The organism is Archangium lansingense (assembly GCF_026626635.1).
GTDB lineage: Bacteria > Myxococcota > Myxococcia > Myxococcales > Myxococcaceae > Archangium > Archangium lansingense.
In genome coordinates this window covers 9,762,831-9,878,173 of record NZ_JAPNKA010000001.1, presented here as the reverse complement: position 1 = coordinate 9,878,173, position 115,343 = coordinate 9,762,831, and the positions used below count along the sequence as shown (strand labels likewise).

The 115,343-nt window shown below is 67.8% G+C and carries 86 protein-coding genes, 2 tRNA genes and 2 pseudogenes (2 of these 90 cut by a window edge); 42 read left to right on the top strand and 48 right to left on the bottom strand.

The window, feature by feature from the left end; genetic code table 11:
• Window positions 1–184, bottom strand: partial view of a hypothetical protein gene (locus OV287_RS39235; protein WP_267542620.1) — the 5' portion only. Its footprint begins 800 nt before the window's first position; the window shows 184 of its 984 coding nt (coding positions 1–184); it begins with the start codon at window positions 182–184; the stop codon falls past the left edge of the window.
• A 285-nt stretch (window positions 185–469) separates the two neighbouring features.
• Between OV287_RS39235 and OV287_RS39230 the strand changes: the two are divergent.
• A pseudogene (locus OV287_RS39230) lies at window positions 470–941 on the top strand (NUDIX hydrolase).
• A 46-nt stretch (window positions 942–987) separates the two neighbouring features.
• On the opposite strand, the gene OV287_RS39225 reads toward OV287_RS39230, so the two are convergent.
• The 6 genes from OV287_RS39225 to OV287_RS39200 form a co-directional block, all read right to left on the bottom strand.
• The gene (locus OV287_RS39225) at window positions 988–2,484 is read right to left on the bottom strand and encodes an amino acid permease (protein ID WP_267539159.1); all 1,497 of its coding nucleotides are present in this window, start codon (window positions 2,482–2,484) and stop codon (window positions 988–990) included.
• Window positions 2,485–2,570: 86 nt separating this feature from the next.
• A complete protein-coding gene (locus OV287_RS39220; protein ID WP_267539158.1) occupies window positions 2,571–3,209 on the bottom strand; it encodes a hypothetical protein in 639 nt (212 codons plus the stop codon).
• A 12-nt stretch (window positions 3,210–3,221) separates the two neighbouring features.
• Entirely contained in the window at window positions 3,222–3,953 is a 732-nt protein-coding gene (locus tag OV287_RS39215; protein ID WP_267539157.1) for a hypothetical protein, read from the bottom strand.
• A gap of 17 nt (window positions 3,954–3,970) precedes the next feature.
• Complete coding sequence (locus tag OV287_RS39210) at window positions 3,971–4,573, bottom strand: hypothetical protein (RefSeq protein WP_267539156.1); 603 nt, start codon at window positions 4,571–4,573, stop codon at window positions 3,971–3,973.
• A 264-nt stretch (window positions 4,574–4,837) separates the two neighbouring features.
• Window positions 4,838–6,262: a sigma-54-dependent transcriptional regulator gene (locus OV287_RS39205; protein ID WP_267539155.1), complete on the bottom strand. Its 1,425-nt coding sequence runs from the start codon at window positions 6,260–6,262 to the stop codon at window positions 4,838–4,840.
• Window positions 6,259–7,896 (bottom strand): sensor histidine kinase, encoded by a 1,638-nt coding sequence (locus tag OV287_RS39200; protein ID WP_267539154.1) that lies wholly within the window; start codon window positions 7,894–7,896, stop codon window positions 6,259–6,261. The genes OV287_RS39205 and OV287_RS39200 overlap by 4 nt, the downstream gene beginning before the upstream one ends.
• Before the next feature lie 68 nt (window positions 7,897–7,964).
• On the opposite strand from OV287_RS39200, the gene OV287_RS39195 reads away from it, so the two are divergent.
• The 4 genes from OV287_RS39195 to OV287_RS39180 all read left to right on the top strand — a co-directional run bounded on the left by OV287_RS39195 (window position 7,965) and on the right by OV287_RS39180 (window position 11,981).
• On the top strand, window positions 7,965–9,017 hold the full coding sequence (locus OV287_RS39195; protein ID WP_267539153.1) for an LIC_10091 family protein: 1,053 nt from the start codon (window positions 7,965–7,967) through the stop codon (window positions 9,015–9,017).
• Complete coding sequence (locus tag OV287_RS39190; protein WP_267539152.1) at window positions 9,014–9,907, top strand: formylglycine-generating enzyme family protein; 894 nt, start codon at window positions 9,014–9,016, stop codon at window positions 9,905–9,907. The genes OV287_RS39195 and OV287_RS39190 overlap by 4 nt, the downstream gene beginning before the upstream one ends.
• A gap of 131 nt (window positions 9,908–10,038) precedes the next feature.
• On the top strand, window positions 10,039–11,496 hold the full coding sequence (locus OV287_RS39185; protein WP_308809846.1) for an AlkA N-terminal domain-containing protein: 1,458 nt from the start codon (window positions 10,039–10,041) through the stop codon (window positions 11,494–11,496).
• A complete protein-coding gene (locus tag OV287_RS39180) occupies window positions 11,493–11,981 on the top strand; it encodes a methylated-DNA--[protein]-cysteine S-methyltransferase (RefSeq protein ID WP_267539150.1) in 489 nt (162 codons plus the stop codon). The genes OV287_RS39185 and OV287_RS39180 overlap by 4 nt, the downstream gene beginning before the upstream one ends.
• A 10-nt stretch (window positions 11,982–11,991) precedes the next feature.
• Here the strand turns inward: OV287_RS39180 and lnt are convergent, their stop codons facing one another.
• Window positions 11,992–13,647, bottom strand: coding sequence for an apolipoprotein N-acyltransferase (lnt, locus tag OV287_RS39175; protein ID WP_267539149.1), 1,656 nt, complete (start codon window positions 13,645–13,647; stop codon window positions 11,992–11,994).
• Complete coding sequence (locus OV287_RS39170; protein ID WP_267539148.1) at window positions 13,644–14,075, bottom strand: hypothetical protein; 432 nt, start codon at window positions 14,073–14,075, stop codon at window positions 13,644–13,646. Before OV287_RS39170 ends, lnt begins: the two co-directional genes overlap by 4 nt.
• Before the next feature lie 143 nt (window positions 14,076–14,218).
• On the opposite strand from OV287_RS39170, the gene OV287_RS39165 reads away from it, so the two are divergent.
• The 3 genes from OV287_RS39165 (at window position 14,219) to OV287_RS39155 (ending at window position 32,128) form a co-directional block, all read left to right on the top strand.
• Window positions 14,219–20,065 (top strand): FG-GAP-like repeat-containing protein, encoded by a 5,847-nt coding sequence (locus OV287_RS39165; RefSeq protein ID WP_267539147.1) that lies wholly within the window; start codon window positions 14,219–14,221, stop codon window positions 20,063–20,065.
• 82 nt (window positions 20,066–20,147) lie between these two features.
• Window positions 20,148–25,940, top strand: a complete 5,793-nt coding sequence (locus OV287_RS39160) for an FG-GAP-like repeat-containing protein (RefSeq protein WP_267539146.1) — start codon at window positions 20,148–20,150, stop codon at window positions 25,938–25,940.
• Window positions 25,941–26,023: 83 nt separating this feature from the next.
• Entirely contained in the window at window positions 26,024–32,128 is a 6,105-nt protein-coding gene (locus tag OV287_RS39155; RefSeq protein ID WP_267539145.1) for a toxin TcdB middle/N-terminal domain-containing protein, read from the top strand.
• A gap of 76 nt (window positions 32,129–32,204) precedes the next feature.
• On the opposite strand, the gene OV287_RS39150 is transcribed toward OV287_RS39155, so the two are convergent.
• Together OV287_RS39150 and OV287_RS39145 are read right to left on the bottom strand one after the other, a co-directional pair.
• Entirely contained in the window at window positions 32,205–33,578 is a 1,374-nt protein-coding gene (locus tag OV287_RS39150) for a cytochrome P450 (RefSeq protein WP_267539144.1), read from the bottom strand.
• Between the two features lie 54 nt (window positions 33,579–33,632).
• Window positions 33,633–35,660 carry a lipoxygenase family protein gene (locus OV287_RS39145; RefSeq protein WP_267539143.1) on the bottom strand — a complete coding sequence of 676 codons (2,028 nt, stop codon included), beginning with the start codon at window positions 35,658–35,660 and terminating at the stop codon, window positions 33,633–33,635.
• A 224-nt stretch (window positions 35,661–35,884) separates the two neighbouring features.
• On the opposite strand from OV287_RS39145, the gene OV287_RS39140 reads away from it, so the two are divergent.
• The 4 genes from OV287_RS39140 to OV287_RS39125 all read left to right on the top strand — a co-directional run bounded on the left by OV287_RS39140 (window position 35,885) and on the right by OV287_RS39125 (window position 41,204).
• Entirely contained in the window at window positions 35,885–37,948 is a 2,064-nt protein-coding gene (locus OV287_RS39140) for a lipoxygenase family protein (RefSeq protein ID WP_267539142.1), read from the top strand.
• Between the two features lie 117 nt (window positions 37,949–38,065).
• Window positions 38,066–39,385, top strand: coding sequence for a glycoside hydrolase family 2 TIM barrel-domain containing protein (locus tag OV287_RS39135; protein ID WP_267539141.1), 1,320 nt, complete (start codon window positions 38,066–38,068; stop codon window positions 39,383–39,385).
• Between the two features lie 110 nt (window positions 39,386–39,495).
• A complete protein-coding gene (locus tag OV287_RS39130; RefSeq protein ID WP_267539140.1) occupies window positions 39,496–40,593 on the top strand; it encodes a saccharopine dehydrogenase family protein in 1,098 nt (365 codons plus the stop codon).
• Window positions 40,590–41,204, top strand: a complete 615-nt coding sequence (locus tag OV287_RS39125) for a TetR/AcrR family transcriptional regulator (protein WP_267539139.1) — start codon at window positions 40,590–40,592, stop codon at window positions 41,202–41,204. The genes OV287_RS39130 and OV287_RS39125 overlap by 4 nt, the downstream gene beginning before the upstream one ends.
• Here the strand turns inward: OV287_RS39125 and OV287_RS39120 are convergent.
• From OV287_RS39120 to OV287_RS39095, 6 genes are all read right to left on the bottom strand, one after another.
• Window positions 41,189–41,347 carry a DUF1427 family protein gene (locus tag OV287_RS39120; RefSeq protein WP_267539138.1) on the bottom strand — a complete coding sequence of 53 codons (159 nt, stop codon included), beginning with the start codon at window positions 41,345–41,347 and terminating at the stop codon, window positions 41,189–41,191. The two genes, OV287_RS39125 and OV287_RS39120, sit on opposite strands and share 16 nt — an antisense overlap.
• Window positions 41,344–41,571, bottom strand: a complete 228-nt coding sequence (locus OV287_RS39115; protein ID WP_267539137.1) for a DUF1427 family protein — start codon at window positions 41,569–41,571, stop codon at window positions 41,344–41,346. The genes OV287_RS39120 and OV287_RS39115 overlap by 4 nt, the downstream gene beginning before the upstream one ends.
• Window positions 41,568–43,220 carry an MFS transporter gene (locus OV287_RS39110; RefSeq protein WP_267539136.1) on the bottom strand — a complete coding sequence of 551 codons (1,653 nt, stop codon included), beginning with the start codon at window positions 43,218–43,220 and terminating at the stop codon, window positions 41,568–41,570. The genes OV287_RS39115 and OV287_RS39110 overlap by 4 nt, the downstream gene beginning before the upstream one ends.
• Window positions 43,210–45,075, bottom strand: coding sequence for an amidohydrolase (locus OV287_RS39105; RefSeq protein ID WP_267539135.1), 1,866 nt, complete (start codon window positions 45,073–45,075; stop codon window positions 43,210–43,212). The genes OV287_RS39110 and OV287_RS39105 overlap by 11 nt, the downstream gene beginning before the upstream one ends.
• Before the next feature lie 79 nt (window positions 45,076–45,154).
• Complete coding sequence (locus tag OV287_RS39100) at window positions 45,155–45,814, bottom strand: hydrolase (RefSeq protein WP_267539134.1); 660 nt, start codon at window positions 45,812–45,814, stop codon at window positions 45,155–45,157.
• A 133-nt stretch (window positions 45,815–45,947) separates the two neighbouring features.
• Window positions 45,948–46,301, bottom strand: a complete 354-nt coding sequence (locus OV287_RS39095; protein ID WP_267539133.1) for a hypothetical protein — start codon at window positions 46,299–46,301, stop codon at window positions 45,948–45,950.
• A gap of 206 nt (window positions 46,302–46,507) precedes the next feature.
• On the opposite strand from OV287_RS39095, the gene OV287_RS39090 reads away from it, so the two are divergent.
• Window positions 46,508–47,140, top strand: a complete 633-nt coding sequence (locus tag OV287_RS39090) for a response regulator (protein WP_267539132.1) — start codon at window positions 46,508–46,510, stop codon at window positions 47,138–47,140.
• A gap of 55 nt (window positions 47,141–47,195) precedes the next feature.
• Window positions 47,196–50,267 carry a sensor histidine kinase gene (locus OV287_RS39085; RefSeq protein ID WP_267539131.1) on the top strand — a complete coding sequence of 1,024 codons (3,072 nt, stop codon included), beginning with the start codon at window positions 47,196–47,198 and terminating at the stop codon, window positions 50,265–50,267.
• A 56-nt stretch (window positions 50,268–50,323) separates the two neighbouring features.
• Here the strand turns inward: OV287_RS39085 and OV287_RS39080 are convergent, their stop codons facing one another.
• Together OV287_RS39080 and OV287_RS39075 are read right to left on the bottom strand one after the other, a co-directional pair.
• Window positions 50,324–51,043: an endonuclease/exonuclease/phosphatase family protein gene (locus tag OV287_RS39080; protein ID WP_267539130.1), complete on the bottom strand. Its 720-nt coding sequence runs from the start codon at window positions 51,041–51,043 to the stop codon at window positions 50,324–50,326.
• Window positions 51,044–51,172: 129 nt separating this feature from the next.
• On the bottom strand, window positions 51,173–51,721 hold the full coding sequence (locus tag OV287_RS39075) for a hypothetical protein (RefSeq protein ID WP_267539129.1): 549 nt from the start codon (window positions 51,719–51,721) through the stop codon (window positions 51,173–51,175).
• Window positions 51,722–51,819: 98 nt separating this feature from the next.
• On the opposite strand from OV287_RS39075, the gene OV287_RS39070 reads away from it, so the two are divergent.
• Window positions 51,820–52,731, top strand: coding sequence for an ELWxxDGT repeat protein (locus OV287_RS39070; RefSeq protein ID WP_267539128.1), 912 nt, complete (start codon window positions 51,820–51,822; stop codon window positions 52,729–52,731).
• A 252-nt stretch (window positions 52,732–52,983) separates the two neighbouring features.
• Window positions 52,984–53,178 (top strand): hypothetical protein, encoded by a 195-nt coding sequence (locus OV287_RS39065; protein WP_267539127.1) that lies wholly within the window; start codon window positions 52,984–52,986, stop codon window positions 53,176–53,178.
• Window positions 53,179–53,271: 93 nt separating this feature from the next.
• Here the strand turns inward: OV287_RS39065 and OV287_RS39060 are convergent, their stop codons facing one another.
• From OV287_RS39060 to OV287_RS56545, 5 genes are all read right to left on the bottom strand, one after another.
• A complete protein-coding gene (locus OV287_RS39060; protein WP_267539126.1) occupies window positions 53,272–53,643 on the bottom strand; it encodes a VOC family protein in 372 nt (123 codons plus the stop codon).
• Window positions 53,644–53,657: 14 nt separating this feature from the next.
• Window positions 53,658–54,116, bottom strand: a complete 459-nt coding sequence (locus tag OV287_RS39055; RefSeq protein WP_267539125.1) for a MarR family winged helix-turn-helix transcriptional regulator — start codon at window positions 54,114–54,116, stop codon at window positions 53,658–53,660.
• A gap of 223 nt (window positions 54,117–54,339) precedes the next feature.
• Window positions 54,340–55,038 carry a LamG domain-containing protein gene (locus OV287_RS39050; RefSeq protein ID WP_267539124.1) on the bottom strand — a complete coding sequence of 233 codons (699 nt, stop codon included), beginning with the start codon at window positions 55,036–55,038 and terminating at the stop codon, window positions 54,340–54,342.
• The gene (locus OV287_RS39045; RefSeq protein WP_267539123.1) at window positions 54,942–55,904 is read right to left on the bottom strand and encodes a LamG domain-containing protein; all 963 of its coding nucleotides are present in this window, start codon (window positions 55,902–55,904) and stop codon (window positions 54,942–54,944) included. The genes OV287_RS39050 and OV287_RS39045 overlap by 97 nt, the downstream gene beginning before the upstream one ends.
• A gap of 78 nt (window positions 55,905–55,982) precedes the next feature.
• Window positions 55,983–56,045, bottom strand: a complete 63-nt coding sequence (locus tag OV287_RS56545) for a hypothetical protein (RefSeq protein ID WP_373371929.1) — start codon at window positions 56,043–56,045, stop codon at window positions 55,983–55,985.
• Between the two features lie 701 nt (window positions 56,046–56,746).
• On the opposite strand from OV287_RS56545, the gene OV287_RS39035 reads away from it, so the two are divergent.
• Together OV287_RS39035 and OV287_RS39030 are read left to right on the top strand one after the other, a co-directional pair.
• Window positions 56,747–58,984 carry an RCC1-like domain-containing protein gene (locus OV287_RS39035; protein WP_267539121.1) on the top strand — a complete coding sequence of 746 codons (2,238 nt, stop codon included), beginning with the start codon at window positions 56,747–56,749 and terminating at the stop codon, window positions 58,982–58,984.
• 378 nt (window positions 58,985–59,362) lie between these two features.
• Window positions 59,363–60,079, top strand: coding sequence for a hypothetical protein (locus OV287_RS39030; protein WP_267539120.1), 717 nt, complete (start codon window positions 59,363–59,365; stop codon window positions 60,077–60,079).
• Window positions 60,080–60,183: 104 nt separating this feature from the next.
• Here OV287_RS39030 and OV287_RS39020 read toward each other — a convergent pair whose 3' ends face one another.
• From OV287_RS39020 to OV287_RS39010, 3 genes are all read right to left on the bottom strand, one after another.
• Window positions 60,184–60,660 carry an SMI1/KNR4 family protein gene (locus OV287_RS39020; protein WP_267539119.1) on the bottom strand — a complete coding sequence of 159 codons (477 nt, stop codon included), beginning with the start codon at window positions 60,658–60,660 and terminating at the stop codon, window positions 60,184–60,186.
• Window positions 60,661–60,662: 2 nt separating this feature from the next.
• Window positions 60,663–61,319: a hypothetical protein gene (locus tag OV287_RS39015; RefSeq protein ID WP_267539118.1), complete on the bottom strand. Its 657-nt coding sequence runs from the start codon at window positions 61,317–61,319 to the stop codon at window positions 60,663–60,665.
• A 90-nt stretch (window positions 61,320–61,409) separates the two neighbouring features.
• On the bottom strand, window positions 61,410–62,120 hold the full coding sequence (locus OV287_RS39010; RefSeq protein ID WP_267542497.1) for a DUF2381 family protein: 711 nt from the start codon (window positions 62,118–62,120) through the stop codon (window positions 61,410–61,412).
• On the opposite strand from OV287_RS39010, the gene OV287_RS39005 reads away from it, so the two are divergent.
• Window positions 62,108–62,470, top strand: coding sequence for a tyrosine-type recombinase/integrase (locus tag OV287_RS39005; RefSeq protein WP_267542496.1), 363 nt, complete (start codon window positions 62,108–62,110; stop codon window positions 62,468–62,470). The genes OV287_RS39010 and OV287_RS39005 overlap by 13 nt on opposite strands.
• Here OV287_RS39005 and OV287_RS39000 read toward each other — a convergent pair.
• Window positions 62,429–62,505, bottom strand: a tRNA-Asp gene (locus tag OV287_RS39000). The two genes, OV287_RS39005 and OV287_RS39000, sit on opposite strands and share 42 nt — an antisense overlap.
• A 34-nt stretch (window positions 62,506–62,539) precedes the next feature.
• Window positions 62,540–62,611 (bottom strand) — tRNA-Val (locus OV287_RS38995).
• A 191-nt stretch (window positions 62,612–62,802) separates the two neighbouring features.
• On the opposite strand from OV287_RS38995, the gene hemE reads away from it, so the two are divergent.
• The 5 genes from hemE to fadJ all read left to right on the top strand — a co-directional run bounded on the left by hemE (window position 62,803) and on the right by fadJ (window position 68,721).
• Entirely contained in the window at window positions 62,803–63,840 is a 1,038-nt protein-coding gene (hemE, locus tag OV287_RS38990; protein ID WP_267539117.1) for a uroporphyrinogen decarboxylase, read from the top strand.
• Window positions 63,841–63,922: 82 nt separating this feature from the next.
• A complete protein-coding gene (locus OV287_RS38985) occupies window positions 63,923–64,483 on the top strand; it encodes a hypothetical protein (protein ID WP_267539116.1) in 561 nt (186 codons plus the stop codon).
• Window positions 64,483–65,055 (top strand): hypothetical protein, encoded by a 573-nt coding sequence (locus OV287_RS38980; RefSeq protein WP_267539115.1) that lies wholly within the window; start codon window positions 64,483–64,485, stop codon window positions 65,053–65,055. Before OV287_RS38985 ends, OV287_RS38980 begins: the two co-directional genes overlap by 1 nt.
• 124 nt (window positions 65,056–65,179) lie before the next feature.
• Complete coding sequence (fadI, locus tag OV287_RS38975) at window positions 65,180–66,484, top strand: acetyl-CoA C-acyltransferase FadI (RefSeq protein ID WP_267539114.1); 1,305 nt, start codon at window positions 65,180–65,182, stop codon at window positions 66,482–66,484.
• Window positions 66,484–68,721, top strand: a complete 2,238-nt coding sequence (gene fadJ, locus OV287_RS38970; protein WP_267539113.1) for a fatty acid oxidation complex subunit alpha FadJ — start codon at window positions 66,484–66,486, stop codon at window positions 68,719–68,721. The genes fadI and fadJ overlap by 1 nt, the downstream gene beginning before the upstream one ends.
• 55 nt (window positions 68,722–68,776) lie before the next feature.
• On the opposite strand, the gene OV287_RS38965 is transcribed toward fadJ, so the two are convergent.
• A complete protein-coding gene (locus tag OV287_RS38965) occupies window positions 68,777–70,696 on the bottom strand; it encodes a CocE/NonD family hydrolase (protein WP_373371928.1) in 1,920 nt (639 codons plus the stop codon).
• 159 nt (window positions 70,697–70,855) lie between these two features.
• Here OV287_RS38965 and OV287_RS38960 point away from each other — a divergent pair, with 159 nt between their 5' ends.
• Together OV287_RS38960 and OV287_RS38955 are read left to right on the top strand one after the other, a co-directional pair.
• Window positions 70,856–71,986 carry a mannosyltransferase family protein gene (locus OV287_RS38960; protein WP_267539111.1) on the top strand — a complete coding sequence of 377 codons (1,131 nt, stop codon included), beginning with the start codon at window positions 70,856–70,858 and terminating at the stop codon, window positions 71,984–71,986.
• Window positions 71,983–72,675, top strand: a complete 693-nt coding sequence (locus tag OV287_RS38955) for a class I SAM-dependent methyltransferase (protein WP_267539110.1) — start codon at window positions 71,983–71,985, stop codon at window positions 72,673–72,675. Before OV287_RS38960 ends, OV287_RS38955 begins: the two co-directional genes overlap by 4 nt.
• Here the strand turns inward: OV287_RS38955 and OV287_RS38950 are convergent.
• The gene (locus OV287_RS38950; RefSeq protein ID WP_267542495.1) at window positions 72,624–73,496 is read right to left on the bottom strand and encodes a ChbG/HpnK family deacetylase; all 873 of its coding nucleotides are present in this window, start codon (window positions 73,494–73,496) and stop codon (window positions 72,624–72,626) included. The two genes, OV287_RS38955 and OV287_RS38950, sit on opposite strands and share 52 nt — an antisense overlap.
• A gap of 4 nt (window positions 73,497–73,500) precedes the next feature.
• On the bottom strand, window positions 73,501–74,301 hold the full coding sequence (locus OV287_RS38945) for a glycosyltransferase family 2 protein (protein WP_267539109.1): 801 nt from the start codon (window positions 74,299–74,301) through the stop codon (window positions 73,501–73,503).
• Window positions 74,302–74,451: 150 nt separating this feature from the next.
• Between OV287_RS38945 and OV287_RS38940 the strand changes: the two genes are divergently transcribed.
• From OV287_RS38940 to OV287_RS38930, 3 genes are all read left to right on the top strand, one after another.
• Window positions 74,452–75,393: a GGDEF domain-containing response regulator gene (locus OV287_RS38940; protein ID WP_267539108.1), complete on the top strand. Its 942-nt coding sequence runs from the start codon at window positions 74,452–74,454 to the stop codon at window positions 75,391–75,393.
• 183 nt (window positions 75,394–75,576) lie between these two features.
• Window positions 75,577–77,163 carry a response regulator gene (locus OV287_RS38935; RefSeq protein WP_267542494.1) on the top strand — a complete coding sequence of 529 codons (1,587 nt, stop codon included), beginning with the start codon at window positions 75,577–75,579 and terminating at the stop codon, window positions 77,161–77,163.
• A 26-nt stretch (window positions 77,164–77,189) separates the two neighbouring features.
• A complete protein-coding gene (locus tag OV287_RS38930; protein WP_267542493.1) occupies window positions 77,190–78,632 on the top strand; it encodes a sigma-54-dependent transcriptional regulator in 1,443 nt (480 codons plus the stop codon).
• A 24-nt stretch (window positions 78,633–78,656) separates the two neighbouring features.
• Here the strand turns inward: OV287_RS38930 and OV287_RS38925 are convergent, their stop codons facing one another.
• Window positions 78,657–79,988: a replication-associated recombination protein A gene (locus OV287_RS38925; protein WP_267539107.1), complete on the bottom strand. Its 1,332-nt coding sequence runs from the start codon at window positions 79,986–79,988 to the stop codon at window positions 78,657–78,659.
• Window positions 79,989–80,089: 101 nt separating this feature from the next.
• Between OV287_RS38925 and OV287_RS38920 the strand changes: the two genes are divergently transcribed.
• Window positions 80,090–80,935 carry an NAD(+)/NADH kinase gene (locus OV287_RS38920; RefSeq protein ID WP_267539106.1) on the top strand — a complete coding sequence of 282 codons (846 nt, stop codon included), beginning with the start codon at window positions 80,090–80,092 and terminating at the stop codon, window positions 80,933–80,935.
• A gap of 6 nt (window positions 80,936–80,941) precedes the next feature.
• Window positions 80,942–81,712 carry a YdcF family protein gene (locus OV287_RS38915; protein ID WP_267539105.1) on the top strand — a complete coding sequence of 257 codons (771 nt, stop codon included), beginning with the start codon at window positions 80,942–80,944 and terminating at the stop codon, window positions 81,710–81,712.
• 8 nt (window positions 81,713–81,720) lie between these two features.
• Here OV287_RS38915 and OV287_RS38910 read toward each other — a convergent pair whose 3' ends face one another.
• From OV287_RS38910 to OV287_RS38875, 8 genes are all read right to left on the bottom strand, one after another.
• The gene (locus OV287_RS38910; RefSeq protein WP_267539104.1) at window positions 81,721–83,337 is read right to left on the bottom strand and encodes an NADP-dependent glyceraldehyde-3-phosphate dehydrogenase; all 1,617 of its coding nucleotides are present in this window, start codon (window positions 83,335–83,337) and stop codon (window positions 81,721–81,723) included.
• Between the two features lie 68 nt (window positions 83,338–83,405).
• Window positions 83,406–85,115, bottom strand: coding sequence for a bifunctional metallophosphatase/5'-nucleotidase (locus OV287_RS38905; RefSeq protein WP_267539103.1), 1,710 nt, complete (start codon window positions 85,113–85,115; stop codon window positions 83,406–83,408).
• Window positions 85,116–85,310: 195 nt separating this feature from the next.
• On the bottom strand, window positions 85,311–86,057 hold the full coding sequence (locus OV287_RS38900) for an MBL fold metallo-hydrolase (protein WP_267539102.1): 747 nt from the start codon (window positions 86,055–86,057) through the stop codon (window positions 85,311–85,313).
• Entirely contained in the window at window positions 86,057–86,554 is a 498-nt protein-coding gene (gene coaD / locus OV287_RS38895) for a pantetheine-phosphate adenylyltransferase (protein WP_267542492.1), read from the bottom strand. The genes OV287_RS38900 and coaD overlap by 1 nt, the downstream gene beginning before the upstream one ends.
• A complete protein-coding gene (locus OV287_RS38890; RefSeq protein WP_267539101.1) occupies window positions 86,554–87,798 on the bottom strand; it encodes an MFS transporter in 1,245 nt (414 codons plus the stop codon). Before OV287_RS38890 ends, coaD begins: the two co-directional genes overlap by 1 nt.
• On the bottom strand, window positions 87,795–88,400 hold the full coding sequence (locus OV287_RS38885; RefSeq protein ID WP_267539100.1) for a TetR/AcrR family transcriptional regulator: 606 nt from the start codon (window positions 88,398–88,400) through the stop codon (window positions 87,795–87,797). Before OV287_RS38885 ends, OV287_RS38890 begins: the two co-directional genes overlap by 4 nt.
• A gap of 216 nt (window positions 88,401–88,616) precedes the next feature.
• A complete protein-coding gene (locus OV287_RS38880; RefSeq protein ID WP_267539099.1) occupies window positions 88,617–89,180 on the bottom strand; it encodes an adenine phosphoribosyltransferase in 564 nt (187 codons plus the stop codon).
• On the bottom strand, window positions 89,177–89,737 hold the full coding sequence (locus OV287_RS38875; protein ID WP_267539098.1) for a Rossmann-fold NAD(P)-binding domain-containing protein: 561 nt from the start codon (window positions 89,735–89,737) through the stop codon (window positions 89,177–89,179). The genes OV287_RS38880 and OV287_RS38875 overlap by 4 nt, the downstream gene beginning before the upstream one ends.
• A 158-nt stretch (window positions 89,738–89,895) precedes the next feature.
• Here OV287_RS38875 and OV287_RS38870 point away from each other — a divergent pair.
• From OV287_RS38870 to OV287_RS38855, 4 genes and pseudogenes are all read left to right on the top strand, one after another.
• Window positions 89,896–93,209 (top strand): annotated as a pseudogene (locus OV287_RS38870) (DEAD/DEAH box helicase).
• A 148-nt stretch (window positions 93,210–93,357) separates the two neighbouring features.
• Window positions 93,358–95,097, top strand: coding sequence for a DNA repair protein RecN (gene recN / locus OV287_RS38865; RefSeq protein WP_308809845.1), 1,740 nt, complete (start codon window positions 93,358–93,360; stop codon window positions 95,095–95,097).
• Between the two features lie 93 nt (window positions 95,098–95,190).
• Entirely contained in the window at window positions 95,191–95,952 is a 762-nt protein-coding gene (locus OV287_RS38860) for a Stp1/IreP family PP2C-type Ser/Thr phosphatase (RefSeq protein ID WP_267539096.1), read from the top strand.
• 258 nt (window positions 95,953–96,210) lie between these two features.
• Entirely contained in the window at window positions 96,211–97,128 is a 918-nt protein-coding gene (locus OV287_RS38855) for a M23 family metallopeptidase (protein ID WP_267539095.1), read from the top strand.
• 90 nt (window positions 97,129–97,218) lie between these two features.
• Here OV287_RS38855 and OV287_RS38850 read toward each other — a convergent pair whose 3' ends face one another.
• Both OV287_RS38850 and rlmM read right to left on the bottom strand, forming a co-directional pair.
• Window positions 97,219–97,908, bottom strand: coding sequence for a diguanylate cyclase domain-containing protein (locus OV287_RS38850; protein ID WP_267539094.1), 690 nt, complete (start codon window positions 97,906–97,908; stop codon window positions 97,219–97,221).
• Window positions 97,909–97,947: 39 nt separating this feature from the next.
• Window positions 97,948–99,012: a 23S rRNA (cytidine(2498)-2'-O)-methyltransferase RlmM gene (rlmM, locus tag OV287_RS38845; RefSeq protein WP_267539093.1), complete on the bottom strand. Its 1,065-nt coding sequence runs from the start codon at window positions 99,010–99,012 to the stop codon at window positions 97,948–97,950.
• A 272-nt stretch (window positions 99,013–99,284) separates the two neighbouring features.
• On the opposite strand from rlmM, the gene secA reads away from it, so the two are divergent.
• The 6 genes from secA to OV287_RS38815 all read left to right on the top strand — a co-directional run bounded on the left by secA (window position 99,285) and on the right by OV287_RS38815 (window position 106,600).
• A complete protein-coding gene (secA, locus tag OV287_RS38840; RefSeq protein WP_267539092.1) occupies window positions 99,285–102,128 on the top strand; it encodes a preprotein translocase subunit SecA in 2,844 nt (947 codons plus the stop codon).
• Window positions 102,129–102,377: 249 nt separating this feature from the next.
• Window positions 102,378–103,355 carry a 30S ribosomal protein S2 gene (gene rpsB, locus OV287_RS38835; RefSeq protein ID WP_267539091.1) on the top strand — a complete coding sequence of 326 codons (978 nt, stop codon included), beginning with the start codon at window positions 102,378–102,380 and terminating at the stop codon, window positions 103,353–103,355.
• 143 nt (window positions 103,356–103,498) lie between these two features.
• Window positions 103,499–104,152, top strand: a complete 654-nt coding sequence (tsf, locus tag OV287_RS38830; protein WP_267539090.1) for a translation elongation factor Ts — start codon at window positions 103,499–103,501, stop codon at window positions 104,150–104,152.
• Between the two features lie 164 nt (window positions 104,153–104,316).
• Entirely contained in the window at window positions 104,317–105,069 is a 753-nt protein-coding gene (pyrH, locus tag OV287_RS38825) for a UMP kinase (RefSeq protein ID WP_267539089.1), read from the top strand.
• 36 nt (window positions 105,070–105,105) lie between these two features.
• Window positions 105,106–105,660, top strand: a complete 555-nt coding sequence (gene frr / locus OV287_RS38820; protein ID WP_267539088.1) for a ribosome recycling factor — start codon at window positions 105,106–105,108, stop codon at window positions 105,658–105,660.
• 1 nt (window position 105,661) lies between these two features.
• Window positions 105,662–106,600: a diguanylate cyclase gene (locus tag OV287_RS38815; protein ID WP_267539087.1), complete on the top strand. Its 939-nt coding sequence runs from the start codon at window positions 105,662–105,664 to the stop codon at window positions 106,598–106,600.
• 77 nt (window positions 106,601–106,677) lie between these two features.
• Here OV287_RS38815 and cyaY read toward each other — a convergent pair whose 3' ends face one another.
• Window positions 106,678–107,010, bottom strand: coding sequence for an iron donor protein CyaY (gene cyaY, locus OV287_RS38810; protein WP_267539086.1), 333 nt, complete (start codon window positions 107,008–107,010; stop codon window positions 106,678–106,680).
• Window positions 107,011–107,037: 27 nt separating this feature from the next.
• The gene (locus OV287_RS38805) at window positions 107,038–107,547 is read right to left on the bottom strand and encodes a SixA phosphatase family protein (RefSeq protein ID WP_267539085.1); all 510 of its coding nucleotides are present in this window, start codon (window positions 107,545–107,547) and stop codon (window positions 107,038–107,040) included.
• 223 nt (window positions 107,548–107,770) lie between these two features.
• Here OV287_RS38805 and OV287_RS38800 point away from each other — a divergent pair, with 223 nt between their 5' ends.
• Window positions 107,771–108,466, top strand: coding sequence for a hypothetical protein (locus tag OV287_RS38800; RefSeq protein WP_267539084.1), 696 nt, complete (start codon window positions 107,771–107,773; stop codon window positions 108,464–108,466).
• A gap of 113 nt (window positions 108,467–108,579) precedes the next feature.
• On the opposite strand, the gene OV287_RS38795 is transcribed toward OV287_RS38800, so the two are convergent.
• The 3 genes from OV287_RS38795 to OV287_RS38785 form a co-directional block, all read right to left on the bottom strand.
• A complete protein-coding gene (locus tag OV287_RS38795) occupies window positions 108,580–112,368 on the bottom strand; it encodes an FAD-dependent oxidoreductase (protein ID WP_267539083.1) in 3,789 nt (1,262 codons plus the stop codon).
• A gap of 234 nt (window positions 112,369–112,602) precedes the next feature.
• Window positions 112,603–114,165: a glycosyltransferase family 39 protein gene (locus OV287_RS38790; RefSeq protein ID WP_267539082.1), complete on the bottom strand. Its 1,563-nt coding sequence runs from the start codon at window positions 114,163–114,165 to the stop codon at window positions 112,603–112,605.
• A protein-coding gene (locus OV287_RS38785) for a hypothetical protein (RefSeq protein ID WP_267539081.1) crosses the window boundary here: on the bottom strand, window positions 114,162–115,343 show its 3' portion. 228 nt of this gene lie beyond the right edge of the window; 1,182 of the gene's 1,410 nt are visible here — the last part of the coding sequence; its start codon lies off the right edge, out of view; its stop codon occupies window positions 114,162–114,164. The genes OV287_RS38790 and OV287_RS38785 overlap by 4 nt, the downstream gene beginning before the upstream one ends.

The window sequence follows — 115,343 nt, the reverse complement described above, 5'->3', positions numbered from 1 at the left end:
CCGCGGTGTCGGAAGCGAGCCAGCCCTCGAGGGAGGCCCTCAGCGCCCGTGCCACGAGGGCGGGCGGCAGGAGGTTCTCGAGGGACTGGGAGAGCTCGTGCTCCACGACGAGCGAGGCGAGGCGATCCAACGGACCGTCGGGAGAGGAGTCCTGGAGTCGGGCGAGGAGGTCCTGGGCATTCATGGCGGCGCGCAGTATGGCGCGGCGCGTGGCTTCCGCCTTCCCGAAAGCGCCAGGGGTGTCAACAGGTGGCCCCAGGGCGGGCCTAGACACGAGGGGCCCCTGTACGCGCTGGACACAGGTGGCACGCTGCTTTTTCCGGAAGGCAAAGGCACGCTGCGCCCAGGCACCTTCGCTCCCGAGGGCCTGGGGGTGGACAATGCGCGCTGACTTGCCAGGGGCAAAGGGAACGGGACTGTTGCTTGCCCTGGATAAAATCCCGATGAAATTCTCCCGCTGGAGAGGACCATGAGCGACGAACGTGCCTGGCAGGGCAACGTGAAGGCGCGCCTGTATGAGCGGGTCCGCGAGCGCGGTTATGATTCGCTTACCGCCTTCGCCGAGGCGCGTCCCACCGCTTCGCTGGTAGCACTAGCGGATGAGCTTTGGCGAAGATGACATCGCGGCAGTGCAGGTGTTCAGCGGGTTGGTCGCCGAAGCAGAGCGAAGCCGCAAGGTCACGCGTTTGGTGCGCGGGCAACTCGTGCGCGAACTGTCTCAGCACCTTCCGAACGGCTGGCCGGCAGTGCTGGACGACGCCACTCGCTTCGATGTCGCCCACGCACTCGCCCGTTGGACGACCTACACCCCAGAAACGCATAAGGATCGTGTCAAGCAAGCCCGGGCAGCTCTCCGAGCCACACCACCACCGCCCGGCTGGCGCCCGCTCGGCCCCGACGACGAGTTGCTGCTCACGCTCCTGCCCGACGAGGAAGTCTGAACGTCGCCCTTCATCGAGGCGCGCCGGCTGCTCGGTCCCCTCTTGTTCAGAGCGGCCCGCCGAGGTCGGGAGGCGGAGGCCCGGCGGGCGTGGTGTCCCCATGGCCGGGGCGCGAGTGCTTGCGGCCATAGGCGAAGTAGATGACGAGTCCGAGCGCCATCCAGGCCCCGAGCCGCAACCACGTGGCCACGCCGAGGCCCAGCATGAGGGAGCCGCAGGTGAGGATTCCGAGCACGGGCACCAGGGGGACGAACGGGGTGCGGAAGGGCCGGGGCAGGTCCGGCCGCCGGTAGCGCAGCACGAGGATGCCCGCGCAGACCACGACGAAGGCGAACAGGGTCCCGATGGACACGAGCTCGCCCAGCAGGCCGATGGGGAACAGCCCCGCCACCACCATGGCCACCACGCCGGTGATGAGCGTGGAGACATAAGGGGTGCGGTAGCGCGGGTGCACCCGGCCAAAGAAGTGGGGCAGCAGGCCGTCGCGCGCCATCGCATAGAAGATGCGCGGCTGTCCCATCAGCAGGACGAGCACCACCGAGGCCAGGCCCGCGATGGCCCCCAGACTGACGATGGGCCGCAACCAGGACAGCTCCGGCCCCGCCTGCGCGATGGCCACGTACACGGGCTCGGGCACGTTGAGGGTGCTGTAGTGCGCCAGGCCCGTCATCACCAGCGCCATGAGCATGTACAGCGCGGTGCAGACGGCGAGCGAGCCCAGGATGCCAACGGGCAGATCCTTTTGCGGGTTGCGCGTCTCCTGGGCCGCGGTGGAGACGGCATCGAAGCCGATGTAGGCGAAGAAGATGACGCCTGCTCCCGACAGGATGCCACTCCAGCCGAAGTGACCGAAGGTGCCCGTGTTCTCCGGGATGAAGGGCTTCCAGTTGGCGGGCTCCACGTGGAAGGCGCCGAAGCCGATGACGAGCAGGACGACGCCCACCTTCAAGAAGACGATGAGGTTGTTGAGCCGGGCGGACTCATGGATGCCCACGACGAGCAGTCCAGTGAGCACCGCCACCAGCAGCGCCGCCGGTAGGTTGACGATTGCTCCGGTGGCGTGGGGGATGTGCGAGCCCGGCAGCACATCGAACGGGGCGCTCGTGAGCGCGGGCGGGAGCTGCACGTGCAGGTAGTCGCGCAGGAAGGCGGTGAAATAGCCGGACCAGCCCACCGCCACCGTAGAGGAGGCGAAGAGGTACTCGAGCATGAGATCCCAGCCGATGATCCACGCGACGAGCTCGCCGAGGGTGGCATAGCCGTAGGTGTAGGCGCTGCCGGCGACGGGAATCATCGACGCGAACTCGGCGTAGCACAGCCCCGCGAAGAGGCAGCCCACCCCCGCCAGGATGAAGGACAGGAAGATGGCGGGCCCCGCATGCTGGGCCGCCGCCGTGCCCGTCACCACGAAGATACCCGCGCCGATGATGGCGCCAATGCCCAGCAGGATGAGGTGGGTGCCCGTGAGCGTGCGATGCAGCTCATGCGCCTGCCCTTCCTCACCCTGCAATTGAGCGATGCTCTTCTTCGACCAGATGCCCATGAGAGGCAGTCAACGTTGCTCCTTCCAGCCGAGGAAGGCAAATGGGGCCGCCAGGCCCGCCGAGTGTCCGCCGGCGAGCGGATGGGCTACGCCCGTGCCACCTGCGGCGGAGGGGGGACCTCGCTCGGGGTCGGCTGAGAGGCCTCCGCGAGCGCCTCGATGCGCAGCAACAGCTCTTCGATATGACCGCGCTCGGCGCGGGCGGCGGACGGGTTGCCCAGGCCAGAGAAGCGCAGCAGCGTGAGCTGGGCGGCCAGCTCCTCGACGAGCCCGATGCTGTGCTCCATCTCGGCCGCGGCGTGCTCGTACAGTCGGGTGAGTCGCTCCTTCACGCTCGCAGGTGCATGGGCCAGGGCTGCCTCCATCTCCAGCAGGCGCTTCTCCTGCGCCCGCAGGCGCCCGACGAACCCATCCAGCAGCCGGTGCTCGCGCGCCTGCTCCGCCGCCCACGAGCTCTCCACCGCCGCTTGCCTCCAGCACTCCTCGAGCCGCTCCGTCACGTCATCCAGCCTCCGGGCTCGCTCGCTCTGGCTGCCCCGCTCCGGGCGGAGGGCTGCGTCCCCCGGACTGAGGAGCACCGGGAGCAGGAAGGGCCAGAGGGCGAGGGCCAGCAGCGCCTGGCCGAGCCGGTCCGCCAGAGGGCTTCCCCGCTTCTGGACGAAGGCGCAGGCCGCCGCCACCGCTCCGAGCACCGCATAGACCGTGAGAATCACGAGTGCCGTCATGGTCCATCCTCCTCAGCCCAGCGCGTTGAAGGCCCAGAAGCCCAGGCCCGACGTGAACGCCACCATCATCCAGGACACTCGCGCGAGGATGCCCACGCGGAACGCGTCCTCGGAGGACAACATGGCGGAGGCGTTGCCCAGCGAGGTGCGGGTGACCGCCTCGGCCAACAAGCTCAGCAGCCGGTGGATGCGCGCGCCGGCCGCTGCTCCGGAGAGGAGGAACGCTGCGGTGAGCAGCAACGGCCCCGCCCATTCAGCATCCAGCCTCCACAGCAGGTAGAGCGGAGGCGCGAGCCCCGCGAGCAACAACGAGCCCGTCGCCGCCGAGGCCAGCAGTGCCGCCACCAACCGGGCAATGGGGACGCGCGCCGCCACCAGGATGCTCGCCGCGTAGATGGGGCCGAGTGACGCTGCGAGCCCCATCAGCACATTCACCGAGGCCAGCGCCGCAGGCAGGGCCCAGGGCTCCCCATGGCCGCGCGCGGCGCTCGCGGTGGCGGCGAAGACGCTCGTGCCCACGGCGATGACTCCCACCGAGCCGACCACCAGGCCTTGGAGCCGCGCAGGATCCAACAGCCGCTCCACGATGGCGGACGGCTCGCGCAGGAGCTCCACGAGGAGCTGCCGCTCGGGCTCTCCGGGGAGGGCCGGCTCGGGGAGGGGGGCTCGCTCCTCCACGGACCAGGGCATGAACGGCGTGAGGGGTTCGGCAGTGAGGGTGACGCTCCGGGAGATCGCTTCCATGGAAGACCTCGTCAGGATCAGAGAGTGAGGAAGGAGGAGTGGACGCGCAGGAGGAAGACGGCGCCCAGGAAGAAGGCGAAGGCGCGCGACATCCACCAGGCCGCTCGCGAGGAGTCGAGCGAGGTGATGACACGCACTGGCAGGGCCGCCAGGGTGGCGAGCGCGAGGCCGGGGACGAACACCGAGGGGAGGGCGAGGATGAGCGGGGCCTCTTGGGAGACGAGCACCAGGAAGGCCATGAGGGGCATGACGCAGGTGGCGACCAGCCCGGCGGCGAGCAGTCCGATGGAGGTGGCGGCCAGAAGGACGCGCGTGGTGAGGCGCAGGCGCAAGTAGATGGCGAAGACGATGGTGCCGGGGATGACGACGAGCAGGGCCTCGAAGACGGCGCGCAGGGCATCGAGCCGTGGAGCGAGCCGGAGCCCGCCGGGGGAGACGAAGCCCGCGGAGGCGGAGGTGGCGGCGACGAGGAAGATGCCGAGCAGCGCGGGTGCGAGGGTGGCTGCGAGCGGGCGCCGGGCCATGTCGAGTGCTTCGCGGGCGGGCCGGTCCACCGCGCGCAGGAGAGAATTGACCAGGTCCAGGCGGCCGACCGCCGCCCCGGGAGATGCAGAGCCCATGAGGCCTCCTCAGGTGCGCGTCATCGCGCGACCCAGGACTGAGCAAGCCTCATGCCTGGCTCCGCATGCTCCCTCTCCCTCTGGGAGAGGGCGGGGGGTGAGGGTGGTCGCCTGAGTGTCTCCCCTCGCCGCAGCCACGAGGGACAAGGGGCAGACCCTCACCCTGACCCTCTCCCAGAGGGAGAGGGGACAGCGGTGCACCTGGGAGCCGTGGGACAGAGGTATGTAAGGCGTTACACAGGCATGTCCGGAGCGGCGAGTCCCTCAGCCGATGTGGAGCTCCTCGCGGATGCCGTGCTCATGGATTTTATTGAAGAGGGTCTTGTAGCTCACCCCGAGGAGCCGTGCGGCGGCGGTCTTCTGTCCCTTGGCGGCCTGGAGGGCGGCGATGACGGCGGCGCGCTCGGCACTGGCGACAGCGTCGCGAAGGGTCTGGACGGGAGCTTGCGCCGGAGTCTCCACCAGAGCCTGCGCCGGAGCCGGAGCCGAAACTGGCGCCGCCTTCTGGGCCAGGGGAGCGCGAAGCGACTCAGAATCAAAGTGGCCGAGCACGACGGCGCGCTCGACGAAGTTTTCCAACTCGCGCACGTTGCCGGGCCAGGGGTAGGCAAGGGCGCGGCGCAGGGTCTCCGGGTCTGGCCGAGGCGGCCGCAGACCCTTGCGTGCCGCGTGCTTCTCCAGGAAGTGCTCGATAAGACCAGGGATGTCGCGTGCCCGCTCGCGCAGGGGAGGCAGGTGGATGGGAATCACGGCGAGCCGGTAGAGGAGATCCGAGCGGAACTGCCCGCTGGCGGCCATGGCATCCAGGTCGCGGTGGGTGGCGGAGATGACGCGGAGGTCCACCTTCACTGTCTCGCGCCCACCGATGCGGGTGATCTCCCGCTCCTGCAGGACCCGGAGGAGACGTGCCTGGGCCTCCAGGGACATGTCACCAATCTCATCGAGGAAGAGCGTGCCGCCCTCGGCCGTCTCGATGAGACCCTTGCGCCGAGAGTGCGCACCGGTAAATGCACCGCGCTCGAAGCCGAACAGCTCAGACTCGAGCAGGGACGGAGGCAGGGCGGCGCAGTTGACGGAGACGAAGGGTCCATCGAGCCGGGGCGAGGCAGCGTGGATGGCGCGGGCGACGAGCTCCTTGCCGGTGCCGGACTCGCCGCGCACGAGCACGGTGGCATCCGAGGCGGCGACCCGCGGCAGGAGCGCGGCCACGTCCCTCAGCCCTCCATCGGCACCAATGAGCGCGCGGCCCGTGTCCGTGTCCGGGGCGAGCGTGGGGGCGGCCAGCTCCAACTCCACCAGCCGGCGCCCCGTCTCCAGCGCGGCCTCCACCGCGGAGACGAGCCGCTCGTTGGCGAAGGGCTTGACGAGGAAGTCGGTCGCACCCGCTCGGAGCGCCTGCACGGCCCGCTCCACGGTGCCGAACGCGGTCATCACAATGACGGGCGTGCGCAGCCCCTGCTGGCGCAACCGGTCGAGCAGTGCCAGCCCATCCCCATCGCCCAGCTTCACGTCGAGCAGCACCAGGTCCGGCGCATGGCGCGAGAGGTGCGCCTCCGCGGCCGCCACTGACTCGAGCGGAACGACTCGCAGCCCTCGCGCGCTCAGCACATCCTGGTAGAGCTCGCGCAGGTTGCGCTCGTCCTCCACCAGAGCCACCTCGGGTCCGTTCACCTCGGCATCCACCGTCATTGCACGTCCTCCCTGGCCGGGCCGGGGCCCCGTTGCGCCACGGGCAGCTCCACGCGGGCTACCGCGCCTGGGCGGTCCGTCCGCGGCACGAGCCCGAGCTTCCCGCCCGCGGATTCAATGGCCGAGCGCGAGATGGCGAGCCCCAGCCCGGTCCCGCCCTCTTTCGTCGTGTAGAAGGGCCGGAAGAGCCGCTCGCGGTCCACCGCCTCGAGGCCCTTGCCCTCGTCGCGCACCTCGACGACCACGCGCTCCTTGTCTCCTCGGGCCACGACCTCGATGCGCCCGCCCTGCGTCTCGTGCATGGCCTCGGCGGCGTTCTTCAACAGGTTCAGCAACACCCCGCGCAGCGCGTCTTCGTCTCCTACCGCCCGCAGGTCTGGATCCAACCGGGACACGAGCGAGGGGAAGCCCGGCTCACCCTCGGCCACTGCCACTGCCTCCAGGACGATGCGCGACACGTCGAGCGGACTCCCTCCCTTCTCCCCACGCGGCGCCCGGCCGAGGCTCAGCAGCTCGGCGACCCGTGCGTCGATGCGATCGCTCTCCTCTCGGATGATGCGGACCGCCTTCTCGAAGCGGGCGCGCTGCTCGTCGGTGACGTGCCCGGCTTGTCCGGAGAGCAGCTCGGCGTAACCGCGCACGGCGGCCAGGGGGTTCTTGATCTCATGGGCAACCGATGCCGCCAGCTCTCCGGCGATCGCGAGCCGCTCGGCGCGCTCCAGACGGCTGCGCAGGGCTGCCGTCTCGGCGCGGGAGGCCGAGAGCTGCTCGGAGAGCCGCACCTGCTTGGGGAACAGGAGCTGGTCGAAGACCCGGTTGAGCTGCTCGCTCAAGCCAATGAAGAGCAGAGCGGCGAGGAGCGCCACCATCACGGAGACGGTGACCTGGACGAGGTCCACCGGATAGCCAAGCACCCGAAACACCGCGACAACGGCGCAGGCCACGGCGATGGCGAGCACCGCATGAGTGAGGGCCCGGGAGACGGGGAGCTGCACGGCAACCCGCTCGTGGAGGGTGTAGCTGAGCGTCGCCATCTCCGCGGCGAGCACGATGCACAGGAGCATCCCATTGCCGGTGGCACCGCCTTGGATCAACTCCAACACCGTGCGCAGCAGGCAGACGAGCAGCGAGACGCCGATGAGCGCCGCCAGGTGTCGCGAGAGCCGACGGATGGCGCCGTTCTCATGCCGGCACAGCACAAGGCGGAGCGCGCCGAGCAACCCGACTCCAGCGAGCCCCATCATCTGGGGGAGTACCGCCAGGAGCGGTTGTTGGTAGGCCATCGCCACCCAGACCGAGAACCCGAGGAGCGCCAGCCCGGCGGGCAGGAGGGCCCAGAGGATGCGCTGGCGAGCCCGAGAGGGCCCGAGGTCGACGAGGGCATCGGCGACGAAGCCAGAGACGGACATCAGCGCGGCGAGCCCCACGGCCACGCGGACGGACTCCCGGGCCCGGGGCTCTAGAAGGACGACGAACCACCCGAGGGCGAAGAGGGCCACGCCGGTGGGGCCGCAGGCGAAGAAGAGCTTGCGCCGCTCGCCCCGAGCGGAGGCGAGGACGTAGCCGGCCAGCAGGCCGTTGAAGAGCGCCACGATGAGCGCGACGACGGATGAGGCGAAGAGATGCGCCGACATTCTGGCCCCCGGGAGCGGCGGCGCGCCCCTGGACGACTCCCAGAGCGTACCACGCGCGGCGCGGTATCATGCCCGTGATGCGTGTTCTCGCCCTCGTCACCCTCCTGGCCACCTCAGTTGCTGCCGCCAGCGAGCCGGCCCTTGCCTCCTTTGCCCAACTCCCGGCCGATCCCGCCCCGCCCGAGCTCGTCCGTGACAGCCACTATTGGATTTCCAACGAGGACCACCTCGAGCTCTTCCATGACTCGGTGAAGGACAAGGGCGGCATCTACCTGGGGGTGGGCTCGGACCAGAACTACCTGCTGGGCGCCTGGGCTCGCGCGGAGCTGTTCGTGCTGATGGACTTCGATCAGTCCATCGTGGATCTCCACCGCATCTACCGTGTCGTCTTTCTCGCCGCGGAGACGCCCCAGGAGTTCCTCCGCCTGTGGAGGCGGGAGAGTCGTCCGGAGTTGCGCCGCCTCATCGAGGAGGGCTACCCGGACAGGAAGGAGCGTGCGGGCGCGCTTCGGGCTCTTGGAACCGCCCGCGGCGCGGTGGAGCGCCGGCTCGATCGCGTGGTGGAGCAGATGGCGAAGGCCTCGCTGCCCTGCTTCCTGGTGGATGCCGCCGAGTACGCGCACATCCGCCGTCTCTACCAGGAGAACAAGGTCTTCATGGTGCGGGGTGACCTCACGGCCAGGCGCACGGTGAGCGCCGTCGGCCAGGCGGCGGCTCAGGCGGGGAAGAAGGTGGGAGTGCTCTACCTCTCGAACGCCGAGCAGTACTTCCCCTATGACGCGCAGTACCGGAACAACATCCGCGCGCTTCCCCTGGACGAGAGCAGCGTGGTGGTGCGCACGAGCGGCCAGCGGGGCATCTCGCACGTGAAGGGCACTTACTACCACTACAACACCCAGTCGGGTTCGAGCTTCGTGGCCTGGCTGGCGGACGCGAAGACGCGGGATGTGCGCGCGATGCTCCGCTACGCGCCGGATACTGGCAAGGCGCGTGGACTGTCGCGGCTCGACACCGGGCCCACCGAGGCGCGCGAGGCGCTGAAGCAGAAGCTCCTGGAGAAGCGGGCGAAACAAAGGGGGAGGCAGTCGTCGCGGACCCGGCGGAGCGAGGTGCGGCGGTGAGCCGTGCGAGGTGGTTCTTCCTCGTGCTCGGACTCGGGGGGGCGGGCGTGGCGGGGGCACAGGCGCCGTCTCCCGGTACTCCCGAGGTGTTGCCCTGCCTCGAAGCACCCGTGTCGGGCATGGCCTGCATTCCCGGCGGCCCCTTTCTGCGCGGCGTGAACCAGGGGAAGCACGCGCCGGCCAGGCCCCAGGCGGAGGTCTGGGTGCAGACCTTCTACATGGACACCCACGAGGTGACGTACGGCGACTACAAGGCCTGCGAGAAGGAGGGCCGGTGCGGGAAGGGCGGGCCGAACTACCGGGACTTCGACAATCCCCGGCAGCCCATCAACGGGGTGAGCTGGTACGACGCGAAGGGCTACTGCGAGGCTCACGGCAAGCACCTGCCGACTGAGGCCGAGTGGGAGAAGGCGGCGCGGGGCACGGACGGGCGGCTCTACCCATGGGGCAACGAGCCCGCGACCTGCGAGCGTGCGATCATCCAGGACAGCCGGGGACGGAGCTGCGGGAAGAAGCAGCGCTCGAAGACGCACGCCGACGTGGGACGTCCGGAGCCGGTGGGCACGCGGCCTCCCAATCCCTACGGGCTCTACGACATGGCGGGCAACGCCTGGGAGTGGGTGGCGGACTGGTACACGCCCTCGTGGAAGGACTGCGGCGAGGCGTGCCTGGGGGTGGACCCGAAGGGCCCATGCGAGGGACGCGAGCCCTGCTCGGGGCACACGGAGAAGGTGGTGCGAGGGGGCTCGTGGTTCTGGCCGGCCTCGCATGCGACCTCGGTGTACCGGCGGCCCCATGTGCCCGCCAACCGGCCCGTCTTCCACCACTTCGGCTTTCGCTGCGCGGCGAGCGTCGAGCAGGCGCGGGCACTCGCGGCGCGGCCGGAGTGAGCCGCTCGGGCTCCCGAGGTGTAGCCCTGCTGACGCACCCTCCAGCCATCGTTTGCCCGCGACCCGATTTTCGCGGTCGGGTCCGAAAACGGCCAGACAGGGGTGGGCGTCCACGCTACGAAAGCCTCGTGATGGAGACGCTGGAGAACGAGACCTGTTACCGAGCCCTGACCGCGCGAGACCGGCGCTTCGATGGGCTCTTCTTCGTCGGGGTGTCGACGACGGGCATCTACTGCCGGCCGGTGTGCACGGCGAAGACGCCTCGCCAAGAGCGATGCGCCTTCTACCGCACGGCGGCCGAGGCGGAGCACGCGGGCTTCCGCGCCTGCCTGCTGTGCCGACCTGAGCTGGCGCCGGGCAGCGCACCGGTGGATTCCGTCCCGAGGCTGGTGGCCGCTGCCGTCTCGCGCATCGAGGGAGGGTTTCTCAACGAGTCGTCTCTGGAGGAGCTGGCGGCGGAGCTGGGGGTCACCAGCCGGCACCTGCGCCGGGCGATGGAGGCGGAGCTCGGTGTCTCGCCGGTCGAGCTGGCACAGTCGAGGCGGCTCGCGCTGGCGAAGCAGCTGCTCCAGGACACCGCGCTCCCGCTGGCCGAGGTCGCGTTCGCCAGTGGCTTCCAGAGCGTCCGGCGCTTCAACGCGCTCTTCCAGGAGCGCTTCGGCAGGCCTCCGTCGGAGCTGAGGCGCGCGAGTGACGGGGCGGAGGGCTCGCGGTCGCTCGTGCTTCGGCTGGACTATCGTCCGCCGCTCGACTGGGAGCAGTTGCTGCACTACCTGCGGGGTCGTGCCATTCCAGGAGTCGAGTATGCGGGGGACTCCGAGTATCGGCGCACGGTGCGCCTGGGTGGGAAGACGGGCTGGCTCGTGGTCCGGAAGGATCCGAAGCGCCCCGCCCTCCTGGCCGAGGTCTCACTGTCGCTGGCGGGTGTGCTGATGCAGGTGGCCACGCGGCTACGGGCCCTCTTCGATTTGGATGCACAGCCGGAGGTCATCTCCGAGTGCCTCGGACGCGACGAGTTCCTGGCGAAGTGCGTCCAGGCCCATCCGGGGCTGCGGGTGCTGGGAGCGTTCGATCCGTTCGAGCTCACGGTGCGCGCCATCCTCGGGCAGCAGGTCACCGTGCGTGCGGCGACCACGCTGAGCGGGAGGCTTGTCGCGCGCTTCGGCGAGCCCGTGGAGGGTCCGCATGCGGAGGTCTCGCGGCTGTTCCCGCTGCCGCAGACGCTGGCGGCGGCGTCGGTGGATGACGTGGCGACGCTGGGAATGCCCGGGGCGCGGGCGAGGAGCCTGCTGGCGGTGGCGAGGGCGGTGGCGGAGGGCTCCGTGCGGCTGGACCGGCACGCGGATGTGGACGGGACGATGGCGGCATTGGAGGCGTTGCCGGGCATCGGGGCCTGGACAGCGCACTACGTCGCCATGAGGGCGCTGCGCTGGCCCGATGCCTTCCCCGCGAGCGATCTCGGGATTCGCAAGGCACTCGGAGGCGTGACGGCGAAGGAGGCTGGTGCGCGGGCCGAGGCCTGGCGGCCGTGGCGCTCGTACGCGGCGATACACCTCTGGACTTCTCTCTCGGAAGGAGCAGGCGGATGAAGCTGTACACCACGACCTTGAAGAGCCCGGTAGGCCCTCTGCGGCTGTACGCCAACGAAGGGGCGCTCACTGCCATCTACCTGGAGAACCACAAGCGGGCGCCCGTGCTCGTCGCGAGCGAGCAAGACGACCACCCGGTGTTGCGGGAGGCACGGCGCCAGTTGGAGGAGTACTTCGCGGGCAAGCGCGTGTCCTTCGAGCTTCCGCTCGACCCGGTTGGCACGCCCTTCCAGCAGACCGTGTGGAAGGCACTCCGGGAGATTCCGTTGGGAGTCACCTGGTCCTATGCGGGCCTCGCGCGCCACATCGGCCGGGAGGGGGCATCGCGGGCAGTCGGTTCCGCGAACGCGAGGAATCCGATTTCCATCGTCGTGCCCTGCCACCGGGTGGTGGGCACCAGCGGGGCGCTCACCGGGTACGCGGGGGGCGTGCCCACGAAGCAGTGGCTGCTCGCGCATGAGCAGCAGCTTCGGGCACGAGGGTGACTCTGCTGACTCAGCTCGCGCTGGAGCGTGCCCCGCGCCCGAGGAGTGCCAACACCACCAGTGCCAGTGCGCACAGGAAGGGAAAGGCGGGTGCCAGGAAAGGCCCGAACGCGAAGAGCTCCACCAAGGCCACCTCGCCCGCCAACACCTCTGGTGCTCCGGGTTCCAGAGTGAGGGAAGTGTGTCCCTGCACTCGCCCGAGCGCATCCCCCACGGAGCTGACGCCAGTGCTCGCCGCGCGCACCAGATCTCTCCGCGTCTCCACGCTGCGCAGCGTGGCCAGAGCGAGCGCCTGGTACGGCGCGTCCCCATCCCCAAACCAGGCATGATTGGCCAGGGTGACGAGGAGGTTGGGCCCCTGGCGCACCAGCGGATAGACGGCGCTGGGGAGGATGTCCTCGTAGCAGACGAGGGGAGCGATCCGCAGGGAGCCGCTCACCAGCAGGCGTGGTTCTGTCCCCGGCTCGATGTCCGGTGAGTCCGGCAGCCGCGCACGCACCCGTTGCGCCCAGGCGGGGAAGCGATCTGCGAAGGGCACGTATTCGCCGAAGGGGAAGAGCCGGCGCTTGTCGGACAGCCCGGTGATGCGGCCATCCGGCGAGGCCAGGACGGCACTGTTGTGAACGAGCGCGCCACCGAAGGTGTGGCTGAGCGCGCCGAAGAGGAGCGTCCCCGAGAAGCCGGGCCGCAGCTCCCAGGGGTGCCCAGGCGCGTACTCTCGGGTGAGCTGCCGATCGAAGAGGTAGGGGAAGGCGGACTCGGGCCACACCACCAGCTCGGCGCCGCCGCGCGCCAGCTCGTGGGTGGCCTGACGCAGGGTGGCCAGGTACTGCTCACCCCGGTGCTTGCGATCCTCGGCGGTGACGGTGCCGGAGTTGGGTTGGACGATGCCCACCCGCACCTTGGGCGCTGCCTCGCGCGCTGCCGCCACGTGCATGGCCCGCAGCAGCCCGGCGGTTACCACCGCGAGCACCACCCCGCACGCCACTCGTACCGGCCGGGGGAGGGGATGCCCATGCCGGAGGGCCAGCCCAGCCTCCAGGAGGGTGAGGTTGATGAGCACCACCAGCGCGGAGACCGCGGGCGCGCCGCCGAACTCGGCTACCTGCAACAGCGGCCACGCTCGCCACACGGTGACGGCCAGGTTCCAGGGGAAGAGGAAGGGCAGCACGCTTTCCGCCACCGCCACCGCCAGCGGCAGCGAGACGAGCCAGGGCACGCGGGCGGAGCGCGTGAGGAAGGTGCCCAGCCCCGCCCAGAGGGAGAAGACACTGGCCTGGTAGGCGGCGAGCAACAGCAGCGCCAGCACGCGGGCCCACGCCGGCAGGTGGCCGAAGCGGTCGAGCAGCATGTAGCCCCAGCGGAAGCCGATGAGGTTGATGGCGAAGCCGCACAGCCAGGCGGGCGCCAGGGCCTGCATCGGTGTGGCGTTGCGCAGTCCCAGCAGGAGGGGCACCAGCGCCACCAGCGCCAGTGGCCATAGGTCCATGGGTGGCGCCGCTAGCGCGAGGAGCGCGGCGGAGAGCAGGGCCTGGAGGATGAGCGTGCGCTGGTGCGCGGGGGCCTGCGCCTCTTCGGCCTGGGTAGTGACGGGCGGGGTCTGCTCTGCGAGCTCCACCTCGAGCTTCTGGCGGCGTCGCTGGGCCGCTGCCTTCTTCCTGCTCATGGTGCCTGGCGCTCCTCCACCTGGGGACGGCGCCCGCGCTCCGGGTCCACCTCGATGGGGGGCGGAATGGAGGGATCTGGCGGCGAGGGCGTGGAGGGCAGGGCCAGCGGCTTCGTCCACTGCGGCGGGTGGGCCGGATCTGGCATGAGCGCGGGGAGCACTACCCGGGCCGGAGGCGCCTCGGGCACCTGGCTCGGCGTGGTCGTCTCCGGGGGCTGGCCGGGCTGGGCGGATGGTGAGCGCTCCGCCTGCCTCGGGAGGGGCTCTTCCCGGGCGGACACCGTCACGACGGGCGCGGGGCCGGCCACGTCGGTGAGGGGAGCGGTGGGCTCGGGGGTGTGCCGCGGCGGCTCCTGGAGCTCCGACACCACCACTGCGATGGCCAGCACGAGCAAGGCGGCGGCCACCAGCAGAAAGCGCTTCTTCATCGCGTCGTCATCTCCCTGGGCAGTGGCGGTCCCATCCTAGCGCAAGGCCCGAAGGCCTCTCCGGGGGGAGCCGTTCTCTGGTGAAACGTTCACCCTAAGTGAATCTACTTATACTATGATTTTCCTATTCTCCAGGAGGAGTCATGAAGAACCGTCTTCTGGGTGCGCCGGTCTCTTGCGTGCTCGCACTGATGGCCGGGCTTGTGGGGGGGCCGGTGTTGGCGGAGGCGCCCTCGAACCAGACCCCGTCGGTGGACACGTACTACGGGGCGTTCTCTGCCTCGGAGCCGATCGCCGTCCCGGCCTTCCACGGACTGGAGCCCTCACTGAGGCTCACCTACAGCTCGGCGGGAGGCAGCGGTGTGGCGGGCGTGGGTTGGAGCCTGGAGGGGTTCTCCACCCTCGTTCGGGCCAGTCCCGGCAAGGGCGTGCCCCGTTATGACGGAGCGGACCTGTTCGTGCTGGACGGGCAGGAGCTGGTGGCGTGCACGGCGGGCAGCCCGAGCCCGAGCTGCACCACGGGAGGTACGCACGCCACCCGCATCGAGAGCTACCAGCGAATCAAGTACGACGCCGCGGCCAACACCTGGACGATATGGAGCAAGGATGGGACGCGCAGGAACTACGCGCCGCTCTTCCAGACCTCGCATGGCACCTACCGCTGGGGTGTGAGCAGCGTGGCGGACACGTCCGGCAACACCGTCAGCTATGGCTGGTGGTGTGACGGCAGCCCGGCCCTGGACTGCTACCCGGACAGTGTCAGCTACAACGGCACGGTGGTGCGCCTGTACCGGGAGGCGCGGCCGGATGTCTCCACCTTCGCCAACGGCTCCAACGCGTTGGGCACGACCCGGTACCGGCTCAAGAGCATTCTGGTCACGGCCGCTGGTCCGGTCTCCATCCGGGCCTATGCGCTGACGTATGCGGCCGGTAGCACCGGGCGCTCGTTGCTCGCGGGAGTCCGGCAGTATGGCCGGGACGTGGTCATCGACGGGGCGGGCACCATCACCGGTGGCACCGCCCTGCCGGCCACCGGCTTTGGCTACTCGGGCGGCTCCGTGTCCTTCCAGTACGGATTCGAGGGGCCGGCCTACTCGGATGTCTCGGGATGGGGCGCCCAGGAGCATTACTCCACCCTCCAGTACCCGGACGTGAACGGAGACGGGAAGGCGGACCTGTGCGCTCGGCACAGCGGTGGCATCCAGTGCTACTTCGGCACGGGCTCCGGCTTCGTCTACGGCTTCGAGGGTCCTCGCTGGGCGAGTGCAAGCGGTTGGCACGCTCCTCAGTACAACTCCACCATCCAGTACCCGGACCTCGACGGTGACGGGAAGGCGGACATCTGCGCCCGGCACAGCGGAGGTATCGAGTGCTGGCGCAGTACGGGCACCAGCTTCGTGTATGCCTTCAGCGGGCCGGCGTACACGGACGCCTCGGGATGGGGCGCTCAGGAGCATTACTCCACCATCCGTTTCCCCGACATCAACGGTGATGGGAAGGCGGACATGTGCGCCCGGCACAGCGGTGGCATCCAGTGTCACTTCGGCACGGGCACCGGCTTCGTCTACGGCTTCGAAGGTCCCGGCTGGGCGAGCTCGAGTGGCTGGCACGCCCCCCAGTACAACTCCACCATCCAGTACCCGGACCTCAACGGTGATGGGAAGGCGGACATCTGTGCCCGGCACAGCGGAGGTATCGAGTGCTGGCGCAGTACGGGCACCAGCTTCGTGTATGCCTTCAGCGGGCCGGCGTACACGGACGCCTCGGGATGGGGTGCCCAGGAGCACTACTCCACCATCCGCTTCCCCGACATCAACGGTGATGGGAAGGCGGACCTGTGCGCCCGGCACAGCGGCGGCATCCAGTGTCACTTCGGCACGGGCACCAGCTTCGTCTACGGCTTCGAAGGTCCCGGCTGGGCGAGCGCCCATGGTTGGAGCGCGGCGGAGCACAACGCCACCATCCAGTACCCGGACATCAACGGTGATGGGAGATCGGATATCTGCGCCCGGCACAGCGGTGGAATGCAGTGCTACCGCAGCACGGGCAATGGCTTCGTGTACGCCTTCGACGGGCCTGCCTACTCCTCCGCGAGCGGCTGGAGTGCGGCACAGCATTACTCGACGATCCAGACCCCCGACATCGACGGTGACGGCAAGGCGGATCTCTGTGCCCGGCACAGCGGCGGAGTCCAGTGCCACCGGAGCCCTGCGGATGGTCTGGAGTTGATGACCTCGGTCCGCAACGCCATGGGGGGCAGCACCACGGTGCAGTACAAGCCTTCTTCGGCCTGGTCCAACACGTACCTGCCATTGGGAGCGGTGCTGCAGACGGTCTCGTCCGTTACGGCGAGTGATGGGCGCGGTGCTTCCTCCACCACGGCTTACAGCTACCAGGGAGGGTTGTGGTCGAGCAGCGAGAGGAGGTTCCTGGGGTTCCGCAAGGTGACGTCGGTGCTGGACGCGGCGGGAAACTACACGGAGACGTACTACCACCAGCACGTGGGGTGCATCAGCAAGCCGGAGGTCACCTACTACCGGAATGCCTCGGGGAGCCTCTTCAAGTACTCCACGTTTGGGTATTCGGAGAGCGCATCGGCGCCCTTCACGTCGTTGATGACGGAGCGGTGGGAGTACGAGTGCAACCTGTCGGCGTCGTGCCGCAGGACGCTGCTGCAGATTGGGTATGACCAGTACGGCAACGGCTACCTGACGTACGAGCACGGGGACTACGACGCGGCGGGAGATGAGCGGACCTCATTGAGAGGGCTGTACCCCAACACGGGAGCGTACGTGGTGGGGCTGCATGCGTACGAGAACATCTACGCGGGCGTTGGGACGAGCGGCACGCTGCTGAAGCAGACGCTGAGCGAGTACGACGGAAACGGGACGTACGCGGCGGCGCCGACGAAGGGGAGGTTGACGAGGCAGAGGGCGTGGAACAACCAGACGGGAGGGTACGTCAACCGGAGCTTCGGGTACGACGCGTGGGGAAACCTGACGTCGGAGACAGACGAGCGTGGCTACACCCGGACGATGGAGTACGACGCCACGTACCACGTGCGGGAGACGAGACGGTGCAACGCGTTGGGCCAGTGCTCGACGAAGACGTGGGACGCGGCACAGGGACTGGTGAAGTCGCAGACGGACATCAACGGCAACGTCACCACGTACACGCACGATGCGCTGGGAAGGCCGGTGAGCACACTGCTGCCGGACGGAAGCACGGAGACGTTCGCGTACCTGGACTGGGGAAACCCCGGGGCGCAGAGGATTCGGCGCACGCTGTCGGACGGAACGGCGGACGGGCTGTGGATGGAGGTGTACGAGGACGGGCTGGGGAGACAGTACAGGACGGTGAAGGAGGGGGGCTACGCCCAGGAGACGCTCTACAGCGATGGCTCCACGAGGGTGTGGAAGAAGTCGGCGCAGTACGGCCCGGGAGAGACGCCGCGCTACCAGGTGTTCTCCTTCGACGGACTGGGACGGCTGCGAACCATCACCAACCCGGACGGGACCCTGGGCCAGAGGGTGTATGGCAATGGGTACGTCACCAGCTACGACGAGCTGAACCGGGAGAAGGTGGTGTGGACGGATGCCTACGGGCAGACGACACAGGTGCGAGAGAAGAACGGCAGCACGTACCAGTACACGACGTACAAGTACGACTTGCTGGGCAACCTGGTGAGGGTGACGGACGCGGCGGGCAACGCGACGACGGTGAGCTGGGACTCGCTGGGACGAAAGCTGGCGGGGTGCGACCCGGACACGGGGTGCAGCAGCTACACGTATGACGAGGCGGGCCACATCCTCACGTACCGTGATGCCAAGGGACAGGTGAGCAGCTTCACCTACGATGTGCTCGGACGGAGGCTCACGAAGACGCTGGCGGACGGAAAGCAGGTGCGGTGGACGTACGACGAGGCGGGACACGGGGCGGGGAAGGGGACACTGACGAGCGTGATGGAGCCGTCTGGCAGCGAGTCGCGCAACTACGACAGTGCCGGGCGTGTGACGTCGCTGACGAAGTGCGTGACGGGTGTTTGCTACACCAGCAGTCAGAGCTACGACGTGGCGGGCCGCCTGGCCCGGGTGACGTACCCGGACGGGGAGGCGGTGACGTATGGCTATGACACGGCGGGCCGGCTGGGCAGCGTGAGTGGCTATGTCAACGCCTTCACCTACAACGGGCGTGGACAACTCCTGACTGCTGCTTACGCCAACGGCACCACGGCGCGCTTCACGTACTCGGACGTGCGGCAGTGGATGACGGAAGCGTCGGTGACGGGCCCCGAGGGGACGCTGTACCAGGCCGGGTACGGTTACGACGCGGGAGGACGGGTGACGAGCATGTCCTCGGCCACCAACTCGTTGTCCAACCTGGGCTATGGGTATGACGCCCTCAACCGCCTTACGAGCGTGACGGGCAACCAGTCACAGGCCTTCAGCTACGACGCGCTGGGCAACATCACCTGGAACTCGCAGGTGGGGAACTACCAGTACGCGGATGGGACGCACCGGCATGCGGCGACGGTGGCGGGAGGAAACACGTACACGTACGACGCCAACGGGCACCTGGTGTCCGGAGGAGGGAGGACGCTGACGTGGGACGCGGACAACCGGTTGGCGAGTGTCACCACGGCCAGCGGCACCACCGCCTTCGCCTATGACGCCACGGGACAGCGAGTGGTGAAGAGCGGCCCCTCGGGCGTGACGCGCTACTTCGGCGCGCTGGTGGAGCTGGGGTCCAGGGGGTTCGCCAAGAACTACTACGCGGGACCGTTGCTGGTGGCTAGACGAGACGCTATCGGCCCCACCTGGTACCACCAGGACCACCTGGGCTCGGTGCGCGCCCTCACCAACCAGGCGGGGCAGAAGGTAGCCAGCTACGACTACTCGGCCTTTGGCGCGACGGTGGCCTCCAGCACCACGGGGGCCCTGGTGGCCAACAGCCGGGGCTACGGCGGACACGAGGTGGACGAGACGGGCCTCGTGTACATGAATGCCCGCTACTACGACCCGCAGCTGGGCCGCTTCATCTCGCCGGACGCGCTGGTGCCGTCCTCGGGCAACCCGCAGGCGCTCAACCGTTACGCGTACGTGTACAACAACCCCATCTCCAACACGGACCCGACGGGACACGTGCCGGTGGTGGCGGCGATTGCCACGGCCGTGAGCGTGGGAGTGGCTACCAGCTTCACCGGGGCGGCCTTCGTCATCTCCGTGGTGGGCGCTGCGACCGTGACAGCGGGCTACGTGCTCAAGGACCCGATGTTGATGAGCATCGGCGGAGTGCTGCTGGGGGCCTCGTCGGCGTATGTGTTTGGAGCGGGATTCCTCGCCGACAAGTTCACAGCACAGGCGGCGTGGGTAGGAGGCTCGGTATCCGCGCTCACCTCACCCGTCAGTCCGTTGGACCCGCAGCTCAAGCAAGCCATTGGTCTGGCCTACACGGCGCAGAGTCTCTTCCATGAGTTCAAACACATGGACGAGAACATCCGGACGGGGGCGGACCAGATGAGGGAGAGGCTGACGGAGCAGGACAGGGCGACAATCCTGGCGCAGAAGCAGGGGAAGCTGGACGGACTGACGGATGCGAACCGGGCGCTGAGGGACAACCCGAGCGCCTGGAAGCCGTGGCAGAGGCAGTACGGAGAGGCGATGGAGCGCATGACGCAGGGTGCTCTCTCCGCGGGAGAGGCCATTGCGCTCAACCCGAGCGGAGGACTGGTGGGGCCGGGAGACGGGTGGATGACGCAGGCGTTGGAAGTCACCACCGGGTGGATTCCGGGAGTGAAGGCCCACGGCGTGCTGCATGACGCGGCGGGCTTCCTGGCTGGCAGGGACGGCTTCGGGGTGGGCCCCGGGTACCTGTACCTGGGCTACAACTTCTTCGGCATGTCGAAGACGTTGCCCATCGCCGGCCAGGTGGAAGGAATTGCCGGTACGGGTGGCAACTCCGTCTCCGCCATCTTCCCTCGTCTGTTCTGAGTAACGGTTAGGTGGTGGGCCCCTCCCGCCGCAGGGGGGCCTGCCCGCTTCGAGTTCAGCGGCACCTGTTGCTGGAGAAGCCATGAGCAATCGATATCCCGGCTCGCAGTCGTGGGCCTTCCTATTACTGACCGGGCTGGTGGGTGGGTCTGCGCTCGCCGAGTCTTCCTCGAATCAATCCGCGTTGGTGGACACGTATTACGGAGCGTTCTCCACCGCGGAGCCGATCGCTGTCCCCATCTTCCATGGGCTGGAGCCGTCGCTGCGACTCTCCTACAGCTCGGCGGGAGGAGGCGGCGCGGCGGGCGTCGGCTGGGGCCTGGAGGGCTTCTCCACCGTTGGACGGGCCAGCTCCGGCAAGGGCGTGCCACGTTATGACGGCAGCGACCTCTTCCTGCTGGACGGGCAGGAGTTGGGGGCGTGCACGGCGGGCAGTCCCAGCCCGAGCTGCACCACGGGTGGCACGCATGCCACCCGTATCGAGAGCTACCAGCGAATCAAGTTCGATGCCGCGGCCAACACCTGGACGGTGTGGCGCAAGGACGGCACGCGCCAGGCCTACGTGCCGCTCTTCCAGACTGCCCACGGCACCTACCGCTGGGGTGTGAGCAGCGTGACGGACACGTCCGGCAACACCGTCAACTATGGCTGGTGGTGTGACGGCAGCCCGGTGCAAGAGTGCTACCCGGACAGCATCAGCTACAACGGCACGCTCGTGAAGCTGTACCGCGAGGCGCGGCCCGATCCGGTCACCTATGGCACTGGCTCCAACATCCTGGGCGCCACCTGGTACCGGCTCAAGACGGTAGATGTGACGACGAGTGGCCGCCGTGTACGGGCCTATCAACTCACGTACACCACGAGCTCCAGCTCCGGGCGCTCGCTCCTGCAGAGCGTGCGGCAGTACGGGAGTGACGCCACGCTGGATGGCGCTGGCACGGTGACGGGCGGCTCGAGCATGCCCGCCACAACACTCGAGTACCAGACGAGCCCGGGTGGCCTCGCCTCCAGTGCCTGGATGACGGACGCCGACCAGATGGACGCCGATAGCTACGACTACGTCGTCACCGGGGACTTCAACGGGGATGGGCGCACGGACATTGCCCAAACCCGCCCGCGCTGGAACGCCTGGAAGGTGCGCCTGTCCACGGGCAATGGCTTCACCAGCCTCCACTGGGGCACGGATGCCGACCTGATGGACGCCGATGGCAACAACTACGTCATCACCGGGGACTTCAACGGAGATGGCAAGACGGACATCGCTCACACCCGTCCCGCCTGGAATGGCTGGAGGATGCGCCTGTCCACGGGCAATGGCTTCACCAGCAGCGCCTGGATGACGGATGTCGACCAGATGGACTCCGATGGCAACAACTACGTCGTCACCGGGGATTTCAACGGGGATGGCAAGACGGACATCGCCCATACCCGTCCGCGCTGGAACGCCTGGAAGGTGCGCCTGTCCACGGGCAATGGCTTCACCAGCCTCCACTGGGGCACGGATATCGACCAGCTGGAGACCGATGGCCACAACCGCGTCGTCACGGGGGACTTCAACGGGGATGGCAAGACGGACATCGCCTATACCCGCCCCCGCTGGAACGCCTGGAAGGTGCGCCTGTCCACGGGCAATGGCTTCAGCAGTCTCCACTGGGGCACGGATATCGACCAGCTGGAGACCGATGGCCACAACCGCGTCGTCACCGGGGATTTCAATGGCGATGGCAAGACGGACATTGCTCATACCCGTCCGCGCTGGAACGCCTGGAAGGTGCGCCTGTCCACGGGCAATGGCTTCACCAGTCTCCACTGGGGCACGGATATCGACCAGATGGAGACCGATGGCTACAACTACGTCCGCACCGGGGACTTCAACGGGGATGGCAAGACGGACATCGCCCATACCCGCCCGCGCTGGAACGCCTGGAAGGTACGCCTGTCCACGGGTAATGGCTTCAACAGCCTCCACTGGGGCACCGACGCGGACATCATGGACGCGGACTCCTACAACCATGTCATTGCGGGCGACCTGGATGGGGATGGCAAGACGGATCTGGCCCATACCCGGCCGTGGTGGAATGGCTGGAGGACTCGCCTGTCCAGTGGCCCGCTCCCGGATCTGCTGAGCGTGGTGCGCAACAGCCTGGGCGGGGTGACTCGCGTGCAGTACAGCTCCTCGAGCGCCTGGTCCAACACGTACCTGCCCGAGGGCTTCATCTTGCAGACGGTCTCGGCCGTCACGCAGGAGGATGGCCGCGGTGCCTCCTCCACCACCCGCTATCAGTACCAGGGAGGGTTGTGGTCGAGCAGCGAGAGGAGGTTCCTGGGATTCCGCAAGGTGACGTCGGTGCTGGACGCGGCGGGAAACTACACGGAGACGTACTACCACCAGCACGTCGGCTGCATCAGCAAGCCAGAGGTCACCTACTACCGGAGCGCCTCTGGCGGCATCTTCAAGTACTCCACGTTTGGGTATTCGGAGAGTGTGTCGGCGCCCTTCACGTCGCTGATGACGGAGCGGTGGGAGTACGAGTGCAACCTGTCGGCCTCGTGCCGTAGGACGCTGCTGCAGATTGGGTATGACCAGTACGGCAACGGCTACCTGACGTACGAACATGGGGACTACGACGTCGCGGGAGATGAGCGGACCTCATTGAGAGGGCTCTATCCCAACACGGGTGCGTACGTGATGGGGCTGCATGCGTATGAGAACATCTACGCGGGCGTTGGGACGAGCGGCACGCTGCTGAAGCAGACCCTGAATGAGTACGATGGCAGTGGGACGTACGCAGCAGCGCCCTCGCGTGGGTTGCTGACACGGCAGCGGAACTGGAACAACCAGACGGGAGGGTACGTCAACCGGAGCTTCGGGTACGACGCGTGGGGAAACCTGACGTCGGAGACGGACGAGCGTGGCTACACCCGGACGATGGAGTACGACGCCACGTACCGCGTGCAGGAGACGAGGCTCTGCAATGCGTTGGGTCAGTGCTCGACGAAGGTTTGGGACGGTGTGTTGGGGCTGGTGAAGTCGCAGACGGACATCAACGGCAACGTCACCACGTACACGCACGACGCCTTGGGAAGGCCGGTGGGGACGCAGTTGCCGAATGGGAGCACGGAGACGTTTGCCTATCTGGACTGGGGAAACCCCGGGGCACAGAGAGTCCGGCGCACGGTGTCGGACGGGACGGGGGACGGGCTGTGGATGGAGGTGTATGAGGACGGGCTGGGCCGGCAATACAAGAAGGTGAAGGAGGGGGGCTTCGTCGAGGAGTCGCTCTACAGCGACGGCTCCATGAGGGTGTGGAAGAAGTCGGCGCAGTACGGCCCGGGCGAGACACCGCGCTACCAGGTGTTCTCTTTCGACGGACTGGGGAGGCTGCGCACCATCACCAACCCGGACGGGACCCTGGGCCAGAGGGTGTATGGCAATGGGTACGTCACCAGCTACGACGAGCTGAACCGGGAGAAGGTGGTGTGGACGGATGCCTACGGGCAGACGACGCAGGTGAGGGAGAAGAACGGGAGCACGTACCAGTACACGACGTACAAGTACGACTTGCTGGGCAACCTGGTGAGGGTGACGGACGCTGCGGGCAATGCGACGACGGTGAGCTGGGACTCGCTGGGACGAAAGCTGGCGGGGTGTGACCCGGACACGGGGTGCAGCAGCTACACGTACGACGAGGCGGGCCACATCCTCACGTACCGTGACGCCAAGGGACAGGTGAGCAGCTTCACCTACGATGTGCTCGGACGGCGGCTCACGAAGACGCTGGCGGACGGAAAGCAGGTGCGGTGGACGTACGACGAGGCGGGACACGGGGCAGGGAAGGGGACACTGACGAGCGTGGTGGAGCCGTCGGGAAGCGAGTCGCGCAACTACGACAGCGCCGGGCGGGTGACGTCGCTGACGAAGTGTGTGACGGGTGTTTGCTACACCAGCAGTCAGAGCTACGACGTGGCAGGCCGCCTGGCCCGGGTGACGTACCCGGATGGGGAGGCGGTGACGTATGGCTATGACACGGTGGGCCGGCTCGGCAGCGTGAGTGGCTACGTCAACGCCTTCACGTACAACGGACGTGGACAACTCCTGACGGCTGCCTACGCCAATGGCACCACGGCGCGCTTCACGTACGCGGACGCGAGGCAGTGGATGACGGAGGCGTCCGTGACAGGCCCCTCCGGCACGTTGTACCAGGCCAGCTACGGGTACGACGCCGGGGGACGGGTGACGAGCACGTCCTCGGCCACCAACCCACTGTCCAACCTGGGCTATGGGTATGACGCGCTCAACCGGCTCACCAGTGTGTCAGGTAACCAGTCGCAAGCCTTCAGCTACGACGCGCTGGGCAACATCACCTGGAACTCGCAGGTGGGGAACTACCAGTACGCGGATGGGACGCACCGGCACGCGGCGACGGTGGCGGGAGGCAACACGTACACGTACGACGTCAACGGGCACCTGGTGTCCGGAGGAGGGAGGACGCTGACGTGGGACGCGGACAACCGGTTGGCGAGTGTCACCACGGCCAGTGGCACCACCGCCTTCGCCTATGACGCCACGGGACAGCGAGTGGTGAAGAGCGGCCCCTCGGGCGTGACGCGCTACTTCGGAGCGCTGGTGGAGTTGGGGTCGAAGGGACTCACCAAGCACTACTACGCGGGCCCGTTGCTGGTGGCCAAGCGCGACGCAGCCGGCCCCACCTGGTACCACCAGGACCACCTGGGCTCGGTGCGGGCACTGACCAACCAGTCCGGGCAGAAGGTGGCCAGCTACGACTACTCGGCGTTTGGCGCGACACTGGCCTCCAGTTCCTCGGTGGCCAACAGCCGAGGCTATGGCGGACACGAGGTGGACGATACGGGCCTCGTCTACATGAATGCCCGCTACTACGACCCGCAGTTGGGTCGCTTCATCTCGCCGGACGCGCTGGTGCCGTCTTCGGGGAACCCGCAGGCGCTCAACCGCTATGCGTACGTGTACAACAACCCCATCTCCAACACGGACCCGACGGGACACGTGCCAGTGGTTGCGGCGATTGCCACGGCTGTGAGCGTGGGAGTGGCCACCGGCTTCACCGGAGCCGCCTTCGTCATCTCCGTCGTGGGCGCTGCGACCGTGACGGCGGGCTACGTGCTCAAGGACCCGACGCTGATGAGCATCGGCGGAGTGCTGCTGGGGGCCTCATCCGCGTATGTGTTTGGAGCCGGATTCCTGGGAGACAAGCTCACTGCTCAGGCGGCATGGGCAGGAGGCACCGTCTCGTCGCTCACCTCACCTGTCAGTCCGCTGGATTCCAATCTCAAGCAGGCCATTGGCTGGGCCTACACTGCGCAGAGCCTCTTCTACGAGTTCAAGCACTTGGATGAGAACATCAAGAAGGGAGCGGAGAAGCTGCGCGAGAAGTTCTCCGACCAGGAACTAAGGGCGCTCGAGGCCCAGAGGGACGCCCTGGTGAAGGAAGGCAAGCTGGTGGCGGCCGAGCGGTCCACGTGGAAGCCGTGGCAGAAGCAGTACGGCGAGGCGATGGAGATTGCCACGGGAGGTGCGCTGAAGGCAGGAGAGGCCATTGCGCTCAACCCCACGGGAGGCCTGGTGGGGCCCGACGGAGGTCTCCTCACGCAGGTGCTGGACGTGGCCACCGGTTGGATTCCCGGAGTGAGGGCGCACGGCGTACTGCACGACGCGGGAGGCTTCCTGGTGAACAACTTCAAGATCGGCCCTGGCTACCTGTACGTAGGCCCCGCTGGTTCGGCCACGTACAACTTCCTGGGCTTGAAGAACACCTTCCCGGGCGCCGGGCAGGTGGAGGGCCTGACCGGCACGGGAGGCCAGTCCGTCTCCGCGCTCTTCCCGCGTCTGTTCTGAGTAGCTGTCAGGGGGTGGGTCCCTCTCGCCGCGAGAGGGGCTCACTTGTTTTGAAACCAGCGGCATCCGTAGCTGGAGAATTCATGAGCAATCGATATTCCGGCCCCACGTCGTGGGCCTTCCTATTCCTATCCGGGCTGGTGGGCGGGTCCGCGCTGGCAGAGGCGCCCTCGAACCAGACCCAGTCTGTGGACACGTATTACGGGGCGTTCTCCACCTCGGAGCCGATCGCCGTCCCGGCCTTCCATGGACTGGAGCCCTCGCTGAGGCTCACCTACAGCTCGACGGGCGGCAGCGGTGTCGCGGGAGCGGGTTGGAGTCTGGAGGGCTTCTCCACCATCGTCCGGGCCAGCCCCGGCAAGGGCACGCCGCGCTATGACGGAGCGGACCTGTTCGTGCTGGACGGGCAGGAGCTGGTGGCATGCACGGCGGGCAGTCCGAGCCCGAGCTGCACCACGGGAGGCACGCACGCCACCCGTATCGAGAGCTACCAGCGAATCAAATACGACGCCGCGGCCAACACCTGGACGGCGTGGAACAAGGATGGAACGCGCAGAAGCTATGCGCCGCTCTTCCAGACCTCGCACGGCACCTACCGCTGGGGCATGAGCAGCGTGACGGACACGTCCGGCAACACCGCCAGCTATGGCTGGTGGTGCGACGGCAGCCCGGCCCTGGACTGCTACCCGGACAGTGTCAGCTACAACGGCACGGTGGTGCGCCTGTACCGCGAGGCGCGGCCGGATGTCTCCACCTTCGCCAATGGCTCCAGCACGCTGGGCACCACGCGCTATCGGCTCAAGTCGGTGGACGTGGTGACGGGCGGCAGCCGCGTGCGAGCCTACAAGCTCTCGTACACGGCCAACGCGTCCACTGGGTTGTCGCTGCTGGCGAACGTGCAGCAGTTTGGCCGTGACGCGACGCTCGATGGCACCGGTACGGTGACGGGCGGTAGCGCGTGGCCGGCCTCTTCCTTCTCCTATGACTCCGCCGGGCTCGGGCTTGCTTCGGCGGCGCTTCCTCCCTCCGGAATGTGGTCTCGCCTGTGGGATGGGGCCTCGGCGGGATGGCCGTCGGGTGGTCCGAGCGACGGAGGCGTGCGGTACGGCGATTTCGACGGCGATGGTCGCCAGGACGCCCTGTGGATGATGTGGGAGTGCAAGGGGTGGTTCGGCAGCGGATGCGAGGCCCACCGAGAGCTGTGGCTCAACAAGGTGACGGGCTGGGTGGCCGGCGCGCTGCCCCCCACCGGTGGCTACTTCGCGCTCAACGATGGCTCGTCCCTCGTGGATGGCGGGCTCCGGGTGGCGGATGTCAACGGAGACGGCAAGTCGGACCTGCTGTGGTCACTGTGGGAGTGCACCGGTTGGTACGGCGAGGGCTGTCAGGCGCACCGCGAGACGTGGCTGTCGACGGGCAGCGGCTGGGTGGCGGGTGCGGCGCCGCCGGGTGGTGGCTACTTCGCGCTGAACGACAGTGCCAGCCAGGGTGATGGGGGGCTGCAACTCGCGGACGTCAACGGCGACGGCAAGTCGGATCTGGTGTGGTCGCTGTGGGAGTGCAATGGCTGGTATGGCGCTGGCTGCCAGGGACACCGCGAGACGTGGCTGTCGACGGGCAACGGCTGGGTGGCGGGCGCGGCGCCGCCGGGCGGCGGCTACTTCGCGATGAATGATGGGGCGGGCCGGATGGATGGAGGCCTGAGGCTCGCGGACATCAACGGAGATGGGAAGGCGGACCTGCTGTGGTCGCTATGGGAGTGCGTTGGTTGGTACGGCGCAGGCTGCCAGGCGCACCGCGAGACGTGGCTGTCGACGGGCAGCGGCTGGGTGGCGGGCGCGGCTCCGGCGGGCGGTGGCTACTTCGCGATGAACGACGGGGCGGGAATGATGGACGGAGGCCTGCGGCTCGCGGACACCAACGGAGACGGGAAGACGGACCTGGTGTGGTCGCTGTGGGAGTGCAACGGCTGGTACGGCGAGGGTTGCCAGGGACACCGCGAGACGTGGCTGTCGACGGGCAATGGTTGGGCGGTGGGCCCGGCCCCGGCGGGTGGTGGCTATTTCGTGATGAGCGATGGGGCGGGCAAGGGGGATGGAGGCCTGCGGCTCTCGGACGTCAATGGTGACGGCAGGTCGGACCTGGTGTGGTCGCTGTGGGAGTGCAACGGCTGGTATGGCGAGGGCTGCCAGGCGCACCGCGAGACGTGGCTGTCGACGGGGAATGGCTGGGCGGCGGGCGTGGCGCCTGGGACCGGTGGCTACTTCGCCCAGTGGGATGGTGAGGGAAAGGGCTCGGCAGGGCTCGAGCTCGTGGACCTGGACGGTGACGGCGGCGAGGATCTGCTGTGGCAACTCTGGGAGTGCGCGAGCTGGTTTGGCGCTGGCTGTCAGGGACACAAGGAGGCCGTGCGGTACACGGCCGGGCGCAACCTCTTGATCTCGATGGCCAACGGCTTGGGAGGGACAACGACGGTGGCGTACACCCCGTCCTCGGCCTGGTCCAACACATACCTGCCCGTGGGAGCGGTGCTGCAGACGGTCTCGTCTCTGAATAACTGCGACGGGCGGGGCAACTGCTCTCAGACGCGCTACCAGTACCAGGGAGGGCTGTGGTCGAGCAGCGAGAGGAGATTCCTGGGGTTCCGCAAGGTGACGTCGGTGCTGGACGCGGCGGGAAACTACACGGAGACGTACTACCACCAGCACGTGGGGTGCATCAGCAAGCCGGAGGTCACCTACTACCGGAGCGCTTCGGGAGGACTCTTCAAGTACTCCACGTTTGGGTATTCGGAGAGCGCATCGGCGCCCTTCACGTCATTGATGACGGAGCGGTGGGAGTATGAGTGCAACCTGTCGGCGTCGTGCCGCAGGACGCTGCTGCAGATTGGGTATGACCAGTACGGCAACGGCTACCTGACGTACGAGCACGGGGACTACGACGTCGCGGGAGACGAGCGGACCTCATTGAGAGGGCTCTATCCCAACACGGGAGCGTACGTGGTGGGGCTGCATGCGTATGAAAACATCTACGCGGGGATTGGGACGGGAGGGACGCTGCTGAAGCAGACGCTGAGCGAGTACGACGGAAACGGGACGTACGCGGCGGCGCCGACGAAGGGGAGGCTGACGAGGCAGAGGGCGTGGAACAACCAGACGGGAGGGTATGTCAACCGGAGCTTCGGGTACGACGCGTGGGGAAACCTGACGTCGGAGACGGACGAGCGTGGCTACACCCGGACGATGGAGTACGACGCCACGTACCACGTGCAGGAGGCGAGGCGGTGCAACGCGTTGGGCCAGTGCTCGACGAAGACGTGGGATGCGGCACAGGGACTGGTGAAGTCGCAGACGGACATCAACGGCAACGTCACCACGTACACGCACGATGCGCTGGGGAGGCCGGTAAAGACGCAGCTGCCGGACGGGAGCACGGAGGCGTTCGCGTACCTGGACTGGGGAAACCCCGGAGCGCAGAGGATTCGGCGCACGGTGTCGGACGGGACGGGGGACGGGCTGTGGATGGAGGTGTACGAGGACGGGCTGGGGAGACAGTACAGGACGGTGAAGGAGGGGGGCTACGCCCAGGAGACGCTCTACAGCGACGGCTCCACGAGGGTGTGGAAGAAGTCAGCGCAGTACGGCCCGGGAGAGACGCCGCGCTACCAGGTGTTCTCATTCGACGGACTGGGGCGGCTGCGAACCATTACCAACCCGGACGGGACCCTGGGCCAGAGGGTGTATGGCAATGGGTACGTCACCAGCTACGACGAGCTGAACCGGGAGAAGGTGGTGTGGACGGATGCCTACGGGCAGACGACACAGGTGCGAGAGAAGAACGGGAGCACGTACCAATACACGACGTACAAGTACGACTTGCTGGGCAACCTGGTGAGGGTGACGGACGCTGCGGGCAATGCCACGACGGTGAGCTGGGACTCGCTGGGACGAAAGCTGGCGGGGTGTGACCCGGACACAGGGTGCAGCAGCTACACGTATGACGACGCGGGCCACATCCTCACGTACCGGGATGCCAAGGGGCAGGTGAGCAGCTTCACGTATGACGTGCTGGGGCGGCGGCTCACCAAGACGCTGGCGGATGGGAAGCAGGTGCGGTGGACGTACGACGAGGCGGGACACGGGGCAGGGAAGGGGACGCTGACGAGCGTGGTGGAGCCGTCGGGCAGTGAGTCGCGCAACTACGACAGCGCTGGGCGAGTGACGTCGCTGACGAAGTGCGTGACGGGTGTTTGCTACACCAGCAGTCAGAGCTACGACGTGGCAGGCCGCTTGGCCCGGGTGACGTACCCGGACGGGGAGGCGGTGACGTATGGCTATGACACGGCGGGCCGGCTCGGCAGCGTGAGTGGCTATGTCAACGGCTTCACGTACAACGGACGTGGCCAGTTGTTGTCAGCCGCCTACGCCAACGGCACCACGGCGCGCTTCACGTACGCGGACGCGAGGCAGTGGATGACGGAGGCGTCGGTGACGGGCCCCTCCGGCACGCTGTACCAGGCCGGTTATGGCTACGACGCGGGAGGACGGGTGACGAGCATGTCCTCGGCCACCAACTCGTTGTCCAACCTGGGTTATGGGTATGACGCCCTCAACCGCCTTACGAGCGTGACGGGCAACCAGTCACAGGCCTTCAGCTACGACGCGCTGGGCAACATCACCTGGAACTCGCAGGTGGGGAACTACCAGTACGCGGATGGGACGCACCGGCACGCGGCGACGGTGGCGGGAGGAAACACGTACACGTACGACGCCAACGGGCACCTGGTGTCCGGAGGAGGGAGGACGCTGACGTGGGACGCGGACAACCGGTTGGCGAGTGTCACCACAGCCAGTGGCACCACCGCCTTCGCCTATGACGCCACGGGACAGCGAGTGGTGAAGAGTGGCCCCTCGGGCGTGACGCGCTACTTCGGAGCGCTGGTGGAGTTGGGGTCGAAGGGACTCACCAAACACTACTATGCGGGCCCGTTGCTGGTGGCCAAGCGCGACGCAACCGGCCCCACTTGGTACCACCAGGACCACCTGGGCTCGGTGCGTGCCCTCACCAACCAGGCCGGGCAGAAGGTGGCCAGCTACGACTACTCGGCGTTTGGCGCGACGCTGGCCTCCAACTCCTCGGTGGCCAACAGCCGGGGCTACGGCGGACACGAATCGGACGAGACGGGCCTCGTGTACATGAATGCCCGCTACTACGACCCGCAGTTGGGTCGCTTCATCTCGCCGGACGCGCTGGTGCCGTCCTCGGGGAACCCGCAGGCGCTCAACCGTTACGCGTACGTGTACAACAACCCCATCTCCAACACGGACCCGACGGGACACGTGCCGGTGGTGGCGGCGATTGCCACGGCTGTGAGCGTGGGAGTGGCCACCAGCTTCACCGGAGCCGCCTTCGTCATCTCCGTGGTGGGAGCGGCTACGGTCACCGCCGGCTACGTGCTCAAGGACCCGATGTTGATGAGCATTGGCGGAGTGCTGCTGGGGGCCTCGTCTGCGTATGTGTTTGGAGCGGGATTCCTCGCCGACAAGTTCACAGCACAGGCGGCGTGGGTAGGAGGCTCGGTATCCGCGCTCACCTCACCCGTCAGTCCGTTGGACCCGCAGCTCAAGCAAGCCATTGGTCTGGCCTACACGGCGCAGAGTCTCTTCCATGAGTTCAAACACATGGACGAGAACATCCGGACGGGGGCGGACCAGATGAGGGAGAGGCTGACGGAGCAGGACAGGGCGACAATCCTGGCGCAGAAGCAGGGGAAGCTGGACGGCCTGACGGATGCGAACCGAGCGCTGAGGGACAACCCGAGCGCCTGGAAGCCGTGGCAGAGGCAGTACGGAGAGGCGATGGAGCGCATGACGCAGGGTGCTCTCTCCGCGGGAGAGGCCATTGCGCTCAACCCGAGCGGAGGACTGGTGGGGCCGGGAGACGGGTGGATGACGCAGGCGTTGGAAGTCACCACCGGGTGGATTCCGGGAGTGAAGGCCCACGGCGTGCTGCATGACGCGGCGGGCTTCCTGGCTGGAAAGGATGGCTTCGGGGTGGGCCCCGGGTACCTGTACCTGGGCCACAACTTCTTCGGCATGTCGAAGACGTTGCCCATCGCCGGCCAGGTGGAAGGCATTGCCGGCACTGGCGGCAACTCTGTCTCCGCCATCTTCCCTCGTCTGTTCTGAGAGGGGAGCCGTATCCCGGAGGGCCCCCACCACTTCAGGGTGGGGGCTCTTCACCCGGGCGTGTTTCCGGTTGCGCTCAGCGTGAGACGAACCGCCCGGTGACGCCCTTCGGGAGGACCACGCCGAAGAAGAACCCTTCCTCGAAGGGTTCCGTCGAGTCGACGTGGACCTTCGTGCGAGCGGCGATCGTCGCGAGCGCCGTCTGCAGGAACACCATGGAGAACGCGGCTCCCACGCACTCGCGCGGGCCCCGTCCGAACGGGAAGAAGTGACCGCTGCCGAGCGGGTCGCGCGCCACTCCGCCGTCCAGCCATCGGGAGGGATCGAAGGTATCCGGGTGGGTCCAGTGGCTGGGATCCCGATGCAGGTGCTGGTTCGAGATCATGAGCGTCGTGCCCGCGGGCAGGGTGACGCCGGCGAGCTTCACGTCGTTGGTCGGCGTGCGCGTGAAGATGCGGACCGCGGGAAGGATCCGCAGCGACTCGTACGCGACGGCCTCGATCCAGTGCGCGTTGCGCAGCCGCTCGAAGGTCAGCTTCTCCCGGGCCAGCTCGGCGGCCTCGGCCGCGAGACGCTGCTCGGCCTCGGGGTGCTTCTGGAGCTGGTGGTACGCGCCGACCAGGGTGGTGCTCGACGAGAAGACGCCGCCGAAAAAGACATGTCCGAGGACGTGCGCGAGCACCTCGTCGTTGATGCCGGGCACCTCGCGCAGCGTCCTCGACAGCAGGTCGGCCGCGTCCGGGTTGGGGGCCTGTCGCGCCTTGCGGACCCGCTCGGCGAAGTGCCCGTAGAAGCGCTCCCGGGCGGCCTCGAAGCCCTTGGGCGGCGAGACGAACCTCAAGGGCAGCTTCGCCTGGATTCGATTGTCAGCGCCCTTCGCGAGCAGCATCCAGTCTTCGAACACGGAATCCGGGAGCGTCTCGCCAACCGAGGCGACCGCGAAGGCGTCGAACGTCATCCGGCGCAGCACGGGAGTGAGCTCGATGGGCGCGCCGTCGAGGGACTCCACGGACCGGGCGACCGCCGCCTGCATCGGGCCCACCTGGGCGGCCAGCCAGTCCCCGAACCACGGCTGCTCGAAGGGATCTGCCCGGCGCTTGGCGGCCCAGTCCTCGCTCTGCTTCGCGATGAAGAGCGCGTGGTGCGTCGTGGAGGGCTTGATCTCCTCACTGACCGAGCCCTTCTCGAACTCCATCCGGCGCGAGACGAGCACCTGCTCGATGAGGTCGGGGTCGTTGAGCACCAACGCCGGATTGCCCAGCATCCAGATCAGGGTGACGCCCCCATACTCGCGTCCGTACCGCGCGCAGACGTCCCAGGCGGGGAGGCCCTCGAGGAAATCCCCGGCGGTGCCGAGGATGCCCGGTTGCGGCCCGGGGAGGCTCGCCAGCGCCTTGCGCCTGGCCCCAAAGAACAGGTTGAACACGCTTCGAGACAACAGGTTCGGCACGAGAGAGCTCCTCGGGAATTCCGGTGTGGCGCAGCCACGGGATGAGCAGGTGGATCAGACAGTGATTCCGCAGGGAATCCTGTCGGGTTGCAGGACGGTGTAGGGCACCTCGCTCTTCGCGTTGCGGGCCTTCACCGCGTCGAGCTGGGTGCGCAACCTCTCCTGGAACCGCTGCTGGAGCGCGGCCAGCCCGGGCTCCTTGAAGTACTCCTCGCGCCACCCGCCCTCGTGGAGCAGGTACTCCTCGTCATCGCCGAAGCTGGCGAGCGCCCGTCCGATGGCGACCTGCCACATCGTCTGGGATTTGGTGGGGATCATCTCGACGATGTCGTCAGGGCCGAGCACTCCCTTCTTCCTGGGCGGCTCCCTGCGCATGCACAGCGGCGCGTTCGGCACGAAGGCGTAGTGCTCGTACTGGAGGTAGTTCACCGCGGCGTGCTGGACGCTGCCCGAGAAGATGACGGTGGTGAGGATGTCCACGAGATCCGCGACGCGCGTCAGTTGCGTGCAGGGCAGCTTGTCGGCGGGCAGTCCCCGCTCGGTGAGGTCGGCCCACCACGCCTGCATCTCGGCGTCAGCCACGAGATCAGCGTCGGACTTGTAGAAGTGACCGAGCACGCCGCCGACGTACTCCTCGATGGCATCCCACAGCGGCAGCGCGTCATCCCGGTAGGGGTAGTAGGGAAGGATCGCCGGGTCGAGGACGCCGCGGCGCTCGAAGTCCAGTCGGGGCTTGTTGTCCGCCAGCTTCCAGCGGAGGTAGCCCTTCTGGCCCAGCTTGATGTGACCCTGGTCGGGGCCGCCGGTGGCGATGAAATCGTCGAACACGCCGCCCTTGTCGAGCAGGCCCTTGCGCGCCCCATCGTTGATGGCGAGGGTGTACCGGAAGTGGCGGCGCAGCAGCTTGTAGACGGGGTGCGGATCCGGGAGGTTGCGCATCGTCGCCATGACGAACGGCTCCACCACGAAGTGCGTCCGGATCGCGTGCGTGACCATCTGGTGGGTGTTGCCCTCGCTGCAGCGCAGGTAGATCTTCGCGGCGAGCCAGTCGTACTCGGAGTCATTCGGGGTGAACACCGGAGCCTGCGCGGGGTCGCGGCCGAGCTGGATCGCAATCGGCCGGAGCTGGCGGGTGTCGTCGAGGTACAGGAGGCCCCGGGCCGCGGGCGCCCAGCGCCGCTCCTCGACGCCCTCCTCGTCGACCTTCCGGAACATCGGGATGTCTTCGAGGATCTCGAAGTCGAGCAGGAAGACCCGCTTCGCCGCGAGCGTCTGGGCCAGCGAGCTGCCCGGCGAGAGGAGTCCGCGGACGTCTCCGTCCGTGAGCGGCATCCCGTCCGGCAGGGCGGTGATGAGCTTGATGTGGACCGGGTTGACTCCCTGGACGGCCTGGCGCGCGAACTCGTAGTCGTCCTGCCAGCGCTGGGCGAGCTTGGGGATCTCCAAGTGCTTGAAGAGGTTGAGGGTGTCCACCAGCCCATTCCAGGCGTTGGTCAGCACGGGCATGTGCAGCTTGAGCGTGGTGATCGTCTTGGCGATGACGGCCGTGTAGCTTCCTTCCGTCAGGCCCCGGTAGAGCTCGTCCTTCGGGAGCGGCTGCTGCTCGCTGATGTCGAGCGTGCCGGGCAGGCCGGCGGTCGCCTCGGCGGGGCGCCAGGGGTACATCTGCCGGCGGTTCTCGAGCTGCGCGCGGCGGGCGAGCATCTCCCGTTCGTGCTGCACGTGCTGCGGGAGCCGCGCCGTGCCCACGAGGACCTCGGCCGTCGAGTTGCTCAGGACCCAGCGGAAGTGGGGGAAGTACCAGCTCTTCTCCCCGGAGGTGATCTCGGCGGAATCGAGGAGCCAGTCGGCCGTGAGGCCCTTGGTATTGGTGAAGCGGAGCGCGAGCAGCTCGCCGAGCTCCTGGGTCACGAGCTCGAAGGTGTCCACCGACCCGGCCTCGAAGTCGTTGTGGAAGCGCTTGTCCAGCTTGTGCTGCTCGCTCTCACCGTGCGTGCCGATCAGGACGACGCTGATCTCACCATCCGTTCCCGCTCCGAGCCGGTCGCTCGTGCGGATCGTGATCTTGTACTCGACGCTCATTGAATCCTCTGTGCTGAATGCTTCCTACCGTAGGACGGCTGATCGGCATGCGACAAGCCAGCCGCTCGCCGCAACTCCGTGGCAGGATCCTCTCAATTTCGAAGAATCACCGCCTGGTTCCGGAGCGTCTCCGCTCTTTGGTACCTTGCCCGTGGCATGAGCGCCACCCCCCCTTGCACCTTCAGTGACAGCGGTTTCGAGGCGCTCTGCCGGGAGCTGGGGAGATGCGTACCACGCTGCGCCGCTTGATGTCGGCCATGGGCCTCGCTGCTCGGGATGCCGAGCCAGAGCTTCTCGAGCCCGCGGAGCTGGCCAGGTGGTACTCGAGTCTAGGCCCCGACGAGCGCGCCGCCGTCAGCCGCGAGCTGGCCTCGCGTGTTCGTGCGCCCCGGGCCAGGCGCGACCCCGCAACGCTGCCCGCCGTCGCCACCGGACGGCTCATCTTCGAGCAGGACGGTCCTCAGGGCCCCATTCCGCTGCACCACCTCAAGGTCGAGCTATGGGATCGGGATCCGGGTGCTCCGGACGACTTCCTGGGCGAGGGCTTCACGGACAGTGATGGGTCCTTCACCATCCGCTACGATCCCGCCGACGCGGGTGTGGGAGATCTGCCGGACCTGGAGCTTCGCTTCTTCGAGCCCCAGCACACCTTTCGCAAGGACGGGCGGGTGGTGGAGTCCTGGCGGCGCATTGGCTCGCAACGTGGCCCCGACGATCACGGCGGGCTGCACTACGACTTCGGCACCCTCCGGCTGCCCTACTGGGAATACGATCCGTCAACGCCCTTGGCGCGGTTGCTTGTCACCGAGGAGGGCACCCCGCCAACGGCCTACGCCCCGGGGCGTTCCATGGCGATGCTGAAGGCGGTGGCGCCCATCGAGCTCGTCAAGCGCCGGCATCTGCTGCAGATCCGTCTCGGTCAGGCCCCCAGCGTGGCCTCGGTGCAGGCCGACTACCCCGAGACGATGACCGTCCGCATGGAGCGGGAGTCACCGGGCTCCTCCCGCAGCGATGCCTTCTTTGGCGAGCGGCTGCTCAACGGCATGTTCGCGACGGTCATGGATCGAGATCCCGAAGTGCCTGGCGATGCCACGGCCTTCCGGCTCTATTTCCCCTGGAACGCCTACGAGCAGGATGGCCTTCGCTGTCTGCCCGATGTCGACGTGCGGCTGCGGCTGGTGGATGGCCGGATACTGCCTGTGCGCATCATCCTGGGGCTGCGGGAGCCGGGAGCGATGGCGCCCGGCTCGCCGGTCACACGCCGGACCTTCACGCCGGCGGATGGCGCCCTTTGGGAGGCCGCCAAGCGCATGGCTCGGGTGAGTGCGACGCTGGACACCGAGCTGGGCAATCACCTCGGGCAGTGCCACCTCAACGTTGAGCAGTACTCCATCGCCGCGCACCGCAACCTGCGGCGCAACCCTCTCCGCTGGTTGCTCCTGCCTCACCTGCGAGAAGTGGTGCTGATCAATCACTCGGCCAGCAGCTTCCTGGTCGGACCGAATGGCTACATCACCCGCGCCAGTGCGTTGACCGAGCGGAGTGTGGAAACGCGGCTACAGCACCTGATGGGCAGCTACGACTGGAAGGGCTTCGCGCCCGCGGCGCCTGTGTGCGAGGCGCATCGCTACGCTCATGCTGCGCAGCTGTTCTGGAAGCTGCTCGGGGAGCACGTGGACGCCTTCTTCGCCGAGCATGGCAGCGCGGTGGAGGCCGAATGGCGGGAGGTGCGGCGCTTCTCGGACGAGCTCGTGGCCCACTCGGCACCGGCCTTCGTGTGCCGCTATCTGCGGGCGCGGGTGGCGGGAAAGGAGGCTCCATGGTTCGTGCGCTCCGAGCGCATGGAGCTGGACGCGAAGGTCGCCGAGCCGCCCCCTCGGGCCGTCAGTGCGGTGACTCATACGGACGTGCCCCAGCCCGGCGAGTTGGACGCGCTCAAGCAGCTCTGCCGTTACGTCATCTTCTTCGCGACCTTCCGGCACGCCTGGGCCAACAACCTTCAGTGGGAAGACGCTGGCGAGGTCCTGTACTCGAGCCTGGGGCTGCGCTGGGGGAAGGGTGGGGTGCTGGTGGCTGAGGACGACCCAGACGTTGCCCCACCGCCGGACGAGGCCACGGAGATGCTGTGGATCTCCTGGATGCTGTCCAAGACCAACTACGGCTTCATCCTGAACAACGAAGAGGACGACTTGCATCCGCGGCTCGTGGAGCTGCTCCGCGCTCGTGCCGCCGAGTTCGCCGCGCTGGGCCTGGACGTCAGGACGATCAGCTCCCGCATCAACATCTGAGCGGTCTCCATCACTGGTGTGAGCGCTGGCGTGGCCGTCACATGACGCGCTGCATGGTAATCCGGGTTTGCAAATACTCCTCTCGTGGACACCCGCTCAGTCCTGGAGATGCGTGTCATGCTCTCAGTCCGTCACACGGCTTTTGCGCTCTTGATGGCGCTCGTCTTCGTCCCCGGTGTCCCGGCGCACGCGCACACCGCCATCGTCAAGGTCGACGGCCGGTGGCAACTCCAGGTGGACGGGAAGCCCTACGTGGTCCGCGGCGTCACCTTCAGCGGAAGCAGCAGCTCCGCGGCCTACGAACAGGACTGCGCGCGCCTGTCCTCCCTCGGCGTGAATACGCTTCGCACCTGGGGAACTGGGACCGAGACGCGGGCGTTGCTCGACGCCGCGCACAAGCACGGGCTGAAGGTTCTCGTCGGACTCTGGCTTCGCCAGGGGCGTCCTGGTGCCGAGAGTGACGACTCCTTTGATTACATCCGCGACACCCGGGGCATGAAGAAGCAGCTGGCGGATACGCTCGCCCAGGTTCGCTACTTCAAGGACCACCCCGCGGTGCTCGCCTGGGGCATCGGCAACGAGGTGCTGCTCAACTCGCCCAATGACGCGGCAAAGGAAGCCTACGCGCGATTTCTGGAGCAGGTCGTCAAGGAAGTGAAGAAGCTCGATGCCAGCCACCCCGTCCTCTCCGTCGATGCGTGGACCTTTGGCGTGCCGTGGTGGGAGAAGTACACGCCGTCTCTCGATGCCTACGGCATCAATGTCTACGGCGGTGGCATCCACGTGCTTCCTGGCGAGCTCGCGAAGGCCGGCGTGGTCAAGCCGTGGCTCATCACCGAGTTCGGTCCGCAGGGAGAGTGGGACGCCCCCAAGGACACGAACGGTGTCCCGCGCGAGCCGGCGGACACGGAGAAATACGCCACCATCGTCGATGGGTGGCGGAATGCCCTCACTCCTCACCTCCAGGAGGGACGCTGCCTGGGGCTGTTCGTCTTCAACTACAGCGCGTCGTTCGACCACACCGGGCTCTGGCTTGGCATGTTGTCGGGCAGCTCGACCCGGCCTGCGTGGCATGCGGTGCGCGAGGCCTATACCGGTCAGAAGCCCGCTACGCCGCTGCCCACCGTGGCCCACCTCACCGTGGGCTCCGTGAAGCAGGAGGCGTCCGGTACCTGGGCCGAGGTCCAAGTAGAGGCGAAGGACGCGGCGGGAACACCGCTCGAGGTCTCCTTCGCCTACAACTTCCGTGGTGCTCCCACGCGCCACGAGCGTGACGAGGTGGTGCGGCTCCAGGCCCGTCCCAGCCCCACGTCCGGCTCCTGGCTCGTACGCATGCCCTCCGTGAAGGGCTCCATCAAGCTCTACGCGCTCGCGAAGGACAGTGCAGGCAACCTCGTGGCCGCGACCACCTCCGTCGCCCTGCCGCTCACCCGATAGAGGCCGTCCCGTCGGCTCTGGCCTCGGGTACCGACTACCCGGCGACCGAATTGTTGGCGAAATTAGGTCGGTTGACCTATATTTTCCCCATGAGCTCTCGGGAATCCATTGTGAAGGACACCTTGCGGTACGACCCCGAAGGGGCCGTGGTGCTCGCTGGAGGGTATGGAGTCGTCGGCGGTGAGGTGGCTCGGATGCTTCAGGCCCGTCATCCCTCGCTGCCAAAGGTGCTGGCCGGGCGTACTCCGTCTCGGGGCGAAGCCCTGGCGGCGGAGGTGGGAGCGTCACTCCAGGTGATGGACCTCGCGGGCTCGGCCCCGCTCGACTTCTCCGCACGTGCCGTCGTCGCGCTGGTGAACGATTCCTCGGACCGCCTGCTGCGTGCATGCCTTCGGGCAGGCATTCCCTTCGTGGACATCACCCGCTGGACGGTGCGCGTACAGCAGGCGCTGGCGCTGGTGGCGGTGGAGCCACCCCGAGCCCCTGTCGTCTTCGCCTCCGGGTGGATGGCGGGCGTCGTCTCGCTCGTGGGCGCGGCGCTCGCGCGGGAGTTGGGGGGCGCCTCGGCCGTCGAGACCTCGATTCTCTATGACCTGGCCGACCGAGCGGGTGAGGACTCAATCGAGTTCATGGACCGCATGCACGTCCCCTTCGAAGTGACGGAGGAGGGGGCGCGCCGGGTGGTGGAGCCACTGACCGAAGCGCGCCGGGTTGAGTTCGCGGGCCGGTACCGCCGGGTGGTTCGGCTCGACACGCCCGAGCAACTCACGCTCCCCCTGGTGCTCGGTGCGAGGACGGTCTCCACACGCATCGGCTTCACGGACGAGTCGGCCACGCTCTCGCTCCAGGCCGCCCAGGGGTTGGGCCTCTTCCACCTGCTTCGAGGGGACCGTTTCCGAGGCCTGCGCCGCGCCTTGTTGCATGGCTCCGGCAAGGGGGGGCAGGCCGTGGTCCGTATCGATGTCTCCACCGGCGGAGCGTCGCGCACGGCCATGCTGGTGGATGCACGAGGGCAGGCTCACTTGACCGCGGCCGGTGCCACCCTGGCGCTGGAGCGTGCACTCGGGCTGGATGGAGATGCTCCTCCTCGGGGGGTCGCTTTCCCGGAGCAGGCCCCATCTCCTGGGCGGGTGCTTGCCGCATTGCGCTCCCTTGGGGTGGAGCTCGTGGTCCAGACTGGCGCGGACGCGACGAGGCGGGCGGCGTGAGCACGCGCGGCGCCTCCAGCAAGGGGCAGGAGCGGCGCGAGGCCGTCCTCGATGCGGCGGAACGGCTGCTCGTAGACGAGGGGCACGGGGCCCTCACGATGCGTGGGGTGGCCCAGCGGGCCGGCATCCGGCTGGGCAACCTGCAGTACTACTTTCCCACCAGCGAGGAGCTGGTGCAGGCCCTGCTCGCGCGTGTCTTGGAACGGGCGACGGCACGGCTCGAGGAGCGGATGGGGCTGGCGGGCAATCCAGCCGAGGCGCTCGACGCGGCGTTGGACTCCTTGTTGGAGGATCAGCTGAACCCCGATAGCTACCGGCTCTTCTACGACCTGTGGGCACTGGCGGCGCGGGAGCCCGCCATTGCCGCGGAGCTTCGGGCCTTCTACGCGCGCTACGTCGACAGGACAGAGGAGCTGCTGGTCAATGCAGCTCCGGGGTTGCCCCGCGCGGAGGCACGCGTGCGAGCGGAGCTCCTGGTGGCGCTGCTGGAGGGGCTCTCGCTCTTCCGGTCCGGAACGGTGGGGGCGCCCGATAAACGGGTGGAAGCCGGGCTGCGGCGGATGGTGTCCGGCCTCATCGCGGGAAGCGTGTCAGCTCAGCCCAGGAGATGATCGCCGAGCAGATAGCCGACAGTCATTGCCAGCACCAGCAGCGAGCCTTGCAGTTTCGGCGGTGCGGGCAAGGGGATGTCGAGCAGGCGGCAGCCGGCACCGATAGCCAACGCCAGGACAGGACCGACCATGAGCTCCATCATGTGCGCGTCTCCTTGGTATCACCGCTGGGCCCGCCGCAGTTGTTGCGGTGATGCGCAGGGTGCGTCGCGATGTAGTGGTCGGCCAGCAGGTAGCCGCTCGTCATGGCGACAACGAGTGAAGCGCCCACCAGCATGGGCGGCGCGGGGACCGGAATGCCCAGCCAGCGGCAACCCAAGCCGATGGCGAGACCGAGCAGCAGCCCAATACAGAGTTTCCAGCTCAAGGGGCGTTCTCCAGCGCGACGAAGTGAGCGCTTGATGGTGTGGCACTGACGAAGTGGCGCACGGACGGCGGTTGCGCGTCGCGGTGCAGGGCGCGAAGCCTGTCCTGCAAGTGTTTCTCCTCCTGGGTGACACGCTCATGCTGGCGGAGGTGCTCTAGCCAGGAATCGACGAGGAAATATTCGAGAAAGCGACCTGGTTGCGCCGCGTCTTCCATCACACCCCACTGCACCGCACCGTCGCGCCGACGGGTGCCCCCGAGCAGGTGGAGGTGATGCAAGAACTCTTCGCGATCCGCCGACTCGATGAGGTATTCCACCGTTACGAGCACCGGACCACGGGCATGGTCAACCTTCTCGGCCACGGCTGGCTGCGGCCAATGTGCGGACGGGCTGGTATCTCGCGCCATGGCCACGCTCAGACGGAAACGCAGCGAGAAGATACCCGCGAGCACCGCCCCCACCGCCGCCGCCGTCAATGCGAACGCGGTGCCGGCGTGCTGCGCGAGCGTACCCCAGATCAGGCTGCCACCCGCCATGCCCGCTGAGAAGACCACGATGTAGAGCGACAGTGCCCGGGCGCGTACCCAGGCGGGTACCGAGACATGCGCGGCTGTTTGCATCGATGACAGCACGGTGATCCACGACATGCCGTTGGCCAGCATCGCCACGCAGAGGAGCCGCAGGTCGCGGATGCCCGCCAGGGCCAGCATGGTGAGGGCGTAGAGCAAGGTCGCGGCTGGCACCAGCTTGTCGGCATCAAACCGTTTGCGGAGCTTCGGCAAGGCGATGGCGCCACCGATAGCTCCCGCACCGATGAACCCCAGCAACATTCCATAGGTGCCCGCTCCGGCGGAGAGCTGCTGTCGAACCACGATCGCCAGCTGCGCGGGTAGGGCACTGGCGAACACGAAGAAGCAGGCCGACTTGATCAGCACCGACCGGAACTCGCTGGCTTGCACCGCATAGCGCAGCCCCGCGCGAAGTGCGCCGCCGAAAGACTCGGTGGGCAGGGTCGAGACGGACTTCGCCGGCTGCCACCGCCACAGGACGAACACCAAGCCCAGGAAAGACAGCGCATTCAGGGAGAACGCCCAGGCCGCGCCGAATCGCGCCACGACCAGTCCGCCCAGGGCGGGGCCGATGGAGCGCGCGATATTCATACCGATGGAGCTCAAGGCCACTGCCGGTGCCAGTATCGGGCGCGGGACCAGGTCCGCGGTGGTCGCGGCCTGTGCCGGCATCGCCATCGCCGCGCCCGTGCCGAGCGCGAACGTCAGACACAGCAGTGACCAGGCCTCGAGCCGGCCGGCATGGGCCTGCAGGGCGACCGCCGTGGCCACGAAGAGCATCCACAGCTGCACTCCGAGGAGGTATCGCCGGCGGTCAACGATGTCTGCCAGCGTGCCGGCAACGAACGCGAACGCCACGACTGGCAGCGTCGTCGCGGACTGCACTGCCGCGACCATGAGCGGTGAGCCCGTCCGCTCCGACATGAACCAGGAGGCGGCGACATCCTGGACCCAGGTGCCGATGTTGCTGGCCAGAACCGCCAGCCATAGCGCGCGGAACTCGGAATGGCGAAGCGGCGCCCATGCGCCAACCGCTGGAGCAGGGGGTTCGGCCGGGGTCACGTTCGCGTCAGAAGGCATAGCACAAGCATCCCAATGCACCCCAGAAGTCGCGCAGCCCGCCGCTCGGCGTGGGGTGGTGTGCGGCGTGATCCTTGCCGTGGCCATGCACCGCACACGAGGTTCCGTGTGAGTGTGAATGCCGTTGCGCTCGAGCGAACATGGCACGGGCCTGTGCCTGAGTACCACCCTGGTAGCCACCGAACCGGTTCACCGGTGACCAGTCCGGCATGGGCTTGGGCAACGTGGGGGCGAGCGGGCCGAAGTCACCACTGCCGTGCACGACCTTGCCGCCCACCACGGTCAGCACGCTGGTGATGTCCTTGATGGCTTCTTCCGGCACGCGGAGGAAGTCCGAGGACAGCAGTGCGAAATCGGCATATTGGCCAACCTTCAGGAGGCCCTTGCGATCCTGCTCATGGGAGAACCACGCGCTGCCGTGCGTGTACAGGCGCAGCGCTTCTTCCCGTTCCAGCCGGTTGTCGTCGCCATACATCGCCAGCCCGCCCACGGTGCGGCCGGTGACCAGCCAGTACAACGCCACCCACGGGTTGTAACTGGCTACGCGCGTGGCATCGGTGCCGGCGCCGACTGGCACGCCCATGTCCAGCATCTTGCGCACCGGCGGTGTGCTCCGGGTCGCCGCGCTGCCGTAGCGCTCCGCGAAGTACTCGCCCTGGTACGCCATGCGATGCTGGATGGCGATACCGCCCCGCAGGGCGCGCACGCGTTCGATATTGCGGTCGGAGATGGTCTCGGCGTGGTCGATGAACCAGTGCAGTCCGTCGAAGGGCACCTCGCGGTTCACCTTCTCGTAGACATCGAGCACGCGGCTGATGCTCTCGTTGTAGGTGGCATGGATGCGGAACGGCCAGCGGCGTTGCGCCAGCAGGCGAACCACGTCTTCCAGCTCGCCCTCCATGCCCTGCGGCAGCTCCGGGCGCGGTTCCCGAAAATCCTCGAAGTCCGCCGCCGAGAAGACCAGCATCTCGCCAGCGCCGTTGTGGCGCAGCATGCCGTCTCCCTGGAGCGGCTTCAGCATCCTCGACCACCTGTCGAAGTCCGCGAGCTCGCCGCCCTTCTTCTGGGTAAACAGGTTGTAGGCGATGCGTACCGTCAGCTCGCCGTCGGCATGCAGCTTCTGGATGATTTCGTAGTCTTCCGGGTAGTTCTGAAAGCCTCCGCCGGCATCGATCACCGAAGTGATGCCCAGCCGGTTCAGCTCGCGCATGAAATGGCGGGTGGAGTTGAGCTGGAATTCCGGCGGCAGCTTCGGTCCCATCGCCAACGTCGCGTATAGAATCAGCGCATTGGGTTTGGCCAGCAGCAGGCCGGTGGGGTTGCCGGCGTGGTCTCGCTCGAGTCGCCCACCGAGCGGCTCAGGACTGTCCTTGGTGTAGCCGACAGCGCGCAATGCGGCGCGGTTGAGCAGTGCCCGGTCGTACAGGTGCAGGATGAAGACCGGGGTCTCCGGCGCGGCCTCGTTGAGCTCCTGCAGCGTTGGAAGCCGCTTCTCGGCGAACTGGTGCTCACTGAAGCCGCCCACTACGCGCACCCACTGTGGCGCCGGTGTCCGTGCCACCTGCTCCTTGAGCATCGCCATCGCGTCGGCCAGCGTGCGCACGCCGTCCCAACGCAGCTCCATGTTGTAGTTCAGGCCACCGCGGAGCAGATGGAGGTGGCTGTCATTGAGGCCAGGGATAAGACGCCGGCCTCCGGCATCGATGATCCGAGTCCCAGCGGTGGCATGTGCCATCACCGTGGCCTCGTCGCCGATTGCCAGCAGGTTACCGCCGGCGACGGCCAGCGCCGTCGCCGATGGGTTGTCCCGGTCCAGAGTGGTGATCCGGGCGTTTCTGACGATCATGTCGGCCATCGGTATAATCCTTCTCATTCCGGCGACTCGAGCCGGAGTCAATCGTTATCGCCTACGACATCCGATGGCCGCATGGCCATCAGTGACCGCCTTCGGACGCGCTGAACATCGTCTTGGCGTACTGAATGCCGATTCCGTAGCCGCCGCCGTGGATCTTGGCGATGCCGGTGGTCAGGCCATACGTGGCCTCACGCGCCCAGTCGCGCTGCAGCTCGAGCAGGTACTGCAAGCTGGTCATCGGAGCCGCACCGGCCTGGACCATGCGCTGCACCGCACGCTCATGCGCCTCGTCGGTCACATCGCCGCAGGCATCGGTGATGACGAACGTCTTGAAGCCCTGGTCGATCGCAGACAGAACGGGGCCGACGATGCACACGCCGGTCCACAGGCCCGCGAACACCAGCCGCTCCTTCTCGAACGCGTTGATCTGGGCGATCACCTGCTTGTCTTCCCAGGCATTCATGGAGGTACGGTCGTAGACCTTCGCGCCAGGAAACGCCTCGGTGATCTCCGGGAACAGCGGCCCCGAGAAGCTCTTCTCCGCGACCGTGGTCAGCAGGGTCGGCACGCGGAAGCCGGCGGCGCCCTTGGAGATCAGCGCGGTGTTGTTGCGCAGCGTCGCGATGTCGATCGAATGCGTCGCGAAGGTCATCTGCGACTGGTGGTCGATCAGGATCAGGGCATGGTCCGTAGGCGACAGAAGGCCCTTTCCGGGCGTAGGAGTGGCTTTGGGCGACATGGAGTTGTTCCTCTTTGGGTTGGGGGTTGTCCCGCTCTTGCAAAGCCAGACTAGAGCGTCAGGACTTGATGGAAAACACCCGAAAGCGCATGTAAAGACTCCCCCAAAAGAGGGATGGAGCACTCACTGGCCGCTACTCATCCACGCGGGTCTTCTTGCGTGGCGGCACGGTGACAACGCGTCTTCCGAACAACCGCGCGTCCAGCGAGTGAGCTCCAGGGCCGAGGAGCGCCAGTGCACCTGCGGCGAGAAGCTTGATACCCGCTTCAGGAAGCGTCGCGCCGCCCATGACCATGAAGTCGTAGAAAGAGAACAGGCAGCTCACGATCGCGAGGAGAGGTGTCAGGACTCCGAGGCAGAGTCCAATGGCCGGGAGCGCGCGCATGGCATGCATCAGCGGTCCGCCGGATGGTTGGAGCAGCAGCGGCAGGGCAACCGACAGGCGCAGCAGCAGCAGTCCGGCCCCGGGGCCACCTTCGGGAAACATGGAGAAGAGGCGTTGCACCGGCCTACATTACCCCCCTGGTGCAGCGAGATTATATCTGGGATAAGGGAGCTGGGCCTCCCTATTTCGGGGGATTCCAAAGATGCCGATGGCGGCTATCCAGTGTCCGTTCGCTGGTCTAGCCCAACGGGACGAAGCCGATGTTTCCACGACGAAGCGCGATGTTCCCGGGTGGAGGGCGCTGAGCGATGAGCTCCACGAACTCGCCCATTCGCATCCTGATTGTTGACGACCATCCGCTGCTGCGTGAAGGGCTCAGCAGCCTGATCGCCGGACAGTCGGATATGATGCTGGTCGCCGAGGCGGAGAATGGAGAGCAGGCCCTACAATCCTTCCGCAACCATCTGCCAGACATCACGCTGATGGACGTGCAGATGCCCACGATGAATGGCATCGATGCGATCACCGCGATCCGCGCCGAGTTCCCCGCTGCGAGAATCATCGTCCTGACGACCTACAAGGGCGACACGCAGGCGTTGCGCGCCATCAAGGCTGGTGCATCCGGATATTTGCTCAAGAGCATGTTGCGCAAGGAGTTGGTGGAAACCATCCGCAGCGTGCATGCGGGACGTCGCCGCATCGCCGCGGATATCGCCACCGAGATGGCCGAGCACGTGGCGGACGACGAATTGACGGCGCGAGAATGTGACGTCCTGCGCCTCGTTGCCAGCGGCAACGCCAACAAGGAAGTCGCCGCCCGGATGGGCATCTCCGAGGAGACGGTCAAGACGCACATGAAGAACGTCCTGACCAAGCTCGGCGCCAGGGACAGGACGCATGCGGTGGTTGTTGCGGTGAAGCGGGGAATCATCGATATCTGAGCGTGGATGCGCAGCGGTAGCGGCTCGTAGCCGTTGAGGTAGGACACCGATGGTGGTGACGAGGAGCAGGGGACCCGTCAGGGTCTGGCATCAGGCGCTGTTCCTCGGGCTCGTTGCGGTGCTTTCCTCCTTCGCGAGCACGGCGCAGGCGTTCAGTCAGGACCGGCGCCTCACGCAGTTCCACCACACCCGGTGGACGATCAAGGAAGGCGCTCCCGGCCAGATCTCCGCGATTGCTCAGACGGAAGATGGGTATCTGTGGCTCACCGCAGCCGCTTCTTTGTACCGGTTCGATGGCGTCCGCTTCGAGCGGTTCGAGCTGCCCTCGGGCGAGCCCCTCCCCTCCATCCGGGCCTTGTACGCCGCGCCCGGCGGTGGACTGTGGCTGGGCTTCTCGTTCGGGGGCGTCGCGCTCCTGAAAGAGGGACGTGTCACCCGGTATGGCAAAGCCGAGGGCGCACCGGTCAGGACGGTTTCCTCCTTCGCCATGGACCGGGACGGCAACCTCTGGGCCTCCGAAGTGGCTGGAGGCGTGTTCCGTCTGTCCGGCACGCGCTGGGAAAAGGCCGGAGCCTCCTGGGGGTATCCGGACGGGCCGGCCCGGTTTCTCTTCGTGGACCGGGACGGCGTGCTGTGGGTCGCCACCGACAAGACCCTGCTGTATCTGCCGCGCGGCGCGCGCAGGTTCGTTCCTACGGGCGCCAGCGTCGGGTGGACACTCCAGCTCAGGCAGGCGCCGGATGGAAGAATCTGGATGTCTGAGTCGGGAGGCGGCGTGCGGCCGATTCCGGTGCCTGGCCATGGTCAGGCGGACTCTTCACCGAGCCTGCATGTGGAGTCGGCGGGCATGCGGTTCGCCCGCGACGGGAGCCTGTGGATCACCACCCTGGGTGATGGGATCCGCCGCATCGCCCATCCCGATCGCTTGCCGGCCGGCGACGCGGCGGCGGTGAGCGGGGCGGTGGAGTCGTTCACCGAGAAGGACGGCCTGAGCGGAGATTATGCGTGGCCGGTGCTCGAGGATCGCGAGGGCAACTTCTGGGTGGGCACCAGCGGCGGGCTCGATCGCTTCCGCGCCAGTTCGATGGTGCTGGCGGAGTTCCCGCGCGGTTCGCACGACTTCGCCCTGGTCGCGGGGGCTGGCGGCGAGGTCTGGGCGGGTACCACCAATCGCCGGCTGATGCGCTTGCGCGACGGCGAGGTCTCGTTCGAGCAGCTCGATTCCCCGGTCCGCTCCGCTTACCGGGATGAAGAGGGAGGGGTCTGGCTGGGCGCGGACAACGGTCTGTGGCGGCTGGAGGACGGTCGTCTGAGTCATGTCACCCCGCTGCCGCCGGATTCGTTGATGCAGGTACAGGCCATGACTCGCGATCGTCGTGGGACTCTCTGGGTGTCCCCGGCGGCTCACACGCTGATGCAGTGGAAGGATGGTCGTTGGACCTCGGTGAAGGAGTGGCTGGGACTGGCGGACGACGAGCGCATCCACACCGCGATGACCGATGGTCGCGGGAGGGTATGGCTGGGTCATCATCGGGGCATCATCACGCGGGTCGACGGCGACGAGATCCGGCGGTTCACCGAGGACGACGGGCTCAAGCTGGGGGTGATCACCGCCCTGGCGGATGGCCGCCAGTATGTGTGGGTCGGCGGCCAGTTCGGACTGGCCTTCCATGATGGCGAGCGGGTTCGTCCACTCGTCGCCGACGGTGATGAGTCGTTCCGCAACGTGAGCGGCATCATCGAGCGCCCTGATGGCAGCCTGTGGGTGCATGCGGTGCCGGGGGTCTTTCACATCCCGGCGGAGGAGGTCCGGCGCGCGGTGAGCGATCCCAGCCATCGCGTGCGCTACGAGTTGTTCGACTTCCTTGACGGGCTCCCCGCCAGGCCAACGCTGATGCGCCCGTTGCCCACGGCTGTCGCGGGAGGCGACGGGCGCCTGTGGTTCGCCACCAGCAACGGTGTGGTCTGGATTGATCCCGAGCGGATCGTCCGCAATTCGTTGCCTCCGCCGGTGTCCATCCTCTCCGTGAAGGCCGATGGCCGCCGGTATGCGCCGGTGTCGGGCGTGATGCTGCCGATCCATCCCGTGAACCTGGAGATCGGCTACACCGCGCTCAGCCTGTCCATTCCCGAGCGCGTACGCTTCCGCTACCGGTTGGAAGGTGTGGACGAGCACTGGCAGGACGTTGGTACGCGGCGCACCGCCTATTACGGCAACCTGGCGCCGGGGCGGTACCGCTTCCAGGTGATCGCTTCGAACAACGATGGTGTGTGGAACGAGCGCGGCGCGAGCCTCGAGCTCGTCGTTCCGCCCGCGTTCCACCAGACCTGGTGGTTCCGCACGCTCTGCGTGGCGGCCGGACTGCTGCTGCTCTGGCTGCTGTATCTGCTGCGCCTGCGCCAACTGACCGCGAAGATGCGTGGCCTTCTGGAGGCGCGGCACGCGGAGCGCGAGCGTATCGCCCGGGAACTGCACGACACCTTGCTGCAGAGCGTGCAGGGGCTGGTGCTCCGGTTGCAGGCCGTTGCCGAGCAGCTTCCCTCGCACGAGCCGGCGCGGCAGGCGATGGAGAAGGCCCTGGACCGCGCGGACCAGGTCCTGGCCGAGGGCCGCGACCGGGTGATGGAGCTGCGCTCGTCCGCCCACGATGGCCGCGACCTGTTGGGCGCGCTCGTGCAGGTCGGGGAAGAGTTGGCGGAGGACATGCCGGTGTCGTTCCGTCTGGTCGTGGAAGGGGTGCCGCAAGAGTTGGACGCGGCCGTGCAGGTGGAGATCTTCTTGATCGGCCGAGAGGCCTTGCTCAATGCGTTCCAGCACGCCGGGGGCACGGCCGTGGAAGCGGAGCTCCGCTACGACTCCGACGAGTTGCGGGTGCGGATCCGGGACGACGGCGCGGGCGTGGCCCCGGAGATTCTCGAAATGGGCGGCCGTCCGGGGCACTGGGGCCTCGCGGGGATGCACGAGCGTGCAGCGAGGATCGGGGCCACCCTGCAAGTGTGGAGTCGGCCTGATGCCGGCACGGAAGTGGAATTGAAGATCCCGGCCGCGAGCATCTACCGGCGGAGACCGAAAACGACCTGGTGGAGCGGGCTGAAGGAGGCCGCCCGCATGGGGCGAGGGCGATGAGCCTGTCGGGCCGAGCCGCTGACCGCGGACGCAGAGAGGAGATGAACGACCCCGGCTTACGTCACGGTCGCGGCGACGGGGCGGTGATCAGATAGCTCGCTGTGGTCGAGCACGCGCAAGTCACGGAGCTCCGCGCGGTAGACCAGCAGGTGGTCGATGTCGGCGCCGCCAGTTGCGTCCTCCGCGGGGCGCGTGCGAGGCGAGCCGGGAGACAGTGCGCCCACCACCACCTCCGCGCTGAGCGCGCGTACCAGCACCTCGCGCTCGGCGTTGAAGTCACCTCCGATGCAAACGGGCGCGCTCGACGCGTGGAACAACTCCCGGAGCGTGGTGAGCTGCGCCTCGCCCTTCGGGCCCCAACTCACGTGCGTGCTGGCGACAACCAGCCCAGAGGGCAGGGTGACCGCGAGCACTCCCTTGCCGGGGTCGCCTGCGAAGGTCTGCGCACTGAGTACCGTCGAGCCTTCGGGTGCGACGACCACCAGGTGCTCGCTCAGGTCGCGCATGGGCGCACCGGGCTGCTTCTGCCTGGGCACGCGCGGGTAGGGGTGGTCGAGCACGGCCCACGTCGGCAGGTGAGCGCGCAGAGCCTCGAGTACGTCGCCGCTCACCTCCTGCAGCAGCGCGGCCCCGAAGCCGTCGACGCGCAAGGACTTCGACAGGAGGTCGACGACGCGACGCACTCGCTCGGGCTCATCGTGCCAACGATGAATGGTCGGCTCGCCGTAGTTCTCGGCGTGCACTCGGTGGAGGACGTTCCATGTCAGTACCTTCACGATGACACCTCCGTGGCCGACATTTCCCTGGCCTCTTCCGGCCCCGCCAGCAGGGGGAAGATGCTGAGCCGGCGCCAGCGGGAGGGCCCGTAGGGCCGGCATTCACCCTCGCCAGGTGTCAGTTCCCGCTTACGGCTGCGCCTTGGCGGTGGCCGCCCCCGCGGGCACCGGGAACTGCCTGCCCCACAGGCGCACCTGGGCCGCCTTGGCCGCGTTACCCTCGAAGATGAGCGTGGCCTTCACCTTGGCCGAGGGCGGAATCTCGATGGCCTCGCCAAGCTGGCCCGGAGCGCCCGCCAGCAGCGGCGTGAAGAAGCCCTCCTTGTCCACGAGCTGCGCGCCTCCCCCGTCCCGCAGGCCCAGCAGGTGAATGGGCTGGGTGGCCTTGTTCGTCACCGCCAGCACCACCTCCACGCCCTTGGGCGAGGCCGGCTTCACCTCGATGACCTGCAGCTCCGTGCTGGCGAACACCTCGTCGGGCTTGGACAGCGTCCTGGAGCCGTCCGTGCTCTCCGTGCCCTTGCGACCCTCCTCGATGCCGGTGACGACGCCGGTGCCGGCCCCCTTCGTCACCTCTACTGCCTTGCCCACCACGGCGGCTGTCACCTCCTTGGCCGTCTCGCCCTTGCAGGCGGACACGAGGAAGATGAGCGGAATGAGTCGCATACGGCGAGGCATGTGAACCTCTTTCTGGACGGACTGGCCGTCGGATGGGAAGGAAGCGATGGGGCTGGGAGACTACTTGACGCACCTGGAATTGCCCACCGCACTACCTGTTGCCGCGCTTTGGCGAGCGGCGGCTGGACGACGAGCGGCTGGTGGAGGTGGCGGGCAAGTGGACGGGGCACGTTCCTGCTCGCGGACTTCGTGCCGGGTCCCGACTTCGCCTTCATCTCCAACCTGTTCGTGTGGTCACCGGGCGTACCACGTCGACGCTGTGGAGGACGGAGGGGACGCCCGGGGACCTGACTGAGGTCGCCCTCTTCACCGGCACTGCCATCCGCGACGTGGAACCCGCGGGCAACCACCGCCTCTTCCTCCTGGTCGGGACTGGGGCGGACGATGCCGACCTGTACGTGACGGATGGGACTCCCGGAGGGGAGACCCGCCTCCGCACGCTGCACCTTCCGGGGGAGATGGTCGGGCTGGGACGCACGCTCCTCTTCAGTGCGGATGGGCCCGGGGGCGAGGGCGAGGAGCTGTGGCGGAGCAACGGGACGCCCGAGGGCACCGTGCTGGTGGAGGACATCCTTCCCGGGCCCGGCGGCTCGCGCCCGCACTTCCTCACCGTGATGGAGGGCGTGCTGTACTTCGTGGCCAACGATGGCACCCATGGTGACGAGCCGTGGCGGAGCACCGGGAGGGCCAGTGGGACGAGACTGCTGAAGGATGTCCAGCCCGGCCCCCTGGGGTCGACCCCGCTCGACCTGACGGCCATCCAGGGGACGCTCTTCTTCACCGCCGAGACGAGCGGTCACGGCCGGGAGCCGTGGCTGAGCCAGGGCACACCGGAAAGCACGCGGCAGGTAGAGGACATCGCGCCCGGTCCTGCCTCGTCCGTGGGGCTGGGGCGCTTCACGCGCTCGGGTTGGGATGTCTTCTTCTTCGCCGACGACGGGAGGACCGGCCTGGAACTGTGGGCCTTGCCTTTCCGTCCCGCGGATCGCTGTCACGACCCTCGGAGATAACATTGCAGCGGATGCGCTTCTCCGTGATGCTGTCCACGTCGAAGTCGAGGTCCTCCGGATGCTGCTCGGCGAACATCGTGTCCACACACGTGACACTCTGGAGGAGGACCTCTTCCAAGAGCACTCCTCCAGAGTGGCCAATACGCGCGGAAAGACTGACGCTTTGCCCGGGCTCGAGCTGTATCTGCTGGGAATAAGGATCACGGCGCGCGCACGGGCTATATCGACCTCACGAATCCCAACCCGGTCAACGTGAAGATCCTCGTGTCGGCGGTGCTCCCCTCCGGCTCGGTCTATACGGGCAATTACACCCGTTGCCTCATCCACGCGTGCAGCGACCCGGCGCACTCCGGCGTCCGCGTGAAGGGAAACGTGCGGTCGGAGCTCCTCTCACAGGCAACCCAGATGGGGTTTCCCCTCGACTACTACCGCGTCACCATTCCCTGAGCTGGACCGCGAGAGGCGTGTGGGTCTGGCCAGGGGTCCTGCTCAGCGGTCGCCCAGCCTGCCCGTGGGTAGCAGGAGCGATCTGGCGTTACGTCAGCACGTTACTTCGAAGAGGTGGCCATTCTCGTCGAGGAAGTAGACGCGGCCGGCGCCACCCAGCTCGACATCGTCGGAGCAACCGTTGTTCGTATCGTCGTGTCGGTTTCCGAAGGGGACGCCCAGCGTGCGGAGCCTCGTGACGATGGCGTCGAACCGCTCCTGGTCAACGCGGAAGGCGACGTGCGACGGGTCGATCTTCTCGGCGGGGTTGAACAGGACGAACGTGCCGTGCGCGAGATCGAGCCGGTACATGTCATCGTCCGCACCGTCCACGATGGGCGGCGGACCTCCGAGAATCTCGGCGAGGCGTCGCGCCGACGACTCCGTGTTTCGAGCGGCAATACCAATGTGGTCGACCTGAATCATGTGGGGTTCTCCTCCTACGGCTGGCCTGCGTGGTCCTGGCCCGACGCCGAGAGTTCTTCAACGGCTGCCCTGATGGCCTCGATGAGCGCCTTTCGCGTCGCGGGCGAGAGCGCCGCCGTTCCCGCGACGAACTCGGCGGAGCGAACCTCGCGAAAGCCCGCCAGGAACCGCTTCGCCTTCGCCGTGACGTCGATGGTCTTCCGACGGCGGTCCGCCGGGTCTTCCGTTCGGCGCACCAGCTCGAGTTTGAAGAGGCGATCCAGCATCTGGCTCACCGACGGCAACGAGAGATTCATCATCGTGGCCAGGGAGGAGGGCGTGCTGCCCGGGTTGTCCTGCGCGAAGTTCAACAGGATCGCCTGGTCGACGGTGATCCCCGCCTTGGAGAGAAACACCAGTGCGCGTCCGCGCGGGTGGGAGACGCGGTTGACGAACGCGACGAGGAGTTCTCCGAGCTCGCCCGCCTGGCTCATCGAGCCGGCTTCTTGCCTATCGGTTGCCATGGGTGAATAATTAATCCACATGAACCATCGGTCAAGACGTGCTGCACAGTGAAGGGTTGCTCGATGGCGTGGGTGTGCGGCGGCCCGGGAGCACCTCGCTCCACACGTGGAGCTGTGCGGCATCGCCGTACGCATCAGCGTCTGGGCCAACAGCCGGGCTGCTCCGCCCCCCTCTCAGGCTGGGAGCCGTTCCTCACCAGAGCCCATTTCGGAGCGAGCCCGTGTTCCGGCCCGCGAGATCCCGGAGGGTGGTGCTCTGTCCCTCGTTCATCGGCCAGTAGCCGGCGAGCCCATCCTCCTGGCCGCTCAAGGGCTGCCCCATGCCGGCCCGGAGCTCCTCGGGAGTGCGAGCGATGAGCCAGATGCGCACATCCCGGATGGACCCCTTGAAGTAGCGGTCCGCGCCATCACTCTGGGCTCCGATGGCCCAGCGGACATTGGCGGGAACGGCACCAATGGAGTCCATCGAGGAGGCCACCTTCTCGCCATTGCGATACAGACTCCACTGAATGCCGTCGTAGACCCCGGCCAGGTGGACCCACTTGTCGAGATCCTCGGGTGGCACGGGAGCCGCCACGAGATGGTCGAGCCCGTTCCACGAACCGATCTGGTACTTCCCATCCCAGATGCGCAGGAAGACCGCGCCCGGGGGATTGGTGCTGGAATCGCGGGCCACGATGTTGCGCAGACCATCGGTGGCCAGCGGCTTGACCCACGCCTCGATGGTGATCGGACCGATGAAGTCGAGAGCGTCCGGGTCCCCCAGGGACACGAAGGCATTGCTCCCGTTGAAGGTCAGACCCGGGGGCGGGCGATGCTCCAGATGCGGACATCCCGGATGTCCCCCCAGAAGAATCGCTCGGTGCCACCGCCCCGCGCGCCGATGGCCCACCGGCCAGCGACGGGAACGGACCCCGTGGGCGTGGGGGCGGAGGCCACCTTCACGCCGTTGCGATACAGGAGCCACTGCGTGCCGTCATAGACCCCGGCCAGGTGGACCCACTTGCCCAGGTCCTCGGGCGGCACGGGGGTGGACGCGACGGCCGCGTTCTCGGGCCACGAGCCCACCTGATACGCTCCGTCCAGGATGCGGAGGAAGACCTCCCCCGGGGGATTGAGCGCGTAGCCATGGGCCACGATGTCGCGCACGCCATCGATGGCCAGGGGTCTGATCCACGCCTCGAGGGTGATCGGCCCGGAGATATCGAGGTAGGCGGGCGCTCCCAGATCGACGTAACTGTTGATGCCGTTGAAGCGCAGCCTATCCGCCTCCGTGACGCCCGAGCCCCCCGTTCCAGCGTCCTGCTCCCCACCTCCGCGGGGCCATAGAGCGGCGATCAGGACGATGAGGGCCAAACCCCCCACCGCCGCCACGGGAATCCACCACGGGAGCCGCTTCTTCGGAGGAACGAAGGGGCGCGGCACCTGGAAGCCCACCGACGGACCCCTGGCGTACTGCTCGTCCGGACTGGCGACGTCCACCACGAGCGGATGGAAGGCGTGCGTCCCCTCGGGGATGTTCTGGGGGACGGAGACCTTCACGACATAGGTGTGGGTGCCGTCGACGGTGAAATCACGCTCGGCCTGGCCGTCGACGGACAGCCACTCGGGTCGGGTCTGCCCCTCCGGTTCGAGCACCACCCGGCCCCGCACCGGGGTGCCGATTGCATTCGACACCGTGAAAGAGATCTCCCCCTGCCGCGAGCCATCCAGACGAATGGACTCCGAGGCGGCGGTGATGTCGAAGCTACGGGCCATGTCTCCCTCCATCCGCTCTCACGAGAAGTGAAGTGGTGCACAGCTGCCGTCTGGCGAGGCGGGAGCCTGTCCCTGCTTCTATCGGCCGAGCTCGTGCAACCGCGCGTCACCGATCCCTAAATGCTGAGCTATTTCGTGCACCACGGTATCCGGCCGATTCCAGGGCCACGCCTTCGTATCGGCCGAGCAAGGTCGGTTCCGGAGGTATGTCCTCGACGAGAATCACGACGTTGCTCATCGCTTTCGCCAACGTGGGCGGAATGTCGTCGAGCGCCTTGCTGACGCGTTCCTCGAAACGCTGCCTGCTCATCTCGATCATTCCGAGCCCCCAGCCGTGCGTGCCACCTGCTCGGGCAACGTCGAAATTTTCCGCCATATTCCCGGTCGGCCGTGGGCGTTGGCCCGGCTTGCGGGATCGTCCGATGCCGTGTTCGGCGGAGGTTGCCGAGTTCGCGTGGTGGCCGTGGGATGGGTTTGTCTTGGCTGCCGGACCGTCGAGTGTGCCCTGGTCGGATCAGACAGGCGTGCACGGCGCTCCCCTGCCTGCTACCGCTCCCACCGGACCTTCCGGTGCGAGACTGGATGAGGCCTGCAGTTGCGCTGGGAGCAGCAGCCACTCCTTTGGCTCAACACCACGTGCTCCAACAGCACCCGGCGCCTGCCTCCACACCTCACGCTGGTGAACACGTCCCGGCGTCTCAGTTCCTGAGAGGTTTTTGGGGTTGGAGCAGGAATTGACCCCCTGGCATTAGCAAGGGACAGTTCAACTGCCTCTCAGGTCTCGCATCACCAGCCATCCCTGGAGGCATTCTTTTCAACCAGACATGTACAGGAGTAGCGGAATGCGAAACAGTGCAATGCCGTGGATGAGCAGGCTGCTGGGAGTCTGGCTCGGGGTGTTGTTGGTGAGCGGCTGTGGGCAGTCCACCAGCGCGACAGAAGCGCGGGATTCGCTCGGTTCTCTTCTGCTTGCCACGCAGGCGGGAGCCCGTCTCGCCGCAGGGGAAGAGTATTCTCTGGCGGTGCGCCCGGATGGTACCGTCTGGGCTGCGGGGCGTAACTCCCTGGGTCAGTTGGGAGATGGGACCACGCGCACCCGCCCGGCGCCGGTGCAGGTGCAAGGGCTGAGCGGGGTGGTGGCCGTGGCCGCTGGCCATGCCCACTCGCTGGCGGTGCGCTTCGATGGCACCGTGTGGGCCTGGGGCTACAATTCCTACGGTCAACTGGGGGATGGCACCACGAGCAACCGCTCCACGCCGGTGCAAGTGCCAGGACTGAGCGGGGTGGTGTCCGTGGCCACTGGCCGTTTCCACTCGCTGGCGCTGCGCTCCGATGGCACCGTGTGGGCCTGGGGCTCCAACGCCTCCGGCCAACTGGGGGATGGCACCACGAGCGATCGCACCACGCCGGTGCAAGTGACAGGGCTGAGTGCTGTCGAGTCCGTGGCCGCTGGCCATGCCCACTCGCTGGTGGTGCGCTCCGACGGAACCGTGTGGGCCTGGGGCTCCAACTTCGAGGGCCAACTGGGGGATGTCACCACGGGCATCCACTCCGTGCCTGTGCAGGTGCAAGGGCTGAGCGGGGCCGTGTCCGTGGCCGCTGGCTCTGCCCACTCGATGGCGGTGCGCTCCGACGGAACCGTGTGGGCCTGGGGGGCGAACGGTCGCGGCCAATTGGGAGAGGGGACCTGGATCTCTCACTCCGTACCGGTGCAGGTGCAAGGGCTGAGCGGGGTGGTGGCCGTAGCCGCCGGCGAGCTGCACTCCTTGGCGGTGCGCTCCGACGGTACCGCGTGGGCGTGGGGCTCCAACGACAGAGGCATCCTGGGGGATGGCACCAGGACCGAACGCACCGTGCCGGTGCAGGTGCAAGGGCTGAGCGGGGTGGTGGCCGTGGCCGCTGGCCGCTGGCACTCGCTGGCGGTGCGATCCGACGATACCCTGTGGGCCTGGGGCTCCAACTCCGAAGGCCAATTGGGGAATGGGTCCATGACCAACCCCACCACGCCGGTGCAGGTGCAAGGGCTGAGTGGAGCCGTAGCCGTGGCCGCGGGTCTTGACCACGCGTTGGCGGTGCGCTCCGACGGAACCGTGTGGGCCTGGGGCTCGAACGCCTACGGCCAGTTGGGGGAGGGGAGCACGGGCGATCACTTCGTGCCTGTGCAGGTGCAGGGGCTGAGTGGAGCCATAGCCGTGGCCGCGGGTTTTGCCCACTCGATGGCGGTGCGCTCCGACGGAACCGTGTGGGCCTGGGGCTTGAACACCTACGGCCAGTTGGGGGATGGGACCACGGGCAATCACTCCGTGCCGGTGCAGGTGCAAGGGTTGAGCGGGGTGGTTGCCGTGGCCGCGGGTTCTTCCCACTCGATGGCGGTGCGCTCCGACGGAACCGTGTGGGCCTGGGGCTTGAACGCCTTTGGCCAGTTGGGGGATGGGACCCGGAGCAGCCGCTCCTTGCCGGTGCAGGTGCAAGGGCTGAGCGGGGTGGTGGCCGTGACACTGGGCTCCATGCACTCGATGGCGGTGCGCTCCGACGGCACCCTGCGGGCTTGGGGCTTCAACAGCACGGGCCGGTTGGGCGATGGCACCACGCTCAGCCGCTCCTTGCCGGTGCAGGTGCAAGGGCTGAGCGGGGTTGTGTCCGCGGCCGCTGGTGACGCTCACTCGGTGGCGGTGCGCTCCGATGGCACCGTATGGGCCTGGGGCTTGAACGCCTCCGGCCAGTTGGGGGATGGGACCATGAGCACTCGCCGATTGCCGGTGCAGGTACAAGGGCTGAGCGGCGTCGTGGCCGTGGCCGCGGGTTTTGCCCACTCGCTGGCAGTGCGCTCGGAAGGCACCCTGTGGGGTTGGGGCTCCAATGGGTATGGTGAGTTGGGGAATGGCACGGCGGACACCTGGTCCCCGCTGGGTCAAGTGGCGGAGATGAGTGCGGTCGCAGGCATCGCTGGTCGCGATGATTACTCGATGGCTGTGCGCTCCGATGGCACTGTGTGGGCCTGGGGTTACGCCTCCAACGGTCAGCTAGGCATTGGCCTGGTTTTGAGCGTGGATACTGCCATTCGCTCCTTGCTGTATTGAGCTCGTTCCCTCACGACGAGCTCTCGTCGAGGCCGGCCAGCCGTTCGCGATGACGACGAAGCGCTGGGGCGGAGTGGAATGGAGGGGCGCAGGCGAGCGTACCGGGGCAGGCTCAGCCGGAGGCGATGGTGCTGTACGCGCTCCCCTTCGGTGGGCGAGCCGCCTGCCTCTAGAGGGCGTGGGGCTCTTCGGTGGCGTGTGAGGCCGCCTCTCTCACCCCTACGAGGGGGAACTTGAGCGGAGGTCCCCTCGATTGACCGCTCGAAAATCTCGGTCAGAATTTGGGCCCTCTGCCGTCCTTCCTGCGACGCCTCGTAGGGCCTCAGGACCGGCAGCCCGCATCAAGTCGCCAAGAACTATCCCGAGGGAGAACTGAAGATGGGGCAAGGCCTCTCCCCCTACTTGCAGCGCGTCGCTGCCAACATCCTTCCCCTCAGCCAGGACCAGGAAGACGTGGTTGAGGCGCTGAAGGAGTGGGAGTACCGGGGTGACAAGTCGGACGTTGAGGATGCCGTAGAGACCTGCCAGCTCTGCGATCACTATCCGATCCGGTACCAGTTCGAGATCGTGAACCGCTTCACGAACTACCGCTTGGACATTGGCTCTGAGTGCATCACGCGCTTCGACGTTGCGGTCATCGATGAAGAGGGCGTGCAGCAACGTGGCGCCGTGGCCGCGAAGATTGTTGCCAAGGACCGGCGCAAGCTTGAAGAGGAGTCTCGTCGACGCACCGTCCGTCGGGCGCTGGTCCAGCTCGCTAAGATGGACCAGCGTATCAATTCGAAGATGTTGGACAGCATCGCCAATGCCGCTGATGACCGTGGCCTCTCTCCGAAGCAGGCCTCGCTCGTGGTGTGGCGCCTGGATGAGAACGGTATCGAGCTTCCGCGCAGCTACTTGAAGGTCATGCTGAAAAAGGCCGCTGAGCAGGACGATCTCCTGGCCATGGAGGACTTCAAGCTCAAGCAGCTGTGGCCATGCCTCACGGCGGCTCAGCAGCGCTGGTACAGCGAGAAGAAGCCCGCGTTCGACGCAAGGCGGGCCAAGCTTGCAGCGATGAATGCGAAGCCCGGCCACCCCCCCTTAAGGAAGTGAGCGGCTGCTCGAACTCCGCGATCTCCTCGGGTGTCGCGGGTGAATACGGGAAGTGGTCGCGGGAGACCTCTTCGAGCAGGAGGCTCATGGGTGAGGGCATCGTCTCATTGGTTCAGCCAGTAGGCTTGGCCATCACGCAGGGCCCGCTCCAAGAAGTCCGAGAAGGAGGTGGCGATCTGATCGCAATACTTCGGGTCCGGCCACGCCTCGTGCCAGCCGTCGATGACGGGATAGCGGCCATTCTCCTGCCGGGCCACATCCACCAACAGGTAGTTGCCATCCTGCACGTCGCAGATGGCCCACATCGAAGCAGGGCCGTGCGCGTCGTCATCGTTCTTCTTCCCGAAGATGGCGACCCGCGCCCGGATGATCTTCGACAGGGGAAGGATGCGATAGGGGGAATCCGGCAACCGTTTGATCAGCTCCGCCCCGTTGCAGTGCAGGTAGAAGGCCCGGAGGTCAGGGTCCAGCCGCCAGCCCACCCGCTGCTCGAATTTTTCGATCTCCTCGGGTGTGGCGGGGGCATGGGGGAAGTGCGCGCGGGAGACCTCTTCGAGCAAGCTGTTCAGGGGCGTGGCCATCGTCAGTTGTCCGTGTAGGGCAGGTCAGGGCCCACTGTATTCCAGGGGGATTTGCCGTCGTAGCAAGCGGGGTACTGCTCGTTGAATATCTCGTGAACATCAGGCTCGGCGGGGATGACGTTGTTGGGGTCAACCGGATCCCCCCCGTGCTTGAGATCCCGGACGTGGTGCCCTGGCCAGGACACGTCACCTTTCTCCGGCCACGTTCCGAACTTCTCGCTCCAACCCCGCCGGAATGACTCCCTCTTCCCCTCCCACTTCTTGCGAGCGGCGCGTGTGTCCTCCTTCGACAACTCGGTGTAGTTGCAGCAGCAGTGGTAGATGCCGTAGCGGCTCCCGGCCTTGACGGGAACGGGGAGGACGACGAGGCTTCCCTCCCAATCGAACTTGAAGTCGGCCAGCCACATGCACCCCTTGAGCGTGTGGCCCTCGCTGGCGCACTCCCTCTGGCACCCGTTCATGAACTCCCGGCGACACTGCCACGGGCCGTAGAAGAGGGTCGTCTTCATCCGTCCGCCCGGCACATTCAACCAGGGCAGTTCCTTCTTCACAGCGGGCTTGGCCCCTGGTGAAGGCGAAGGGCCAGATCCTCCCGTCCCCTGGGTTGTCGCGCATCCGGTGAGGAACACCAACAGCACCACCGCTCCGGCCAGCTTCATGGGAATTCCCCGTGGTGATGGCCACCCCCTGATGGGTTGCAAGTCTGTGGGGATACCCAATGGGTCTGACACACGCCGGAGCGTCAGGACTCAGGGGAAGGTCACGTTGCCGAGGGTGACGAGACGCTTCCCGCTCTCGTCCCACAGCTTCAAGGTGAAGGGGCCCCGGGCTTCCCGGGCCGTCAGCTCCCACTCCACCACGACCACTTCCAGCTCCTCTACGCCTGGAGGGACGGGCGAGGACTGCCAGCTCACCTTCACGGGCTTGGGCTCCTGACCCTTGCCCATCAGCGCCGCTCCCTGGAGCGTCCAGGGCTGCGTGCCCTGGTTCACCAGCTTCATGGCCACGGCCACCCGCAGCACGTGCTCCTGACGAGTGGTGACGCGGCAGCTGAGGACACGCCGAAGAACGAGAGCGTTGCTCGCGGGCCGGGTGATGCCCTTCGTTATGTCCTCGGCCTTCACGCCCTGCTCGTCCACCGTTATCAACCCGCTGGCGAACAGTCCCGTGATTCCGCCCGGCCCGTGCTCCAGCCTCATCCGCTCCAAATCCTGGCCGAGCTGCTGGGACTTCTTGCGCTCCTCCTGGGTTTCCTTCTGGTAGTCCTCCACGGTGCGCTTGAGGCGGAACACGTCCACCTGCCGTGTCCCGAGCGCGGGATGTCCCACCAGTATGAAGGTGGCGCTCGTTGGAGCCGCCCCATCCGCGAAGCGCACCACCACCTTGAACCGCTCTCCAGTCTGGCGACGACAGCGAGCCTGTGGCCAGGGCCACCGTCTCCCGTTGGATGAAGAAGGCACAGACACGGGCCGGGCTGCCTGTGACCGGGGCGCTGCACATCCTGCGGCACACCTTCTGCTCGCGGCTGGCGATGCGTGGGGCTCCCGCCAAGGCCATCCAGGAGCTGGCGGGCCACGAGCGCCTCACCACCACGCAGCAGTACATGCACCTGTCTCCGGCGGCGAAGGACGCGGCCATCAGCCTGCCGGACACGGCGGGCGCCCAGCAGGCTGGAGACATGCTGGAGACGGGCTCCGCGACGCAGGGAAAGACAGGCAGGCGAGAAAAGGCGAAGGGCCCGGAACCTTGCGATTCCGGGCCCTTCTATTGGCGAGGAGTACGGGACTTGAACCCGTGGCCTCCGGCGTGACAGGCCGGCGTTCTAACCAACTGAACTAACTCCCCACGACACTGCTTGCTGCCTACCACGACTACTGCTTGGGCGGAACAGGGATTGAACCTGTGACCCTCGCCTTGTAAGGGCGACGCTCTACCGCTGAGCTATCCGCCCCTCGCTTGCGCCACCGCGTTGCGACGGGGCGGGCTTGTATCGGCCACGCCCGTCACTGTCAAGCATACGTTTCGGACGGACGAATCATTCCGATTTGTCCTGACACGAGCGTTGACCCTGGCGATTCCACCTGACAACCCTCGCCCCCGCCCGCTCCTTGAGGGAGAGGGGGCAGACACGGAGCCCACCCCTTGAACGATCGCCTCCTGCGAGCCGCCCGCCGCCAGCCCACCGACACCACCCCCGTGTGGCTCATGCGCCAGGCCGGCCGTTACCTCCCCGAGTACCGAGCCATCCGCGGCAACATCGGCTTTCTCGATCTCTGCAAGAACCCGGACCTGGCCGCAGAGGTGACCGTTCAGCCCATCACCCGGCTGGGCGTGGACGCCGCCATCATCTTCTCGGACATCCTCATCCCCGTGGAGGCCATGGGGATTGAGCTGGAGCTCGGGGACAAGGGGCCGCACTTCCCCAACCCCGTGCGCACCGCCGCCGATATCGAGCGTCTGGGCGTGCCCGACCCCGTTCAGGGCACCGGCTTCGTCGCCGAGGCCATCCGTCGCACCCGGCGCGCGCTCAATGATTCGGTGCCCGTCATCGGCTTCTGCGGCGCGCCCTTCACCCTCGCCGCGTACATGGTCGAGGGCGGCGGCTCCAAGAGCTACATCCTCATCAAGCGGCTCCTCTTCGAGCAGCCGAAGCTCGTCCACACCCTCTTTGAGAAGCTGACGAGCACGCTCATCCCCTACCTGCTCATGCAGGTGGAGGCCGGCGCGAGCATCGTTCAGATCTTCGACTCATGGGGCGGTGAGCTGTCCCCCTGGGACTACGAGCGCTTCTGCATTCCGTACCTCACGCGGATGGTGCAGGCGGTGCAGGCCAAGGGCGTGCCCGTCATCGTCTTCGGCACTGGCATGTCCAACCACCTGCCGTTGCTCAAGCGCACCGGCGCGGACGTCATCGGGCAGGACTGGCGCACGCCCATCGACGAGGCCCGGCGGGTGCTCGGTCCCGACGTGGCGGTGCAGGGCAACCTGGATCCACTCCACCTCTTCCTGCCGCGCGAGGAGCTGGAGCAGCGCGTGGTGGACATCCTGCGTCGCGCCGGGCCCGTGGGGCACATCTTCAATCTGGGCCACGGCATCCTCCCGCCCACGGATCCGGACGCCGCGAAGTTCATGGTGGATGCCGTGCACAAGCACGGTGCCGCGCTCCGCCAGGGGGTCTGATGATGTGACCCCGTGAGTCAGCCGGGGATGTCAGGGGCACCCGGTAGGGTGGTGCGGTGGGTTGGGGAAGGGGAAGGGTGCCGTGACAGATGAAGGCAGGGGCGGCGAGTACCAGCGCAGGGTGCTCGCACTTGAGCATTCAGGGTTGCTGGCGTTGTGGCAGGGCCTTCGGGCGGGTGTCTCGCCTCCCGATTGGCCCGCCGGTTCGCTGCTGGAGTACCTCGTCCTACGGGCGTTCCAGCTGGAAGGCGCTGAGGTGACCTGGCCATACCGGGTGTACCGGAACGGTGTCCTCCTGGAGCAGATCGACGGGGTGGTCTATTTCGACGGGGTGTCCTGTCTGGTAGAGTGCAAGGACATGACCAGACCCGTAGACACCCTGGCCATCGTCAAGCTGAAGTCCCAGATTCTGCGTCGGCCACGAACCACCATCGGAGCGCTGTTGTGCACGGGCGAGGTCTCGCAGGCTGCGTTCACGTTGGTGGAGATGCTGCCACCGCCAGATGTGCTGCTGTGGGAGGGCGAGGAGATCGATCAGGCCCTCCGGGGACGCCGGCTCCTCGACGGCATGCGGAGGAAGCTGCGGTATGCGGTGGAGATGGGGTTCGCGGAACAAATGCGACTGGACGGGAGTGATTTGTGATGAGTGCGTTCATCGTGACCCCGGGACTCGTGGCTGGGAAGCTCATGAGGCGTCTGGTGAACGGTCATCCCCGTCTGCGCGATCGGGGAATCCGGATCCGGGCGGTCAAGGGCAATGCAGGAGCCTCGAGAGAGGCGCGGGAAATCATCTTCTGGCAGCGGGTGCCCGTGGTCGTGGTGCTCGATGCGCACACGCTCTCTCCGGACCTGATGGCGGAGCAGTGTGGTTGGGCGCATCTGCTCCTGGAGCGGGTGGAGCCTCCGAGCGAATGGCGGGTCCTGGCCGTCGCGCCCGAGATCGCCGTGCTCCTCTTCCGGGACGAGCAATTGCTGCGCTCCGTGCTGCCAGTGAGTCCCTCGTTCGAGCAGCTCATTCGGGGCAGGTACGAGCCCAACCGGGTGCTCGCCGAGCTCTTCGCGCAGGCGGGTGAGCAGCCCTTCCCCGATGCGTTGCTGCACCGGCTCGACCAGGCGGACCTGTCCTCGCTGTGGTCCGTCGCCCCGGAGCTCCGTCCTCTGGAGGAGTTCCTCCTCGAAAAGTTGGCTGCTCAACAGCCGGGCACCGCTCCCTGAGCTGCCCTCCGAGAGAGACAGAGAGCCTCGTTTCACCCGGTTGACTCTAGAGTCAATCTTCCGTTGACGCGATGCGACACGGCCCATTAGATGCGCCTCACCACGCAGTCAAGGTGAGGCACACATGGCACGCGAGAAGCAGCGTAACGGCCACCGGCGAGTGGCCATCGTCCGCGGATTGCGGACGCCCTTCGTGAAGGCAGGAACCGACTTCGCGAAGCTCACCGCGCTGGACCTGGGCCGCATGGTCGTCCAGGAGCTGGTACAGCGCGCGGAGATCGATCCCCAGGAGATTGATCAGGTGGTGTTCGGCCAGGTCATCCCCACGCTCACCGCGCCGTCCATCGCGCGCGAGGTGGTGCTGGCCGCGGGGCTGCCGCGCAAGATTGAAGCGTTCACCGTGGCGCGCGCCTGCGCCACCTCCATCCAGGCCATGACGACAGCGGCCAACGCCATCTCGGTGGGTGAGGCGGACGTGGTGCTCGTGGGTGGCACCGAGTCCATGTCGGATGCGCCCATCTTCACCAGCCGCCCGCTGGCCCAGGCGCTGGTGGCCGCCTCCAAGGCCCGCAGCCTCCCGGAGAAACTCAAGGCCTTCCAGACGCTCAAGCCGCGCGACCTGGTGCCCGTGCCCCCGGCCATCGCCGAGTACTCCACCGGCCTCACCATGGGAGAGAGCGCCGAGAAGATGGCCAAGGAGAATGGCATCTCCCGGCAGGCGCAGGACTCCATCGCCTTCACCTCGCACCAGAACGCCGCGCGCGCCTGGAAGGACGGCTTCTTCGACTCCCAGGTGATGCACGTGGTGGTGCCGCCCAAGTACGAGAAGGTGTCGCAGAAGGACAACATCGTTCGCGAGGACACCAGCCTGGAGGCGCTCTCCCAGCTCCGGCCCGTGTTCGATCGCAAGTACGGCACCGTCACCGCCGGCAATGCCTCGCCGCTCACCGACGGCGCCGCCGCGTTGCTGCTGATGAGCGAGGAGAAGGCCAAGGCGCTCGGCCTGGAGCCGCTCGGCTACCTGCGCGCCCATGCCTATGCCGCCACCGACCCCGGAGAGCAGTTGCTCCAGGGCCCGGCCTACGCGGCCCCCATCGCGCTGCAGCGCGCCGGAATGAAGCTCTCCGACATCGATCTCGTGGAGATGCACGAGGCGTTCGCCGCCCAGGTGGCCAGCAACATCCAGGCGCTGGCTTCCAAGGAGTTCGCCCGGAAGGCCGGCTGGAGCGCGCCGGTGGGCGAGGTGGACCGCACGCGCCTCAACCTGTCGGGAGGCTCCATCTCCATCGGCCATCCCTTCGGGGCCACGGGGGCGCGCATCGTCACCCAGGCCCTTCATGAGCTGAAGCGTCAGAACAAGAACACGGTGCTGTGCACCGTCTGCGCCGCCGGTGGCCTCGGAGCCGCGGTGGTCCTGGAGCGTGCGTGATGGCTGCGATGATTGCTCAGGAGCTCGAGGCGAAGCAGGGCTTCACCTACCACGTCGAGGACGGTGTCGCGCTCCTCGTGTTGGATCTGCCGGGCGAGTCGGTGAACACGCTCTCTCCCGAGACGGGTGAGGTGTTCGCGGGGTTGCTCACCCGCGCCGAGAAGGACCCCGCGGTCAAGGCGGTCGTCTTCATCTCCGGCAAGAAGGACAGCTTCGTGGCTGGAGCGAAGATCGACTTCCTCCAGACGCTCAAGTCGGCCTCCGAGGCCACCGCCGCCTCGCGCCAGGGGCAGCAGGGCTTCGACAGGCTGGATGCGTTCCCCAAGCCGGTGGTGGCGGCCATCCACGGTGCGTGCCTCGGCGGAGGCCTGGAGTGGGCACTCGCCTGTGACTACCGCATCGCCACTGACAGCCCGAAGACGACGCTCGGACTGCCCGAGGTGCAGCTCGGCCTCATCCCCGGGGCGGGTGGCACCCAGCGTCTGCCGGCGCTCATCGGTGCGCAGGCCGCGTTGGACCTCATCCTCACCGGCAAGAACGTGAAGCCCGGCAAGGCGAAGAAGCTGGGCCTGGTGGACGAGGTGGTGCCCGTGCCCATCCTCCGCAACCTGGCCGTGCGCCGCGCTCGCGAGCTGGCCGAGGGCATGCTGAAGGTGGAGCGTCCCCGTGGTCAGGGTCTCAAGGCGGTGGCGCAGCAGGGCAAGAAGGGCCTGGGCGGACTGCTGCTGGGGCTGACCAACAAGGAGATGTGGACCGAGGTCGCGCTCGAGGACAACCCGGTGGGCCGGAAGATCCTCTTCGACCAGGCGCGCAAGCAGCTGCGCAAGAAGACGCGCGGCAAGTACCCGGCGCCGGAGAAGGCGCTCGAGGCCATCCGCATCGGCGTGGAGTCTGGCCGCGCGGCGGGCCTGGAGGCCGAGGCGAAGTTCTTCGGCGAGCTGGTGGTGTCCGACGTCTCCAAGCGGCTGGTGGAGATCTTCTTCGCCACCACCGCGCTCAAGAAGGAGAACGGTACGGCCAACCCGGACGTGAAGCCGCGCGAGGTGAAGAAGCTGGGCGTGCTCGGCGGCGGCCTGATGGGCGGTGGCATCGCCTACGTCAGCTCGGCGCTGCAGGGCGTGCCGGTGCGCGTGAAGGACAGGGACGACGCGGGCGTGGGCCGCGCCCTCAAGCAGGTGCAGAGCATCTACGATGAGCGGGTGAAGAAGCGCTCGCTCACGTGGCGCGAGGCCGCCGCGAAGATGGCGCTCGTCACCGGCGGCACCGACTACAGCGGCTTCAAGAGCGTGGACGTGGTCATCGAGGCCGTCTTCGAGGACCTGAAGCTCAAGCACCGCATCATCGGTGAGGTGGAGGCCGTCACCCGCGAGGACGCCATCTTCGCCTCCAACACCTCCAGCATCCCCATCACCGATCTGGCCAAGGGCTCCAAGCGGCCCGCGCAGGTCATCGGCATGCATTACTTCAGCCCGGTGAACAAGATGCCGCTGCTGGAGATCATCACCCACAAGGGCACCGTCGACTGGGTGACGGCCACCTGCGTGGAGATTGGCAAGAAGCAGGGCAAGACGGTCATCGTCGTCAACGACGGGCCGGGCTTCTACACCTCGCGCATCCTCGCGCCGTACATGAACGAGGCCGCGCACCTGTTGGCCGACGGCGCCGACATCGCCGAGCTGGACAAGGCGCTCGTGGAGTTCGGCTTCCCTGTGGGCCCCATCACCTTGCTGGACGAGGTGGGCATCGACGTGGCCCAGAAGGTGGGCCCCATCATGGAGCAGGCCTTCGGCAAGCGCATGGCCGCGCCCAGGGCCCTGGAGAAGGTGGTGGCTGAGGGCCGCCTCGGCCGCAAGAACAAGAAGGGCTTCTATACCTACGACGGCAAGAAGAAGGAGGTGGACGTCACCGTCTACGATCTCTTGCCGCACGGGAAGAACCGCAAGAACCTCGATGCGCGCGAGATGGCCGAGCGGTGCGTCCTCCAGATGGTGAACGAGGCGGTGCGCTGCCTGGGCGAGGGGATTCTTCGCAGCGCGCGTGACGGCGACGTGGGGGCCATCTTCGGCCTTGGTTTCCCGCCGTTCCTCGGAGGCCCCTTCCGCTACGCGGACAGCATCGGTCCCGCCGAGCTGCTGCGTCGCCTGGAGCACTACCAGGACAAGTACGGCGAGCGCTTCACCCCCGCGCCGTCGCTCGTGGACATCGTGAAGGCGGGCAAGACGTTCTACCCGCGTTAGTCCCTCGCGAGGGGAGGGCAGGGGGCTCGTGCTCCCCGCCCTCCCGCGTGTGTCGTCAGTCGTCCACCGAGGGCAGCACGCCCACCTTGAGCGAGCTCGGGTGTGCCGCCGAGCGGTACACGCGGTGGAAGGCGCGCACGAAGTCCTCCTCCTTCGCCTCGAAGATGTTGGGCACGAAGGTCTGCGGGTTGCGGTCGATGAAGGGGAACCAGCTCGACTGCACCTGGATCATCACCCGGTGTCCGCGCTTGAAGGTGTGGAAGACGTCGTTGATGACGAAGCGCACCTTCGTCGCCTCGCCCGGCTTGAAGGGCTTGGGCTCGCTGTAGCTGTCGCGGAAGCGGCCGCGGAACGGCTCGCCGCGCACCAGCGTCTGCTGGCCCCCGCGGTTGCGTTTGCCCTGCTCCTCGTCATTCCGGCTGAAGCCCGGCAGCTTGCCCGGGTTGACGTCCACGAGCTTCACCACCCAGTCCGCGTCGGTGCCCGTGGTGGAGACCCACAGCTCCGCCTCCAGCGGGCCCGCGAGCGTCAGGTCCTTCTCCAGCGGCGCCGTCTGGTAGACGAGCACATCGGGCCGGCGCGAGGCGAAGCGCTGGTCCTCGGTCATGTAGTTCTTGGTCCAGCCCGTCGTCAGCTCGGTGGTGTAGGGCACCGGCCTGTCGGGGTCGCTCACGTACTCGTCAAAGGCCTCCTGGGCGGACGCGGGCGCGCTGTAGGAGAGGCCCCCCTTGGGCTGGAAGTAGAGCCGCGCCTCGCGTACCCCCTTCGGAGGCCACGTGTCGAAGCGCCTCCAGCGGTTGGCGCCCGTCTCGAACACCAGGGCCTCGGGCAGCTCGGGCTTGTCGCCCCCCTTGAGGTGGTGCTTGAAGAAGGCGAGCTCCAACTCCTGGTAGAGCTCGCTCGTGCGGAAGCCGAACTCGACGTCGCCGAGCGCGGTGCTGTCACCCCGCGTCCAGCCACCGTGCGGCCACGGGCCCATGACGAGCGTGTTGGTGATGCCCGGGTTCTGCTTCTCGATGGCGGAGTAGGTGCGCAGCGGGCCGTACAGGTCCTCGGTGTCGTACCAGCCGCCCACCACCATCACCGCCGCCTTGATGTTCTTCAAGTGCGGCAGGAGGTTCCGCGCCTGCCAGAAGGAGTCGTAGTTGGGGTGCGCGACAATGTCCTTCCAGAAGGCGATGTCACCCTTGAAGTGGCGCGTGTCCGCGTTGGCCAGCGGGCCCAGGTCGAGGAAGAACTCGTAGCCGTCCGGCGTGCCGTGGTCGAAGCGGAACCAGTTCTCGTTGGCGATGGGCTGCGGCCGGGGCTTGCCGAACCCCGAGAAGAAGTCGAAGGCCAGCACCAGGTTGAAGGCGCCATGCCGGTGCATGTCGTCCCAGAACCAGTCGGCGATGGGAGCCTGGGGCGACACCGCCTTGAGCGCCGGGTGCGAGTCGATGGCTCCCGCCGAGACGTAGAACCCCGGATACGAGATGCCCCACTGGCCCACGCGGCTGTTGTTGCCCGGCACGTTCTTCACCAGCCACTCGATGGTGTCGTACGTGTCAGTGCTCTCGTCGATGTCCTTCGGCCCGCTCTTCTTCGCCATGTGCGGGCGCACGTTGATGAACTCGCCCTCGGACATGTTCCGGCCGCGCACGTCCTGGAAGGCGAAGATGAAGCCCTGCTTCTCGTACTCGGCGGTGGGCCCGAGCCGGCGCGCGTACCGGTCCTGCCCGTACGGCGCCACCGTGTAGGGCGTGCGCACGAGCAGGATGGGGTAGCGCTTGCTGGGGCTTGCGTCGTTGGGGATGTAGACGGACGTGAACAGCTTCGTGCCGTCGCGCGTGGGGACGCGGTACTCGAACTTGGTGTAGTGCGAGCGGATGTACTCGGCGCGCTCGGATTCGGGGGTGGGCTGCTGGGGCTTCGCGGCCTGGGCCCTTGCGGGGCCGGCGAGCGCGATAAGCACGAGCACCACGAGGCTGCGGAACATGAGGTGCATGCACTCTCCTGGTGGGGGAGGCGGCATTGTCGGCGAACGGTGGCGGCGCGGAAAGCATCGTCTCGTGCTTGCGGGGTAGGGGACCCCCCTCACTCGGGGTCCGGGTTCCGTCCTTGACCCTGGCGCGTTTCTGGATGATGCCTGCGCCGAATGTCCCGCTCCGCGTCGCGCACCCTGGTTCTCGTCATCCTGGCCGCCGTCCTGGCCTGCGCTGTGTCCGCGGGGATGGGCGCCCGGCGTTACCACCGTAAGAAGAACCCCCAGGCCCCAGTCGCACGGATCGACGAGTACGTGGTGATGGGGTTCGTGGGCTGGGACTCCAACTGGTACGCGCACATCGTCGAGCAGGGCTACTTCTACAGGCCTGGGGAGCAGAGCTCCGTGGCCTTCTTCCCGCTCTACCCGCTGGCCGTCCGCGCCGTCGATGAGCTGGGCCCGGATGTGCACCAGGCCGGGGTGCTTGTCACCCTGCTGTGTGGACCGCTCGCGCTCCTGCTCTTCCTTCACTGGGCGCGTTTCCGGGTGGACGAACCCATTGCGCTCCAGGCCTCGCTGCTGCTCGCCCTCTATCCCTTCTCCCTCTTCCTCTACGGGGTGATGTACTCCGACGCGCTCTTCCTCCTGCTGGTGGTGGGCGCCTTCCTCCTGCTGGAGAAGGGACACCTGGGGCTGGCCGTCCTGCTCGGCGCGGTGGCGACGGCGGCGCGGCCGGTGGCTCCCGCGGTGGTGCTGGGCCTGCTGGCCCGCCGGCTCGAGTGGAAGCGAGAGCGGGGGGAGCGCTGGACTGCGCTCGATCTCCTGCCCGTCCTGTCCGCGCTCGGCTTCGTGCTCTACATCCTCTACCTGGACAAGCAGTTCGGCGCGCCCTTCGCCTTCGTCGAGGTCCAGTCCGCCTGGGGACAGGAGCCCGGCTGGCGCTCCTGGCTGAAGCTGTCCTGGTTCAAGACCGTCTTCTCCCCGGACACCAACACCGAGACCGCCTTGCGGCTGTGCATCCACGCGGCGTTGACCCTGGGGGCGCTCGCGCTGGTGTGGCCCACCTTCCGGAAGCTGGGGTGGGGCTATGGCGTGTACTGTGCCGTGCTGGTGGGTATCCCCACCCTGTCCACCAAGGACTTCATGGGCATGGGGCGCTACCTCCTCTCCGCCTTCCCCCTCTTCCTCACCCTCGCGCTGCTGCTGCGCGAGCACCCGCGCGTGCGCCAAGGCCTTCTCGCCGCGGGCGCCGTGTCGCTCGTCTTCCTAGCGGCCGCTTTCGGCCTGGAGCACTACATCTCGTGAACGCTCCTCTTCCTCCCGCCCTGGCGCTGTTCTCCCACCTCCCGTTGAGCGAGCGCTTCCACGTGCACGCCCGGGCCTTCTCCGCTCCGCTCGAGGCCGTTGCCTCCCGCGTGCCCGCCGGAGGCACCGTGGCCGATGTGGGATGTGGCCATGGACTGCTCTCCGCCCTCCTCGCCCTGGGCGACTCCCGGCGCATCGTGCATGGGGTCGATCCTGACCCACGTAAAATTGAATGGGCCCGAAGCGGTCCTGGCCGTCTGCCCAACGTGCGGACTGAGGTGGGCACCGTGGAGTCCCTCGCCGAGCGGCTTCCCGGTGGTTTCGATGCGGTGGTGGTAAGCGATGTCCTCTACCTGCTCCCCGTGGAGCGCTGGCCCGGCTTCCTGCGCGAGGTCCGCCGGCTGCTCCGTCTCGGTGGGCGACTCCTCCTGAAGGAGGCCGAGGGCGACCACTCCTGGAAGCACCTCAAGTGCCTCGCACAGGAGGTGGTGATGGTGAAGCTGCTCGGCCGGACGAAGGCCGGGGGGGCGCTTGTGCTCCAGCCTCGCGATGCGATGGAGGCCCTGTTGCTCCAGGCCGGCTTCACCCTGCGCGAGACGGTGGAGCTGGGGGTGGGTTACTCCACACCCCACATCCTCTATGTGGCGGAGGCCACGGCCGGGGGCACGGCGGCCGCCAGCGCGCCGTAGGTGGTCAGCTCCACCCCCAGTTGCTCGAGTCGGGCTCGCACCCGAGGGCTGGTGAGCGCGTCCAGCTCGGACTGCCAGCCATAGGTCCACGCGGGGTCTTCCGGGACGTGGGGACGGCCCTCGCCCGGGTGGCAGCCGAGCTCGAAGTCTCCCGGGGGCAGCGACTCCAGCAGCGAGAGCAGGGCGGACTCGGTGAGCTGGCCCGCCTCGAAAATGCCGCCGGCGCTCACCCGCTGGACTCCCGGCGGCGGTCGCGGAGCGGTCCGGGCCAACAGCGACAAGAGCGACGTCTTCACCGCGGGCCCCGGTGCCCGCAGCCAGGACACTCGCGGCAATCGGTCTGGCCAGCGGAGGGGCAGTCCCTCTCGAAGTGCCAGGGCCTCCACCAGCGGGCGTACCCCGGGCAGGAGGTGCAGGTGTTGGTGCGCGTCCAGGTGATCCACGTCCGCGCCCAGGTCCCGTGCGCGTCTCAGCTGCGAGGCCAGCTCCAGCTCCAGCTCCTCGCGTCGCACCTGCCCGGTGAGCCACGCCTTCGCGAAGTCAGCCCAGCTCGCGCGCAGCAACCCACCCGGGGCCATGGTGGGCACGTGTGAGGCGGGCGCCGCTGGGGGCAGGCGAGTGCAGAAGGCCAGGTGAACGCCCAGGGCCAGTCCTTGCGCCCGGGCTCGGGTCACCGCTTCTTCCGCGCTCGGGCCTCTCACCAGCACGGTCGCGCTGGTGACGATGCCCTCGCGGTGCGCCCGGAGGATGCCCGTGTCCAGGGCCGGGTGCAGCCCCAGGTCATCCGCGTTGACGATGAGGCGTGTGGGGGCTCGTGCCACCGCGCTACCCGTGGCCGCGTGCCTTGTCGCGCTCTCGCGCCGAGCCATGCAGCGGGGCCACCGAGGGCGGCAGCCGCACCGGACGCCTGGCCGCCTGCGGATGGCGCGTCTCCGGGTACAGCTTCATCAGCTCCCGCACCATCTTCGCGATGACGGCGGGCGAGGACAGCGTGGACACGCCGCGCGTACGCGGGAAGTAGTCCACGCCCATCTGGAACACCTTGAATCCCTGGTGGATGGCCTTCACCACCAGCTCCGCGTCGATGAAGGAGCCCTGGCTGTTGAGCTCCACCGCCTCCAGCACCCGCCGGTGTATCACCTTGAAGCTGAAGTTGATGTCCTTCACGTGGACACCGAACAGCGTGCGGATGAGCATGTTGTAGGCGAACGAGTACACAATCCGCTTGGGCCCCTCGCTGGTGCGGTCGAACCGGAAGGCGCAGAGCATGTCCGCCTCCAGGTACTTCATCAGGTGCATCGCCCGCTCCAGCTCCTTCAGGTCGAAGGGCAGGTCCATGTCCGAGTACACCACGATGTCCTTGGTGGACGCGGACAGGCCGGTGCGCATGGCCCCGCCCAGCTTCAGGTTCACCGGGTGGGTGATGACCCGGAGCTGGGGGATGCGCGCGGCCAGCTGCTCGCAGACCTCCTGGGTGCGGTCCGTGGAGGCATCGTTGACGACGATGATCTCAAAGTCGTCCGTCAGCCGGGGGAGCACATCCATGGCTCGGGTGACCGAGCGCTCCACATAGTCCTCCTCGTTCCAGGCGGGAAAGAAGAGACTGATGCTGGGGGATTTTCCCACGATGAGACCTCGAGGCGATGCCCTTGTGACGGACGTGGCGGAACCGAGGCGGCTGGCTATCAAACATTGGAGGGCATGCGCAATCCAACGGTCGCGAGTCTTCACGGGGGCGTGGTAGCGTGAGGGCTTGGGTTGGTTTCGGGGATAGATGTGGGAGACAGGCGCCTCATTCTGTTGGTGGACGAACTGCCCGAGCGGCAGGCGGAGCTGGCGAGCACACTGGAGCAGGAGGGCTTCTCCGTCCGATTGGTCTCGGCCGGCTCGGAGGCTCAACGCCTTCTCGCCGAAGCCGATCTGGTGCTCCTCGTCCTGGGTCCCGCCGGGGGGCCCTCTCGCGCATTGCTGCAGCACTTGATGGCCCGGGACGACGACGGGACGGGCCCCTCCATCCTCGCGTTGGTGCCCACCGAGGAGCGCGCCGCGGTCGTGGCCGTGCTGCGGCTGGGGGCCGAGGTGGTGCGCACCCCGGCGGACACCGATGAGCTGGTGGCCCGCATGGGGAAGTGTCTCCAGGAGCGCGAGCGCCTCAACGAGCTCCTCACCCGGGTGACCTCCCTGGAGCGCCTGTCCGTCACCGACGGGCTCACCGGGGTCCACAACCACCGCTACTTCCAGGAGCGGCTGCGTGAGGAGTTCCGGCGCGCCCAGCGCTACGACGACACGCTGTCGCTCATCCTCATCGACCTGGACCACTTCAAGGCCTTCAACGACACCCACGGCCACCAGGTGGGCGACATCGTGCTGCGCGACGTGGCGGCCTCCCTGCAGCGCAGCGTGCGCGAGACGGACCTGCTTGCCCGCTATGGAGGCGAGGAGTTCGCCATCCTCCTGCCGCGCACCCCGCTGGCCGGCGCCCTCACCGTGGCCGAGCGTGTCTGGCGCGAGCTGGGAGTACTGCTCACCGGTCCCGAGCGCACCTTGCGCGTCACGGCCTCGCTGGGCGTCTCCACCTTCCCGCACCACGCCGTCAACAGCGCCGAGCAGCTGGTGCACTCCGCCGACCAGGCCCTCTACCGCGCCAAGGACGAGGGCCGGAACCGCATCTGCCTCTACGTCGCCCCCTCACCCTTCGATAGACCCACCCCTCGTTAGCCTGTTCCCCATACTCAGAGTGGGTCAACATTGACCCGATTCCTGGGTCGGGGTATTGAGGGACCCAGGGTGGAAGCGAGCCCCGGGTGTAGAAGCACCCGGTATCAGGGGGCTTTGCGAGGGGTTGGACGTTGGCAGCGTCATTGCAAATGCTCGGGTCTCGGACCCAGGACGAGGTTGCCACTGGAACTGGCGCAGACACAGGGAGCGGTGCCACGCGGACGGCTGCTGCTGGTGGACGACGAGGAGTACATCCTGAAGTCCATCCGGCGGGTACTCCGTCGCGGCGATTGGCAGATCGAGACGGCCTCTGATGCGGAGGAGGGCCTCAAGGCCCTCGAACGCTTCACGCCCGAGGTGGTCATCTCCGACTTTCGAATGCCGGGGATGAACGGGGTGGAGTTCCTCAGCCGGGTGAAGGCGCAGGTGCCACGGGCCCAGCGCATCATGCTCACCGGCCAGGCGGATCAGCAGGCGATCGAGGAAGCCATCAACCGGTCGGAGATCTTCCGGTTCATCTCCAAGCCTTGGAACGACAGCCATCTGGTGCTGACGGTCAAGAGCGCCTTCGAGCAATACGCGCTCCAGGCGGAGAATGAGCGGCTGCTCCGGGTGACGCAGCAGCAGAACGAGGAGCTGCGGCGGCTCAACGCGGAGCTGGAGACGCGGGTGGCGTTGCGCACGCACCTGCTGAGCCAGGCCAAGCGCGAGTGGGAGCTGTCGTTCGACTCCATCGAGACGCCGCTGGCGGTGGTGCGCCGGGACTTCGGGGTGCGCCGCGCCAACCGGGCGTACACGGACCTGGCCGGGGATCGGCTCAAGGAGCCGCTGTCCGAGCTGTCCGAGGAGGGCGCCGAGCCTCGGTGTCACAAGCTGCTGTTCGACCGGGACACGCCCTGCGCGGGCTGTCCGCTGCCCGAGGCGCTGCAGAGCGGCAAGGGCGCGCGTGCGGAGATCAGCCAGCGCGGGCGCACCTACGCCATGGCGGCCTACCCGCTGACGTCCGAGGGGCGAGCGGTGTGCTCCTACCGGGACATCAGCGACGAGCGCGAGATGACGCGCCGGCTCATCGACACGGAGAAGATGGCGGCGGTGGGCCAGCTCGCTGGCGGCGTGGCGCATGAGATCAACAACCCGCTGGGCGGCATCCTCGCCTTCGCGCAGTTGATGAAGCGCGACGATGGCCGCAACGCTGGGGATTTGGAGCAGTTGGACCTCATCGAGGAGAGCGCGCTGCGCTGCAAGCGCATCGTGGAGAGCCTGCTGAAGTTCAGCCGCCACAGCCGGACGGAGGATCGCCGGGCCTTCCAGCTCAACAAGTGCGCGGAGGACTCGGCGGTGCTCTTCGGGGCCCAGCTCAAGTCGTACTCCAAGGTACGGCTGGAGCTGCGCCTGGCGGAGGACCTGCCGGAGCTGTTCGGAGACCCGGGACAACTGTCGCAGGTGATGCTCAACCTGCTGCAGAACGGGCTGCACGCGCTGCCCCCCGCGGGTGGCGTGCTGTGTCTGGAGACAGGGAAGGATGGCGACCGGTGCTACTTCCGGGTCGCCGACACGGGCACGGGCATCGAGGATCGCCACATGGGGCGCATCTTCGAGCCGTCGTTCACCACCAAGCCGCCTGGCCAGGGTACCGGCCTGGGCCTGTCGATCGCCTACCGCATCGTCGAGGACCACGGCGGCGTCATCAAGGTGGACACCCAGATGGGTGAGGGTTCTCGCTTCACCGTCTACATCCCCATTCCCTTGCAGCTCGAGAGGTTGCCGTGAATCCGCAGCCAGCTACTGCCGGCGCCATGCGCGCCAAGATCCTGGTCGTGGATGACGATCCGATCGTCCTCAAGGCGGTCACGTCCATCCTCAAGCGGGAGAACTACCAGGTCGTCTCCATCGACGACGCCGTGGAAGGACTGACGGCGGCGAAGGACCCGTCCATCGACGTGGCCGTCCTGGACATCAAGATGCCCAACCTGTCCGGGATGGATCTGCTGCGCGGAATCAAGGCCGCGCGGCCGGACGTCGAGGTCATCATGATGACGGCCTTCGCCACCGTGGAGACGGCGGTGGAGGCGGTGAAGGCCGGGGCGTACGACTACCTCACCAAGCCCTTCGAGAACATCGACGAAGTGAGCATGACGGTGGCCAAGGCCGCCGAGCGCAAGGCGCTGCGAGACAGGGCGCGGGCGCTGGAGGAGGCGCTCACCGCGCGCAACCAGTTCGAGGAGCTCATCGGCCAGTCGTCGCAGATGCGCGGCGTCTTCAAGCTGGTGGAGACGGTGAGCCACTCGACGGCCACGGTGCTCGTGCAGGGCGAGAGCGGCACGGGCAAGGAGCTGGTGGCCCGGGCCATCCACTACCGCAGCGCGCGCAAGGACAAGCCCTTCGTGGCCGTCAACTGCTCGGCGCTGACGGACACGCTGCTGGAGAGCGAGCTCTTCGGCCACGTGAAGGGCAGCTTCACCGGAGCCACGGCCAACAAGAAGGGCCTCTTCGAGGCGGCCGACGGCGGCACCATCTTCCTGGACGAGATTGGCGACGTGCCTCCCGCCACCCAGGTCCGCCTGCTGCGCGTGCTGCAGGAGGGCGAGGTGAAGCGGGTGGGGGCCAACGAGCCGGTGAAGGTGGACGTGCGCGTCATCGCCGCGACGCACGTGGACCTGAACCGGGCCAAGGAGCAGGGCAAGTTCCGTGAGGACCTGTTCTACCGGCTCAACGTCATCACCATTGACCTGCCGCCGCTGAGAGACAGGCCCGAGGACGTGCCGCTGCTGGCGCACCACTTCCTCAAGCTGTACGTGGCGAAGGTGGGCAAGCGGGTGACGGGCTTCACGCCGCACGCGATGGAGGCGCTCACCTGCAACCGGTGGACGGGCAACGTGCGCGAGCTGGAGAACGTCATCGAGCGCGCGGTGGTGCTCACCTCCAAGGAGGTGCTGGACGTCGACGACCTGCCGCCGGGCTTCCAGGACGCGCCGCAGGCCGGAGCTCAGGTGGAGGTCTTCAGCCTCGCGCACCTGCCGTACGCCCAGGCGAAGCGGCTGGCCATGCGCGCCTTCGAGCGGCGCTACCTCACCGCGTTGCTCGAGAAGCACAACCACAACGTCTCCAGCGCCGCTCGCGCCGCAGGCGTGGACCGCTCCAACTTCCGCCGCCTCCTCAAGCAGTACGAGGTGGCCGGGCGCTCCATGAAGCGCGGCAAGGACGGCGACGAGGACGACGCGCTCGAGGCCGCCTCCTGAGTCGGTCCGAGGGTTGAGGAGGGTTCAGCCCTCCTCGCCCGGTTCGCGGGAGCGGTTCTGGAGTTGTCGCTGGATGTCCTCGTAGCGCTCCGCCAACTCCTGCTCGAGGCCGTTGCGCGTGGGTTGGTAGAAGCGCCGGTCGCGCAGGGCCTCGGGGAGGTAGTCCTCGGGGACGTAGTTGCCCTCGAAATTATGCGGGTACTTGTAGCCGGCGCCGTACCCGAGTGACTTCATCAGCTTCGTGGGTGCGTTGCGCAGGTGCATGGGCACGGGCAGGGGTCCGCCCTCGGTGACGGCGGTGCGCGCCGCGGCATACGCGGTGAGCACGGCGTTCGACTTGGGTGCCAGCGCCAGGTACGTCACCGCCTGGGTGAGGGGCAGGGTGCCCTCGGGCAGGCCCACCAGCTCGAAGGCCCGCAGCGCGTCCACCGCCACGCTCAGCGCCCGCGGGTCCGCGTTGCCAATGTCCTCCGAGGCGAAGATGACCATGCGCCGGAAGATGAAGACGGGGTCCTCGCCCGCCTCCAGCATGCGCGTCATCCAGTACAGCGCGGCGTCCACGTCCGAGCCGCGCATGGATTTGATGAAGGCGCTGATGACGTTGTAGTGCTCCTCGCCGCCCTTGTCGTAGAGGAGCGCCTTGTGCTGCATGGCCTCCTCGGCGATGGCCTTGTCCACCCGGGTGCCACCATGCGCGGCTGCCGCCTCCAGTGCGGTGAGCGCCCTGCGCGCGTCGCCTCCCGAGGCCTGGACGATGAAGGTGAGCGCCTCGTCCTCCACCCCGACTCTGCCGCCCAGGCCCTTGGGGTCCACCACCGCCCGGCGCAGCAGCGCCACCAGCTCCTCCTCCTCCAGCCCGCGCAGGGTGACGACGCGGGCTCGGGACAGGAGCGCGGCGTTCACCTCGAAGGAGGGGTTCTCCGTGGTGGCCCCAATGAGGGTGACCGTGCCCTTCTCTACATGGGGGAGCAGCGCGTCCTGCTGCGCCTTGTTGAAGCGGTGGATCTCATCCACGAAGAGCAGGGTGCGCTGACGATTCATCCTCCAGCGCTCCTGGGCGCGGGCCACCGTCTCGCGGATGTCCTTCACGCCGGAGAGCACGGCGGAGAGGGACTCGAAGGCGGCACCGGTGGATTTGGCGATGACGTGAGCGAGCGTCGTCTTGCCCGTCCCCGGGGGCCCCCAGAGGATGAGGGAGGGCACCTGGTCCTGCTGGATGGCCCGGCGGAGAAAGCGGCCCTCGCCCGTCAGGTGCTCCTGTCCGACGAACTCCTCCAGACGGGTGGGGCGCATCCGCTCGGCCAGGGGGGCCAGGGCGGCCTGGTCCTTCTGGCCGGCATGCTCGAAGAGGTCCATAGCGCAATCCTGCCGCCAGGGACCCACGTGTCACAGGGTCATCGAAGCGGCCATTTCGTCCAGCGCCCCCCCGGCCGCCTGGACTAGAACCTGGGTCCATCGTGCAGACCCTGGTGCTCGTTGCGAAGAAGGACAAGCCCGAGGCGGCGGAGCTCGCCGCGCGGATCCGCGAACGCTACCCCACCTATGAGGTGCTGGGAGACCGGCTCCTGGCCCATACGCTTGGCTGGCCCCGGGTGGAGGACCGCGAGCTGGCCTCCCGGGCGGATCTGGTGGTGGTGCTGGGTGGAGATGGCACCCTCATCCACGCGGCCCGGTTGCTGGACGGGCGCCCCACGCCGATTCTCGGGGTCAACCTGGGCAGCCTGGGTTTCATGACGGAGATCCCCGTCGAGGAGCTGTTCCTCGCGCTGGATGAGGTGCTCGCCGGCCGCTTCAAGACGGACTCCCGGATGAAGCTCTGCTGCCGGTTGGTGCGCGACGGCAAGGTGGTGGTGCAGGACGAGGTCCTCAACGACGTGGTCATCAACAAGGGCGCGCTGGCCCGCATCGCGGACCACGAGGTGTCCATCGAGGACATCCCCATCGCCACGTACAAGGCGGACGGCGTCATCCTGGCTACGCCCACCGGCTCCACCGCGTACTCGCTGTCGGCGGGCGGGCCCATCGTCCACCCCTCGGTGGATTGCACGGTGCTCACGCCCATCTGCTCGCACGCGCTCACGCACCGCTCCATCATCGTGCCGGCGGACCGCACCATCCGCATCAAGCTGGCCAGCGAGACGGCGGACACCTTCCTCACGCTGGACGGACAGACGGGTCACAGCCTCCAGTGCGAGGACATCATCGAGGTGGTGCGCTCGCCCAACCGGGTGAACCTGGTGCGCAACACCCGCGTGGGCTACTTCACCATCCTCCGGCAGAAGCTCCACTGGGGCGAGCGGTAGCGCGGCGTGTTCGTCTTCCTGTCGAAGGTGTTGGACCTGCTGCTCGCGCCGCTCTCCTGGGGCCTCCTTCTGGGATGCGTGGGCCTGCTGCTGCGCCGGAGGCGGGCGAGGCTGGCGGTGGGGCTGCAAGTGCTGGGGCTGCTGGTGGTGTACGTCTTCTCCCTCGAGCCGGTGGCCAATGGACTGCAGCGGTGGGTGGAGGCGGGCGCGGTGTCCACGTATCGGCCAGACGTGGTCTACGACGCCGTCATCGTGCTGGGCGGAGCGGTGGACGCGGACGCCACCGAGCGCTCGGGACTGCCCGAGTACACCCACCCGGTGGAGCGAATTCTCCGGGGGTACGAGCTGCTGCGGCAGGGGAGGGCGCGCCAGGTGCTGCTGTCGGGGGGGACGCTGGACACGAGGCCCGGAGCGCTGGTGGAGGCGGACATCCTGGCGCGGCAGCTCCGGCTGTGGGGGATTGAGCCGGAGCGCATCGTCCTGGAGGGGCGCAGCCGCAACACGCGGGAGAACGCGGTGGAGTCGGAGCGCCTCATCCGGGAGCGAGGCTGGCAGCGGCTGGTGCTGGTGACGAGCGCGGCGCACATGCCGCGGGCGCTGAGCACCTTCGAGGCGGTGGGGCTGAAGCCGGACGCGCTGGTGGTGGACGTGCGCGCGCACGACTGGCACCTGCGCGGGGCGTGGTGGCAGCCGCGGGCCTCCAACCTGGCAGCCGGGACGGACGCGCTGCGAGAGCTCTTCGGGCGTCTCGTCTACCGGCTGCGCGGCTGGGCCTGACTCGTGCGTTAGAAGATGAAGTCGGTGGTGAGGAAGTCCGACTCGCGGCGGGTGAGGATGGATTGCACCAGCGTGGTGTTCTCGGTCGTCGTCTTCGCCGCGACGAGGGTGCGAATCGAGAACACGCGCAGCGCATCCGCCACTGACAGCGTGCCCTCGGCGGAGTCCTTGCGGCCATTGAAGGGGAACGTGTCCGGTCCCCGCTGGCACTGGCTGTTGAGGTTGATGCGGCCCACCTGGTTGGCGAACGCGTCAATGAGGCGGCCGATGCGCGCGGAGTCCCGTCCGAAGATGCTCAACTGCTGGCCGAACTGGGAGTTGGCGACGAATTGCATCACCTCTTCGTCCTCATCGAACACCATCACCGGTATCACCGGGCCGAACTGCTCCTCGTGAGCCAGGCGCATCTCTCCCGTCACCGGGTAGACCACGGCGGGTGAGTAGAACGACTGAGCCGTCCGCCCCCCGAGTGGATTGATGACCCGGGCGCCCTTGGCCACGGCATCGTCAACCAGGCCCTTCAGGTACTCCGTCTTTCCCGGCTCGGGCAGGGGGGTGATTGCGACGCCCGGGTCCCAGGGCATGCCCGGCTTGAGGCGGTCCACCGCGGCGGTGAACTTGTCGAGGAAGGGCTCGACGATGCGCCGTTGCACCATGAGCAGCTTGAGCGCCGTGCACCGCTGCCCGTTGAAGGACAGCGTCCCGGTGATGCACTCCTTCACGGTGTTCTCGAGGTCGGCGTCCTCCAGGATGATGGCTGGATTCTTCGCATCGAGCCCGAGCACGGACTTGAGCCGGTGCGGGCGCGGGTGCATCCGCTTGAGCTCGCTGGCGCCCCGGTTGGTGCCGATGAAGGCGAAGAGGTCCACCTGGCCGCTCTCCATCAGGGCGCCCACCGTCTCGCGTCCCCGGCCGTAGATGATGTTGATGACGCCGGGCGGGAAGCAGTCGCGGAAGGCCTCCAGCAGGGGGCGGATGAGCAACACGCCGAACTTCGCCGGCTTGAAAACGACCGCATTGCCCATGAGCAGGGCGGGGAAGAGCGTGCTGAAGGTCTCGTTGAGCGGGTAGTTGTACGGGCCCATGCACAGCGCCACGCCGATGGGCGCCCGGCGGATCTGCGCCATGATGCCCTGCTCCTGCACGAAGCGGGACGAGGTGCGGTCCAGCTCCTTGAGGGCACGGATCGTCTCGGTGATGAGGTCCACCGTGCGATCGAACTCCTTCTCGGAGTCGGACCGCGTCTTGCCGATCTCCCACATCAGCAGGTTCACCACGGGGGTGCGCTGCGCACGCATCGCCACGAGGAAGCGCTCGACGTGCTCGATGCGCTCGGCGACGCGCATCGTGGGCCAGGCCCCGCGGCCATGGTCATAGGCCTTGACCGCGGCCTGCAGCGCCTCGAGGGACTCGCGGGAGGTGAGCAGCGGCGTGGCACCGATGACCCGGGGCTCCACGCCCCGGGGGGTCTTCACGAAGACCGGGCTCCGTACGGGGCTGAGCTCTCCCTCCCAGCGCCGCAGCTCGCCACCGATGAGGTACTCGCGTTGCTCGAGATGGCCGGGGAGGCGCACATCGGTGGGAATCTGTTCGTCCGTAGGGAAGAGGTCGTCGAGGGGCGTCATGAGAAATCCTTTCCGCGCCCGAATCTAAGACCTGGAGCACTTTCGTGCTTTGGAACTGTAGGTGGGTCCTACGGTGCCGCGCTCGCCGTGCCCGGGCATGCCACCACGGTGGCATGGCCGTCGGTGCCATGGTCGTCGGTGCCATGGTCGGTCTTGCGCGCGACCTCGCGGACGCCACCACGCAGCCGCTCGATGCGGCCACTGGTGGTGGGGGCGATGGCCTCGGCGGAGGCGAAGGCGTCGCGCAGCACGTCCTGGGTGGTGCGGCCCTTGTCGGGCGAGACGCGGTACTTCGAGCCCTTGAACATGGTGTACCCGTCACCGCCGGCGGACATGTACGAGTTGGTGGCGAGCGAGTACGTCCGTTTCGGGTCCAACGGCTCGCCATTCACGGTGACACGGACGATGCGGTCACCGGCGGGGCGGCACACGTCGAAGGCGTACTGGATTCCTGAGACCTGGGGGAAGCGGCCGGGATCCTCCTCCTCGGCGCTGCGGCTGACGCCGTGCTCGAGCGCCTGGCGCAGCACCGCACCCGATACCTCGATGCTCACCACCGAGCCCGGGTAGGGGTGGATGGCCAGCACGTCGCGCCGGGTGAGCGGGCCGGGCCTCAGCACCGAATCGGAGCGGATGGAGCCGCCGTTGAGGAGGGCCACGTCCGCGTTGGCGACCTTGCGGTAGGCGTCCGCGACGAAGGAGCCCAGGTTCGTCTCATGGGTGCGGTTGGACTCCTCGGTGGCGTCCAGGGACACCTGGGTGCGGCCCACGGGCTGGGAGAGCTCGGCCATCAACGCGTCGTACTCGCGCATGGCGCTGGCGAAGGCCGGGTCCTCCGGCACCTCGGACGTCACCGGCATCATGTCGAAGTCCATGCTCTTGAGCTTGCCGCTCCGGGTGCCCACGTGCAGGGTGGCGCGCCCCAGCTCCCGCGCCTCGGAAGACATCTTGATGATGGGCGTGCCGTTGGACACCGCCTGCATCATCACGTGCTCATGGCCGCCGATGATGAGATCGATGGGGGCGCAGCGGGCGAGCACCTTGTCCTCGGCGACGAGCAGGTGCGTGAGCGCGATGATGACCTGGGCGCCCTGCTTGCGCATCTGCGGCACCAGCTCGCGCGCCTTGGCGCACGTGTCCGTGAAGTACACGTCCGGCCCCGGCTTGGAGCTGTACTTCGTCTTGCCCAGCAGCACCCCGAAGATGCCCACCTTCACGCCACCCACCTCGCGGATGACGAAGGGCGGGGTATCGCCGAAGGTGCGGCCCGTCTTCTTGTCCATGACGTTGGCGCCCAGCCAGGTGAAGCGGGACTCCTGGATGCGCTGGCGCATCACGTCGGGGCCGAAGTCGAACTCGTGGTTTCCGAGCACCGCGAAGTCCAGGCCCAGGGCGTTCCACGCGTCGATCATCTGCTTGCCCTTGTGGAAGGTGGACTCCACGGAGGGCCCCAGCGTGTCACCGGCCAGGAGGAACAGCGTGTTCGGCGACTCGGCGAGCACCTGCTTGCGCATGGTGGACAGCCGCCCCAGTCCGCCCAGGGCCCCGAAGTCCACCGGGGTGAACTGGTACACGTCGTTGACGTGCAGCAGGGTGAGGGTGACGGTGGGCTCGTCGTCCTGGTCGGTCTCGGAGGCCGCGTTCTCGTCGGATTTGGGCTCCGCGGCCGAGGGAGACGTGGGCGCGCTCCATGGCAGCGAGGCGCAACCGGCGGTGAGGAGCAGGGCGGCCAGGACTGCTGGGGCCAGGGGGCTCGGCGAGCGGAACGGGAGGGACATGGGTGTTCGTCGGGGCGGCCAATCTCCCATGTCCGGCGCGGTTGTGCATCCTTTCACGTGACACAGGTGTGACGCGGTGTGCCGATCTCCGCCTCCCTCCTTGCCCAGGAGGCGGCGGGCGGGCCCGGAGGCCCCTCACTGTCGGTGCAGGACGGGGATGGAATGGAGCACGCCCGCTCACTCAGTGAGCAGGGCTCACACGGTGTAGCGGCGTCCCTGCGCGAGCGGTTCGATGTTGCTCGCCCCGAGGTCGAAGTCATCCGGGTAGTGGATGAGCCGCATCTTCGCGCGCAGGGCCGCGGGCAGCGCAGCCAGTTTCTCATAGGGCGTGTGTACGCCGTAGTTCGTCTCGTGCACCACGAGGTCCGCCTCGGAGAGCCAGGCGATGAGGCCCTCGTCGTAGGCGGTGTCTGCGCTGTAGCCCAGGCAGCGCCCTCCGGCGCGGATGCGCAGGGCCGTGGTGGGGACGTGGTGGTACGTGAGGCGGCTCTCGATGGAGAAGGGGCCAAAGCGCACGGCGGCTTCGGTGGAGAGCGGGAGGGGCTCGAAGTAGTCCTCGAAGCCATGGCGCTGGGGCTCGCCCCCCGGTTTGCGGATGAGGTCCTCCATGCCCGCGGCGAGGTGGCCGTCCCACAGCCGGCGCGTCACGTCCGGGTGGGCGAGCAGCCGTAGCTTTCGTTTGAGCACGAAGAATGAGAAGTAGCCGAGCCCCTCCACGCCCGAGCTGTGGTCCGCATGCAGGTGGGTGAGGACGAGGCCCGACACGCGGTCCGCGTCCAGCTCCACGCCAGAAGAGAGGCTGGCCTCGCGCATCATCTTGCGGATGGGGTGGGGGCAGTCGATGAGGAGCACCTGGCCCTCGGCTTCGAGCGCCATGCACGAGGAGTAGTGCAGCGCGGAGAAGGCATCGCCAACGCCGAGGGTGAGGAAGGACAGGCTCATCACGAGCTCCGGAGAGAGGAGGGACTCAACCGCTGCCGCAGCTTCGCCGCGACGGCGGGCGGACAGAAGTCCGAAACGTCCTCGCCGCGCGCCAGCTTCTCCTTGAGGCGGCTGCTGCTGACCTCGGCGAGGTGGGACTCGGCGGGGAGGAAGAGGGTGGCCAGGTCCGGGGCGAGCGCGCGGTTGGCCTGGGCCAGCGTCGTCTCGAACTGGGCATCCGTGGCGCCGCGCACCCCGCGCAGCAGTACGCTGGCGCCGATGGCCCGTGCGTAGTCCACGATGAGACCCTCGGTGCTGGCCACGGAGACATTGGGGTGGAGCGCCACCACCTCGCGCAGCAGCTCCATGCGCTCGGCGACGGTGAAGAGGGTGTGTTTCTCCGGGTTGATGGCCACCACCACCACGACATGGCCGAAGAGGCGTGCGGCCTGGCGGACGACGGAGAGGTGGCCAGCGGTCACCGGGTCGAAGCTGCCGGCATAGACGGCGATGGTCATCACGACACCTCCGGATGGGCCCCGGACACGAGCGTCCGGGGAGGATGGAAGGTGAGCGCCACCCAGATGACGGCCAGGGCGCAGACGGCCGCCGAGAGCGTGAAGTGCCACGCGTAGCCGAACGCCTGGGCGCTGAAGCCGCTCACGGCCGCGGCAGCACCGGTGGCCAGCACTACGAGCGAGGCCTGCACCGTGTAGTCGGACGCGGCGTGCTCCGGGCGGCAATGGTCCATCATCACCGTGAAGAGGGCCGCGGTGGCCATCCCGCTCGTCAGGTGCTCCACGCCGCAGACGAGGGCGAGCACGGGGATGGAGGCACCGAGCGCGGCCAGCGCGTAGAGGAGCACCGCCGCCGCCTGCAGGGTGCCGAAGACGATCAGTGCGCGCCGCTGCTTTAGCCGGTTGACGAGCGCCCCGCCCACGAGCGCGCCCAGCAGGCCCGTGGTGAATCCCACGACGCCGAGCATCCAACCCACCTGGGCCAGCTCCAGCCCCGCATCGACGAGGAAGGTGCGCAGCATCCCCGTCGCCAGGTGCTCGCCCGCCTTGAAGAGGACGAGCAGGGTGAGCCACGCGCCCGCGCCGGGACGGTGCACCCACGACAGCAGGGACTCGCGGAGCCAGGGCCCCAGGCTCATGGCCTCGTGTCCGGACACAGGGGAGGGGGGCTCGTGGAACAGTGCCACGGGTATCGTGGCCACGAGCAGCATCAGCCCCAGGCTCAGCAGGGTGGGGCGCCAGCCCAGGGTGTCGATGAGGATGAGCATCAGCCCGCCGCCGAGGATCATTCCCACTCGATAGCCCGCCACCTGGATGCCGTTGCCCCAGCCGCGCTCGTGGCGCTCGAGCAACTCCACCGCGAGCCCGTCCGTCGCCACGTCCTGCGTGGCCGCCAGCAGGTTGACGAGCAGCACGGCCACCAGGAGCACTGGGATGCTCACCGCGCCCTCGGGAAGGGCGAGCCCCAGGAGAAGCGCCGCCGAGAGGAACTGCAGCGGGAGGATGTAGCCGCGACGTCGGCCCAGCCGCTCGGAGCCATGGCGGTCCATCAGCGGCGCCCAGAGGAACTTGAGCGCCCAGGGCAGCGCGAGCAGGTTCGCCAGGCCGATGTCCGGCAGCGACATGCCCTGCTTGCGCAGCAGCACCGGCAGCGTCTGAGTGAAAAAGCCGAAGGGCAGGCCCTGCGAGAGGTAGAGGCTCGTGAGCAACCCGAGCTTCATCGGAGTCGACAGAGAGGTCTTCATGTGCCCTCCGGGGACTCCGCCGCGTCCAGTAGCCCCGCGGCCATGCGCTTCACCGTGCCCGCGGCGGAGCCCGGAGGCGTGAGGCCCGGAGCCGCCGCCGAGAGGACGAAGTAGCCCTGCACCGTTGCGAAGAGGCCCGCCGCCACCGCTCGCGCCCGCCGGCGGCCGATGACCGCGCCCACCAGTTCCTCCAGGTGCTCGAGGTCCGCGCGCACCACCTTCTCGTACGCCGCGCGCACCTCGGGCTGGCGCACCGCCTCGGCGCTGATGGTCACCCAGGCCGCCACCGAGGACGGATCCGCGTCCTCCCCCGTGGCCAGGTAGGCGTCGAGGAAGGCGTCCACCTGCGCCCGCGCTCCGCCCTTCACCCGCTCCAGCCGCGCCTTCACTCGCTCGCGCACTCGCCCCGCGAGCTGCTCCACCAGCGTCAGGAGGATCTCCTGCTTCTCCGTGAAGTGGTAGTGCACCAGCCCCGGGCTCAGCCCCGCTGCTTTCGCTATCTCCGCGATGGACGCGCGCTCGTAGCCACGCTCGGCCATGACTCGCAGCAGACCCTCGACTATCTGCTGCCGGCGCTCCTCCGTGTTCGATGGGCGGGCCATCCGCGGCTCCATTTCTAGGTTGGTTAACCAACTTATAAGCCCGCAGGCCCAGCGCGTCAACCTGGACTCGGGGGTTCAACCTGGGGTGCGAGATACCCTCACCCCGTCCCTCTCCCGAGGGGAGAGGGGAGGGCGCGCGAGTGGGGGCTCAGAAGTAGGCACTCAGAAGTAGGCACTCAGAAGTAGGCGCTCAGAAGGCCACGCAGGCCCCGCCGCTCAGTAGGAGAGCAGCGCGCAGACCTTCTCGGCCCCCAGCCGCTCGCGCCCGGGGAGGAAGTCCAGCGAAATGAGGAAGCTGAAGCCCACCACCTCTCCGCCGAGCTTCGAGACCAGGCGCGCCGTCGCCGCCGCCGTGCCACCGGTGGCCAGGAGATCATCCACGATGAGCACCCGGTCCCCGCGGCTCACCGCGTCCTCGTGGAGTTGCAGCCCGTCATCGCCGTACTCCAGCGAGTAGCGCTCCATCACCGACTTGTACGGCAGCTTTCCCGGCTTGCGCGCCGGAGCGAAGCCCGTGTGCAGCGCCAGGGCGATGGGCGCTCCCAGCAGGAAGCCGCGTGCCTCCACTGCCACCACCTTGGTGATGTGTCGGCCACGGAAGGGCGCCGCCATCGCGTTCACCACCCGCCCGAAGAGGTGCGGATCCGCCAGCACCGGCGTCACGTCCTTGAAGAGGATGCCCGGCTTGGGGAAGTCCGGCACATCGCGGACACGGGCCTTCACGTCCTCGAGGAGGTTGGAGTCGTGACCGGGGATGAACAGGGGTGAGGTGTTGCTCATGTGAAGAGCTCCGGGTTGACGCAGTGAGGGGGTTTCCGCCCATCCAGCGCGGCGAGGAGATTATCCACTGCCATGGAGGCCATGCGTCCACGGGTGGCATGGCTCGCGCTCGCGATATGCGGGGCGAGCAGGACGTTGGGGAGGTTCATCCTCCACTTGCCCGCCCGCACGTACGCGTCGGCCTCGGCCACCCGCCGCGCCAGCCCCATCATCAGGGAGAAGGCGAAGTCCGCCGTCGTCTCCGTGAGGACCCCCGGTGTTTTTCCCACGGGGATACGCCGCGCGGTGCATGCCGCCACGTCGATGTTGTCGTAGCCCACCGCCACGTTGCTGACCGCCCGCAGGCGGGGAGCACCGTCGAGCAGGGGCTCGTCTACCCGGTCGGTCAGCAGGGTGATGAGCCCGTCCACCTCCCGAGCCTCGGAGAGCAGCACCTCCCGTGGGGGAGGCAACTGCTCTTCCCACACCCGGAGTGAGACCTGAGCGGCCAGCCGGGCCAGCGCGTCACCAGGAAGTTGTCGCGTGACGAAAACTCGGGGGCGTGTGGGGCGTTCCATTTCGACCGCCGATGCTCGCACAGCCGCGAGCCGTGCGGTGGATGACCGAGCAACCATTGCCTGGCCATCGACCTGCATTTTTCCCACGACGGAGCCTGCCCCGTCTGTGGTAATCGAATGGATTCCCCTCGCACCGGGGGGAAGGGACTTGCGAAAACGTGCCGCCCTCCACCGCCGACACCCGAGAAGCCTCCTTCCCACTTGATGGCCAGTGGCTGCGCGCCCTCAAGGCGGAGGTTCAGCCCACCACCTTCAAGAAGGGCCGCGAAGTCGCCGAGACGCGCCGCGTCTTTGGTCTCCAACGGGAGGGGAATGTCATCCGCGCCCAGGTGGCCGGCTCCACCTCGCCCCAGGAGCGCTATGAAGTCGCCCTGGAGGTGGGTGACGGCAAGCCCACCTCCAAGTGCACCTGCCAGTCGTGGAACGTCTACGGGCCGCATTGCAAGCACGTGGTGGCCGCGGCGCTCGTCTATGCCGCGCGTCTGCGCGCTTCGATGATTGCCTCCTCGGCGGCCGCGGCCTCCGCCGCTTCGACCGCCCCGGCTGCTGCCGCGCCTGCCGCCGCTGAGGCCGACGCTGCTTCCGAGGAGTCCTCGCCAGACGGGGAGGCGGACGCCAACTCCGAGGCACCTGTCCCCGTGGGGGAGTCCCCGTTGATGGACGCGGTGAGCCTCCCCGCGCTCGCCAAGGTGGAGAGCTGGCTGGGCCTCTCCGCCCTGCCCGACTACGAGTTCCTCTACCGGCTCACTCCTTCCAATACGGGTCCCGGCGGCCGCCACTGGCTGATGGATGTGCGCCGCCAGGACGCGCAGATGAAGGGGCCCGTGCACATCAAGCGCATGCTCCAGGCCGGCACCCGCATCGCTCCGGCCGACGAGCGCGTCTTCATCCTGCTCGCCAAGCATGAGCAGCGGTACGACTCGCGCATCGTCCTCTCCGATGAGGACCTGTGCGAGATGTTCGAGCTCCTGCGCCAGCGCCGCGTCATCTACCGCGGCACCGCGCTCCTGTTCTCGGATCAGCCGGTGCGGCCGCAGATCCACCTCGAGTCCCGCCCGGACGGAGCCACCGCCCGCATCGAGCTGTTGATGCCGGACGGGGCGAGCCTGGCCCTCAAGGACGCCATCCTGCTGGCGGGCATGCGCACGTACATCATCACCGCGCAGACGCTCTCTCCGGTGGAGCCGGACCTGCCGCCGCGCCTGGTGCGCAAGTGGCTGCTGGAGCCCACCATGGCCTTCCCGGTGGGTCAGTTGGACCGGGTGCTCACGTTCTTCGCCGCCCACCTGCCGCGCTTCCAGATGGCGCTCAAGGCGGATGACATCGACGTGGACGAGTCCGTGGAGCCCCGCTTCCTGCTCACGCTCGAGGGCACGCCCGAGCGCGTGAAGGTGCAGCTCGCCGCGCGCTACGGGCAGACCACGGTCCCCGTGTCCCCCAACGCCTCGCACCTGGGCTACGCCAGTGGCGTGGGCTCCGATGGCCGCAAGCTGTACCGGCGCCGGGAGGAGCTGGAGCGCGCCGCGGGCAAGCGCCTGCAAGAGCTGGGGATGCGCTACGACAGCCACACCCATGCCTATGAGGCGAATGGTGACGGCGCCATCGAGTTCTGGGCGCGCGGCCTCGCGTCGCTGCCCGAGGACTGGGAGCGCTACGGCGTGCAGGCCCCCAAGGTGCGCCTGCGCCCCAAGCTGCGTCCACGTATCCGCGTGGGCATGAGTGGGGTGAGCTGGTTCGATCTGGATGCCGAGTTCATCACCGATGACCAGGCGGTGGACCTGGGCGCGGTGCGCATGTGGCTCGACTCGGGCCGCCGCTTCGTGCCCCTGAAGGACGGCACCTACGCCGAGGCGGACCTCGCGGAGCTCAAGCGCGCCGCGGACCTCCTGGAAGAGGCCGGTGCCATGCCCGGCCGCACCCGCACGCGCCTGCCGCTGCACCAGGCCGTCGCGTTGGATCTGCTCATCGAGCTCGGCGAGTTCACCGAGGTGGAGGCCAAGGCTCGCAAGGCGATGTCCGAGCTGCGCGACACCAACGGCGTGCCCAAGGTGGCGCTCCCCGAGGGGCTCCAGGCCACGCTGCGCCACTACCAGGAGGCGGGCCTGTCCTGGCTGTGGTTCCTCCACCGGCACGGGCTGTCCGGCATCCTCGCGGACGACATGGGTCTCGGGAAGACGATCCAGTCCTTGAGCCTGCTGCAGAAGGTGGCCAACGAGGAGGGCCGCAAGCCGTCGCTCGTGGTGGCGCCCACCAGCGTGCTCGCCAACTGGGAGCGCGAGGCCGAGCGCTTCACCCCGGGCCTGAAGACGATTGTGTGGCACGGCCAGGATCGCAAGGAGCGCGTCGAGGACCTCAAGGGCTCGGACCTCGTGCTCACGTCCTACGCGCTGGTGCGCCGCGACCTGGAGGCGCTCAGCGAGGTGGGCTTCCGCTACGTCATCCTCGACGAGGCGCAGAACATCAAGAACGCGGACAGCGCCACCGCGCAGGCGTGCAAGTCGCTGCCGAGTGACACGCGCCTGGCGCTCACGGGTACTCCGCTGGAGAACCGGCTCAGCGAGCTGTGGAGCCTCTTCGACTTCCTCATGCCGGGCTTCCTCGGCAGCGCGGAGGGCTTCAGCGACCGCTTCGAGCAGCCCATCCAGGTGGCCAACGACAGCCACGTGCGCGACCGCCTGCGCCGCCGCATCCAGCCCTTCATCCTGCGTCGTCTGAAGACGGAGGTGGCCAAGGACCTGCCGCCAAGACGGAGAGCGTGGCCTGGTGCGAGATGGAGCCCGGCCAGGCGGCCCTCTACCGCGAGGTGCTCGAGGAGAGCCGCCGCAAGGTGAACGAGTCCATCGAGAAGGTGGGCTTCAAGCGCAGCCGTGTCTCCATCCTCGCGGCGCTCATGCGCCTGCGTCAGGTGTGTTGCGATCCGCGCCTGCTCAAGATGCCTCCGGGCACGCTGCTGCCCAGCAGTGCGAAGCTGGAGCGCTTCGGCCAGCTCGTGGACGACCTGGTCGCCGAGGGCCACCGCGCACTCGTCTTCAGCCAGTTCACCGAGATGCTGGAGCTGCTCAAGGGCGAGGCGGACAGGCGGGGCCTGCGCTACCTCTACCTGGACGGCCGGACGAAGGACCGCATGGGCAAGGTGGACGAGTTCAACCGTCCTGACGGCCCCCCGCTCTTCTTCATCAGCCTCAAGGCGGGTGGCACCGGCCTCAACCTCACCGCGGCCGACTACGTCATCCACTACGATCCGTGGTGGAACCCGGCCGTGGAGGACCAGGCGACCGACCGTACCCACCGCATCGGCCAGACGCGCGCCGTCATCAGCTACAAGCTGATTACCCGCGGCACCGTGGAGGAGAAGATTCTCAGCCTCCAGAAGCGCAAGAAGGACCTGGCCGCTGGCGTGCTCAGCGCGGATGGCGACTTCGGCAAGCTCCTGACCGAGTCGGACATCGTCGACCTGTTCCAGGGCGAGTAACCCGGGAGGACTACATAAGAGTCTGACTTTTCACATCACCCTCCGTGCATGCAAGCTGCCGCACGAGCCTCGGGACGGAACGCTTGTACAGTGTCAGAGGTCACTGATAGGTTGTTCAGGTACGGTCCGAATGGCGAAGGAGGGCACCGTGCTGCTGGGCTTGCGCATTTCGAATGTGGCGGTGATTGAGGAGGTGGAGGTGACGTTCGGAGCCGGCCTGACCGTGCTCACGGGCGAGACAGGCGCGGGTAAGTCCATCCTGGTGGACGCCCTCGGTCTGTTGCTGGGCGGGCGGGCGGATGCGGACGCCATTCGCGCGGGCTGCGACGAGGCCTCGGTGGAGGGCGTCTTCGAGCGCACCCCGGTGCTGGCCGCTCGAATGGAGGAGCTGGGGGTACCGGACCTCGGAGAAGAGGTGCTGGTGCGCCGGGTGGTGGGCCGCAATGGCCGGGCCAAGGCCTACATCAATGGTTCCATGGTGACGGTGGGCGTGCTGGCCCGCTTCATGCGCGGCGCGGTGGACATCGCCGGCCAGCACGAGCACGTGAGCCTCTTCGACGCTGGGCTGCACCGGGTGCTGCTGGACCGCTACGGGCGGTTGGAGGAGCAGCTCGCCGCCTATGGCCGCGACTATGCGGCCGTGGCGGAGGTGGTGTCGCGCATGGAGGCGCTGGGCGGGGACGAGTCCCGGCTGCGCGAGCGCGCCGAGTTCCTGCGCTTCCAACTGGATGAGATCACCCGCCTGGAGCCGGAGTCGGGCGAGGACGTGCGGTTGGATGCCGAGCGGCGCCGGCTGGCCGGTTCAGAGAAGCTCAAGCGGCAGGGCGCCGAGGCAGAGCAGCTGCTGTCCGGTGAGGAGTCGAGCGCGGTGGAGACGGTGGGCCGCGCGCTGGGGCTGGTGAATGAGGCGGCGAAGTGCGACGCCACGCTGGCCCCGGTGGCGCAGGCGCTGGGTGCGGCCCTCTCGGAGCTCGAGGGAGCGCAGCGCCGTCTCAATAGATATGTGGAGGGCCTGGAGTCCGACCCGGCCCGGCTGGGTGAGGTGGAGGATCGCCTGGACGCCCTCAAGCGGTTGTGCCGCAAGCACGCCACCACCCTGGACGGGGTGCTGCAAAAGCGCGACGCGCTGGAGACGGAGCTGTCCACCCTGGACAACCGGCAGGAGGTGCTGGAGCAGCTCGCCCGCGAGCGCAAGGCCGCGGAGGAGCGGGCGCGCCGCAGTGGCGAGGCCCTCTCGAGGGCGCGTGCCGCGTGCGCCGTCTCCTTCGGGACGCAGGTGCGCGAGGGCCTGGGGATGCTCGCGCTGGGCAAGGCCGCTTTTGAGGTGCGGGTCATGCCCGGCACCCAGCTCAAGGCCGAGGGCCTGGACGATGTGGAGTTCTTCTTCAGCGCCAACCCGGGTGAGCCCCCCCGTCAGCTCGCCAAGGTGGCGTCTGGCGGTGAGGCGTCGCGCCTCCTGTTGGCCCTCAAGCGTGCGTTGGCGGACAGTGATGGGTGTGGCTGCTACATCCTGGACGAGGCGGATTCGGGGGTGAGCGGCGCCATCGCCGACGTGGTGGGTCGGATGATTCGGGACGTCAGTGGCCACCGTCAGGTGCTGTGCATCACCCACCTGCCGCAGGTGGCGGCCTACGCGGACGCCCACCTGCTCATCCGCAAGGGGCTCAAGGGCGAGCGGACCGTCTCCGAGGTGGTGCCCCTGGAGGCCGGCTCCGCGAGGACCCAGGAGCTGGCTCGGATGATGTCCGGGGTAGAGGTGACGCGCGAGGCGCTGGGAGCGGCCGAGGCCCTGGTCCGCTCGGCCCACCGGGTGTCCGGACCCCCCCGGGCCCGGCGGGAAGTCGCCCCGGAGGGTGGCTCCCGGGGCAGGCTGCGCCGCAGTGCGTAGCCAGGTACGTGCAACGCCTCCTTGCTCCGATAAGGTCCCTCACATAGCATCCAGCCCGTGTCCAGAACCGCAGGGCAGACCGCGGCTCCCCGCATGAAGGTCGTCTCGGCCGGCCTCACGGATGTGGGGCGTAAGCGCAACCATAATGAAGATAGCTTCCTGATCGACGACGAGCTCCAGCTCTATGTCGTCGCGGATGGCATGGGTGGCCATGCTGGGGGCGGTACCGCCTCCCGCATCGCCGTCGAGACCATCGACAAGGAGCTTCGACGGGCCCGGGAAGGTCGGGATAACCCGTTCGTCACCACGTCCAACCTGCAGGACGCGCTCCTGCCGGATGCCTTGCGTACGGCAGTGGAGAAGGCCTGTCTGGCCATCTTCACCACCGCGCAGGAGGATCCGCGCCTGTCGGGGATGGGGACGACGGTCATCTCGCTCGTCGTGCGCGACAATCAGGCGTTCTTCGCGCACGTGGGCGACAGCCGCGCCTACCTTGTCCGGGGTCCCCTCATCCAGCAGATCTCCGAGGACCATTCGTTGGTCAACGAGCAGATCAAAGCCGGGATGATCACCCCCGAGGAGGCCAAGCACTCCCGCTACAAGAACATCATCACGCGCTCGGTGGGCTTCGAAGAAGAAGTCCAGGTGGACGTGATGGGGGTGGTGGCCGAGCCAGGAGACGTCTTCCTGCTGTGCTCGGACGGCCTCGCCAACATGGTGGAGGACCGGGAACTGCATGAAGCGGTGCAGGCCTCGGCCAACCTCGGCGATGTTCCCAAGCGGCTTATTGACCTGGCGAACGAGCGGGGCGGTGACGACAACATCACCGTCATCGTCGTTCAGGTCTCTGCCTGATAATCAGGGCGCTCCGAGTGGGCGCCTGGAATTGTTCCACCAGGATGGACGTGGGACGTTGGGTGTCGTGTGTCCACACTTGACACCCTGAGAAGTCGGGTGGTAGCTGCCCAAACAATTCCTGTGCCTTGAGAGGCACGGTGGATGACGGATGGTGGGGCGATGGGGCGTGGGGGAGATGAAGCGCACTCGGGCATGACCTAGATTCCGGCCCCGGGTACGCACGCCGAAGCGCTGAGGCGCACAAGGGAGCTGGCATTGGCGAAAAAGTCCTACACCCTGATCGTGGTCCCGGACCACGAATCTCCGGTCAAGCGCTACCGCGTGCAGAAGTCGCTGTTCCTCCAGGTGGGAGGCGGACTTCTGCTGCTGGCGGGGCTGGCCCTGGGGGCCACCCTTCACTACTTCCAGGTGGCTCGGGACGCGGCGGAGAACCGGATTCTCCGTGAGGAGAACCTGACGCTGCGCAGCCAGTTGAAGTCGGTGCGCGAGCGGATTGAGCACATCGGGTCCACGCTGGACCGGGTGGAGCGGTTCGACCAGAAGCTGCGAGCCATCACGTTGTTGTCGGATCCGCAGCGCAACCTGGCCATGGGTCCGGTGGAGCCGGAGCCGGGGGTGGGGGTGCCCACCGCGGAGACGCAGTTCACGGAGCTGGCGAGCATGGAGTCGCCCAAGGCGCTGACGGGGAAGCTGGACCGGCTGAGCGCCGAGGCCACCCGGCAGGAGCAGAGCCTCCACGAGCTGCAGGCGTACTTCCAGGACCAGAAGTCGTTGCTGGCCTCCACGCCGTCGCTGTGGCCGACGCGCGGCTGGGTGACGAGTGACTTCGGCTCGCGCATGGATCCCTACACGGCGGACCGGGTGATGCACGCGGGTATGGACATCGCGGCGCCGCACGGCAAGGACGTCTTCGCGCCGTCGGACGGCACGGTGGTGTTCGCGGGGCTCGAGGGCGGTTACGGCAATGTGATCGTCGTCGACCACGGCTACGGCATCAAGACGCGCTACGGCCACCTGGCGAAGATCCTGGTGAAGGCGGGAGACCGGGTGAAGCGTGGCGCGCTGATTGCGGCGGTGGGCAACACCGGCCGCTCCACGGGTCCGCACCTGCACTACGAAGTGCGCGTCAACGGCATCCCGCAGAACCCGCGCAAGTTCATCCTCGAGGAGTAACCTCGAGGCGCAGCACGAGGGAGAAACACCCCTCTCCCCTCGGGAGAGGGACGGGGTGAGGGTCATCGGACCCTCGCCCCTTTCGCGTTTCTAGGGCTCGGAGCGGCCGGGCACGAAACCACCGAGCTGCAGCCGCCGGTGCTGGAGTCCTCCGGCGTTCCCCATGCGCTCCAGGGTATAGGCGCGCTCGAGCTCCCCCCACACGAGCGGCCCCAGCACCTGCCAGTGGGTGGGTTGCTCGATGGTGAGCTCTAGCAACGCGAGCGTGAAGTCCGGAGCCTCGGCACCCGCGGGAAGCGCGGCGCGAGCGTCCGCGGCGAGCCGGGACCGGGTGGGCTCGCGCAGTCCCTCCGTCACCGCGAGGCCCGAGGTGGGCACCAGCAGCACGGCGAAGTTGTCCCCTTGCAGCCGCACCACCTTGGCCCCGGGGAACTGGGCGCGCAGGGACTCCACCACGGCCCGCAGCATCGCGTCGCCCGCGGGGAAGCCGTGGCGCGCGTTGACGTGAATCATCCCCTTCACGTCGGCGATGAGGGCGCCCACCGTCCAGCCTGAGTGGTGGGCGTGCGTGGAGAGGTCGAACTCCTCCTTGAGGAGCGTCCCCTGCGTGAGGGCGAGCGGATTGAGCGCCCCCGTCGCGTCCGGCACGCCACGGCGGGCGTGCTCCTCGTCGAGCAGGCGCTGGAGCGCGACCTTCACGGGCTCGGGCGAGCGCTGCACGAGCCGTGAGTAGAGGGTCACCAGCGCGGTGGCCATGGCTTCGTCGATGGCGTAGGGCATGGCCGCTCTTTAACGCCGACCCCCTCCCAGGGGGAGGGTCTAGATGGCCTTGTGCGCGGTGACTGTCACCTCGTCCCGGTCGTGGTAGAGCTGGCGCATCGTCAGCCCCTGCCAGCCGCCCTCCTGGGTGAGGATGTGACGCACCCGCACGAGGATGGGGTTCTTGTCCTTCATGGGCAGCTTGATGTTGGCCACCAGATGGGAGGCCCAGCCGCGCCGGCCCCACTTGGCCAGGAGCTGCGCCACCTCGAGCGGCCGCCAGGCCATGTCGCAGAAGAGCCAGTCGGCTGGCTCCTCGGGGGAGTAGGCGAAGGCGCTCTCCTGGATGTGCTCCACGCGAGGCTGTCGGGCGAGCTCCGGCATCAGCTTCGCCGGGTCCACGGCAATCACCCGTGCTCCGCGCGCCACCAGCCGCTGTGTCCATCCGCCCGGGGCCGCGCCGAGGTCCACACACACCTCACCCCGGCCCGGCTCGAAGGGCAGGTTGACCAGAGCCTCCTCCAGCTTCATCGCCGCGCGAGAAGGGGAGTCGCCCGAGCGCCGCATCCGCTGGCGGCCACCCGGCGAGAGCGAGAGCGCCTCACGCGCGGGCACCGAGCCCACCAGCACCACGCCAGGAGCCACACACAGCTCGACGAGCGTCGCCCCGGCCTCGCGGGCGCGCCAGGTCTCCTCCAGCAGCCGGTCCGCAGGCAGACGTGCCCGTACCGCTTCCAGCAGGGCATCCGCCTCGTCGGCCATCCGGTTGCCGGCCGGGCTGTCCGGGGTGAAGGCCTGGAGCACGAGCAAGCCAGCAGGCACCGTCTCGGCCACCCGGGCGGCGATCGACTCGGCGAGCTGCTCGGGTGATTGCTCGGCAGGCAACGAAGCCTGCACACGGATGCCCGTGCGGGCGAAGACGGGGGGCTCGGGCGGGCGCTTCTCGCTCTCCACGAGCACCTCACCGAGCATCCGGGGGGAGGCTCCCGCCCACTCCAGCTCTTCGAACAGGTGGGGCTCGAAACCGGCGCGGCAGGTCCAGAGCCACCGCCCGGGTTGTGAGGGGAGGGTAGCCGCCGGTATAGGCGGTATCTTCACCCGGGGTGGAATCGCGGGGAGCGGCATGGGCGCTGGCTTCGCCCCCCGAGCAGGGGACGGGCCCTTCTGAGGGCGGGGAGCAGGGCGCCTGGCGGGACGACTGGTCTCTTTTCGACGGGAGGGCATTGCGTGGCCTCGGTTCCGCTTTACTCTGTCCTGCCGCTCGCGCGGCGGCCAATCAGGTGGAATGACGCGGGAGAAACGCATGGTTTCCTTCCTGCATCCCACCTACAATCCAGGGATTTCCTTTCACTCGCCGCGTCCCTTCGCGGATTCTTCGGCGAGAGAGTCAGAATCGCATGATCGAATGGACGCTGAAGAAGATCATCGGGACGAAGAATGAGCGCGAGCTCAAGAAAACGCTCCCGAAGGTAGCCCGCATCAATGAGCTCGAGAGCAAAATGCGGGCGCTCAAGGATGAGGACTTCCCTGCCGCCACCGCACGGATGAAGCAGGAGGTGCAGAACGGCCGCCCGCTGGACGAGCTGCTGTTCGACGCCTTCGCCATCACGCGCGAGGCTGCTCGCCGGGTGATCGGCCAGCGTCACTACGACGTGCAGATGATCGGCGGCATGTTCCTCCACCAGGGGTGCATCGCGGAGATGCGCACCGGTGAGGGCAAGACGCTCACCGCCACGCTGCCCTCGTACCTCAACGCCCTGTCCGGCCGCGGCGTGCACGTGGTGACGGTGAACGACTACCTCGCCCGGCGCGACGCCGAGTGGATGGGCCGTGTGCACCGCTTCCTGGGCATGACCACCGGCTGCATCCTCCACGAGCTGAACGACCGTCAGCGCCAGGAGTCCTACCGGGCGGACATCACCTACGGACAGAACAACGAGTTCGGCTTCGACTACCTGCGCGACAACATGAAGTTCCGCCTGCAGGACTACGTCCAGCGCGAGCTGAACTTCGCCATCGTTGACGAGGTGGACTCCATCCTCATCGACGAGGCCCGCACCCCGCTCATCATCTCCGGCCCCACCGATGACACCACCGACAAGTACTACAACGTCGACAAGGTGATCCCGGGCCTGGTGCCGGACCAGGACTACATCCTGGACGAGAAGCACAAGTCGGTGTCCCTCACCGACGCGGGCATCGAGAAGCTCCAGCAGCGGCTCAAGATTGGGAACCTCTACGATCCGGGCGAGATCGAGACGCTCCACCACGTGGAGCAGGCCCTGCGCGCCCACACGCTCTACAAGCGTGACCGCGACTACGTGGTGCGCGACGGCGAGGTCATGATCGTCGACGAGTTCACCGGCCGCCTGATGGCGGGCCGCCGTTGGTCGGACGGCCTGCACCAGGCCGTCGAGGCCAAGGAAGGCGTGAACATCGAGAACGAGAACCAGACGCTGGCGACCATCTCGTTCCAGAACTACTTCCGCATGTACTCCAAGCTCTCGGGCATGACCGGCACCGCCGACACCGAGGCCGAGGAGTTCGCGAAGATCTACAACCTCGAGGTCCGGGTGGTGCCTACCAACCGGGCGATGGTCCGCAAGGATCAGGACGACGTCGTCTACAAGACGGAGCGCGAGAAGTTCGAGGCGGTGGCCAAGGACATCGTCGAGCTGCACAAGAAGGGGCAGCCGGTGCTGGTGGGCACCGTGTCCATCGCGAAGAGCGAGGTGGTGGCCAACTTCCTCAAGGCTCAGGGCATCCCCCACAACGTGCTCAACGCCAAGCAGCACGAGCGCGAGGCGGAGATCGTCGCGCAGGCGGGCCGCAAGGGCGCGGTCACCATCGCCACCAACATGGCCGGTCGCGGCACGGACATCCTCCTGGGTGGTAACCCCGAGGTGATGGCCAAGGCCGAGGTGGGCCCCGAGCCCCAGCCGCCCGACGTGACGACGACGCCGGAGGGCCAGCCGGTGGACATGACCGGCTACCAGCAGGCGCTCGCCGAGCACAAGCAGCGCTTCGAGGCGGCGCTGGCGAAGTACAAGGAGCAGACGCAGAAGGAACGCGAGGAAGTGGTGGGTGCCGGCGGCCTCTACATCATCGGCACCGAGCGCCACGAGTCGCGCCGCATCGACAACCAGCTGCGTGGCCGCGCCGGCCGCCAGGGTGACCCGGGTGGCAGCCGCTTCTACCTGTCGCTCGAGGACGACCTGATGCGCATCTTCGGCTCCGAGCGCATCTCGGGGCTGATGGAGCGCCTGGGCATGGAGGAGGGCGAGGTCATCGAGCACGTGTGGCTCAGCCGCGCCATCGAGAGCGCCCAGCGGCGCGTCGAGGGTCACAACTTCGACATCCGCAAGAACCTGCTCGAGTACGACGACGTGATGAACCAGCAGCGGCGCACCATCTACAAGCTGCGCCGCAAGGTGCTGGCCGCCGGTGCTGGCATCCCGCTGATCGAGTACGAGGAGGACAAGAAGACCCGCGCGAAGATCCGCTCCGAGCAGACCGTCTCCTGGGCGGACTACCGGGAGCTGCTCCTGGACGCGGTCGAGGACGTCATCGTGTCGCTCACCGACACGTACTGCCCGTCCAAGAACCCCGCTACCTGGGACCTGGAGGCGCTCACCCGCGGCGTGAAGGAGTCGCTCAACCTGGAGCTGTCCTTCGCCAGCGCGGGCTCGCGCGAGGAGCTCCAGGACGACATCTACAAGGCGGCCGAGAAGGTCATCCAGACGCGGGAGCAGGAGTTCGGCGAGGAGTTCCTGCGCTTCCTCCAGGTGCGCTACCTGGTCACCATCGACACCCTGTGGAAGGACCACCTGCTGGCGATGGACCACCTGCGCCAGGGCATCGGTCTGCGCGGCTACGGCCAGAAGGACCCGAAGCAGGAGTACAAGAAGGAAGGCTACAACGGCTTCATGCAGATGCTGGGGGCCATCAGCACCCAGTTCGCCATGCAGATGATGCGCGTGCAGGCCAAGGCCGCCGCCGCCGCCGCCGAGGAGACGGCCCGGCTGGCCCGGCAGATGGCCCAGCGGCAGCGTCAGATGCAGGAAGGCCGTGCGGACGCCGAGGGCAAGCTGGCCGAGCCCGCCGCCGCGCGTCCGGCCGCCGCCGCCCGCCAGGGCGCCGCTCCGGCTGGGGGTCCCCGCGTGGGCCGCAACGATCCGTGCCCCTGCGGCAGTGGCAAGAAGTACAAGAAGTGCCACGGTGCCGCCGAGGCCAGCGTCTAGGCCTCGCCCGATGGACCGGGCCCCAGCCTCTCTGGGTGCCCGGCGTCCGTCCACAATTCCCCACCCGGCGTTGTGAAGCTTGCACCGTCGGCATGGGTTTTGTTAGAGAAGCGCGCCCGTCGCCAGCCTGGCTGGTGGCGGGCTCGTTGTTTCAGTCAACCCACTACACACACGTTCGTGCCGGCCCTCGGTGCTCCTGTCAGGGAGCGAACGGCCGGAGTACCCACACAACGTGGAGGAAGAACCGAGATGGATACGCAGGACAATACGACGCAGCAGCAGGCCATGGCCGCCGCCGGCGGCATCACGATGCGGCAGCTCCTGGAGGCCGGTGTTCACTTCGGCCACCAGACGAAGCGCTGGAACCCGAAGATGAAGCCGTACATCTTCGGCGCCCGCAACGGCATCTACATCATCGACCTGCAGAAGACGGTGAACCTGGCCCGCGCGGCCTTCCGCTTCGTGGCGGACATCACCGGCCGTGGCGGCTCGGTGCTCTTCGTGGGCACCAAGAAGCAGGCGCAGGACGTCATCCAGGAGGAGGCGCGCCGCGCCGGTCAGTTCTTCGTCACCAGCCGCTGGCTCGGTGGCACGCTGACCAACTTCAAGACGATCAAGCAGGGCATCGATCGGCTGAAGACCCTGGAGAAGATGGCCGAGGACGGCACCTTCGAGCGCCTCCCGAAGAAGGAGGTCGCGGCCCTCGAGCGTGAGCGCGAGAAGCTGGAGAAGAACCTGGGCGGCGTGAAGGAGATGTCCAAGCTGCCCAAGTGCATCTTCGTCATCGACCCGAAGAAGGAGCACATCGCGGTGCACGAGGCCAACCGCCTCGGCATCCCGGTCATCGGCGTGGTGGACACCAACTGCGACCCGGACGGCATCGACTTCGTCATCCCGGGCAACGACGACGCCATCCGCTCCATCAAGCTCTTCACCTCGAAGATCGCCGAGTCGTGCATCGAGGGCGGGGCTCGCTACCGCGCCAGCGGGGCGGCCGACCGTGACGAGGAGGAGGGTCGTGAGGAGCGTGGTGATCGCCGCGACCGCGACGACCGTGGCGACCGCCGCGGGCCTCGCCGTGGCGACCGGGGTGATCGCGGCGACCGCCGCGGTGGCGACCGCCGGGGTCCCCTCGTGGAGATGAAGGGTGCCGCCGCTCCCGCCCCTGCCGCGGGCGAGGCCTCCGAGGGCGGCGAGGCTGGTGGCGAGGAGTCCGCCGCCGAGTAGCGCCGCCGCGCCTCGTCCCTGAGGCGCGAGAAGTCCAGCCGGACGGCGCCTGGTTCGCCGCCCGGCTTTTCCTTTTCAACCGCCGCAGTACCTTCAAACCTTAATCCCTTCCCGAGGCTCGGGGAGGGTCCCTGGAGACGAACATGGCCGAGGTCAGCGCCACGATGGTGAAGGAGCTCCGCGAGAAGACCGGCGCGGGCATGATGGATTGCAAGAAGGCCCTCAACGAGACGGGTGGCGACTTCGTCAAGGCCGAGGAGTGGCTGCGCAAGAAGGGCATCGCCAAGGCCGGCAGCAAGGAAGGCCGCGTGGCGGCCGAGGGTGTCATCGGCACCTACGTTCACGGTGGCCGTATCGGCGTCATCGTGGAGGTCAACTGCGAGACGGACTTCGTGGCCCGCAACACGGACTTCCAGGATCTGGTGAAGGACGTGGCCATGCAGGTCGCCGCGGCCAGCCCCAAGTACGTGCGCCGTGAGGAGGTCCCCGCCGACCTGCTGGAGAAGGAGAAGGAGATCCAGCGCGCGCTGCTCAAGCAGCAGGGCAAGCCCGAGGCCATGTGGGACAAGATCCTCGTGGGCAAGGTGGAGAAGTACTTCGAGCAGGTGTGCCTCGTGGACCAGCTCTGGGTGAAGGACGACAAGAAGAAGGTCGGCGAGATGGTCACCGAGCGTGCGGCGAAGATCGGCGAGAAGGTCTCCATCCGCCGCTTCGTGCGCTACGAGGTGGGTGAGGGCATCGAGAAGAAGAAGGATGACCTGGCCGCCGAGGTGGCCAAGACGCTGGGCCAGGCCTAGTCGTCCGCCGCCCGCCGTCCCGAGGGCCGCGCGTTCCGGTATTCCCCGGGGCGTCGCGGCCCTTGCCGTTCGAGGGGCCGGGTGCCGGGGGAGGGGCCGGTGGCGGACGGCGGAGGGCACTCCGGCGTTGATCGCCGCCAGGGCGAGGGATAGAAGCGGGAGCAATGTCCGCTCCAGCCACTGCCCGTCGTTACAAGCGCATTCTCCTCAAGCTGTCGGGTGAAGCCCTGATGGGAGAGGGGAAGTACGGAATCCATCCTCCCACGCTGTCGCGCATCGCCTCGGAGCTCAAAGAGGTGGCGGAGGCGGGCGTGGAGCTGGCCGTGGTCATCGGCGGAGGCAACATCTTCCGCGGCGTGGCGGGCTCCACCGAGGGCATGGACCGCGCGAGCGCCGACTACATGGGCATGCTCGCCACCTGCATCAACTCCATGGCCATGCAGGACGCGCTGGAGAAGCAGGGCTGCCACACCCGGGTGCTCTCGGCCATCAAGATGGAGCAGATCGCCGAGCCCTACATCCGTCGGCGCGCGGTGCGTCACCTGGAGAAGGGCCGCATCGTCATCTTCGCGGCGGGCACCGGCAACCCGTACTTCACCACGGACACCGCTGCCTCCCTGCGCGCCATGGAGATCAACGCCGAGGTCATCCTCAAGGCGACCAAGGTGGATGGCATCTACAATGCGGATCCCAAGAAGGATCCGGCGGCACGCCGCTACCGGACGCTGACGTACATGGACGTTCTCAAGCAGAACCTGAACGTGATGGACTCCACGGCCATCTCGCTCTGCATGGACAACAAGCTGCCGATCATCGTCTTCGACCTCACCCAGCGCGGTAACATTGGCAAGGCCATCCTGGGCGACGCGGGCGAGATTGGAACCGTGGTGGGCGTGGGCGAGACGGCCTGGGCCTGAGAGAAGTACGGACGCGCTTCATAAGGAGACCTGCACATGGCAGACGCCGTGACCGAACTGAAGGGCCGTATCGACAAGACGCTCGAGGATCTTCGCCGGGAGCTGACGAAGGTGCGCACCGGCCGGGCCAGCCCCAACCTGTTGGACGGTATCCGGGTGGATTATTACGGCACGCCCACTCCGCTGAGCGGCGTGGCCAACATCACCTCGCCCGAGCCTCGGCTCATCATCATCAAGCCGTGGGAGAAGACCGTTCTGAAGGAGATCGAGAAGGCCATTCGTGAGGCCAACCTCGGCATCAACCCGATGAACGATGGCGAGGTCATCCGCCTGCCCTTCCCGCCGCTCACTGAGGAGCGGCGCAAGGAGATCGCCAAGCAGGTGAAGACCAAGGGCGAGGATCACAAGGTCGCCATCCGCAACATCCGCCGTGACGCCAACGAGGCGCTCAAGGCGCAGCTCAAGGACAAGAAGATCACCGAGGACGACTCCAAGCGCCTGACGGAAAAGGTGCAGAAGGAGACGGACGACGGGGTGAAGAAGGTCGACGAGATCATCTCCAAGAAGGAGAAGGAAGTGATGGAGGTCTGAGATGGCCTTCATCCTCGTCGCGGAGCCAGCCGCCGCAGTGGCTGGGGCCCTGCGCAAGTTCCTGGAGAGCGCCAGCCATGAGGTGACGATGGCGACCGACGTCCGGGAGGCCCTGGAGCGGGTGCGGGAGCTGGCGCCCGCATTGGTACTGGCTTCTGTCACGGAGAGCTTCGACGGCGAGGCGCTCTGCCGGCAGGTGAAGGAGGAGGCGCCGGGCATTCCGGTCCTCCTGCTGTACCTGCCGGAAGAGGAGCAGCCGGAGGCGCGCGCGTCCGCCGCAGGGGCGGAGGCGTGCCTGGTGGGTCCGCTGAAGCGGGCCACCGTGGTGTCCTGCGTGAGCCTGATGATGCAGCTCGCGCAGGCCCGGGAGACGGTGTCGGTGGTGCGCACCGAGATGCAGCTGATGCAGCATCAGGGGCCGCGCCGTGAGCCGAGCTCCTCCGGGGCGGACCTGGAGTTCCTCAAGCGGCTGCTCTTCATGGAGGTGAAGCGCAGCCGTCGCTACCGCTACCCCATCTCCTACCTGTTGCTGGAGCCGGACCGTTACGCGGAGCGCATTGCGACGCTGGCGCCGGCGCAGCGCACGTCCGCGCTGGCGGAGGTGCTCCGACGGCTCTCCGAGGCGCTGCGGGACATCGACGTCGCGGTGCCGTTCGCCGAGGGTCGCTTCATCGTCTTCCTGCCGTACACGCCGCACGAGGGCGCGATGGTGGTGGCCGAGCGGCTGCGGCAGCGGGTGAAGGAAGTGGAGTCGGTGCCGGGGCTGACGGCCTCCATGGGCCTGGCGGTGTTCGAGCCGTCGGCGCAGAAGGGCCAGGCGCAGGTGAGCTTCGGCAGCCTCATGAAGGAGGCGGGAGACGCGCTGCGGCGGGCCCAGGCCGCGGGTGGAGATCGCGTCGAGGGCGGCCGTCAGGCCCCCGCGGAGCCCGTCACCGAGTAACTCTGGAACCCCTCCCTCGTAACCCCTCTCCCTCTGGGAGAGGGGGCCGGGCATCCCAGGTTGAAGAAGGACCGGGGTTACCCGGGGTACGCGAGCTCCTGGCCGGAGATCTCCCGCACCACGTCCGCCACGAAGCGGAAGAGCTCGAGTCCCTTGCCCTTGTCGTCCAGCCAGGAGCCGCTGGCGGCGTCATAGGAGAAGTGGATGCCCTGCCCACGGCCCGCGACCCAGATCTGCCGCACGGCCCGCTGGGTATTGACGATGCACTTCTCGCGCGAGGGGGCCGTGAGGGTGACCATGTCACCGGTGCTCTCGGCCTCGAGGTCATCCGGGTCGAGCACGTCCGCGGCGGCCATGATGCGCTTGAAGGCCGCGGCGATGAGCTGGTTGTAGCGGGTCTCGTCCATCATCGGCACACCCTCCAGAGGCTGGAGCGGCTACTGGATGACGTCGAGCACCGGCTGACCGGGGGCGGCGAAGAAGAGCAGCCGGGCCGGAGCGGGCGTGGCACCGGGCTCGGTGGAGTCCGGACGCTCGATGGCGATGACGGTGCCCGGGTTGACCTGCTTGGGGAAGGACTGCATGCCCAGCAGGTGGGTGGCCAGGGCGCCCATGGTGGGCTGGTGGCCCACGAGCACGATGTTCTCACCCGTGTGCTCGTCGATGACGGGCGTCACGGCTCCCACCGGCATGTCCGGCAGGAGGCACCGATGGGAGCGCAGGGTGCCCTCGTGCTTGAGGATGGTGGAGAGCAACTGCGCCGTCTGCACGGTGCGTACCAGCGGGCTCGTGAGCACGAGCGAGACTGAGCCGATGCGCTCCGCCAGCGACGCGAAATGCGCGGCCGTGCTGGCTCGGGCCTTGGCAGTGAGAGCGCGCGCCTCGTCACCGAGTCCCTCGGGGGCCTCCGCGTCCGCCTCGCCGTGCCTTACCAGGAAGATCCTCAAGGTGCCTCCACCGCTCTGAACGGACCGCGGTTCGTACACGACCGCGCCCGGGTTGGTCAAAGGTAATACGGCGAATGTTGGCTGGTGACGGCCCCTCCCGCTGGGGGGCAAGCAGCCTGGAGTCGTTCCGTTCGCAGCGGATGCAATCCCGCCCGTGGAGGACTGTGCGCGGACGTATACTCCGCCCCTCGTGGAACCGGGGAGGACCCCTGGAGGAGTGTGGATGCGCAAGCTGCTGTGGGTGCTGTTCGCCGCGGGGATGCTGTCCGGCTGCAAGAAGGAAGAAGCCCCCGTGCCTGCCCAGGAGGAAGCCGGGGGGGCGGTCGTCGACGGGGAGCGGGAGTCCTCCGCCGAAGCTGGTGGGGTGTTCGATGACAGCAATCCCTACGCCCTCACCCAGGCGAAGCTGGACGCCTACGTTGGCTACCAGCGCCAGGTGCTGGATGCATATGCCGCCATGGCCCGGGAGCTCCAGGCCGCCAAGGTCCGGCTGACGGCTGGGACGCTGGACGCGCAGGGCAGGCCCGTGGGCATGAGCGAGTCCATGAAGGCCATCGAGAGCAAGGCCGAGTCCGAGGCCAAAGCCCGCCGCGAGGCCGGCCTTACCGAGGAGGACGTCAACCGCATCGGCTCCGTGGTCATGGACGTCATCACCCAGCGCCACATGGCCGCCATGATGGACCTGGGCGGGGAGCTCAAGAAGCTCGAGGAGATGCAGGCCCGGCTCAAGCCCGAGCAGCAGAAGGAGCTGGCACCCCAGATTGACGTCATGCGCCAGCGCGTGGAGGAGACGGACAGGCTCGTGTCCGTCCGCAAGCTCCATGGCGACGCCAACGTGGACCTCGTCCTCTCCCGCGAGCAGGACCTGATGCGCAACTACCAGGACATGCTCAAGTCCTTCGGCGGGAAGGCGCAGTAACGCGGGTTGACCCTCACCCCGACCCTCTCCCAGGGGGGAGAGGGGGTTGACGCGGGCTCAACCCGGGGCGCGGATACCCTCACCCCGTCCCTCTCCCGGCGGGAGAGGGGTACTTAGACGCGACGCAGGCCGGGTACCTTCTTCAGCAGCTGCGCCAGGTACAGGTCCGCCACCTTCTCCAGCACCGTGTTGCCTCGCAGGCGCTGGTTCAGGTTCACGAAGTCCACCTGGTCCAGCCGCTGGTCCTGGTTGTAGCAGGAGAACACCCACGTCTCCTTCCCCGTCCGCGGATCCACGTGCCGCTGCAGGCACTGCGCGCAGATCTCCTTCATCATGCACTGCATCGGCGAGTTGATGGAGCCGATCGCCTCGTGCTCGGGGTTGAGGTACGGCTGCAGCACCCCGTGCCGGGCCTCCTGCACCGCCCTCATCATCCGGTCCGAGCCGATGGCGATGATCCGCTGCACGTCCTTGAAGGACGCCACCGGTGCCACACCCAGCTCACCCTTGGCGTAGGCCAGCATCGCCTGCACCACGTTGCCCCGGAAGGACGTGTCCTGCGGGCGCCGCGCCTCGATGAGCTCCCCGGCGTCCACCGACCACACCACCTGGTCCGTCGCCGCCTCGATCTCCTCGCGCTTGAAGACGTCCGCGCGCTGACGGAAGCCGGCGAAGTACGCCACCTTGCACCCGGCCGCCTTGAGCGAGCGCGCGATAGAGAACAGCACCGCGTTGCCCAGGCCTCCTCCCACCAGCAGGACCGTCTCGTTGTGGCCGATCTCCGTCGGCGCTCCCGTGGGACCCATCACCACCACCGGCTCGCCCGGCTTCAGCGCGGCGCACAGCCGGGACGAGGAGCCCATCTCCAACACGATGGTCCCCATCAGCCCCTTCTCCTTGTCCACCCACGCGCCCGTCAGGGCCAGGCCCTCCATCGTCAGGCGCACCCCGTCCACCACCGGCGCGCTCCGCTCGAAGTTCTGCAGCCGGTAGAACTGGCCCGGCTCGAAGTGCTTCGCCGCGAACGGCGCCTTCACCACCACCTCCACGATGGTCGGCGTCAGCCGGTTGACCGTCACCACGCGCGCCAGCAGCGCCTCGTCCAGCTGCCCGAAGTGTGCCGTCAGCTTCTCGTCACGCCGCGCCTGTGCCAGCTCGTCGTTGAAGTCCAGCGCCGCCACTTCCTTCGCGTACAGACGCGCCACCTCGGGGTAGCCGTCCTTCGCGCTCGCCATGGCCTTCACCACGTTGCCCGCATACGTGGGGTGGTTGTCGCCGAAGTACGAGATGAGGTGCCCGTCCTTCCGGTACGAGGTGAAGAAGCCCACCTTCGCCCCGATGTCCTCCACCGGCTCCACCTGCGCCAGCCCGAAGCCGTCCGCCTGCTCCGCCAGCTCGTAGCTCTTGAAGTACTCGCCGTTCTCGTCGAGCTCGAAGGTGCCCGGGTACTCCTTCTCGTACGTGACGTTGGGCGCCGTGCCCGCCGCTACGCACACCGTGCGCGCCGGCAGCTCGAAGAACTCGCCGCTGCCGCGCAGCTTGCCGTCCTTCGTCACCATGCGCTCGAAGCGCAGCGCCTTCACCGCGCCCTTCTCGTCCGGCAGCGCCTCCACCGGGCTCATGCGCTCGATGAAGCGGATGCCTTCCTCCAGCGCCTTCGCCACTTCCTCGTGGTTGAGGCGGTAGGCCGGCGACTCCGTGAGGCCACGGCGGTACACCAGGCTCACTCCGCCCCAGCTCCGCACCAGCCGGATGAAGTCCGGCGCCCGGCCCTCGTCCTGCGCGGCCTGACGCTCGGCGCGCACCGCCCGACCGTGCTCCAGGAAGGCCTGGTACGTGGCCTTCTCCTCGGCGTCCAGCCGCGCCAGCACCGTCTCCTCGCCCAGCTCGGCCACCAGCTTCTCGTGGCGCTCGAGCGTCTTCTCCACCTGCACCGGGTAGTAGGCCAGCAGCTCCGTGGCCGTATCGATACCCGTCAGGCCTCCGCCGATGACGATGGCCGGCAGCTGCACCTGGAGGTTGGCCAGCGAGTCCCTCTTGAAGGCGCCCGTGAGCTGCAGCGACATGAGGAAGTCGCTCGCCTTGCGGATGCCCCGGATGAGGTTGTTCTTCATCCCGATGATGGTGGGCTTGCCCGCGCCCGCCGCGATGGCGATGTGGTCGAAGCCCATCTGCCACGCGTCCTCGATGGTCAGCGTGCCACCGAAGCGGATGCCGCCGTAGATGCGCAGGTTCTGCCGCCGCTCCAGCGTCAGGTGCATCAGCGTGAGGAAGTTCTTGTCCCAGCGCACGGTGATTCCGTACTCGGACACTCCGCCGAAGCCCTCGAGAATCCGCTCGTCCAGCTCGCGGGTGAGCGCCTTCCAGTCCCGGATGGGCCTCATCGCCTTGCCGTTGCGGCCCACCAACTCATCCTCGAAGGGCTCGATCTTCAGGCCGTCGATACCGGTGACGCCGAAGCCCTCGTTGAGCAGGTAGTGCGAGAGCGTGTAGCCCGCGGGGCCCAGGCCCACCACCAGCACATTGCGGCCCACGTACGGCAGGGCGTACGGGCGGCGCACGTTCAGCGGGTTCCAGCGCGTGAGCAGGCCGTAGATCTCAAAGCCCCAGGGCAGGCCGAGCACGTCCGTCAGGGCGGCCGTCTCCACCATGGGGATGTTCACCGGCTCCTGCTTCTGGAAGATGCAGGCCTTCATGCAGTCGTTGCAGATGCGGTGGCCGGTGCCCGGGCACATCGGGTTGTCCACCATCACCACCGCCAGCGACGCCAGCGAGTTGCCCTCACGCTTGAGCGCGTGGGCCTCGGAGATGCGCTCGTCCAGCGGGCAGCCGGTGAGCGGAATCCCCAGCGGGTTCTTCTTGAAGGTGTGGCCCTCGGCCACCGGGTCCTTCGCCTTGAAGCCCGTGGAGCACGAGTCCTTCTCGCGCTCGTGGCAGATGACGCAGTAGTCCACCTCGCCCATCACCTCGCGCGGCGTGCCACGCGGATCCGTCAGCTTGAAGCCGTCGCGGTAGCGCAGGTGGTGGTCCGAGCCCTGGGTGATCTCCGGCAGCTTCTCGTCCGGACGCTCCAGCTGCACGAGCTGGTCGAACACCAGCGGCTTGGGCACCCGGTGCGTGGGCCACTTGTGGAACAGCTCCTTCATCTCCGGGTGCAGCGCGCGGGCGTACGTCCAGCGGTCCGCCAGCGCCAGCAGGTTGCGCACCGACTGCAGCTCCGCCGCGTCGTCACCCTGCGTCACCAGGCTGGAGCCGAAGGCGTCCTTGCCCTCTGCCCCGGACAGCAGCGCGGCGCGGATGCCCGTCCACTTCGCCCGCAGGGCCTCACCCTGCTCCGGGGTCAGCGGCGGCAGGTTGCCGGAGGTGTTGGAAAAGAGCCGCTCCAGGTCCATCAGCGTGAGGATGGACTCGGCCAGCGCACGCTCGATGTCGTCACTGGCGAGCGCCTCGGGGAAGGCGAGCGACAGCATCAGCCGCATCCGCGCGTCCAGCGAGGGGTACTCGGAGAGCGACGGGCGATCCGCTGCGCCCTTCTTGAAGACGCGGCGGGTGATGAACTCGCGCTTGAAGTCGAACAGGGGCAGCTCGCCCTTGAGGTGGCGGGCCAGCCGGTCCGTGTCCGTCTCGAGGCCAAAGAGCCGGGTCACGAAGGCCGACACGTGGCGCGCCACGCGGATGAGCAGCTCGGACTCGGCGGGGCCGGTGAGGCCTTCGCCACCGGACTTCCTGTAGGCCTCGAAGGCCTTGAAGAGCTCGGGCTCGTCGGCGGCGAGCTGCTCGTCGAAGCGCTCGGCCAGGCGCCGCAGGCCGCGGGGGCGGTACAGATCCTCGAAGCCGAAGCCGGAGATGCCGAGGGTCAGCGTGGGGCCGTCGTTGGAAGAAAGAGCGGTCAAGGGGCGCATGTCACTAGGAGTGGTAGAAGGCAACCGGAGAAAAACGGTCGCCATACCGGCCCTATTTCGCGGCCCTCCGACTGGAAAGCAAGCAGACTCGATCAGCCAGGCTTCTGGTTCCTCTTCAACCCGCGTGAATCGCTGGTATCAGCCCCACCCACACATGGCTCGATCGGTGGGATGCCCTCCGTGCGTGCTCTCGGGCGCATCCCCGTCGGTCCAGGGGGCGGCCTGGGGCGGGGCTCAATCGAGGACGAGCGCGGTGTAGGGGCCGACCGTGAGCCGCTCGAAGTGGCGTCCCTCGCGGCGGAGGTTGTCCTCCCACGGCTCGGGCACCTTGTAGGGCGTCACCGGGATGGCGGGGAAGAAGATCAGCGCCTTGCGGCGGGCCGAGGCGAACCGCTGTTGGTACGGGCCGTAGCGCTCCGACCCATGGGCCGGCGCCACCGTGAGCTGCTCCTTCCAGAGGTAGGTGAGCCGGTAGGCGGCCCAGTAGTCGCCCGTGGCGGCCTCCACCCCCCTCTGTTGGAGGGCCGCCAGCAGGGCTTGCTCGTCCTCTCCGCTGCCGTAGCGCGTGACGTGCGGGCGGCCGCCGTCGATCCAGCCGCCATAGCCCCGCCACCCCGCCACCCCGAAGTGAGCGACCAGCAGCAGCAGCAGGGCCACTCCCACCGCGGCCCTCCCACTGCGCACGAGCCTGTCGAGCATGGGTGCCGCCACCAGCGGAAAGCCGAGCAGGATGGGGACGAGGTAGCGCGCACTCATCATGTCCACGGCCCGGCCGGTGAAGAGGAAGCCGATGAGCGAGACCCCCATCCAGGCCGCGCCACACCAGGCCAGCCGGCGGGCGGCGCTGTCCGCCACGGGGAGTAGGGCGATGAGGGCACCGCCGAGCACCAGCAGGAGGAAGGCACCCAGTCCCAGCACCATCAGCGGGAACCAGGCTCCCTCGGGTCGCAGCTCCGGCCGTTGGAAACCGTCGGCCGAGGCGAACAGCTTCGCTCCGGTGACGTAGGGCAGGCACTGCTCCCAGAAGAGGGGCCAGACCTGCTCGAGGTTGGAGAGGGAGAACTCGCTGAGCCGGGGCGGCTTCATGTGAGCGCGGAAGCGGGGGATGCTGCCCACCACGTAGCCGAGCAGCACTGCGCCCAGGGCCTGCCACCGCGGCCGGCGTGCCGCGCTCCAGGTCCACCAGAGCAGGTACAGCACCAGTCCCGGAATGAACTGGAGGACGAACAGGTCCGAGTAGTAGCCGAGCCCTACCGCCACTCCCGCCAGTCCGGCGAACAGCACATGCCACCGGGGGCGGCTCTCTCCCGCGGCCCGTTCGCCGAGGTAGAGCGCCAGGAACACCAGGGTGAAGGACCAGATCCGGAAGGCGCTGTAGGTGAGGTAGTTGAGCGGCTCGGGACACACCGCGACGCAGCCCGCACCGAGCGCCGCCAGCGGGAGCGGCACCACCCGTCTCAGCACCCCGAACAAGGCGAGCACCAGCACCACGTGCCCGAGCACCGACGACAGGGCCAGGGCCAGCGAGGGGCGCACGGGCAGCAGCGTCTCGACGAGCAACGCCGCCAGTGGCGCGGTGATGCCCTGGTAGTCCGTCCCCCACAGCCGCAGGGAGAACTCCCCATGCGCCAGGTGCCAGGCCTGCAGGCCGACGACGGTGATGTCCGAGTCGAGTGCCTCGGCGTTGAGGAACACCGGAATGCGGAACAGCAGCGTGGCCACCGCCAGCAGCGCGCCCGTGACGAGCACCTGCCACCCGTCGGCTCTCGTGCTGCCCTCCGGGCCCGGTGTCGTCATGGAGTGGCCCGTTGTTCCTGGGATGGGGGAGGTGTCCATGCCGCGACGGCCGAGCAGAGGGCCGCGATGATGAAGTAGTAGTAGTTGGCGAACGCCTGTTTGCTGAAGGCGAAGAAGACCGTGAAGGTCATGGCCATCGCGGCCGCGAAGCCCGAGGGCGTCCGGGGAGCGCGCCAGAGCGACAGGCCGAGGGCGGGCAGCACCACCGCGAAGCCGAGCCCCGAGGGCAGCCGCCGGCCCGTCTTCTCGGCCCACCAGGACAGATAGCTGAGCGCGTCCATGCGGAAGGGCTGGCGCAGCTGGAAGCCCATCAGGTCATTGTAGAGGGCCACCGGATCCAACACGGCGAAGGGCAGCGTCACCACCGTAGCGACCGCCGCGGCCTTCAGCAGGGTGCGGAGCGTCTCGCGCCACGGTAGCGGGCCTGGATAAAGCAGCATGACGAGCGGGGCGGCGAGCACCATGTAGTGCTTGACGGCGAAGAGCAGGCCCAGCGCCACCGGAAGCAGCCGGGGGGCTCGGCACGCACTCCAGACGGTGGCGGCCACGAGCATTGCCACGTACGCATCCGTCCAGCCCTGCTCGAGCACGAAGAAGGTCCGGGGCGTGAACAGGAAGACCACCGCGGCGACCTGTGCCCACTGTCCCCCCGGCCGGCAGGACGCCATCAGCAGCGCGGCCAGGCCCATCGCCAGCAGGTTGGCGTAGCGGTAGTCCCCACCCAACAGGTGCGCGACCCATGCCACCATCAGGCTGAAAGGCGGGTAGGGGAAACCCACCTGGAGCCGCCCATTCACCACCAGCCCGGGCCCGTAGAACTCCTCGTGCCCGTAGATGTTCGGCATGTCGATGGCGTAGGGGTTGATGCCCTTGGCGAGCGCCCGGAAGGCCTCGGTGTGGAACGTGTAGACGTCGATGTGCGGGTTGGGCGAGTAGTGGATGATCCACGAGCCCAGTGCGATGTGCACGCCCACCAGCACGGGCAGCCGCAGCCTCCCCAGCCAGGGCCTGCCGCTCAGCCCCGCGCCGGCCAGCACCGCCGCCACCGCGATGCCCGTCATGAAGGACGTGAAGCCATTGCGGCCCGGGTGCAGGTACACGGCGGGTGCGCTGGTGGCGAGAAAGATGAACTGCCCGATGAGGCCAACGCCGAGCAGCAGGATCGTCGCCCGCTCGGC

Bases quoted from the DNA above. Each gene is read 5' to 3' on its own strand.
- OV287_RS39225 (WP_267539159.1), bottom strand. From the start codon at position 2,484: ATGGGCATCTGGTCGAAGAAGAGCATCGCTCAATTGCAGGGTGAGGAA.
- OV287_RS39220 (WP_267539158.1), bottom strand. From the start codon at position 3,209: ATGACGGCACTCGTGATTCTCACGGTCTATGCGGTGCTCGGAGCGGTG.
- OV287_RS39215 (WP_267539157.1), bottom strand. From the start codon at position 3,953: ATGGAAGCGATCTCCCGGAGCGTCACCCTCACTGCCGAACCCCTCACG.
- OV287_RS39210 (WP_267539156.1), bottom strand. From the start codon at position 4,573: ATGGGCTCTGCATCTCCCGGGGCGGCGGTCGGCCGCCTGGACCTGGTC.
- OV287_RS39205 (WP_267539155.1), bottom strand. From the start codon at position 6,262: ATGACGGTGGATGCCGAGGTGAACGGACCCGAGGTGGCTCTGGTGGAG.
- OV287_RS39200 (WP_267539154.1), bottom strand. From the start codon at position 7,896: ATGTCGGCGCATCTCTTCGCCTCATCCGTCGTCGCGCTCATCGTGGCG.
- OV287_RS39195 (WP_267539153.1), top strand. From the start codon at position 7,965: ATGCCCGTGATGCGTGTTCTCGCCCTCGTCACCCTCCTGGCCACCTCA.
- OV287_RS39185 (WP_308809846.1), top strand. From the start codon at position 10,039: ATGGAGACGCTGGAGAACGAGACCTGTTACCGAGCCCTGACCGCGCGA.
- OV287_RS39180 (WP_267539150.1), top strand. From the start codon at position 11,493: ATGAAGCTGTACACCACGACCTTGAAGAGCCCGGTAGGCCCTCTGCGG.
- lnt (WP_267539149.1), bottom strand. From the start codon at position 13,647: ATGAGCAGGAAGAAGGCAGCGGCCCAGCGACGCCGCCAGAAGCTCGAG.
- OV287_RS39170 (WP_267539148.1), bottom strand. From the start codon at position 14,075: ATGAAGAAGCGCTTTCTGCTGGTGGCCGCCGCCTTGCTCGTGCTGGCC.
- OV287_RS39165 (WP_267539147.1), top strand. From the start codon at position 14,219: ATGAAGAACCGTCTTCTGGGTGCGCCGGTCTCTTGCGTGCTCGCACTG.
- OV287_RS39160 (WP_267539146.1), top strand. From the start codon at position 20,148: ATGAGCAATCGATATCCCGGCTCGCAGTCGTGGGCCTTCCTATTACTG.
- OV287_RS39155 (WP_267539145.1), top strand. From the start codon at position 26,024: ATGAGCAATCGATATTCCGGCCCCACGTCGTGGGCCTTCCTATTCCTA.
- OV287_RS39145 (WP_267539143.1), bottom strand. From the start codon at position 35,660: ATGAGCGTCGAGTACAAGATCACGATCCGCACGAGCGACCGGCTCGGA.
- OV287_RS39140 (WP_267539142.1), top strand. From the start codon at position 35,885: ATGCGTACCACGCTGCGCCGCTTGATGTCGGCCATGGGCCTCGCTGCT.
- OV287_RS39135 (WP_267539141.1), top strand. From the start codon at position 38,066: ATGCTCTCAGTCCGTCACACGGCTTTTGCGCTCTTGATGGCGCTCGTC.
- OV287_RS39120 (WP_267539138.1), bottom strand. From the start codon at position 41,347: ATGATGGAGCTCATGGTCGGTCCTGTCCTGGCGTTGGCTATCGGTGCC.
- OV287_RS39110 (WP_267539136.1), bottom strand. From the start codon at position 43,220: ATGCCTTCTGACGCGAACGTGACCCCGGCCGAACCCCCTGCTCCAGCG.
- OV287_RS39105 (WP_267539135.1), bottom strand. From the start codon at position 45,075: ATGGCCGACATGATCGTCAGAAACGCCCGGATCACCACTCTGGACCGG.
- OV287_RS39100 (WP_267539134.1), bottom strand. From the start codon at position 45,814: ATGTCGCCCAAAGCCACTCCTACGCCCGGAAAGGGCCTTCTGTCGCCT.
- OV287_RS39095 (WP_267539133.1), bottom strand. From the start codon at position 46,301: ATGTTTCCCGAAGGTGGCCCCGGGGCCGGACTGCTGCTGCTGCGCCTG.
- OV287_RS39090 (WP_267539132.1), top strand. From the start codon at position 46,508: ATGAGCTCCACGAACTCGCCCATTCGCATCCTGATTGTTGACGACCAT.
- OV287_RS39075 (WP_267539129.1), bottom strand. From the start codon at position 51,721: ATGCCTCGCCGTATGCGACTCATTCCGCTCATCTTCCTCGTGTCCGCC.
- OV287_RS39060 (WP_267539126.1), bottom strand. From the start codon at position 53,643: ATGATTCAGGTCGACCACATTGGTATTGCCGCTCGAAACACGGAGTCG.
- OV287_RS39055 (WP_267539125.1), bottom strand. From the start codon at position 54,116: ATGAGCCAGGCGGGCGAGCTCGGAGAACTCCTCGTCGCGTTCGTCAAC.
- OV287_RS39045 (WP_267539123.1), bottom strand. From the start codon at position 55,904: ATGGCCCGTAGCTTCGACATCACCGCCGCCTCGGAGTCCATTCGTCTG.
- OV287_RS39035 (WP_267539121.1), top strand. From the start codon at position 56,747: ATGCGAAACAGTGCAATGCCGTGGATGAGCAGGCTGCTGGGAGTCTGG.
- OV287_RS39030 (WP_267539120.1), top strand. From the start codon at position 59,363: ATGGGGCAAGGCCTCTCCCCCTACTTGCAGCGCGTCGCTGCCAACATC.
- OV287_RS39020 (WP_267539119.1), bottom strand. From the start codon at position 60,660: ATGGCCACGCCCCTGAACAGCTTGCTCGAAGAGGTCTCCCGCGCGCAC.
- OV287_RS39015 (WP_267539118.1), bottom strand. From the start codon at position 61,319: ATGAAGCTGGCCGGAGCGGTGGTGCTGTTGGTGTTCCTCACCGGATGC.
- OV287_RS39005 (WP_267542496.1), top strand. From the start codon at position 62,108: ATGAAGAAGGCACAGACACGGGCCGGGCTGCCTGTGACCGGGGCGCTG.
- OV287_RS38980 (WP_267539115.1), top strand. From the start codon at position 64,483: ATGAGTGCGTTCATCGTGACCCCGGGACTCGTGGCTGGGAAGCTCATG.
- fadI (WP_267539114.1), top strand. From the start codon at position 65,180: ATGGCACGCGAGAAGCAGCGTAACGGCCACCGGCGAGTGGCCATCGTC.
- fadJ (WP_267539113.1), top strand. From the start codon at position 66,484: ATGGCTGCGATGATTGCTCAGGAGCTCGAGGCGAAGCAGGGCTTCACC.
- OV287_RS38965 (WP_373371928.1), bottom strand. From the start codon at position 70,696: ATGTTCCGCAGCCTCGTGGTGCTCGTGCTTATCGCGCTCGCCGGCCCC.
- OV287_RS38960 (WP_267539111.1), top strand. From the start codon at position 70,856: ATGTCCCGCTCCGCGTCGCGCACCCTGGTTCTCGTCATCCTGGCCGCC.
- OV287_RS38930 (WP_267542493.1), top strand. From the start codon at position 77,190: ATGCGCGCCAAGATCCTGGTCGTGGATGACGATCCGATCGTCCTCAAG.
- OV287_RS38925 (WP_267539107.1), bottom strand. From the start codon at position 79,988: ATGGACCTCTTCGAGCATGCCGGCCAGAAGGACCAGGCCGCCCTGGCC.
- OV287_RS38910 (WP_267539104.1), bottom strand. From the start codon at position 83,337: ATGACGCCCCTCGACGACCTCTTCCCTACGGACGAACAGATTCCCACC.
- OV287_RS38905 (WP_267539103.1), bottom strand. From the start codon at position 85,115: ATGTCCCTCCCGTTCCGCTCGCCGAGCCCCCTGGCCCCAGCAGTCCTG.
- OV287_RS38900 (WP_267539102.1), bottom strand. From the start codon at position 86,057: ATGAGCCTGTCCTTCCTCACCCTCGGCGTTGGCGATGCCTTCTCCGCG.
- coaD (WP_267542492.1), bottom strand. From the start codon at position 86,554: ATGACCATCGCCGTCTATGCCGGCAGCTTCGACCCGGTGACCGCTGGC.
- OV287_RS38890 (WP_267539101.1), bottom strand. From the start codon at position 87,798: ATGAAGACCTCTCTGTCGACTCCGATGAAGCTCGGGTTGCTCACGAGC.
- OV287_RS38885 (WP_267539100.1), bottom strand. From the start codon at position 88,400: ATGGCCCGCCCATCGAACACGGAGGAGCGCCGGCAGCAGATAGTCGAG.
- OV287_RS38880 (WP_267539099.1), bottom strand. From the start codon at position 89,180: ATGAGCAACACCTCACCCCTGTTCATCCCCGGTCACGACTCCAACCTC.
- OV287_RS38875 (WP_267539098.1), bottom strand. From the start codon at position 89,737: ATGGAACGCCCCACACGCCCCCGAGTTTTCGTCACGCGACAACTTCCT.
- OV287_RS38860 (WP_267539096.1), top strand. From the start codon at position 95,191: ATGAAGGTCGTCTCGGCCGGCCTCACGGATGTGGGGCGTAAGCGCAAC.
- OV287_RS38850 (WP_267539094.1), bottom strand. From the start codon at position 97,908: ATGCCCTACGCCATCGACGAAGCCATGGCCACCGCGCTGGTGACCCTC.
- rlmM (WP_267539093.1), bottom strand. From the start codon at position 99,012: ATGCCGCTCCCCGCGATTCCACCCCGGGTGAAGATACCGCCTATACCG.
- secA (WP_267539092.1), top strand. From the start codon at position 99,285: ATGATCGAATGGACGCTGAAGAAGATCATCGGGACGAAGAATGAGCGC.
- rpsB (WP_267539091.1), top strand. From the start codon at position 102,378: ATGGATACGCAGGACAATACGACGCAGCAGCAGGCCATGGCCGCCGCC.
- tsf (WP_267539090.1), top strand. From the start codon at position 103,499: ATGGCCGAGGTCAGCGCCACGATGGTGAAGGAGCTCCGCGAGAAGACC.
- pyrH (WP_267539089.1), top strand. From the start codon at position 104,317: ATGTCCGCTCCAGCCACTGCCCGTCGTTACAAGCGCATTCTCCTCAAG.
- frr (WP_267539088.1), top strand. From the start codon at position 105,106: ATGGCAGACGCCGTGACCGAACTGAAGGGCCGTATCGACAAGACGCTC.
- OV287_RS38815 (WP_267539087.1), top strand. From the start codon at position 105,662: ATGGCCTTCATCCTCGTCGCGGAGCCAGCCGCCGCAGTGGCTGGGGCC.
- cyaY (WP_267539086.1), bottom strand. From the start codon at position 107,010: ATGATGGACGAGACCCGCTACAACCAGCTCATCGCCGCGGCCTTCAAG.
- OV287_RS38800 (WP_267539084.1), top strand. From the start codon at position 107,771: ATGCGCAAGCTGCTGTGGGTGCTGTTCGCCGCGGGGATGCTGTCCGGC.
- OV287_RS38795 (WP_267539083.1), bottom strand. From the start codon at position 112,368: ATGCGCCCCTTGACCGCTCTTTCTTCCAACGACGGCCCCACGCTGACC.
- OV287_RS38790 (WP_267539082.1), bottom strand. From the start codon at position 114,165: ATGACGACACCGGGCCCGGAGGGCAGCACGAGAGCCGACGGGTGGCAG.